Raw genomic sequence first — 112,861 nt, 5'->3', positions numbered from 1 at the left:
GGTGCCGCGCGGGACGGTGAAGACCGAGCCCCGCGGCAGCCGTACCGTGCGCTCCCCGGCGGGCTCCCGCAGCCCGATGCGCAGCTCTCCGCCGAGGACGAGGAAGAACTCGTCGGTGTCCTCGTGGACGTGCCAGAGGTGCTCGCCCTCGACCTTGGCGAGACGTACGTCGTAGTCGTTGACGCGGGTGACCACCCGGGGGCTCCACAGCGCGTCGAAGGAGGCCAGCGCCTCGGCGAGGGCGATCGGCTCGCCGCCCTGGCGTTCCGCGCTCCGGCGTGCGCCGCTCAGGGATTCCTCGCCCGGCTCCTTGATCGGGTCCTTGACCGGTTCCTTGCTCAGTTTCTTGCTCGGTTTCTTGATCGGGTCCTTGCTCATGGGCTCATCCTCGGCCGTTCCGCTTCGCCGGTGCGAGTGCTAGGAATCGCATATGGCGAAAGAATCCTCGCAGTCGCAGTCGCAGTCGCAGTCGCAGTCGCGGGCACGGGTGTGGTCGGAGTTGCGGTCGCCGGCCGAGGACCGGGCGGTGTTCGCGGCGGGCGCGCACCGGGTCGTGGTGATCGTGGACGAGAATTCCAACCCCTTCGAACTCGGCTGCGCCACCGAGGTGTTCGGCCTGCGCAGACCCGAACTCGGCCGCGAGCTGTACGACTTCACGCTCTGCTCCCCGCGGCCCCGCACCCTGATGCGGGACGGCTTCTTCACGCTCACCGGGGTCGCCCCGCTGGCGGCGGCCGAGCACGCCGACACCCTGATCGTGCCCAACCGCCCCGACATCGAGGTGCCGCGCCGCCCCGCCGTCCTGGACGCGGTGCGGCGGGCCCACGCCCGGGGCGCACGCCTGATCGGCCTCTGCAGCGGTGCCTTCACTCTGGCAGAGGCAGGGGTCCTGGACGGGCGGCGGGCCACCGCGCACTGGCAGTGGGCGGACTCCTTCCGGGCGCGGTTCCCCGCCGTGCGGCTGGAGTCCGATGTGCTCTTCGTGGACGACGGGGACATCCTGACCGCCGCCGGGAGCGCGGCGGCGCTCGACCTCGGGCTGCATGTGGTCCGCCGGGACCACGGGGCCGAGATCGCGGGCGCGGTGAGCCGGCGGCTGGTGTTCGCCGCCCACCGGGACGGCGGGCAGCGGCAGTTCGTGGAGCGCCCGATCCCCGAGCCGCCGGACCGGTCCCTGGCCTCCGTGCTCAGCTGGGCCCAGGAGCGGCTGGACTCCCCGCTCACCGTCGCCGCCCTCGCGGCGCGGGCGGCGATCAGCCCGGCCACCCTGCACCGCCGCTTCCAGGCCCAGCTGGGCACCACTCCGCTGGCCTGGCTGACCGCCGAACGCCTCACCCTGGCCTGCCGGTTGATCGAAGGCGGCGAGTCCCGCTTCGAGGTGGTCGCCCGCCGCAGCGGCCTCGGCACCGCCGCCAACCTGCGCCTGCAACTGCGCCGCGCGACCGGCATCAGCCCCTCCGCCTACCGGCGCCGCTTCGGGCCCGCGGAGGGTTGAGGCGCGGGGTCCCGGGGTGTCCGGTCATACGTCGCGTTCGGCTGCCTGCCGTGCCCGGCTACCCGTCGTGTCCGGTCATCCGTCGTGTCCGGTCACCCGCCGCCTTCGACTGCCCGTCGTGTCCGGTGACCCGCCGCGTCCCCGGCTACCCGCCGTGCCCGGCCAAGGCCCCGGTGAGCTGGTCGAGGGCCTCGATCCAGCCGTCGTATACGAAGCCGTCGCCCGGGTGCCCCGCGATGCCCTGGAGGCGGAAGGTCAGCTCCGTCTTCCCGCCGATCTCGGCCAGCACCACGGTGATCACGGGGGAGTCCTCGACCGGGTCCTCGGGCGCGGCCCAGGTGAAGACCAGGCGTTCGGGCTCCTCGATCTCCAGGTAGACGCCCCCGGTGGGCACCCGCTCGCCGGTGCCGTCCGCGACCATCACGTAGCCGTACCGGCCGCCGACCCGCAGATCGACGTGGATGTCCTCGCGCGGGGAGGTCATGCCGCGGGGGTGGAACCAGTGGGCCAGCTCCTCGGGGTCGGTCCAGGCCTGCCAGACGAGGGGGCGCGGCGCGTCCAGCACCCTGGTGATGCTGAAGCCCCGCGAGAGGTCCGTCTCCTTCGGGTTCCCGGTCATCGCTCGGCCTTCCCTTCCTCGTGCCGTCCGCGTGGTCCGCGGGAGGCTCGGGTGTCCCGCTCGCGCTGCCTTTCGCGCAGCCGGTCCTCCAGCGCGTCGAAGCTCTGCTGCCAGGCGGTGCGCTGGCGCTCCAGCCACGCGGAGACCTCGTCGAGCGGTTCGGTGCGCAGGGTGCAGGTGCGCCACTGCGCCTGCCGGGTGCGGACCACGAGCCCCGCGGCCTCCAGGACCTTCAGATGCTGGGAGACCGCCGGTCGGCTGATCGTCAGCGGCTCGGCCAACTCCCCGGCGGTGGCGGGGCCTTGGCTCAGCCGCTCCAGCATCGCGCGCCGACTCGGATCGGCCAGCGCGCCGAAGACGAGGTCGAGGGCTCTGGACGGGTCCTGCACTTCGGCATCTCCTTAATTAAGGAACAACTTAAATGTAGGCCGGGTCCGCGCGACGGGTCAACAGCGCCGCCGTCGTGGGGCGACAGCATCGCCGCGGTGAGGCAGCATCGCCGCGGTGGGGCAGCAGCGCCGCCTCCCGCTCGGGCCCGCCCCCGCCCCCCACTCGGACCCTGTCCCCGCCCCGCCCTCAGCAGGTCTCGCGTACGTACCCCGGGTCCCCGGCGGGCGAGACGTCCGGGTCGCGCAGGACGATGCTCAGCCGGTCCCGCCACCCGGCGCAGGCCCGGCGGAGGCCCGCCTTCTCGTACTCGACCACCAGGACCCGGTCGTCGAAGGCCTCGGCGTAGGCGCCGCACTCCCGGTGGGCGCCGCACTCCTCGGCGACGGCGAAGTCCAGGCCGGTGCGCTCCCGTTCGGGTGCCAGCTCCGCGGTGTTCTTCTGGGCCACGGCCAGGCCCCGCTCGTGGGCGTGGGCGGAGACCAGGGTGATCAGGGCCTTCGCGTCCCCGGCGCTCAGATAGGCGCCGAAGCGGTCGAAGGTGTCGTAGTTGTCCGGCTCCACGGCCTGGAAGCCCTTGCGCGCGCAGGTGTCGATCCAGCCGTTCACCTTCGCGGCGATGCGCTCGCGCTTCTCGGCGGTGCGGATGTCGAGCACCGCCTCGTTCCAGGGGCCGTCGTAGACGATCCCGCCCTTCGCGTCCCGCAGGAGCAGGTCCTCGTCCCAGGCGGACTCGGCGCCCTCCTGTGCCTGGAAGGCGTTGACGTAGCAGATGCTGTACCGGCCCTTCGCGGGGCGCGCGGTGTGGTCGCGGACGACGATCCCGACACCCTCGGGGGGCGGATAGGCGCCGCCCAACTGGTAGTCGAGGCCCGCGTTGCGCGGCGGCAGGGCGGGCGCGGACTCCTCCTCCGTACCGGCACCGGGCGCGCAGGCGGCGAGCAGTACCGCCGCCGCCGTACCGGCCAGGGTGCGGGTGAGCCGGGACCGGGCAGAGGGCTGGCGCACAGGAACTCCCGGGCACAGGACGGCGGATGACGGCGGAAACCGGCAGCAGCCTACGGGTACCGGGGCGAGCGCGGCCGTCCGGGAGGCGGTACGGCCCGGTGGTTCAGGTGGAGCTGAGCGGGTGGGTGGCGGTGGCCGAGCGCGGGGGCCAGGCGTGCGGGGCGAGGATGCCGAGGACGTAGGCGCGGGCGACCAGGGCGGGCCGGGTGGCCGCGCCGAGGAGTTCGCGCAGGCGGCTGAGGTGGTAGTCGACCGTCTGCCGGGAGAGCTTGAGGGAGGTGGCGATCTCGCCGTTGCTGCTGCCCTCCGCGAGCAGCGAGAGGATGCGGATCTGCGCGGGGGTGAGCGCCGGATGGGCCTCGTGGGCGAGGCTCTGGTGGGTGACGACGGCCCAGACGTGGGTGGCGCGGTCGGCGGATCGGCCCACGGTCGTCAGATGGAGCTGGGCGCGGCGCTGGCGCCCCTGCGCGTCGAGGAGCACCACGGAGGTCTCCACCCGTCTGACGCGGCGGGCTATCAGACCGCTCCACCGGCGGCGCAGCTGGCCGAGGTCGGGGGTCGCGGCGAGCAGGGTGTGCGCCCGGCGGCCGAGGAGCTCCGGGAGCGGGGTGCGGAACAGCTCGGCGGCGGCCGTACTCGCCTGCTCGATACGGCCGCCCGCCGAGAGCAGTACGCAGGGCAGCCCGCTGTGGTCGCGCAGCGCGTGCAGGTTCTCCTCGGCCTCCCGGCGCTGGTGCATGGCGCGGGTGTGCTCGGTGATGTCCACGTAGATCCCGGCCACACAGGTCTGCCCGTCCTCCTGGACGGGGAAGCGGTGGCCCGCCGCCTGACCGGCGCCGCCGTCCGCGCGCTGGTAGCTCAGGGTGTGGCGGACCGGCTTGCCGCGGCCGAGGATCTCCTGGTCGAGGGCGCGGAACTGCGCGGCGTCGGCGGGGGAGTCGAAGTCCTCGATGTGCCGGCCCACGATCCGCTCCGGGGTGGTCCCGTAGAGGTGGGCGTAGGCGTGGTTGGCCCACAGATAGCGGCCCGCGCGGTCGCGCAGGAAGGCCGCGGCCGGGGCGAAGTCGGCGAAGTCCGCGAAGGCGGCGTAGCGGCGGGCGCCCGCGGCCGGGGCGTCCACCTCCACCGCGAGCCCGCGGCTGCGGCCCTCGGGGCGGTCCTCGTCCAGCGGCCAGCTCACGTCGAAGGTCCGGCCGTCGAACTGGGCCTGCCAGCGGCCCTCGGCGGCGAAGTGCCCGGAGGCGGGCAGCTCCTGGCGCAGCCGGTCGAGGAAGCGCTGCGCGGTCCGCAGGTCGGCGAAGGCCCCGCCGCCCCGCTCCAGGACGCGCCACTGCTCGTCGACCTCCCACCAGGACACGGGGAGATGCTCCAGGAGTGCCTTGAGACCGGACTCGTCCACAGCGGCCTTTCCGTCAAGTGTTCAACTGGCTCACACGGGCTGACAAGCGATGCGTATCCCCTGGGCATACCGCGCATGCTCGGTTCTCGGCCGACCTGCCAGTGTGGGCGCCCCTCCCGCCAAGCGCGCCATACGTGATCACAGAACCTTCACCCTCACTCGACAAGGCCTGCAACTCTGGCATTTGCCTGACCCGGGGACGCCCCCGATGGCGAACCGGGACCCCCGGCGCCTGATTCCCTTGTGTATGCGGCCGGACACGTTCTGGTGATCTACGCGCGTGGCACTCCGCCACGCCCCCTCGACGGCGACCGCACCGCCGCCGGACCGGGCCGCGGGACCGCACCGCACCACGGAGCACGGGCGCCACGGGCAGGACGCGACACGGCCGGTACCCGGCGCGGTCGCCGAGTCACCGCACGGCCACCGGCCGGGCCGCCGCACGGCGCCTCGGCCCCCACGAGCCGCAGGGTGCGGCCGCCGCACGACCCCGCGTCGTACGGCACACACGAGTCGACGAATCGCACGGGGCCGACGAAACGATGGGAGACGAACTTCAGTGAGCAAGGTGCTGTTGGTGCATGCCAAGGGTGGTCCGCCGCTCGGCTACGTCCTGAACCGGGCGGCCGCGCGGGCGGAGGTGCACCTGCTGGCGCTCAGCGCGCTTCCCTCCTCCGTCGCCGAATCGGCCGGGAGCCTGTGCGCCTCGGTCGTGACCCCCGGTGAGGCGGAGCGGTCCGACCTGGTCTCCCTGATCGTCTCGCGGGCGAGAGCCGTCGGCGCCGAGGCCGTGCTCACCTGCTCCGAGTACGCGGTGGTCGCCGTCGCCGAGGCCTGCGAGGAGCTCGGCCTCGCCGGGCCCGGCGCCGCCTCGGCGCTCGCCCGCGACAAGCGGATGATGCGCCGCACCTGGCGTCAACACGGCCTGCCGCAGCCCGAGTTCCGCCCCGTCGCCACCGAGGCGGACCTCCTGGAGGCCGCCGCCGCACTCTCCTTCCCGATGCTCCTCAAGGCGGCCTGGAGCGCGGGCTCCACCGCCCACCAGATCATCCGCGAGCCGCACGAGGTGGCCGCCGCCTGGCAGCGCTCCCGCCAAGTCATGGCCGAATCCGCCCAGTTGGGCTTCGCCGAACTCCATGTCGCCGAGGCCAACGCGCACTTCGTGGTCGAGGAGATCGTCACCGGCACCGCGAGCGCCTGGTTCGAGGAGCCCGGCTGGGGCGACTACGTCAGCGTCGAGGGCGTGGTGGCCGACGGCGTCTTCCACCCGGTCTGCCTCAGCGGCCGGATGCCCACCGTGGAGCCCTTCACCGAGCGCGCCGGGATCACCCCCGCCCTGCTGCCCGAGGAGGCCCAGGCCCGCGTGGTCGACCTGGCCCGCCGGGCCGTGGACGCCCTCGGCCTCGACAACTGCGGTACGCACACCGAGATCAAGCTCGGCGCGGACGGCCGGATGTGGCTGATCGAGACCGCCGCCCGGTTCGGCGGGGCGATGACCGTCCCGCAGATCGAGGAGGTCTTCGGCCTCGACCTGGTCGGCATGCTCGTCGACCAGCTCCTCGGCCGCCCGGTCGACTGGCCCGCCGAGGCCCTCACCCCGGAGCACGCCCGCGGCGCGGCCGGCTCCCTCGTCGTCCTCGCGGTCGACGGCTCGGGCGCCGCCTGGCCGGACCGCAGGAGCTGGGACTTCCCGGTGGTACGCGAGAACGTCCCGCTCGCCGCGGGCAGCGCACTCTCGGTGGTCGCCGAGAGCTCCCTGCCCGACGGCACCCCCGTCCCCGTCTACGACCCGGCCGCCGGGGCCAACACCATGGCGGCCCTGTGCCTGCTCTCCGCCACCGACGCCGCGACCGTGCTGCGCGACTTCGCGGTCCTGATCGCCGCGCTGCCCGCCGTCCTGCCGCCCGCCGGTCCCGCGCCCGCGGGGCCCACCGTGCCCGCCGAGGGGCCCGCCGCGCTGTCCGCCGCCCGCCCCCAGGAGTGTCCGGCCACCCGCCCCGAGGGAGTCCCCGCATGAGCACCGCCCTGCTCTCCACCGGCGCCCCGGAACCGGCGACCGACCGCACCGTCATCGGCGAGAACCTCTCGCTGCCGCTGTTCCGCACCCTCTCCGGGGTCCTCGCCGGCCACCCGTACCTCAAGGTCGTCGTCGACCGCGCCGCGCACAGCTGGCACCTGCTCGACACCGCCGCGCACCCCTTCCACGTCAACTACATCGCCACCCGCGTCCTCGGCATGGACCTGGACGAACTCGACGCCGCACTCGACGAGTTCAACGCCTCCGTCTACATGGACCCCGAGCGCCGCTTCCTGCTCGGCGTGCTCTCCCTGCACACCGACGAGGACGCGGAGGGCCGCGAACGCACCTTCCTCGTCATGGAGACGACCGAAGCCGACACCATGAACGGCGAACTCCTCACCGAGTTCTACGAGTTCGTCCGCGAGCGGGTCGACGGCCGGCTGCCGCTGCTGCTCAAGCCCGCCAACCACGGCCAGGAGGAAGAGCTGGCCGCGATCAGCGAACAGCGCCTGCCGCGCATCCTCAGCCACGAACTCTTCGGCACCAGGAACCGCACCCCGCTCAACGTCGGTGACGCAACAGGGCGGTTGCGCTACTTCCGCACCACCGAGGAGTACGAGGCCGCCGCCGACTCCCTCGGCTGGGCCGACATCGTCGCCATGCCCTGCCTGCCGGACGACGTGCCGCGGGTCGCCGGATTCCTCAACACCGCGCCCATCACCCCGCTTTCGCACACCAATGTGCTCGCCTCCGGCTGGGGCATCCCCAACGCCGTCGTCCGCGACCTCGCCCAACTCGTCGCACAGGACGGCCTGGACGGCGCCTGGGTCCGCTACCGGGTGCGCGAGGACGAGATCAGCCTCGAACGCCTCGACGAGGAACCGCAGTTGCGCGCCCCGGCCTGGCACCAGCAGCGCATCCGCCTCGAACCGCCGCTGCTCGAGGACGCGCCCGTGCTCGCCCTGCACCGGCTGCGCAGCGCCGACCGCGACCGCTACGGCACCAAGGCCGCCAACCTCGGCGAACTGCACCACGTACTCGACAGCCGCACCGCCGACCTCACCGCCTTCTACGGCCGCCCCCGCCCGCCCCGCGAGGACCTCTACGGCCACCTCGCGGTCCGGCTCGGCCTGCCCTCGCCCTCCACGGCCGAACTCCGGTCCGCGGCAGCCGCGTTCGTCGCCGGTACGGTCGAGGCCCCCGAGGGCGTCGCGCTCCCCTTCTCGCTCCAGCACCGCTTCCTCACCTCCTCCCCGGCGCTCCAACAGGGCATCGGCAAGCTGAAGATGGCGCTCGAACTCGACGCCACCGAGGTGCTCGACTCGCTGTGCCTGCAGATCCAGCACCTGATCCGGCACACCCCGATGCCCGACTCCGTCACCCGCCAGATCACCCAGGCCTTCCCCGCCCCGCTCGCCGCGGGCAGCCGCCTGGTGGTCCGCTCCTCCTCCAACGCCGAGGACCTCCCCGGCTTCTCCGCCGCCGGTGTCTACGACTCCGTCACCACGGTCCGCGGCACCGAGGAACTCCTCGACGCCGTACGCCAGGTGTGGGCCTCGCTGCTCTCCCCGCGCAGCGTGCGGCTGCGCCACCAGGTCGGCATCTCCCTGGACGACACGTACATGGGCGTCATCGTCCAGGAGTACGTGCCCGCGGCCCTCGGCGGCGTCCTGGTGACCTGCAACCCCACCCGGCGCGAGGACTTCCGCAACGTCTACCTCAACTGCTCCCCGGGCTCGCCCGAACAGGTCGTCGAGGGAGCGGTCCTGCCGCAGCAGTACCTCTACAACACGGTCGAGGGCGGCGGGCGCACGGTCGCCCTCGGCTCCTGGAGCGAGGGACTGCCGGCCGGTACCCGCGCCCGCCTCGCGGACCTGTCCCTCACCGGGCGCCTGCTCCAGTCCCACTTCAGCGCGCCCGAGGTGGACCAGCCGCTGGACATCGAGTGGCTGCTCACCGACGAGGGGGACTTCCGCCTGGTCCAGATCCGCCCCTACGCGCTGTGAGGGCCCGCCTGCCGCGCCCGCGCTCCGCCGCGCGCCCGACGGCCACCACCCTGACCGACACCGCCCGCCGCATCATCCACCTCAACTACGGCTTCCAGCTCCTCTTCAACCTGCTGTGGTGGATGCCGGTCTTCTACGCCTACCAGAAGGCCGCAGGCCTCTCCGACGGCCAGATCTTCGGCATCCAGAGCATCTACTACGTCGCCTTCTGCCTCTTCGAGATCCCCACCGGGCTGATCGCCGACCGCATCGGCACCCGCAACTGCCTGCGCGCCGGAGCCGTCGTCATGACGGCGGCCAACCTCGCCCCCGTCTTCAGCCCCTCCTACACCGGCTTCCTCGTCCACTTCCTCGCCATCGCCGCGGGCCGCTCCCTGACCTCGGGCGCGGCGAGCGCGTACCTGTACGACGGTCTGCGCGCCGAGAAGTGCGACGAGCACTACCTGAAGGCCGAGGGCACCGCCCGCGCCCTCGGCCTCGCGGCCAAGGTCCTGTGCTGGCCCTTCGTCGGCCCCCTGATGGCCCTCGCCCACGCGGCCCCCTACGTCCTGAGCGCCGCCAGCGCCGCGGGCTCACTGGCCTGCGCGGTCGCGCTGCCGCGGCTGGCCGGGTCGGCGGGGGAGCCGGGCGCCGCGCGAAGCAGAAGTAGGAGTGGCCGTACGGTCAAGTCGTCGTCCGGCAAGGGGAGTTCGGGTGCCGGGGTCGGTGCCGGGGCCGGAGTCGGAGCCCATGCCGGTGGCGGTGCCGGAAAGGCGGGTGCCCGGCCCGGGCGGGGCGCCTTCCTGCGGGATGCCGGTGCGGCGCTGCGCTGTGTCGCCCGCTCGCCGTGGCTGGCCTTGGTGATGGTGCAGGGCGTGGCCGTCTTCACGCTCTCCCGGATCTGCCAGGTCAACCTCTTCCAGCCGATCCTGCTCGACCACGGCATCGCCGAGTCCTCGCACGGCGGGGTGCTCGCCGCCATGACGGTGGCCGAGGCGGTGGGTTCCGCGCGCCCCCAGTGGCTGAGCCGCCGCCTCACCCCGGTGGCCTGGGTCTCGATCCTCAGCCTCGCGCTCGCGGCCACCCTGGCGGGCATCACCCTCGGCGGCCCCTGGACGGTCATCGCCCTGCTCTGCCTGTTCGCCGCCGCCACCGGCTTCGCCTACCCCATCCAGCGCAAACTGGTCAACGACGCCGTACCCGCCGACGCCCCCCGCGCCACCCTCCTGTCGGTCGAGTCCATCGTGGACCGCGCGGTCTGCGCCCTGGCCGCCATCGCGGTCGGCGCCTATCTCTCCGCCGGTCACCTCGACGCCCTCCTGTGGCACAGCGCCCTGGCGACGGCGGTACTCCTCGGCGCCTTCCAACTGGTCCTGCGCAGCGGGGTGTTGAAGCGGCACCTGGAGGAGAACGGGGGAGGTCCGGAGAGCGCGGGGGCCGCGGTGAGCGCGAAGGCCGTGGATATGGATGACGTACGGCCTGAGGCTGACGTACGGCCTGAGGCTGACGTACGGCCCGAGGCTGACGTACGGCCAGAGGCCGACGCGCATCCGCAAGCCGCCGCGCAGCCGAAGGCCAACGCGCAGCCAGAGAGCGACGCCCAGGCGAAAGCCGACGCTCAGTCGAAGGCCGGCGTATAGAGACGCGCCCGCATCTTGATTCTCATCTCCACGGGTGCGGGCGTACGGAGGGCGCGGGTCGTGAGGGCGACCCGCGTCCTTCCGCGTCAGCGGGGATATGAGCCAGTAGCTCGCTCGCCGGGGGGAGTTGAGCCGGCAACTCGCTCAGCGGGGAAGCTGAGCCAGCAACTCGATGACGCGGGCCGGGAGATAGGCGGGCCGGGAGGGCTGCCCGACCTGGTAGGCCACATAGCCGAGGGCGGCGGCGGCCTCGGTCTCCTCGACCGTCTCGGCCTCGTAGACGAGGCGGCAGCCACCGGAGTTGGCCTTGGCCCGCTCCCAGAGCGCGGGCGCCGGCTTGCGCTCCGCCTCGGTACGCGGCGTCAGTATCCGGTCCCCGAAGTCGGCCCAGGCGAAGGGTGCCGAACCCTTCCAGGTCGAGTCGACCTCCTTCTTCAGGGCCGCCGCCCGCTCGGCGTCCGTGGAGCCCCATTCGGAGGGCACATTGGTGATCAGCCCGACCTTGATGTGCCGCTCCCGCAACTCGCGCAGATAGTCCGCAGCACCCGGCAGATAGCTCGTACTGTCGTCCTCGCCCGTGTGGACAAGCGTCTCGCCCAGGTCGAAGTACACCACCGCACACCCTCGCGCGGCTTCAGCGGCCCGCGCCCCGGCGAAGGCTCCCTGCGCCTGTGCGGGTGTGGCGGCCTGTGTGTGGGCCTGCCCCTTCCCCTGCGCCTGTGTCCCGGTGGCCGGAACCGCCGCGCTCGCCGTCGCGGCCAGCGCGGTCGACGCCACTGCGGCACCCAGTGCGAGGCTCATACGGAGGAAGCCCCTGGAAGCGGATCTGTTCATGGCGTCGGCGCCCTTCTCCTCGACGCACCGTATGGTGCATACATGTTCGGTGCATGACACATCACCACGCGAAAACCTCCTACGTGGCCTCGATGCGCCCGGAAGATCTGTCTCCCCGTCACCGCTCTACGCCGCTCTACCCCTCAACACCACACGTCACTCCGATCCCCGGGGAACCCGCACATTTCGCGCGGCCGGCGGGGAGGGGGAGGAGGCGGTGGACGTGGCGCGGCGCCGCGAAGTCCCGCAGTGGCATGGGCCGTTGGCGCTCCCCAGCGACGAACCAGGTAGAGGGGAAGCGGCACTTGAGGAAGAGAAGTTGGAGGCAGGCTGGGTCAGGTAGGGCCGGTCAGGAAAGACCGGCCCACTCCGCTTCCCCCGCGTCGTAGCCGCCCTCGGGGGTGAGGAGCCGCTTGACCACCTCGACGAGCTCGCTCGGCTCGAAGGGCTTGGGTACGAAGGCGTCGATCCCGAACTTCAGATCGCGCTCGACCTCGTACCGGGTACAGGAGGTCACCATCGCGATCGGCAGCTTCCTGGTCCGCGGATCCGCGTGCAGGCAGGCAGCGGTACTGATCCCGTCCAGCCGGGGCATCACCACGTCCAGGGTGACGACATCGGGCCGCACCTCATGCACGACCTCCAGGCATTCGGCACCGTCGGACGCGGTCACGACCTCGAAGCCCTCCAGCTCGAGGTTGACCCTGATCAACTGCCGGATCACCTTGTTGTCATCGACAACAAGCACCCGACCGGACACGCCTGGCACACATCGAGAGTAGGACGGGCCCCCTCCCCGCCCCACAAAACCCGTTCCTGAGGACCCCCGCGAAGCTGGTAGTGTTCTACCCGTCGCCACGCAGAAGCGCAGGCCACGCCCCCGTAGCTCAGGGGATAGAGCAACGGCCTCCGGAGCCGTGTGCGCAGGTTCGAATCCTGCCGGGGGCACTCGCCAAGGGTCAGTAGAAATTCAGCGCTGACCATGGTGGATGCCGAGAAGAGAGGGCGGGATTCAGTCTCACTGAGTCCCGCCCTCTCTCGTTGTCTCTCGGTGTTCGCGACACACCTCCGACACATCGTCAGCCTGTGTCGCCCTCCTCCTCCAGCGCCTTTGTGATCTTCGCGTGGGCGGCCTCCTCGTGCTCGTCGATGCAGACGTGGTACCGGCGATGGATTCTCCGAAAGCTCCCCTGCCACCACCGCGTGCTCAGGCGCGGTGTTCAGTGCGCGGCGGCGCTTGTACGTGTGTGGCGCCCGGAGTGCCGTTTCAGCCTGTAGCTCAGGCGCTACAGCACATCCTCGAACACCTCAGGACGGGCCAGGTCCCGCAGGGCAGGGCCAGCTGTGGTCAGCCGCTCATATGCGCTTCAAGGTTCGCACCCGGTTCCTCCCCGGCATGCGCGGGCGCCACGCCTCCACGGAATGCCAGCCGCAGCGCCTTCTCGTGCCTGGCGGACGACCCCGAGGCGGAAGCGGTGTGGAGGCGGTGCCTTCCCTTGGTAAGGAAGCAGGCGAGGCCGTGGGGCTCTTTCTCGTCTCTGCCAGGAAACACCTGGACAAGGCGTAGAAGCCTGCGAGCTGCGGAGTGAAGGTCAGACACCCCGAGGGGCTTGACGACAGTGCTACTTTGGTACCAGAACAGGTACCTGATTGGAGTTGACCATGCCTGCACTGAACGTCACATTCACTGACGACGAGATGGCCATGCTCCGCGACCAGGCAGCAAAGGAGGACGTCAGCATGAAGGCATTGGCACACAGCGCCATCTTGGCTGAGGTTCACCGGCGCAAGGTGACCGCTGCCGCCATCAGGACTGCTCGCATCTCCGCAGGTCTCAACAAGCGCCTCGCCACCAAGTAAGGGGCCTTCGCCATAACCGAGTACCTGGACGCCAACGACGTCATCCAGATCGCGGAAATCACTCTTGGTGGTCGCGTTGGTGTACGCGACTGGGGTCTCCTGCAAAGCGCTGTGGCGCGTCCCCAGTCCAGTGTGTTCGGCGAAGATGCCTACCCGACTCTCTTCGAGAAGGCAGCAGCGCTGCTGCACTCCCTCTCCAGTAACCACAGCCTGGTGGACGGGAACAAGCGCACTGGGTGGGCATCGGCCGTCGTCTTTCTCGACATCAACGGACACTCGTTGAAGGAACCACTGGACGAGGACGCCGCTGAAGAGTTCGTGCTGGCAGTGGCCCAATCACAGTTGGCCACCCCGGAGATCGCCGGTCGCTTGCCGGGCTTTGTCCAATAGCCCACAGCACGGTCCGACACACTCTGCCTCGTCGTACACCCTGTACCAAGCTCCGATGCAGGTCAGAGAGGTTTTGAGCGTTCCCCCTCTTCCAGACCCTTGCGTCAAACCTCCTGAACACAGGAGGGAACTAGCAATCCCGCGGCCCCTCACCCGCCTCGGGTCCCTCCCCACCCCGCCCCAAAACCACCCCCACCCCCGCCACCGCATCCAGCACCCCCACCAGCACCCCCCGGCTCCGCCACCCCCCGTCGCAGCACCGTCTGGCGGAGCCCCGGGTGTATCGCCGTCAGGTGGCCGTCGCCAGCCCACAGAGTCCCCCGGGATGTGGCAGCGGCCTCCTCCAGTTCGGTACAGGAGGCTTCGTCCAGGCCGAGTGAACCGGCGAGGGTGCGGGCCCAGCGGCGGGGGCCGAGGCGGGGGGCCTGGGAGGAGTGCGGGGCGGTGGCTCGCGAAGGGATGGGGACCGTCACCGCGAGGAGGTACTCGGCGTCCGGGTCGTCCTCCTTGTACTCGACCAGGGTGATCCAGCCGCCCTCGTACTCTCCGCGCCGGGCGAGGCGCACCAGTTGGGCCCGGTCGCGCAGGGCGGTGGGCAGGACGGCGGTGGGGTCGGGGAGGTCGTGCGGGGTGCCGCCGCGGGTGCGGACCCAGTGGTCGAAGGCGGCGCGGCCGGTGTCCACCGCGGCCTGTTCGCGTTCGCCGTGCACCGCGAAGTCGTGGACCGCGACGACCGCGCCCACGGCCATCAGCGCCAGCCCGAGGTAGCCCACGGCGTCCCAGGACATCGGTCCCCCTCTCCGGGACACCGCCCTGGGAGCCCCGGTACTCCGGGAACACCCGCCCAGGGAGCCCCGGTACTCCGGGAACACCCCCCAGGGAGTCCCCGTACTCCGGGAACACCCACCCAGAGAGCCCCCGTACCGTCCTGGTCCCCGTCCGCCTGTGAGCCGAACCACCCCGATACTCGTTTCCCCCGACCCCACCCTCCTCGCCTACGCTTCTTCCGTGACCCCGGCTGACCTCTCGCGCGCGCTCTTCGAAGCCGTGCGGTCCGCTGTCGCGGCGGGGGAGCTGAGGGTGGCCGTGCCGGAGCGGATCGTGGTCGAGCGGGCGCGGCCGGGCGGGGCCGGGAGCTACGCCAGCAATGTCGCCCTGCGGCTCGCCGGGCCCGCAGGGCAGCCGCCGGAGGCGGTGGCACGGGTGCTGCGGCAGCGGGTGCTCGGGCTGCGGGTGCCCGGGGTCGCCGACGTCGAGGTCACCGGGCCCGGATTCCTGAGCTTCACCCTCGACGGGGACGGCCGGGCCGCTCTCGTACGGGAGATCCTCGCGCGGGGGCCGGCCGCCTACGGGCACCTTCCCGCCCCCCGGACCGTGCCGTCCGCCCCCGCCCCCCGCACGCTCCACTTCCCCGACGACCCGCGCGCCGCCGTGGTCGCCGACGCCGTGCGGCGGGTGCTGCTCTCCCAGGGCGTCCCCGTGCGGCTCGGCTGCGCCGCGGAGGCGGAGCCCGGGTGGGTCGGGTACCTCGGGGTGCGGGTGGACGCGTACGGGGTGCCGGAGGGCGCGGAGGCGCGGACGGTGGTCAGGCCGGTGCCCGCGCCCCAGGGGTTCGATCCGTACGCGCTCGGGCGGGACGCCGCCCGGTGGGCGCTGCTGCGGCCGCCCGCGCACGAGCGGCCGCGGCTCGGTACCGAGGAGGGGCCGGGGCTTGTGCCGCTGCTCGCGCAGCGGGAGGGCAATCCGCTCTTCCGGGTGCGGTACGCGCATGCCCGCAGCCGGGCCCTGGTCCGCAACGCCCGGGATCTCGGCTTCGCCGCCGAGGCCGGGGAGCTGTACGAGAATCGGCAGCCGGAACCGGCCGAGGAGCCCGGGGCCGTCGCCGCCGACCGGCTGCTCGGCGCCCTCGCCGCCTACCCCGCCCTGCTCTCCGCCCTGACCACCGACTACGCTCCCGATCGCCTGTGCCGGCACCTCGTCGTCACCGCTGACGCGTTCTTCCGGTTCCATGACGCCATCCGCGTCCTGCCGCTCGGCCCCGAGAAACCCTCGGCCGCCCACCGCGCCCGGCTCGCACTCGCCGAAGCCGCCGGGACGGTGCTCGCGGGCGGCCTGTCCCTCCTCGGCATCGACGCACCCGAACATCTGTGAAGGCCACGGACCACGGTGACCACCATGACCCCTCCGACCACCACGGGCACGACGGCGTGCGCGAGGGGCACGGGGTCCGCCCGCAGGGCCGTCCGCGGCCGGACGACGACGACACCTAGAGAGCGCACGACATGAGCCGTTCCGCACACCCCGCCGGACCCCGCCACGCGGACGTACTGCCCGAGGGGCACTACTCGGGGCCCCCGGCCGACCTCAACGCCCTGGACGCCAAGGTCTGGTCGCGCACCGTCAGCCGCAACGAGGACGGGGCGGTGACCGTCGGCGGGATCGATGTCGCCACGCTCGCCGAGGAGTTCGGCACCCCGGGCTACTTCCTGGACGAGGCGGACTTCCGCGCCCGCTGCCGCGACTGGCGGGAGGCCTTCGGGCCCGGCGCCGACGTCTTCTACGCCGGGAAGGCCTTCCTCTCCCGGGCCGTGGTGCGCTGGCTGCACGAGGAGGGGCTCAACCTCGACGTCTGCTCCGCCGGGGAGCTGGCCACCGCGCTGTCGGTGGGGATGCCCGCCGAGCGGATCGCCTACCACGGCAACAACAAGAGCGTGGCGGAGATCGAGCGGGCCGTCGAGGTCGGGGTGGGGCGGATCGTGCTCGACTCCTTCCAGGAGATCGTGCGGGTCGCGCATGTGGCGGAGCGGCTCGGCAAGCGGCAGCCGGTGCAGATCCGGGTGACGGTCGGCGTCGAGGCGCACACCCACGAGTTCATCGCCACCGCGCACGAGGACCAGAAGTTCGGCATCGCGCTCGCCGGGGGAGAGGCCGCGGAGGCGGTGCGGCGCGCGCTCAAGCTGGACGGGCTCGAACTCATCGGCATCCACAGCCACATCGGCTCGCAGATCTTCGACATGGCCGGCTTCGAGGTCTCCGCGCGGCGGGTGGTGGGCCTGCTCGCCGAGGTCCGCGACGAGCACGGCGTCGAGCTGCCGGAGATCGACCTCGGCGGCGGCCTCGGCATCGCGTACACCTCCGAGGACGATCCGAGCGAGCCGCACCAGATCGCCAAGTCGCTGCACGAGATCGTCGGCCGCGAGTGCGAGGCCGCGGGCCTGCGCACCCCGCGCATCTCCGTCGAGCCCGGGCGCGCGATCGTCGGCCCGACCGCCTTCACGCTGTACGAGGTGGGCACGCTCAAGCCGCTGGAGGGGCTGCGGACCTACGTCTCGGTGGACGGCGGGATGTCGGACAACATCAGGACCGCGCTCTACGACGCCGAGTACAGCGTGGCGCTCGTCTCGCGGACCTCCGAGGCGGAGCCGATGCTCGTCCGCGTGGTGGGCAAGCACTGTGAGAGCGGCGACATCGTCGTACGCGACGCCTTCCTGCCCGCGGACCTCGCGCCGGGGGACCTGATCGCGGTTCCGGCGACCGGCGCGTACTGCCGCTCGATGGCGAGCAACTACAACCACGCGCTCAGGCCGCCCGTGGTGGCGGTCGCGGACGGCGAGGCCCGGGTGATCGTCCGGCGGGAGACGGAGGAAGATCTCCTGCGGCTCGATGTCGGATAGATGAAATAGATGTCTCACGATCCGGACGTGGCATAGAAAGTCCCGTCCGGTGCGTGAGACTGGAGCGCACCCCGGGTGCACGGAACAGCTGTGCGCCCCGGTACAGGCAAGGGTCGAGGAAAGGCACAGGTCGGATGATGCGTACGCGTCCGCTGAAGGTGGCGCTGCTGGGCTGCGGGGTCGTCGGCTCTGAGGTGGCGCGCATCATGACGACGCACGCCGAGGACCTGGCCGCCCGCATCGGCGCGCCCGTGGAGCTGGCCGGAGTCGCCGTCCGCAGGCCCGGCAAGGTGCGCGAGGGCATCGACCCGGCGCTGATCACCACCGACCCCACCGCCCTGGTCAAGCGCGGCGACATCGACGTGGTGGTCGAGGTCATCGGCGGCATCGAGCCCGCCCGCGGACTGATCACCGAGGCCTTCGCGCACGGCGCCTCGGTCGTCTCCGCCAACAAGGCGCTGCTCGCCAAGGACGGCGCCGCCCTGCACGCCGCCGCCGCGGAGTACGGGCGCGACCTGTACTACGAGGCCGCCGTCGCCGGGGCCATCCCGCTGATCCGCCCGTTGCGCGAATCGCTCGCCGGGGACAAGGTCAACCGGGTCCTCGGCATCGTCAACGGCACCACCAACTTCATCCTCGACAAGATGGACACCACCGGCGCCGGGTACCAGGAGGCGCTCGACGAGGCCACCGCGCTCGGGTACGCGGAGGCCGACCCCACCGCCGACGTGGAGGGCTTCGACGCCGCCGCCAAGGCCGCGATTCTCGCCGGTATCGCCTTCCACACCCGGGTCCGGCTCGACGACGTCTACCGCGAGGGGATGACCGAGGTCACCTCCGCGGACTTCGCCTCCGCCCGGGCGATGGGCTGCACCATCAAGCTGCTCGCCATCTGCGAGCGGGCCGCGGACGGCGGCTCGGTCACCGCCCGGGTGCACCCGGCGATGCTGCCGCTGAGCCACCCCCTGGCCTCGGTCCGCGAGGCCTACAACGCCGTCTTCGTGGAGTCCGAGGCGGCCGGGCGGCTGATGTTCTACGGGCCCGGGGCGGGCGGTTCGCCGACCGCCTCCGCCGTGCTCGGCGACCTCGTGGCGGTATGCCGCAACAAGCTCGGCGAGGCAACGGGGCCCGGCGAGTCCGCGTACACGAATCTGCCCGTCTCCGCGATGGGCGAGGTCGTGACGCGGTACCACATCAGTCTTGACGTGGCCGACAAGCCGGGCGTGCTCGCCCAGGTCGCGACGGTCTTCGCGGAGCACGGCGTGTCCATCGACACGGTGCGCCAGCAGAGCCGCCCCGACTTCCAGGACACGGCAAGCGACGGGGGCGAGGCCTCTCTCGTCGTCGTCACTCATCGCGCACCCGACGCGGCCCTCAGCGGCACCGTCGAGGCGCTCAGGGGCCTGGACACGGTGCGTGGTGTCGCCAGCATCATGCGGGTTGAAGGAGAGTAACCAGCAATGACCCACCAGTGGCGCGGAATCATCGAGGAATACCGGGACCGGCTGCCCGTCTCGGACACCACCGAGGTCGTCACCCTCCGCGAGGGCGGCACGCCCCTCGTACCCGCGCAGGTGCTCTCCGAGCGCACGGGCTGCGAGGTCCATCTGAAGGTCGAGGGCGCGAACCCGACCGGGTCCTTCAAGGACCGCGGGATGACGATGGCCATCACCCGCGCCAAGGAGGAGGGCGCCAAGGCGGTCATCTGTGCCTCCACCGGCAACACCTCGGCCTCGGCCGCCGCCTACGCGGTACGCGCGGGCATGGTCAGCGCGGTGCTCGTGCCGCAGGGCAAGATCGCGCTCGGCAAGATGGGCCAGGCCCTCGTGCACGGTGCCAAGATCCTCCAGGTGGACGGGAATTTCGACGACTGCCTGACGCTGGCCCGCGCGCTGTCCGAGAACTACCCGGTGGCGCTGGTGAATTCGGTCAACCCGGTACGCATCGAGGGCCAGAAGACGGCCGCCTTCGAGATCGTGGACGCGCTGGGCGAGGCCCCGGACCTCCATGTGCTGCCGGTCGGCAACGCCGGGAACATCACCGCGTACTGGAAGGGCTACCGCGAGTACGCGGCCGACGGCGTCTCCTCGCGGACCCCGCGCATGTGGGGCTTCCAGGCCTCGGGTTCGGCGCCGATCGTGCGCGGCGAGGTGGTCAAGGACCCCTCGACGATCGCGACCGCGATCCGGATCGGCAACCCGGCCTCCTGGAAGTTCGCGCTCGCCGCGCAGGAGGAGTCGGGCGGCTTCATCGACGAGGTGACGGACCGTGAGATCCTGCGCGCCTACCGGCTGTTGGCCTCCCAGGAGGGCGTCTTCGTCGAGCCCGCCTCGGCCGCCTCGGTCGCCGGACTGCTGAAGTCCGCGGAGCTCGGCAAGGTGGACCGCGGCCAGCGCATCGTCTGCACCGTGACCGGGAACGGGCTCAAGGACCCGGACTGGGCGGTGGCGGGCGCGCCGCAGCCGGTGACGGTACCGGTGGACGCCGCCACCGCGGCGGAGCGCCTCGGCCTCGCCTGAGCGGTTTCCGGCCGCGGCGAAACACCGGCCGGGGCCGCCCGTACACCGGCGCAACAGGGGCGAAAGACCGGAAAGAGTACGGGGGGTGCACGTGCCCGTGGCGACACGCATCGTGCGCCTCCTGTGCGCCCTATGTCGCCGACCAGGCAACCTTCGATAGGCTGTACCGAACCCGCCACGCTGCATGTGCCGCGCTGCCGCCTGGGTCGCGGCCCCGGGTTCCCCATGCCGAGAACAAGCCTCGTCGAGCAAGCCTGGAACCTTGCACACACCTCGCACACACCCGCCGTTCAAGGAGAGTCATCGAGCGATGGCCGGTCCTGCGTTCCGCGCCGCCGCCGTCCGCGTGCGCGTCCCCGCCACCAGCGCCAACCTCGGCCCCGGTTTCGACAGCCTCGGGCTGTCCCTCGGGCTGTACGACGACGTCGTGGTCCGGGTCGCCGACTCCGGGCTGCACATCGACATCGCGGGTGAGGGAAGCGAGAGTCTGCCGCGCGACGAGGACCACCTGCTCGTACGGTCCCTGCGCACCGCCTTCGACCTGCTCGGCGGGCAGCCCCGCGGCCTCGAGGTGGTCTGCGCCAACCGCATCCCGCACGGGCGCGGACTCGGCTCCTCCTCCGCCGCCATCTGCGCGGGCATCGTCGCCGCGCGGGCGGTGACCATCGGCGGCGACGCCCGGCTCGACGACGCCGCGCTGCTCGAACTCGCCACCGAGATCGAGGGGCACCCGGACAATGTCGCCGCCTGCCTGCTCGGCGGGTTCACGCTCTCCTGGCTGGACGGCGGCGCGGCCCGCGCGATCCGGATGGAACCGGCCGCCTCGCTCGTCCCGGTGGTCTTCGTGCCCGGCAAGCCGGTGCTCACCGAGACCGCCCGGGGGCTGCTGCCGCGTACCGTCCCGCACGTCGACGCGGCCGCCAACGCGGGCCGTGCCGCACTGCTCGTCGAGGCCCTCACCCGGCGCCCCGAACTCCTGCTCCCCGCCACCCTGGACCGGCTGCACCAGGACTACCGCGCACCCGCGATGCCGGAGAGCGCGGCCCTGGTCGAGCGGCTGCGCGGCGACGGGGTGCCCGCGGTGATCTCCGGTGCCGGACCGACGGTGCTCGCCCTGGTGGACGAGTCCGCGGCGGACAAGGTGGCCACGCTCGCGGGCGAGGGCTGGGCCGCGAACCGGCTCGCCCTGGACGGCACGGGAGCGAGCGTGCTGCCGCTTGCGCCCTGATACACGATTGCCGGAAAGCGAGAGGGGGAATATTTGTTGGATCCGGTAGTGTTAACCTCAAGTCTGCACCCGACCCCACCATGGCCCTACCATGGACAAGGTGCTTCATGTCCCCCTTTGGGACAGCCAATTTTCCGGGAGCCTCCCAACCTGCTTGGCGCACAGCGCTAAGAGGTGCCGAGCACGCTCCGGAACGGCGTGACCGAGCCGCGTGACTTCCAGAAATCCGTGGCACGGCTCAGGGAATCGCCATCACCCGTTGTTTCTTCCGCCGCTTCGGCGGGACCACCGCCCCGGCACGGTCCGAAAAGCAAGGGCCATTGCCGGACAGCACAACCGGTCGCCGAGCCAGACAGGCCGACGTCCGCTCCAGGGAAGGACCCTTCGTGAGCGACACCACCGATCTGATGGGCGTGACTGACGGCAGCGTCGATTCTGCCGCCACGCCCGCCACGGACGCCTCCGCCGCGCCTGCCTCCGGCGCTGCGGCCGGCACGCGGCGCCGTCGCGGCACCGGCCTCGAGGGCATGGTGCTGGCCGAACTGCAGCAGGTCGCCTCCGGCCTCGGGATCAGGGGCACGGCGCGGATGCGCAAGAGCCAGCTGATCGAGGTCATCAAGGAGGCGCAGGCGGGGGGCGGCTCCCAGGCCGAGGGCGCCACGGGCGCCGCCGCGGCGAAGAGCACCGACGCCGAGACCAAGCCCAAGCGCCGCACCACCTCCCGTGCCCGTACCGGCGATTCGGCCGAGGGTGCCAAGGCCGAGCAGAGCGCTCCGGCCGCCAAGACGGAGGCTCCGGCGAAGTCCGGCTCGCAGATCGAGATTCCCGGCCAGGGCGCCGGAGACGAGCCGCAGGGCGCCTCCCGCCGCCGCGCCGAGCGCGCCGCGGACACCGCCGAGGGCAAGGCGGACGCCAAGGCCGGGACCGACACCAAGGGCGAGTCCAAGGGCGAGACCCGGCAGGACGCCGGCCAGGCCGAGCACAAGGGCGACGGCGACCAGGGCGGCGAGGGCCGCCAGGGCCGCCGGGAGCGCCGTGAGCGCGGCGGCCGCGACCGGGACGGACGCGACCGGGACGGACGCGACCGGGACGGCCGCGACCGCGACCGCCGCGGCGGCAAGGACGACCAGCAGGCCCAGGGCGGCGGCGGTCAGCAGCAGCGCCAGCAGGGCGGCGGCGGCAACCGCGGCAAGGACGACGACTTCGACGACGACGGCGGCGGCCGCCGCGGGCGCCGCGGCCGCTACCGCGACCGCCGGGGCCGCCGCGGCCGCGACGAGGTCAGCGAGCCGCAGGTCTCCGAGGACGATGTGCTGATCCCGGTCGCGGGCATCCTCGACATCCTCGACAACTACGCGTTCATCCGGACCTCGGGCTACCTGCCCGGCCCCAACGACGTGTACGTCTCGCTCGCCCAGGTCCGCAAGAACGGCCTGCGCAAGGGCGACCACGTCACCGGCGCGGTGCGCCAGCCCAAGGAGGGCGAGCGCCGCGAGAAGTTCAACGCCCTGGTGCGCCTGGACTCGGTGAACGGCATGGCGCCCGAACACGGCCGCGGGCGGCCGGAGTTCAACAAGCTGACCCCGCTGTACCCGCAGGACCGGCTCCGCCTGGAGACCGACCCCGGGGTGCTGACGACCCGCATCATCGACCTGGTCTCGCCCATCGGCAAGGGCCAGCGCGGTCTGATCGTGGCCCCGCCGAAGACCGGCAAGACCATGATCATGCAGGCGATCGCCAACGCCATCACGCACAACAGCCCCGAGTGCCACCTGATGGTCGTCCTCGTCGACGAGCGTCCGGAAGAGGTCACCGACATGCAGCGGTCGGTGAAGGGCGAGGTCATCTCCTCGACCTTCGACCGCCCCGCCGAGGACCACACCACGGTCGCGGAGCTGGCCATCGAGCGCGCCAAGCGCCTGGTGGAGCTGGGCCACGACGTGGTCGTCCTGCTCGACTCCATCACCCGCCTCGGCCGCGCGTACAACCTCGCGGCCCCGGCCTCCGGGCGCATCCTGTCCGGTGGTGTCGACTCGACCGCGCTCTACCCGCCGAAGCGGTTCTTCGGCGCGGCGCGCAACATCGAGGACGGCGGCTCGCTGACCATCCTGGCCACCGCGCTCGTCGACACCGGCTCGCGGATGGACGAGGTGATCTTCGAGGAGTTCAAGGGCACCGGCAACATGGAGCTCAAGCTCGACCGGAAGCTCTCGGACAAGCGCATCTTCCCGGCGGTGGACGTCGACGCGTCCAGCACCCGCAAGGAGGAGATCCTGCTCGGCAGCGACGAGCTGGGCATCGTCTGGAAGCTGCGCCGGGTGCTGCACGCCCTCGACCAGCAGCAGGCGATCGAGCTGCTCCTGGACAAGATGAAGCAGACGAAGTCCAACGCGGAGTTCCTGCTCCAGATCCAGAAGACGACGCCGGCCCCGGGCAACGGCAACGACTGAGCCCCGCCCGGCAGTCGGCCCCGCAGGGCCGGTACGTCCACGAGGCCGCCCCCGTCACGCAGCGCGCGTGGCGGGGGCGGCCTCGTCCGCGTTCGGCGGGACTCAGGACCGCGACGGCGCGCCGCCCCGACCGCGACGGCGGGCCGCTCAGGGCGCCGTACGGGACAGGTGCAGCCGCCGGTAGTCGCTGGGCGCGAGGCCGTGGGCGCCGCGGAAGGCGCGGCTGAAGGCGGCCGGGTGGCTGAAGCCCCAGCGGGTCGCCAACTCGTTGATGGGCAGGTGGACTCGGGCCGGGTCGGCCAGTTCGCGGGCGGACTGTTCGAGCCGCTGGTCGCGGATCCAGGCGCGTACCGTCAGGCCGTTGTCCTGGTAGAGGCGGTAGAGGTAGCGGGTGGAGATGTGGTGGGCGGCGGCCACGGTGTCCGCGGTGAGCCAGGGGTCGTGCAGATTGCGGCGGATGAAGTCCTGGGTGCGCAGGAAGAGGGTGCGGCGGTGGCTCTCGGGCGGGATGCTGTGCTCCGCGTCCAGGTGGTGGGCGAGCACGGCGGCGAACATGTCCGCCACCACGGTGCCGAGCCGCGCCCGGTCGGCGGGGCGGTAGGTGTCCGACTCCTCGGCGAGCCGCAGCAGCAGCTGCCCGAAGAGCGCGCCCACCCCCTCGGCGGTGGGCAGCGGCCGGGCGAGCAGGGTGTCCACGCTGTGCGCCGGTATCGGCACCAGCCGCCGCGGTACGTAGAACTTCGTGACCGAGACCAGTCCGCCCTGGGCGCGCGCCGAGGAGACGAAGGGCAGCGAGGTGGTGCCCACCACCACGGTGCCCGGGCCGAAGGAGACCGTGCGGGCGCGGCCCAGGTCCAGGTGGCCGGTGCCCTGCTGGGGCAGGCACAGCTCGTACATCTCCGGGTCGGAGGCGCCGATGTGGCGCCGGGTGCGGCGGGCGGCGATGGTGGGGCAGGTGGTGGTCAGGGCCTTGACGGGGCCGAGCAGGAAGCCGCGCAGGCTGCACTCGAACTCGTCCACGTGCTCGGAGGACAGATCGGTGGGCACCGTGCTGCCGAGCGCCAGGGTGCGCCAGTGCTCGAAGCGCTCGGGTCCGGCCAGCTCCTCGCCGCGGAACTCCAGATCGCTCATCGTCCCCCACCTCCTGAGGTACCTCCGAGGGCCGCTCGGCCTCCCACGGTCCTCCCACCCGTCCGTTCGGGCACCGTCTACTCAACCGCCTTTTGATAAGTGTTTGTCGAACGCCCTGACCCAGTTGTGTCCCAGGGCGGTTCCCGCGCGCCGGTGCGCGGTCGCCGGGTCTCCTCAGCCCACCAGCCGCAGCCGGTGGTGGGCGCGGTACTCGCTCGGCGAGGTGCCGTAGGCCGCGCGGAAGGCCCGGCTGAAGCCGGCCGGGTGGCTGAAGCCCCAGCGGGCCGCGAGTTCGCTGATCGGGGTGTGCCGCTGCTTGGGGTCGGTGAGGTCCCGTACGCAGCGCTCCAGGCGCTCGGTGCGGATCCAGCCGCCGACCGTCAACTCGTGGTCCTGGAACAGGCGGTGGAGGTAGCGGGTGGAGATGTGGTGGGCGGCGGCCACCGTCTCCGGGGAGAGCGAGGGGTCGCCGAGGTTGCGCCGGACGAAGTCCTGGATCTGCAGGAACAGGGTGCGGCTGCGGCTCTCCGGGGGCAGCCGCCGCTCCTCGTCGGTGTGGTGGGCGAGCAGGGCGACCGAGAGGTTCAGGAGCACCGTGCCGAGCCGGGGGCCGTCCGCGGGGCCGTACGCCGAGCTGTCCGCGAGCAGACCGGTGACGAACTGGGTGAACAGGGCGCCGATCCCGCTGTCGGCGGGCAGCGGCCGGGCGAGCAGGCTGTCGGCGGCGGGCGCGGGTACCGAGAGCAGGCTGCGCGGCAGATAGATCTTGGCGACCCGGGCCGGGCCGCGGGCCGCGCGCACCCCCGTCTCGAAGGGGTGCGAGGTGCTGGAGAGCACCAGCGCCCCCGCGGTGTGCTCGGTGGTGACGCCCTCCTGCGCCACATAGGAGCGGCCCTGCAGCGGCAGGGTCAGCTCGTACAGCTCCGGGTCCGAGCGCCGGATCAGGGCGGCGGTGCGGAAGGACCACAGGGAGGGGCTGGTGACCTCGGAGACCTGGACCGGGCCGAGGGCGAGCAGCCGCAGATTGGCGGCGAAGCGCTCGGTGTCCTCCGCGCGCACCGTCACCGGCGCGGGCCGCTTCAGCGCCAGCTCCCGCCAGTGTGCGAAGCGCTCGGCCCCGGAAAGGTCGTCGCCCCGGAACTCCAACTCGATCACGTTGCCCCCAATGGCCTTGGCGCGCGCATCCTCGCCCGTGTGACGTGAGTCATTCAACTCGGCCCGGGCGAGCGGGCGTTCGCGGTGTGCTTGCGGTGTGCGACGGGCGGGTCACGCCCCCGGGTGGGGCGGGTGTGACCTGCGCCGCAGTTGCTGCGTGAAGGGTCTGTGTGCGCTTTGTGGTGACTGTGCTGGGCTGTGCCGGTACACGTACGCGCGTGCGCTCCTCGGTGGGGCCCGTGGGGGCGGGGTGTGCGCGCAGCGTCAAGGATTCTGTGCGCTGTGGGCCAACGACAAGAGGACCGCAGAGGCGGAAGATGTCCTTCAGAGGTTGTTGCAGGGAGCGGACCGCACGGCGCGGTCCGCCAGTTCGTCACGGGGGACGGACCGCCACGGGGGAGCGGCCGCTCCCTGCGCAGCCCCGCGGGGATATCGGGGGATGGGTGCGTGTGCCTACGACCACGGGGGAGTCGTGGGCACACGCGCACGGCCCCCGGGTCCCGCCGCCCCGCCGCGCCCTCGCGCGCCTCCGCGTGCCCGCTCTTCGCGTTCCGCGCGCGTACTCCGCTTCCGTACGGGTAGCGGAATCACCCCTTCCGTGCGGCTCGCGTGCTGCTTCCGGAGACCTTCGCCACAGATTTCGGCCGCCCGCCGCTCCGTTCCTGTGATCATCGGGTCCCGGAAACGCGCAGGTGGGGCCGGGGTTCGGCAACGATCCGATCACGTTTGGTGTTTCACCGGTCACGCGGCTTGCACAGAGCGCTGTGCAACCCTTCTGCGGGTCCCGCCGTCTACCGGTAGGACCGACGCCGTTGTCACAGGCCCTGAAGCAGGGGGTTGCCGACCGCAGGAGGACCGAGGAAGCACATGAGCGAGCCGCACACGCCCGATACCGGTACGCCCAGTCCGCGCCGCCGCGCCAAGGGCCGGCGCCGCAAGCCCCAGAGCGCCCGCCGCAAGGTGTTCCTCGGCACCGCGTGGACCGCCGCGGGCCTGGTCGTGCTCGGCGGCACCGGTGCCGGGTACCTCTACTTCAAGCTCAACGACAACATCACCGGCGTGGACATCGACAACCAGCTCAAGGGCGACGACCGCCCGGAGAACGTCGACAACGGCTCCCAGGACATCCTGGTGATGGGCTCCGACTCCCGCTCCGGCGCCAACGCCGAGTACGGCAAGGACCAGGGCGGCGCCCGCTCGGACACCGCGATGGTGGTGCACGTCTACGAGGGCCACAAGAAGGCCAGCGTGGTCTCCATCCCCCGGGACACCCTCATCAGCCGGCCCGACTGCGAGTCCAAGGACGGCGGCGGCACCACCCCGGCCGCCGAGCGGCAGATGTTCAACTCGGCCTACGAGATCGGCGGCCCTGCCTGCGCGGTGAAGACCGTCGAGTCGCTGTCCGGCATCCGCATGGACCACTACCTGGAAGTCGACTTCACCGGCTTCAAGAAGCTGATCGACACCCTCGGCGGGGTCGGCATCACCACCAGCAAGCCGATCGACGACCCCAAGAGCCATCTGCGGCTCGACCCCGGCAGGCACCAGCTGAACGGCGAGCAGTCGCTCGGCCTGGTCCGCACCCGGCACGCGGTGGGCGACGGCAGCGACCTCGGCCGCATCCAGCTCCAGCAGGCCTTCATCAAGGCGCTGATCGCCCAGGTCAAGCAGGTCGACGTGTTCGGCAGCCCGAAGAAGATGTACGACCTCGCCGACACCGCCACCAGCGCGGTCACCACCGACTCCGGCCTCGACTCGGTACGGGACCTCTCCGGCTTCGCCCGCGGCCTGAGCGGCATCGGCGGCGAGGACATGAAGATGGTGACGCTGCCGGTCGAGTACGACCCCGCCGACCCGAACCGGGTCCTGCCGCAGGAGAAGGCGGACCGCAAGGTCTGGGCCGCCCTGCGCGAGGACCGGCCCATCCCCGCCTCCGCCACCGAGGACTCCGCCGGGGACAAGGGCTCCGCGGGCGGCGTCGTCGGCGCGGGCTGAGCCTCCGGGACGGGGCGCGTGCAGCGATCCGCGCGCCCCGTCGCCGGGCGCACGCCCCTCGCGCGGGCCCCTGCGACGGCGCGGGGAATACCGGGGGCCCCACCCCGGTTTTGGGAGATGCGGACAGTCCTGGCAGACTGACTCGTCGGCCCCGGTTCACGCCCCGCAATCCGCGCAGGCGACCCGGTGCCCTCCCGAGAACACAGGAGATTCCCTTGAAGCGCGACATTCACCCCGAGTACGTCGAGACCCAGGTCAGCTGCACCTGCGGTGCGTCGTTCACCACTCGCAGCACCATCAACAGCGGCACCATCCGTGCCGAGGTCTGCTCCGAGTGCCACCCGTTCTACACGGGCAAGCAGAAGATCCTCGACACCGGTGGCCGCGTGGCCCGCTTCGAGGCCCGCTTCGGCAAGGCCGCCGGCTCCAAGAAGTAGCGAGCCGACCGCGCCGGTCCACGGCCGCCCCTCGGGGCGCGCCTGGACCGGCGTTTTTGCTCGGGACGCCCGCACCGCGCGCAGCAGCCCCGCCACCGCGCGCAGCAGGCCCCGCGCAGGGCCGCGCACCCCCTTCGTACGTCCCCGGGCTCCGCGAGGAGACGGGGGCACCCCAACTCAGGAGCACCCAGATGTTCGAGGCGGTCGAGGACCTCGTCGGCGAGCACGCCTCTTTGGAGAAGCGGCTCTCCGACCCCGCCGTGCACGCCGATCAGGCCAACGCGCGCAAGCTCAACAAGCGGTACGCGGAGCTGACCCCGATCGTCGCCGCGTACCGCTCCTGGAAGCAGACCGGCGAGGACATCGAGACCGCCCGCGAACTCGCCGCCGACGACCCCGACTTCGCCGCCGAGGTCAAGGAACTCGACCGGCACCGCGAGGAGCTGACCGAGAAGCTGCGGCTGCTCCTGGTGCCCCGGGACCCCAGCGACGACAAGGACGTCATCCTGGAGATCAAGGCCGGCGCGGGCGGCGACGAGTCCGCCCTCTTCGCCGGGGACCTGCTGCGGATGTACCTGCGCTACGCCGAGCGCGTCGGCTGGAAGACCGAGGTCATCGACTCCACCGAGTCCGAGCTCGGCGGCTACAAGGACGTCCAGGTCGCCGTGAAGACCAAGGGCGGCCAGGGCGCCACCGAGCCCGGCCAGGGCGTCTGGGCCCGCCTGAAGTACGAGGGCGGGGTGCACCGCGTGCAGCGGGTGCCCTCCACCGAGTCGCAGGGCCGCATCCACACCTCCGCCGCCGGGGTGCTCGTCACCCCCGAGGCCGAGGAGATCGACGTCGAGATCCACGCCAACGACCTGCGGATCGACGTCTACCGCTCCTCCGGTCCCGGCGGCCAGTCCGTCAACACCACCGACTCCGCGGTGCGCATCACGCACCTGCCCACCGGAGTCGTCGCCTCCTGCCAGAACGAGAAGAGCCAGCTGCAGAACAAGGAGCAGGCGATGCGTATCCTGCGCTCCAGGCTGCTCGCCGCGGCGCAGGAGGAGGCCGAGAGCAAGGCCGCGGACGCCCGCCGCAGCCAGGTGCGCACGGTCGACCGCTCCGAGAAGATCCGTACGTACAACTACCCGGAGAACCGCATCTCCGACCACCGCGTCGGCTTCAAGGCGTACAACCTGGACCAGGTGCTCGACGGAGAACTGGACGCCGTGATCCAGGCCTGCGTCGACGCCGACGCGGCGGCGAAGCTCGCCGCCGCCTGAGGCGGCACCGGGCGCACCGCGGTCCACCGGCCGCCCCCGCGCCCACCCGGACAACAGCTCAGCCCCTGGAGGCCCAGCGTGCAGCAGTATTTCGGGGAGCGACCCCCAAGCCCCCGCAGCGTGCTGCTCGCGGAAGTCGCCCAGGCCACCCAGCGGTTGGCCGACGCCGGAGTGCCCTCCCCGCGCAATGACGCGGAGGAGCTCGCCGCCTTCGTGCACAGCGTCAAGCGGGGCGAGCTGCACCGGGTCCCGGACGCCGACTTCGACGCCCGCTACTGGGAGGCCGTCGCCCGCCGCGAGGCCCGCGAGCCCCTCCAGCACATCACCGGCCTCGCCTACTTCCGCTATCTGGAACTCCAGGTCGGGCCGGGGGTGTTCGTGCCCCGCCCGGAGACCGAGTCGGTGGTCGGCTGGGCGATAGACGCGGTACGCGCGATGGACGTCGTCGAGCCGCTCATCGTCGACCTGTGCACCGGCTCCGGCGCGATCGCCCTCGCCATGGCCCAGGAGGTGCCCCGCTCCCGGGTGCACGCCGTGGAGCTGTCCGAGGAGGCGCTGGTGTGGACCCGCAGGAACGCCGAGGGCTCCCGGGTCAGCGTGCACAAGGGCGACGCCCTCTCCGCCCTGCCCGAACTCGGCGGCCAGGTCGACCTGGTGATCTCCAACCCGCCGTACATCCCGCTCACCGAATGGGAGTACGTCGCCCCCGAGGCCCGCGACCACGACCCCCAACTCGCCCTGTTCTCCGGCGAGGACGGGCTCGACACCATCCGCGGCATCGAACGCACCGCGCACCGGCTGCTGCGCCCCGGCGGCGTGGTCGTCGTCGAGCACGCCGACACCCAGGGGGGCCAGGTGCCGTGGATCTTCAACGAGGAATGCGGCTGGGCGGATGCCGCCGACCACCCCGACCTGAACAACCGGCCGCGTTTCGCGACGGCCCGCAAGGCACTGCCGTGACGCTCCGGCGACCGCCCCGCGGCCGCCCCGGCCCCCCGCTCCCCGTGAGCAGCAGCAGGAACCCAACCGAGGAGGACAGGTAACGATGGCTCGGCGATACGACACCAATGACGCGACCGACCGGACCACCGGTCTGCGTGAGGCCGGGTCCGCCGTCCGCCGCGGCGAGCTGGTCGTGCTGCCCACGGACACCGTCTACGGCATCGGCGCCGACGCCTTCAGCTCGGAGGCCGTCAACGACCTGCTCGACGCCAAGGGCCGCGGCCGCAACATGCCCACCCCGGTGCTCATCGGCTCCCCGAACACCCTGCACGGCCTGGTCACCGACTTCTCCGAGATGGCCTGGGAGCTCGTCGACGCCTTCTGGCCCGGCGCCCTGACCCTGGTCGCCAAGCACCAGCCCTCGCTCCAGTGGGACCTCGGCGACACCCGCGGCACCGTCGCCATCCGGATGCCCCTGCACCCGGTCGCCATCGAACTCCTCACCGACGTCGGCCCGATGGCGGTCTCCTCCGCCAACCTCACCGGGCACCCGGCGCCCGAGGACTGCGACGCCGCCCAGCAGATGCTCGGCGACGCCGTCTCCGTCTACCTCGACGGCGGCCCGACGCCCGGCATCGTCCCCTCCTCGATCGTGGACGTGACGGGCAAGGTGCCGGTCCTGCTGCGCGCCGGCGCCCTGCACGCCGAGGAGCTGCGCAAGGTGGTCCCCGACCTCGAGGTGGCCAATTGACGGCCCCTGAGGGGCGTGGCATAGCGGGCGCCGCATACGGCGGCACCTTCCGGATCCTCCACGTCAGCACCGGCAACGTCTGCCGCTCGCCGATCACCGAGCGGCTGACCCGCCACGCCCTCGCCCACCGCCTGGGCCTGGCGGGCCCCGCCCTGCCCACCGGCGAGACGGGCCCCGTCGTCATCGGCGGCCTCCTGGTGGAGAGCGCCGGCACCTGGGGCCACGAGGGCGCGCCCATGGAGGCCAACGCGGAGGCCGTGCTCGCCGACTTCGGCGCCGACGCCGCGGGCTTCACCGGCCGCGAACTCCTCGACGACCACGTCATCCGGGCCGACCTGGTGCTCACCGCCACCCGCGACCACCGCGCCCAGGTGATCTCCATGGGCCACTCCGCCGGGCTGCGCACCTTCACGCTCAAGGAGTTCACCCGGCTGGTGCGGGCCATCGACCCGGCGACCCTGCCGGACCCCCTCGACGACGGTGTCGCCGAGCGCGCCCGCGCCCTGGTCCGCGCCGCCGCCGCCCTGCGCGGCTGGCTGCTCGCCCCCAGCGTGGAGGCCGACGAGGTCTACGACCCCTACGGCGCCCCGCTGCCCTTCTTCCGCTCCGTCGGCGAGGAGATCCACCAGGCCCTCGACCCGGTGGTCACCGCCCTCACCGGCGTCCCGGCCCGCACCTGAGAAGACCCGGGCCCCGCCCCTGAGGGCGCGCCCCGCCCGTACGGGAGCCCGCCCCGCCCGCGCCCGGGAGCACCCCGCCGCGGCCCGCGTCCGAGAGCACCGGCCGCCCGCACCCGCGACCCTCGCGGCCCGCACCCGAGAGCCCTCGCCGCCCGCCCCGGGAAGGCCTCGCCCGCCCCGGGGAGGCCCCGTCCCGCCCCGAAGGCCCGGGTCTCCCGCCCCCGGCGCCCACACCGGGCGGACCGGCACCAGGCGTCCTACATTGGACACCCCAGTGCACACGGTCCCGCCACCGGGCCGCCCGTCACCACGGCGCCCGCCGTACGACTCGGACCCGGCGGCGCGGACCGGCACCCCGCCGCAGAGGCCCGGAGCCGAAGATGCCGGTCAGCCACGCCACCCCGCCGCAGTCCGCCGCAGGACCGGGAATCGAGGCCCTGCGCGGCCAGGACCCGGAGATGGCCGAGATCCTCGGCGCGGAGAGCGCACGCCAGGCGAGCACCCTCCAGCTCATCGCCGCCGAGAACTTCGCCTCCCCGGCCGTCCTCGCCACCCTCGGCTCCCCGCTGGCCAACAAGTACGCGGAGGGCTACCCCGGCGCCCGCCACCACGGCGGCTGCGAGATCGTCGACCTCGCCGAACGCACCGCCGCCGACCGCGCCCGGGCCCTCTTCGGCGCCGAGCACGCCAACGTCCAGCCGCACTCCGGCTCCTCCGCCGTGCTCGCCGCCTACGCGGCCCTGCTGCGCCCCGGCGACACCGTGCTGGCCATGGCGCTGCCCGCGGGCGGCCACCTCACCCACGGCTCGCCCGCGAACTTCTCCGGCCGCTGGTTCGACTTCGTCGGCTACGGCGTCGACCCGGAGTCCGGGCTGCTCGACATGGACCAGGTGCGCGCCCTCGCCCGTACCCACCGCCCCAAGGCCCTGGTCTGCGGCTCCATCTCCTATCCCCGCCACCTCGACTACGCCGCCTTCCGCGAGATCGCCGACGAGGTGGGCGCCTATCTGATCGCCGACGCCGCGCATCCGCTCGGGCTCGTCGCGGGCCGGGTGGCGCCGAGCCCCGTCCCGTACGCCGATCTCGTCTGCGGGACCACCCACAAGGTGCTGCGCGGGCCCCGGGGCGGACTGCTGCTGTGCGGGGCGCAGTTCGCCGAGCGGGTCGACCGGGCCGTCTTCCCCTTCACCCAGGGCGGCGCCCAGATGAACTCCGTCGCCGCCAAGGCCGTCGCCTTCGGGGAGGCCGCCCGCCCCGAGTTCGCCTCCTACGCGCGGCAGGTGGTCGCCAACGCCCGCGCCCTCGCCGCCTGCCTGGCCGAGGAGGGGCTCACCGTGATCACCGGCGGCACCGACACCCACCTGGTCCTCGCCGACCCGGCACCGCTCGGCATCGAGGGCCGCGCGGCCCGCACCCGGCTCGCCGCCGCCGGACTCGTCGTGGACACCTGCGCGCTGCCGCACCCCGAGACCCGCGGCCTGCGCCTCGGCACCGCGGCGCTGACCACCCAGGGCATGCGCGAGCCCGAGACGGCGCTCATCGGCCGGCTCTTCGCCGCCGTCCTGCGCGGCGAGCGGGACGGCCGCACCGCCCGCGAGGAGATCGGCGAACTCACCGCGTACTTCAGCCCGTACGGCGGTTCTCCGGCGGGCGCCGGAGGCTGAGCGGACCGGAATCCGGGGGCGCGGACCGCCCGGAACCACCGGCTCCCCGGGGCGGTGCAACCATCCGGCGCCCCGGGGAGTCACAGTCACCGGGAGCACCTGCCCTGCTCCTGCCTGTGCTCCCGCCTCCACGGCCGGCGGCCGCCTCGTCGAGATGAGTGAGTCCGAAGTCCTCTAGGGTGTGGGGCGAGGCGCGGCAGTCCGGAGGCGAACCGCATGGCCCTTCCGGCGGAGGGGCCCGGCACTTCGGACTTGTCCGGCCAGGCCGGTCAGCGACATCTGTGGGGAAGCCCGTGCGTGAATACCTCCTTACGCTCTGCATCACGGCCGCGGTGACATATCTGCTCACCGGACCGGTGCGGAAGTTCGCGATCGTGGCCGGGGCGATGCCCGAGGTCAGGGCCCGCGACGTGCACAAGGAGCCCACGCCCCGGCTCGGCGGCATCGCGATGTTCTTCGGCCTGTGCGCGGGCCTGCTCGTCGCCTCCCACCTCAGCAGCCTGAGCGAGGTCTTCGACCACTCCAACGAGCCGCGTGCCCTGCTCTCCGGGGCCGCGCTGATCTGGATCATCGGGGTCCTGGACGACAAGTTCGAGATCGACGCCCTGATCAAGCTCGGCGGCCAGATGATCGCCGCGGGCGTCATGGTCATGCAGGGTCTGACCATCCTGTGGCTGCCGGTCCCCGGCGTCGGCTCGGTCTCCCTCACCCAGTGGCAGGGCACCCTGCTCACGGTCGCCCTGGTCGTGGTCACCATCAACGCCGTGAACTTCGTCGACGGCCTCGACGGCCTCGCCTCCGGCATGGTCTGCCTCGCCGCCGCCGCCTTCTTCATGTACGCCTACCGGATCTGGTACGGCTACGGCCTGGAGGCGGCCGCCCCCGCCACCCTCTTCTCCGCGATCCTGATGGGCATGTGCCTCGGCTTCCTGCCGCACAACATGCACCCGGCGCGGATCTTCATGGGCGACTCGGGCTCGATGCTGATCGGCCTGGTGCTCGCCGCCGGGGCGATCTCCATCACCGGCCAGGTCGACCCCGACGCCATGAACCTCTTCTCCGGCTCCGAGCGCGCGACGGTCCACCAGACGGTGCCCGTCTACATCCCGCTGCTGCTGCCGCTGACGATCATCGCCATCCCCGCGGCCGACCTGATCCTCGCCATCGTGCGGCGCACCTGGCGCGGCCAGTCGCCGTTCGCCGCCGACCGCGGGCATCTGCACCACCGGCTGCTCCAGATCGGGCACTCGCACAGCCGCGCGGTGCTGATCATGTACTTCTGGTCGGCCCTGATCGCCTTCGGCGCCCTCGCCTACTCGGTCAACTCGGCCTCGATGTGGATCGTCCTCGCCGTGGTCGCCCTGAGCTTCGTCGGCCTGGTCCTGCTCCTGCTGCCCCGCTTCCGCCCCCGCACCCCGCAGTGGGCGCAGGCCATGGTGCCGCCGCGCTACCGCGACGAGGAGCCCTCGCCGCAGCAGGACGGGGACGCCGCGGGGGAGGCGAAGGACACCGCGGGTGACGGCGCGGATAACAGTCCTGCATCGGCTGCGGACCAAGGGGCCCTGCTGACCCGGGGGATGGGGCCCTCGGCCGCGAGCACCGCCGCCGAACCCCGCGAGGGCTCCACCGCCGGGAGCGAGGTGGCCGGAGTGGGCCACCGCCCGCGCGGCGCCACCGCGGTGAGCGCCTGGGCCCGGCCCGCCGGGCGGCACAAGGACTGAGGGGCGCCCGGCGCTTCGCGGCAACTCCGGGCCTCGTACGTCATTCTCCGCGGCACCAAATGCCCGCAAAGAAAAACGGGCCCCAGCATGGGCAGCGGCCCCCGTGTTGCCGTTGCGGCCGCGAAGCGCACAGTCCCGGAGCGGTCCGCTCCGCGACGGCGGTGCGGTGGGCGCGGCTGTCAAGGGGCCGGGGGAGAGGGTGCGTCCGCCGCCGTGCGGCTGTCCGCTTCCGGCCGGGGCGGGTGGGGCGACTGAGCTCACATGTGGCGCGTGTGACTACCGGGGCACCGCGTGGACTCTGGCCGCCTGCAAGGAAATTGGGGGCGAGGTGTGCGCGACGACCGTTCCCCACTGCACCGGAAAACGGGGCAATAGCACGCGATTCGCCTCCTGGCGTGCACAGACGCGCGGCTTGCTTCTCATGTGTGACAGCAAGCACACTTTACAGGTAAAGACCTCATCAAATAGTTTGTGATACCGTTCACGAGACCCCGGGACAGAGCCGAAGGCCCGCTTCACGCGGGTCCCTTGACCCGAGATCTCTCTCGAAAAACCAGCACTACGCTCGTCCATGACGACACCCTGCCCCCTCCCAGTAAGCGGAGTTGCCGCCATGCCCTCCCAAGACGCCCGTACCCTCCTGTATCTCGCCGCACCCACGGCCGCTGTCGGTGCGATCACCGCTGTCGTCAGCGGATTCGTCGCGGGGAGCAAGGGTGCGATCGGCGGGCTCGTCGGCGCTGCGGTCGTCATCGTGTTCATGGGACTGGGGCTCTACGTGCTCCAGCGCACCGCGAAGTCCCTTCCGCAGCTGTTCCAGGCGATGGGCATGATGCTCTACGTCGCCCAACTGCTGCTGCTCCTGGTCTTCGTGGGGGTGTTCAAGGACACCAGCCTCTTCAACCCGAAGGCGTTCGCGCTCGCGCTCGTCATCGGGACCGTCGTGTGGATGGCCGCACAGGCCCGCGCGCACATGAAGGCCAAGATCTTCTACATCGATCCCGAGTCGGATCAGACCCCGGCGGCGGGCAAGGTGGGCTCGCCGTCGTGAGAGGTAGGGGCGGGATAAAGACGCGTTCGGGATCCTGCTATCGTCCGGTGCCAACTGCGGCACTGCGGGCGCGGGCATCCGAGCTGACGCCTGTCCCCAGGCGAGCCTCGATGGCCATCCGCCGCCCCCACATCCGTAACACCAGTCCAGTGCCGACCAGCGGCTGCCTGCCGCGCCGACACAACGAGGTTGCCGTACCCATGCGCCACGCTGAAGGAGTCCGCGGTGAGTGCTGACCAGACCCAGCTCGCCTTCGAGTGGGACTGCCGCATCATGTCCGACAATGGATGCGGCTTTCCGGCCCCCGGCCTGCACTCCTTCCTCTTCAAGCCGCTGTTCGAGGTCGGCGGCTTCGAGTTCAACAAGGTGATGCTGCTCGCGCTGCTCTCCACTCTTGTTGTCACCGGCTTCTTCTGGGCCGCCTTCGGCAAGGCCAAGGTGGTTCCCGGCAAGCTGCAGATGATCGGTGAGGCGGGCTACGACTTCGTCCGCCGCGGCATCGTCTACGAGACGCTCGGCAAGCGGGAGGGCGAGAAGTACGTCCCGCTGATGGTCTCGATCTTCTTCTTCGTGTGGATCATGAACATCTGGTCCGTGATCCCGGTGGCCCAGTTCCCGGTGGCCTCGGTCATCGCGTACCCGATCGTGCTGGCCCTCGTGGTCTATGTCCTCTGGGTGGGGCTCACCTTCAAGCGGCACGGCTTCGTGGGCGGCTGGAAGAACATCACCGGATACGACGACTCCCTCGGCCCGATCAAGTGGCTGGTGTCGTTCATCGAGTTCTTCTCGAACCTGCTGGTCCGCCCCTTCACCCACGCGGTGCGGCTCTTCGCCAACATGTTCGCCGGTCACCTGATGCTGGTGATGTTCACCGTCGCCTCCTGGTACCTCCTGAACACCTGGCTGATCGCGGCGGCGGGCGTCTCCTTCGTCATGACCGTGGTCATGATCCTCTTCGAGCTTTTCGTGCAGGCCGTCCAGGCGTACGTCTTCGTGCTCCTCGCCTGCACCTACGTCCAGGGCGCGCTCGCCGAGCACCACTGAGCCCCGCCCGCACGCAACACCCGAGAACGTCCGGTGGCCAACCCCCACCGGCCCATGAAAGAGAAGGAAGATCCGGCATGTCCGCTCTCCAGACCCTCGCCGCCGAAGGCGTCACCGGCTCCCTCGGTTCGATCGGTTACGGCCTCGCCGCCATCGGCCCCGGCATCGGCGTCGGCATCGTCTTCGGCAAGGGCACCGAGGCCCTGGCCCGTCAGCCCGAAGCTGCCGGTCTGATCCGCGCCAACCAGATCCTGGGCTTCGCCTTCTGTGAGGCGCTCGCCCTCATCGGCATCGTTATGCCGTTCGTGTTCGGTAAGTAAGCGCTCCTTACTGACACGTCTCGACGAAAGGCACTGATGTGATCGCCAACCTGGTTCAGCTGGCGGCCGAGGAGGAGCAGAATCCGCTCGTCCCGCCGGGCCCTGAGCTGCTCGTCGGCGCCATCGCCTTCGCCATCGTCTTCCTCGTCTTCTGGAAGAAGCTCCTCCCGAACATCAACAAGGTTCTGGAAGAGCGCCGGGAGGCGATCGAAGGCGGGATGGAGAAGGCCGAGGCCGCGAAGACCGAGGCCAACAGCGTGCTGGAGCAGTACAAGGCCCAGCTCGCCGAGGCCCGTCACGAGGCCGCGCGTCTGCGCCAGGAGGCGCAGGAGCAGGGCGCCGTGCTCATCGCCGAGATGCGTGCGGAAGGCCAGCGGCAGCGTGAGGAGATCATCGCCGCCGGTCACGCCCAGATCGAGGCCGACCGCAAGGCCGCGGCGCAGACGCTGCGCCAGGACGTGGGCACGCTCGCCACGACCCTGGCCGGCAAGCTCGTCGGGGAGTCCCTGGAGGACCACGCCCGGCAGAGCCGCACCATCGACCGTTTCCTCGACGGACTCGACGAGACCGCGTCGAAGGCCGAGGCCGCACGATGAACGGCGCGAGCCGCGAGGCACTGGCCGCCGCACGTGAGCGCCTCGACGCGCTGACGGACAACACGTCCGTCTCCGCGGAGCAGCTCGCCGGGGAACTGGCCGCCGTCACCGCGCTGCTCGACCGCGAGGTGTCGCTGCGTCGGGTCCTGACCGACCCGGCGCAGTCCGGGGACGCCAAGGCCGAGCTGGCCGGTCGCCTCCTCCGCGGCCAGGTGGGCGGGGAAGCCGCCGACCTGGTGTCCGGGATGGTGCGCTCCCGCTGGTCGCGCTCGCGCGACCTGGTGGACTCGCTCGAGGTGCTGGCCAGTGTCGCGGATCTCACCGCGGCGCAGCAGGCGGGCACGCTCGACGAGGTCGAGGACGAGCTGTTCCGCTTCGCGCGGATCCTCGGCTCCTCCATGGAGCTGCGGGCCGCGCTGGTCGACCGCACCGCGACCGGCACCGCCAAGAGCGAGCTGCTGCGCAGCCTGCTCGGCGGCCGGGCCAAGGAGACGACCGAGCGTCTGGTCGGCCGCCTCGTGACCCACCCCCGGGGACGTAGCCTGGAGTCAGGTCTCGTCGAGCTGTCCAGGCTCGCCGCGGAGCGCCGGGACCGTACGGTGGCCGTCGTGACCTCGGCGGTGCCGCTCAGCGACCCGCAGAAGCAGCGTCTGGGCAGGTCCCTGGCGCGCATCTACGGCCGTGAGATGCACCTCAACCTGGACGTGGACCCCGCGGTCCTCGGCGGGATCAGGGTGCAGGTCGGCGACGAGATCATCAACGGCAGCATCGCGGACCGCATCGAGGACGCGAGCCGCCGGGTGTCCGGCTGACGCCGCACCGCGCCACAAGCAGCAAGAAGAAGAGCAGGATCTACGGCCCGCGTTGGGTCGTGCAGTGAATGTTTCTGGGGGGCCTGCGGCCGAGCCGCAAGGTGGACAGCCCCAGACCCCATAAGAAACTTTCGGGCCCAACAAGGAGAGCAGGGAACCCAGATGGCGGAGCTCACGATCCGGCCGGAGGAGATCCGGGACGCGCTGGAGAACTTTGTCCAGTCGTACAAGCCGGACGCGGCCTCGCGCGAGGAGGTCGGCACGGTCACCGTCGCAGGTGACGGCATCGCGAAGGTCGAGGGCCTGCCCTCGGCCATGGCCAACGAGCTGCTGAAGTTCGAGGACGGCACCCTCGGTCTCGCCCTCAACCTCGAGGAGCGCGAGATCGGTGCGGTCGTCCTCGGTGAGTTCAGCGGTATCGAGGAGGGCCAGCCGGTGCAGCGCACCGGAGAGGTCCTGTCCGTCGCGGTGGGCGAGGGTTACCTCGGCCGCGTCGTCGACCCGCTCGGCAACCCGATCGACGGCCTCGGCGAGATCGAGACGTCCGGCCGCCGCGCCCTCGAGCTGCAGGCCCCCACGGTCATGCAGCGCAAGTCGGTGCACGAGCCGATGGAGACCGGCTACAAGGCCGTCGACGCGATGACCCCGATCGGCCGCGGCCAGCGCCAGCTGATCATCGGTGACCGCCAGACCGGCAAGACCGCCCTGGCCGTCGACACGATCATCAACCAGCGCGACAACTGGCGCTCCGGCGACGTGAACAAGCAGGTCCGCTGCATCTACGTCGCCATCGGCCAGAAGGGCTCCACCATCGCCTCCGTGCGCGGTGCCCTGGAGGACGCCGGCGCCCTGGAGTACACCACCATCGTCGCCGCTCCGGCGTCCGACCCGGCGGGCTTCAAGTACCTGGCGCCCTACACCGGCTCGGCCATCGGCCAGCAGTGGATGTACGAGGGCAAGCACGTCCTCATCATCTTCGACGACCTCTCCAAGCAGGCCGACGCCTACCGCGCCGTGTCCCTGCTGCTGCGCCGCCCGCCGGGGCGCGAGGCCTACCCGGGCGACGTCTTCTACCTGCACTCCCGCCTCCTGGAGCGCTGCGCGAAGCTCTCCGACGCGGAGGGCGCGGGCTCGATGACCGGTCTGCCGATCGTCGAGACGAAGGCCAACGACGTCTCGGCGTTCATCCCGACCAACGTCATCTCCATCACCGACGGCCAGTGCTTCCTGGAGTCCGACCTCTTCAACGCCGGTCAGCGTCCGGCCCTGAACGTCGGTATCTCGGTCTCCCGCGTCGGTGGTTCGGCCCAGCACAAGGCGATCCGCCAGGTGTCCGGCCGACTGCGCGTGGACCTGGCCCAGTTCCGTGAGCTGGAGGCCTTCGCCGCCTTCGGCTCCGACCTGGACGCCGCCTCCAAGGCGCAGCTGGAGCGCGGTCAGCGCATGGTCGAGCTGCTGAAGCAGAACCAGTACCAGCCGATGGCCACCGAGGACCAGGTCGTCTCCATCTGGGCCGGCACCACCGGCAAGATGGACGAGGTGCCGGTCGCCGACGTCCGCCGCTTCGAGCGGGAGCTCCTGGACTACCTGCACCGCAGCCACCAGGGCCTGCTCACCTCCATCAAGGAGGGCGGCAAGATGTCGGACGACACCCTGCAGGCCATCGCCGAGGCCATCGCGGAGTTCAAGAAGCAGTTCGAGACCTCGGACGGGAAGCTGCTCGGCGAGGACGCCCCCGCCGCCGCCAAGTGACGTAAGGAAGGGACCTGACTCATGGGAGCCCAGCTCCGGGTCTACAAGCGTCGCATCCGATCCGTCACCGCGACCAAGAAGATCACGAAGGCGATGGAGATGATCGCCGCCTCGCGCGTCGTCAAGGCGCAGCGCAAGGTGACGGCCTCCACCCCCTACGCGAACGAGCTGACCCGCGCGGTCACGGCGGTCGGAACCGGCTCGAACACCGAACACCCGCTGACCACGGAGGCGAAGACGCCGACCCGGTCCGCAGTGCTGCTCCTGACGAGCGACCGCGGTCTGGCCGGTGCCTTCAACTCCAACGCGATCAAGGCCGCCGAGCAGCTGACGGCGCGCCTGGAGGCCGCGGGCCGCGAGGTCGACACGTACATCGTCGGCCGTCGTGGAGTGGCCCACTACAACTTCCGTGAGCGCAAGATCGCGGAGCAGTGGACCGGCTTCACCGACGAGCCCACGTACGCGGACGCCAAGCAGATCGCCGGTCCGCTGATCGAGGCCATCGAGACCGAGACGGCGGAGGGCGGCGTGGACGAACTCCACATCGTCTACACCGAGTTCGTCTCGATGATGACGCAGACGGCGGTCGACAGCCGCCTGCTGCCGCTCAGCCTCGACGAGGTGGCGGAGGAGTCGCCGGCCAAGGACGAGATCCTGCCGCTGTACGACTTCGAGCCGTCGGCGGAGGACGTCCTCGACGCCCTCCTGCCGCGCTACGTCGAGAGCCGTATCTACAACGCGCTGCTCCAGTCGGCTGCCTCCAAGCACGCCGCCACCCGCCGCGCGATGAAGTCGGCGACCGACAACGCGGGAGACCTGATCAACAGCCTCTCCCGTCTTGCCAACGCGGCCCGACAGGCCGAAATCACCCAGGAAATCAGCGAGATCGTCGGAGGCTCCGCAGCCCTCGCCGACGCGACCGCGGGGAGTGACAAGTAAGTGACGACAACAACCGAGAGCACGGTGTCGGCCGTTGCCACGGGCCGCGTCGCCCGGGTCATCGGCCCGGTCGTCGACGTGGAGTTCCCCGTCGACGCGATGCCCGACATCTACAACGCGCTGACCGTCCAGGTGGCCGACCCGGCCGCCGACGGTGAGCTGAAGACCCTCACCCTCGAGGTCGCCCAGCACCTCGGCGAGGGCTTGGTCCGCGCGATCTCCATGCAGCCCACCGACGGCCTGGTCCGTCAGGCCGCGGTGACGAACACCGGCGACGGCATCACCGTCCCGGTCGGCGACTTCACCAAGGGCAAGGTGTTCAACACCCTCGGTGAGGTGCTGAACGTCCCCGAGGAGAACGCCAACGTCGGTGAGCGCTGGCCGATCCACCGCAAGGCGCCGAACTTCGACGAGCTCGAGTCGAAGACCGAGATGTTCGAGACCGGCGTCAAGGTCATCGACCTCCTCACCCCGTACGTCAAGGGTGGAAAGATCGGTCTGTTCGGTGGTGCCGGTGTCGGCAAGACCGTGCTGATCCAGGAGATGATCTACCGCGTCGCCAACAACCACGACGGTGTGTCGGTGTTCGCGGGCGTCGGTGAGCGCACCCGTGAGGGCAACGACCTCATCGACGAGATGAGCGAGTCCGGCGTCATCGACAAGACCGCGCTGGTCTTCGGCCAGATGGACGAGCCCCCGGGCACCCGTCTGCGCGTGGCCCTCGCCGGTCTGACCATGGCGGAGTACTTCCGCGATGTGCAGAAGCAGGACGTGCTGTTCTTCATCGACAACATCTTCCGCTTCACCCAGGCCGGTTCCGAGGTCTCGACCCTGCTCGGCCGCATGCCCTCCGCGGTGGGCTACCAGCCGAACCTGGCCGACGAGATGGGCCTCCTCCAGGAGCGCATCACCTCGACCCGCGGTCACTCGATCACCTCCATGCAGGCGATCTACGTCCCCGCGGACGACCTGACCGACCCGGCCCCGGCGACCACCTTCGCCCACCTCGACGCGACGACGGTGCTCTCCCGTCCGATCTCCGAGAAGGGCATCTACCCCGCGGTGGACCCGCTGGACTCCACGTCCCGCATCCTGGACCCCCGGTACATCACGCAGGAGCACTACGACGCCGCCATGCGCGTCAAGAACATCCTGCAGAAGTACAAGGACCTCCAGGACATCATCGCGATCCTCGGTATCGACGAGCTGGGCGAGGAGGACAAGCTCGTCGTCCACCGCGCCCGTCGCGTGGAGCGCTTCCTGTCCCAGAACACCCACGTCGCCAAGCAGTTCACCGGCGTCGACGGTTCGGACGTGCCCCTCGACGAGTCGATCGCGGCCTTCAACTCGATCTGCGACGGCGAGTACGACCACTTCCCCGAGCAGGCGTTCTTCATGTGCGGTGGCATCGAGGACCTGAAGGCCAACGCCAAGGAGCTCGGCGTCTCCTGAGCCGCCGACCCGACGAGAGGGGCGGATGCCCTCCCCGCCGGTTCCGGGTTCGCCCGGTCCCGGCAGCGGGGCGGCGTCCGACCCTCTCGGCACGCCCATTAGAATTTGAACCAACACCCGGCACATCCGCCGGGTGGTGACCCGAGGAGCCATCTTGGCTGCTGAGCTGCACGTCGAGCTGGTCGCTGCCGACCGCCAGGTCTGGTCCGGCGAGGCCACCCTGGTCGTGGCGCGCACCACGTCCGGCGACATCGGCGTCATGCCCGGTCACCAGCCGCTGCTCGGTGTGCTGGAGTCGGGCCCGGTGACCATTCGTACGAACGACGGGCAGACCGTCATCGCCGCGGTGCACGGCGGTTTCCTCTCGTTCGCGGACAACAAGCTGTCGCTGCTGGCCGAGATCGCCGAGCTGTCGGACGAGATCGATGTCCAGCGTGCCGAGCGGGCGCTCGAACGCGCGAAGGCCGAGGCGGACGCCTCTGCCGAGCGCCGTGCGGACGTCCGCCTGCGCGCGGTGGCGGTGCGCTGAAGCAGGCGCGCCACCTGACGTGACTCAGCCGCGGCCGGGTCCGGAGCCTCTCCGGAACCGGTCGCGGCTGAGGTGAATGCGGGATGAACATTGGCCGTTGTGTTACTGAGGAGTCGAGGAGGTCGGTACGGATGATCCTCGCTCTTGTCGTGTGCGGTATCGCAGTGGTCGTTCTGGTACTCGTGGGGCTGTTCGTCTTCGGGCTGCGCCGCAGGATCATCCAGCGCTCCGGCGGCACCTTCGACTGCAGCCTGCGCTGGGACGCCCCCGAGCCGAAGGACGCCCCCGGGGCCGGCAAGGGCTGGGGCTACGGCATCGCCCGCTACAGCGGCGACCGCATCCAGTGGTTCCGGGTCTTCTCGTACGCGCCCCGCCCGCGCCGGGTCCTCGAACGCGCGACGATCGAGGTGGTGGGCCGCCGGGCACCGGAGGGCGAGGAGGAACTCGCCCTGCTCTCGGACGCCGTGGTCCTCACCTGCCTGCACCACGAGACCCGCCTCGAACTCGCCATGAGCGAGGACGCCCTGACCGGTTTCCTGGCCTGGCTGGAGGCGGCTCCGCCGGGCCAGAGGGTTAATGTGGCCTAGGTACTGGGTGGGTAGCAGGCTTCTCTGAATGGGCCCCCGGACCGGACTAAGTCTGGGGAGAGCCGAGGGGACGTAAGCCGTGCAACGCGGTGGGTCCCGGCCGGGTGGCCGGGACCCACCGCCGTGTCGCCGGTTCAGCGCACGGCCGCCGTCGCCGGGGTCACGGCTTGGGCAGGGTGCAGCCCTCGGCGTTCAGGTCGAGCTTGCTGCCCGCGCCGAAGCAGGCGGGTATGCCGTAGGTCTCCTGGGCGTAGCCGATGCCCTCGTGCACGGTGACGTTGCCGCTCTCGTCCACCTCGCAGGGGTTGTTCACGGTGCACTCCTCACCGCTCTCGTTGGTCGTGTTGTTGACGCCGACCACCTTGCCGGTGGCGTCGTCGACCAGCGGGGAGCCCGAGGTGCCGCCGATGATCTGGCACTCGGAGGTGTAGCGGATGGAGTCCTTGAAGGTCCAGTCGCCCTCGCGCAGTTCGTGGGCGAAGCCGTCCACGCTGCAGCTGTAGGTCTTCTTCCAGTAGCCGGAGACCACGGTGACGGCCTTGCCCTGCTCCGGGTGCTGGTCCTGGAGTTCGAGCGCCTTGATGCCGTACTCGTCCTCGATCTGCTGGTACGTGCTGGTCAGCTCGTACATCGAGACGTCGGTGTCGGTCATGGTGCCGTAGGCGACCTTGGAGGCCTTCAGCGTGGCGACGTCGGAGGCGTCGGCGTCGAGCAGGGTGAAGGTGCGGCTGGACGGCTCGTCGACGACGACCTCGCCCGGGCCGGGCATGCCGCTCTCCAGACAGTGGCCGTTGGACATGACCAGGGCCGGGTCGCCGGGCTGGGAGTCGGGCATCCGCACGACGGAGCCGGAGCAGTTGCTGAGCGCGACCGTGCCGGCGAAGTCGACGGCCTGGGTGTCGGCCTGGGGGGCGGGGGAGGCCAGGGCGGGCGCGGCGCCGGCGCCGGTGAGGGCGAGGGCGAAGAGCGCGCCGAGGAGAGGCTTGTTCATGTGGGGGGTTCCTCTGCGTATGTTCCGAAGCGGTTCTTCGGAATTGGCATGGGCATTGTTCCGGTCCCGGTGGCTTCGTACAAGGGTGCGGAGGGGATGAACGGGCCCATTGGTACGGTTCGTTGGGCTTTGAGGCCGGTGCGGTGGCGGGCCGGGGACGCGAAGAGGCCGGGGGACAGGGGGCGTTCCTGTCTCCCGGCCTCGGTGCGAGGAGCCGTGCGCGGGGCGCGGCCCCCGCGGTCCTACTTCAGTCCGCTGTCGATGGCGCTGACCAGCTCGCCGTTGTCGGTGTCACCGCTGAAGTCCCAGAAGAAGGCGCCGCCGAGGCCCTGCTCCTTGGCCCAGCTCATCTTGGAGCCGATGGTCTTCGGGGTGTCGTAGCTCCACCAGTTGTTCCCGCAGTGGGCGTAGGCGGTGCCCGCGACCTCGCCGTTGGCGGGGCAGCTGGACTTCAGGAGCTTGTAGTCCTCGATGCCGGGCTCGTACTTGCCCGGGGCCGGGCCGGTCGCGGTGCCGCCGGGGGCGTCCTGGGTGACGCCGGTCCAGCCGCGGCCGTAGAAGCCGATGCCGATCAGGAGCTTGTTGGCGGCGACGCCCTTGGCCTTGAACTTGGCGATGGCGTCCGCGGTGTTGAAGCCCTCCTGCGGGATGCCCTCGTAGGAGGTGAGCGGGGAGTGCGGGGCGGTCGGGCCCTGGGCGTTGAAGGCGCCGAAGAAGTCGTAGGTCATGACGTTGTACCAGTCGACGTACTGGGCGGCGCCCGCGTAGTCGGTGGCGTCGATCTTGCCGCCCTCGGAGGCGTCGGCGGTGACCGCGGAGGTGACCAGGTAGTCGCCGCCGAACTTGGCGCGCAGCGCGGACATCAGCTTCTTGTACGCGTCCGGGCCGCTCTCGTCGCAGCTCAGACCGCAGGCGTTGGGGTACTCCCAGTCGATGTCGATGCCGTCGAAGACATCGGCCCAGCGGGAGTCCTCGACCAGGTCGTAACAGGACTGGGCGAAGGCCTCCGGGTTCTTGGCGGCCTCGCCGAAGCCGCCGGACCAGGTCCAGCCGCCGAAGGACCACAGGATCTTGAGGTCCGGGTGCTTGGCCTTCAGCTTGAGCAGCTGGTTGAAGTTGCCGCGCAGCGGCTGGTCCCAGGTGTCGGCCTTGCCGTCGACGGACTGCTCGGCGGTGTACGCCTTGTCGGTCGCGGCGAAGGCGTCGCCCATGGCGCACTTGCCGCCGGTGACGTTGCCGAAGGAGTAGTTGATGTGCGTGATCTTGCCGGCCGAGCCGGAGGCGTCGATGTTCTTGACGTGGTAGTTGCGGTCGTAGACGCCCCACTCGGTGAAGTAGCCGAGCTTGACGCCGGAGGCCGCGGTGGCCTGCGCCGCGCTCTCGGTGGCGGTGGGGTCCGCCGCCTGCGCGGAGGTGCCGGCGAGCCCGACCATGGCGGCGAGCGGAAGGAGCAGGGCGGAGATCCCTGCGGCGGCTCTGTGTCCGAAGCGCATGCTGCGCCTCCTCGGGGTGAGGTCGTGAGGTCCGGTCGTGTGGGGTGGAACCAGGCCTGCGCCGCCCGTGGGCCGGCATGGCGCGCTGTCACCGAGGCGGACGGCGACTGTGCATGGCCATGTCAGGCTCACCGCAGTGCGGCGAGAATAGAAAGGTCTGGACCACCGGTCAAGAGGTCTGGACCAGAGAAGGTGACAGGAGTTCAGGACCGCGGGCCCCGCCCGGCCGGGTACGGGCGCCGCGCTTCCCGTCAGCCGCGGCGCCTCGCCCGGGGTTCCAGCTCAGATCCCCCACTCCTGGGCCAGCACGGCCGCCTGCACCCGGCTGCGCAGCTCCAGCTTGGCGAGCAGCCTGCTCACATGGGTCTTCACGGTGGCCTCGGCCATGTCGAGGCGCCGGGCGATCTCCGCGTTCGACAGGCCCCCGCCCAGGCAGGAGAGCACCTCGCGCTCGCGGCGGGTCAGCTGCTCCAGGGCGGCCGGTTCGGATGCCGGGCGGGAGGCCGCGGGCTGCCCGGCGAACTCCGCGATCAGGCGCCGGGTCACCGCCGGGGCGATCAGGCCCTCGCCGCGGCCCACCGTCCGTACCGCGTCCAGGAGTTCACGCGCCTCGGTGTTCTTCAGGAGGAAGCCGCTGGCCCCGGCGCGCAGCGCGCCGAAGACGTACTCGTCGAGGTCGAAGGTGGTCAGCACCAGGACGTCGGCGAGTTTCTCGGCCACCACCTGGCGGGTCGCCGAGACGCCGTCCAGGCGCGGCATCTGCACATCCATCAGGACCAGATCGGGCCGCAGTTCGCGGGCGAGCGCCACGGCCCGCTCCCCGTCGCCCGCCTCGCCCACCACCTCGATGTCCGGGGCGCTGCGCAGGATCAGCACCAGCCCCGCGCGTACCGCCGACTGGTCCTCGGCGACCAGTACCCGGATCGTCATCCCGGCCTCTCCTCGTCCTCGCTCCTGCCGGGCCAGGGGGCCCGGACCGTCCTCGCCGTCCGCCGCGCCGGTTCCGCCCCGCCGTCCAGCGGCAGACCGGCCCGTACCTCCCAGACGCTGCCGCCGTCCGCCACCTCGGCCGTGAACTCGCCCCGCAGCAGCGCCACCCGCTCCCGCATCCCGACCAGACCGGCCCCGCCGCCCGGGGCGCGCGGCCCCGACCGGCGCGCGTAGGGGCTGCGCACCCGGACCTCCAGCGCCTGCGGCCCCCGGCGCAGCGTCACCGTGACCCGGCCGGGCGCCGCGTGCTTGAGCGCGTTGGTCAGCGACTCCTGGACGATCCGGTACGCGGCCAGCTCGACCGGTGCCGGGAGGGCGGCCCCGGGCTCCTCCCGGCCGCCGGTGGCGGCCGGGCCGTCCGGGTACCGCAGCTCCACGTCGAGGCCGTTGGTGCGGGCGCCCTCCACCAGCTGGGCCAGGCCGTCCAGGGTGGGCGCGGCGGCGGGCTCGTGCTCGCCGCTGTCGTCCCGCAGGATGCCGATCAGGCGGCGCATCTCGGCGAGCCCGTCCACGCTGTTCTCCCGGATGACCGCGAGCGCCTCCCGGGTGGTCTTCTCCTCGTTCAGGGAGAGCGCGGCCGTGGAGTGGATGGCGATCGCGGAGAGGTGGTTGGCGACCAGGTCGTGCAGTTCGCGGGCCATCCGGGCGCGCTCGGCGGCGACGGCCTGCGCCCGGTCCATCTCGGCGAGCAGGGCAGTCTGCTCCGCGCGCAGCCGGGCCGCCTCGGCGGCGTCCCGGTGGTCGCGGAGCAGCGCCCCGGTGCAGGCGGGCGCGAAGGAGACCAGGCCCGTCACCACGCCGACGAGCAGCGCCTCGGGGGTGCGGAACCAGGCCAGGAAGCCGATGGTCACGCCGACCGTGATCAGCCCCGTGGCCACCGGCAGGCGCCGGGCCAGGGCCGGGCTGCCGTAGACCACGGCCGCGTACATCAGGTCGGTGTACATCACGACGGTGGAGAGGCTGCCGTTGGTGAACTGGTCCCCGATCAGGGCCAGGGTGCCGGCGAGGAGCGCGCACCGCGGCCGGGTGCGGCGCAGCAGCTCCAGGGCGGACATCAGCGCCAGCGGCAGCAGCACCCAGGAGCCGCCGAGCAGGCCCTCGCCGCCCTGGTTGTCCAGGCCGATCCCCCACAGCAGCAGGCCGAAGCCGAGGCCCGCCACGGCGATGAGCACATCGTGGCGATGCGGGCGCGGGAGGGTCGCGGACATGCCTCCATCCAACACGCCGCCCGGCCCCGCTGCCTGCGCCCCGGGGAGGAGACCGGGGCCCGCCACTACATCGAACCGGGTACTCCGCGCGGCGCGCACCGCGGGGGAGGACCGCGCGCTACATCGAAGGATGCAGTGCGGTTTCCTCACCGCCGACGACGTCCCGGCCGCCGTGGAGCGGGAGCCTGGACGGTGTCCGCACACCCCTGGGAGCCGCCGTGATCGTCACCCTCATCGTCGTCTGCGAGGTCGCCTTCTGGGTGCTCCTCGCCGCCGGTCTCGCCGTGCGCTATCCGCTGAAGATGCCGCGTACCGGCCTCGCCCTGCTGCTCTGCGAGCCGCTGCTTGAACTGGTACTGCTCGCGGTCACCGCCATCGACCTCAAGAACGGCGCGGAGCCCAGCTGGGAGCACGGACTCGCCGCGCTCTACATCGGCTTCACGGTCGGCTACGGCCACTACACGATCGGCCGCCTCGACGCCTACGCCGCCCATCGCTTCGGCACCGGCCCGAAGCCGGTCAAGCCGCCGCGGTACGGGTACGCGCGGGCCCGCCACGAGGGGGTGCTGTGGCTGCGCACCCTGGTCGCGGTGGCGGTCGCGGCGGCCCTGCTCCAGGGCGCGATCCTCTACGTCGGCGACGGCGGCGCCACGGAGTCGCTGCGCAGCTGGCAGTGGTCGGCGCTGCGGATCGCCGGGATCCACGGGGTGATCGCGCTGACGTACACGATCTGGCCCAAGAAGGGGCCGGAGGGCAAGGGGGGCGAGGGGGTCGAAGGGTCCTGGGATCGGGGATCCCAGAGCGGGGGATCCTGGGACGCCGGGTCCGAGGACGCGCGATCCCAGGATCGGCGATCCCAGGACTCGCGATCCCGGGACCCCCGATCCCAGGACCCTTCGCGCACCTTCACCGGCTGAGCCGGGCCGGGCCGAGCCGAACCGTTGCCGCACCCAGCCGCACCCGGCCGCACCGAGCCGCACCGAAACCGAGCGGACCCGCTCTCAGCGCTCCCCGCCCGGCACCCACAGCACATCGCCGGTCTCCTTGTTGGCGACGCGGGCCAGGATGAAGAGCAGGTCGGAGAGGCGGTTGAGGTAGGTCGCGGTGAGCGGGTTCATGGTCTCCCCATGTGCTTCGAGGGCGGCCCAGGTGGAGCGCTCGGCGCGGCGGACCACGGTGCAGGCCTGGTGCAGCAGGGCCGCGCCCGGGGTGCCGCCCGGCAGGATGAAGCTGCGGAGCTTTTCGAGCCGCTCGTTGAAGCGGTCGCAGTCCGCCTCAAGCCGGTCGATGTAGAACTGCTCGACCCGCAGCGGCGGGAACTCCGGGTCCGCCACCACCGGGGTGGACAGGTCCGCCCCGACGTCGAAGAGGTCGTTCTGCACCCGGGTGACCACTTCGGCCGTCTCCGCGTCGAGCTGCCCGAGGGCGAGCGCGGTGCCGAGCACGGCGTTGGCCTCGTTGGCGTCGGCGTACGCCGAGATCCTGAGGTCGGTCTTGGCGGTGCGGCTCATGTCGCCGAGGGCCGTGGTGCCCTTGTCCCCGGTCCTCGTGTAGATGCGCGTCAGATTGACCATGCGGTCAGCCTACGGGGACTTCGGCCTGCCCCGGCGGCTGCTCCCGGGGGCGAGACGCAGGCCACATCCGTCCATGTCACTGGGGTCCGGGCCACCTCGTCCTGAGGGGTGGAAGCGGAGAACGAACCCCCGAGGGAGCACACCATGGACGCGCGACTCGACTACTTCGCCGACCCGACCGCCGCCAAGACCTTCAAGCACTTCATGACGGTCGGCAAGGCGCTCAAGGACTCGGCGCTGCCCGGCCCGACGCAGGAGCTGGTGGCGCTGCGCGTGAGCCAGATCAACGGCTGCGCCGTCTGCCTCGACATGCACACCAAGGACGCGGCCGCCGCCGGGGAGAGCCCGGTACGGCTCCATCTGGTCGCCGCCTGGCGGGAGGCCGCGGTCTTCACCGAGGCCGAGCGCGCCGCCCTGGAGTTCGCCGAGGAGGGCACCCGGGTCGCGGACGGCCACGGCGGCATCGGCGACGAGGTGTGGGCACGGGTCGCCGAGCACTACGACCCGGCGCAGCTCACCGCCCTGACCATGCTTGTCTCGTTCATGAACATGGTGAACCGGCTGAACATCCTCACCCGGCAGCCGGCGGGCGACTACCAGCCCGGTCAGTTCCACTGAGGGGTACGGCGGGACCAGTAGGCGCACACAGTACGGAAGGGACGGACCCGGTGAGCAAGGTCGAGGAGTTCGAGGAGCTGCGGCCACTGCTGTTCTCGCTGGCCTACCGCATCCTCGGCAGCGTGGGGGAGGCCGAGGACGCGGTGCAGGAGACCTGGCTGCGCTTCGACGGCTCGGCGGCCCGGCCCGACTCGGCCAAGGCCTGGCTCTCCACCACGGTGACCCGGATCGCGATCGACGTGCTGCGCTCGGCGCGGGTGCGCCGGGAGCGGTATGTCGGCCCCTGGTTCCCCGAGCCGCTGCTCAGCGATCCGTACGAGGATCCGCAGCGCGCGGTGGAGCTGGCCGACTCGGTGTCGATGGCGGCGCTGCTGCTCCTGGAGCGGCTCAGCCCGCTGGAGCGGGCGGTCTTCGTGCTCCGGGAGGTCTTCGCCTTCGGCTTCGAGGAGGTGGCCGAGGCGGTGGGGCGCTCCGAGCCCGCCTGCCGCCAGCTCCTCGTACGGGCCCGGCGGCACATGGCGGCCGGGCGGCCCCGCTTCGACGCGGACCGGGCGGAGCGGCAGGAGCTGGCCCGGCGGTTCTTCGAGGCGCTGAAGGAGGGCGAGGTGGGGGAGTTGCGCGAACTCCTCGCCGCCGACGTGCAGTTGGTCGGGGACGGCGGCGGCAAGGCCCCGCAGCTGGCCCGGACCGTCGTCGGCGCCGAGCAGGTGGCCCGGCTGCTCGCCGCCTTCTTCCCGACGCTGACCGCGCTGCGGGTGACCGCCGAGCCGCACGAGGTCAACGGCCAGCCCGGCGCCCTCTTCCGGGACCGGGACGGCCGGATCGTGCACGCCCTCGCGCTCGACGTCCTCGACGGGCGGATCCAGGTCGTGCGCGGGGTGAGCAACCCGGACAAGCTCCGCCACCTCGGCCCGGTCGGCGACGCCTGGGCCCTGGACCGCGAGGTGCGCCGCCTGCGCCGCCGGGCGAACTGACCGCCGCCGCAGGTCAGTTCGCGGCAGTGCGGAAGACCCGGGTGCCCGCGGTCAGGGCGAGTGCGGTGAGGGCGAGGGCGGTCAGGGTGCCGTACAGCATGTCCTCGGTGGCGTACCGGCCGACGTAGGCGGCGCGCATCGCGTCGACCAGGTAGCGGAAGGGCATGAAGTGCGAGAGCACGTCGAGCCAGCGGGGGCCGAGCGCCATCGGCAGCATCAGCCCGGAGAGCAGCATCGAGGGCATGGTCAGCGCGTTGACCGCGGGCCCGAACTCCTGCGGGGTGCGCACCTTGCAGGCGAGCGCGTAGGAGAGCGCGGCGAGCGCCGCGGTGAACAGGGCGACGAAGACGAAGCCGAGCAGGATGCCGCCGAGCGGGGCGCGCAGGCCCATCGCCACCGCGGCCAGCACCAGCAGCACCGCCTGGAAGACGAAGAGCAGGGCGTCCCGCAGCACCCGCCCGAGCAGCAGGGCCAGCCGGCTCACCGGGGTCACCCGCATCCGCTCCACGACCCCGTGGTTCTGCTCGATGATGATCGCGAAACCGGAGAACGCCGCCCCGAACAGGCCGAGTTGGAGCAGCAGCCCGGGCACGAGCACCTGCCAGGAGTCACCGTGCGAGCCGAGCGGCAGGCCGGTGAGCAGCGGTCCGAAGAAGACCAGGTAGAGCAGCGGCATCAGGGTGCCGAAGAGCATCTGGAAGCGGGAACGCAGGGTCTGGCGGGCATACCGGCCGAAGATCAGCGCGGTGTCGGACAGCAGGGGGGACACGGGGGTGCTCCTGGTGTGGGTGCGGGCGGCGTGCGGGCGTGCGGGCGTGCGGGCGTGACGGGGCGTACGGAGTGACGCGGGCGTACGGGAGTGCCGGGGGCGGGGGCGCTCGTGAACCGGGCGGACGCGAACCGACCGGACCTGAGCCGACCGATCGCGAACCGACCGGTCGCGAACCGGACGGCCGCGAGCCGAAAGGCAGGGGCCGACCCGGGAGTCAGACCGCCACCGGGGCCTCCTCCTGAGGGGCGGGTCCCCGGCCGGTGATGGCGAGGAAGGCCTCCTGGAGGGCGGCCTCGGCGGAGCCCGCGTGGCGCAGCTTGAGCTCGGCGGGGGTGCCCTCGGCGACGATCCGGCCCTCGTCGACGACGACCAGGCGGTCGGCGAGGGCGTCGGCCTCGTCGAGGTAGTGGGTGGTCAGGACGACGGTGGTGCCGTGGTCCGCGCGCAGGCGGCGGATGAGGTCCCACAGCGCGGCGCGGCTCGCGGGGTCGAGGCCGGTGGTCGGCTCGTCCAGGAAGAGCAGCGGCGGGCGGTGGGTGAGGCCCATCGCGATGTCCAGGCGCCTGCGCTGGCCGCCGGAGAGACCGGCCGTCCTGCGGTCGAGCAGCGCGGTGAAGTCCAGCTCGGCGGCCAACTCCTCGGCGCGGGCGGCGGCTTCGGCCCGCCCGAGCCGGTAGAGGCGGCCCTGGGTGGCCAGTTCCTCGCGCACGGTCAGGCTCGGGTCGACGCCGCCGGACTGGGCGACGTAGCCGATGCGGGCGCGGACGCCCGCCGGGTCGGTGAAGAGGTCGTGCCCGGCGACGGTCGCGGCGCCGCCGGTCGGGGGGAGCAGGGTGGTGAGCATGCGCAGGGTGGTCGTCTTGCCCGCGCCGTTGGGGCCGAGCAGTCCGAGGATCTCGCCGGGGTGGACCCGCAGGTCGATTCCGCGCACCGCTTCGACGGGGCCCTGCTTGGTGGTGAAGGTCCGGGACAGCCCGGCCGTGCTGATGAGGGGCATGCGCACAGAAAAACAGAGTCGCTGAAATTTTGCAACGACTCCAAAATTTGAGTGAGGGCAGGAAAGCTAGACTGGCGGGCATGGCCGAGGGACTCAGGGAGCGCAAGAAGCGCCGGACCAGGCAGCAGATCTCCGATGTCGCCACCGGGCTCTTCGTGGCCCGCGGCTTCGACGCCGTCACCATCGCCGAGATCGCCCGGGCCGCCGAGGTCTCCGTGAACACCGTCTACAACTACTTCCCGGCCAAGGAGGACCTCTTCTTCGACCGCAGCACGGGCGTGATCGACCGGCTCGCCCGCTGGGTGCGGGGCCGCGACCCGGGGGAGTCCGCCGCCGCCGCGGTCCTGCGCGAGCTGCGCGCCGAGGTCGAGGCGGTCTCCCCGCGGCTGGGCCTGATGGACGGCTACGCCGACTTCATGCGGGTGGTGGAGGACTCCCCCGCGCTGCGCTCCCGGCTGTGGGCGATCGGCCAGGAGGTGCACACCCGCCTGGAGGAGGCGCTGCGCGCGGAGACCGGGGCCGAGGAGGGCGACGTACTGCCCGAGTTGATGGCCGGGCAGATCAACTGGCTGCACGGGGCGGTGATGTCGGCCATCAGCCGGGGGATGGTGGCGGGCGGCGCCCCCGCGGAGGTCTCCCGGCAGGTGCTCGTCCTGATCGACGAGATGGAGGAGCTGCTCAGCGAGCGGGTCCTCAACTACGCGGTACGGCTCGGGAACTGAGTGTCACGGCTCACGGGGCGCGGGACGGCGGTGTGATGTCCGTCCATTGAGACGTGACGCGCATCTCTTAGCCCCCAACTGGTGCCCGGCTACCGCTAATGTCCGCCGGAGGCATACATCAACAGGGTGCAAGGGGTGTAGCAGTGGCCAGGAAGCTCGCTGTCATCGGCGCCGGACTCATGGGGTCCGGTATCGCGCAGGTCTCCGCCCAGGCGGGCTGGGACGTGGTGCTGCGTGACGTGACCGATCAGGCGCTGACCCGCGGCACGGACGGCATCAAGAAGTCGTACGAGAAGTTCGTGGAGAAGGGCAAGCTCCAGGCCGCGGACGCCGAGGCCGCGCTCGGCCGGATCACCACCACGACGGATCTGGACGCCACCGCCGAGGCGGACGTCGTGGTCGAGGCGGTCTTCGAGAAGCTCGAGGTCAAGCAGGAGATCTTCGCCACGCTCGACAAGATCGTGCGCCCGGAGGCGGTGCTCGCCTCGAACACCTCCGCCATCCCGATCACCAAGATCGCCGCCGCGACCGCCCACCCCGAGCGGGTCGTCGGCGCGCACTTCTTCTCGCCGGTGCCGATGATGCAGCTCTGCGAGCTGGTCCGCGGCTACAAGACGAGCGACGAAACCCTCGCCACCGTGAGGGAGTTCGCCGAGTCGGTCGGCAAGACCTGCATCGTCGTCAACCGCGATGTGGCGGGCTTCGTCACCACCCGGCTGATCTCGGCGCTCGTCGTCGAGGCGGCCAAGCTCTACGAGTCGGGCGTGGCCAGCGCCGAGGACATCGACACCGCCTGCAAGCTGGGCTTCGGGCACGCCATGGGCCCGCTGGCCACCACCGACCTGACCGGCGTGGACATCCTGGTGCACGCCACCGGCAACATCTACACCGAGAGCCAGGACGAGAAGTTCGCCCCGCCGGAGCTGATGCGGCGGATGGTGGACGCGGGCGACCTCGGCCGGAAGTCCGGACAGGGCTTCTACACGTACTGACGTGCTGGTGGGGCGGCCGGCCGCTCACCCCTCCGGGTGATTTCGGTATCGGTTCGCTCACGGACGGCGACTTGAGTACGCATCAGGCCGCACGTTGCTGTGACATACACAGACGCGACAACTGTCAGCCGCGCGGCACTCGTGTTCCCGGGGGACACGGGTGCCGCCCCGCACTCCGGGAGCGCATATGCACATCAGGGGCGACCACGCCGAGCTGGTCGTCGGGGGCCGCCTCGATGTCCGCACTGCGGCGGACGCCCGGACTGCGCTGCACGCGGCCCTCGACGAGGGGGCCGGGGACCTGGTGCTCGACCTGTCGGCACTGGAGTCCTGGGACGCCGCGGGACTCGGCGTCATCATGGGCGCCCACCGGCGCGCGGGCCGCTGCGGACGCAGGCTCGTCCTGCGCGGCGTGCCCCTGCAGATGCAGCGCCTGCTCGTGGCGACCAGGCTGCACCGCATCCTCGCCATCGAGGGCGGCATCGGCACCGACGCCCTGCCCCGCGTCTGAGACCTCGGGCCCGAGGCCGCCCGGCCCGCCCGCGAGGAACCCGCACCGCCGTCCGGCACCGTAGAAGGCTTCCCCCGGAACGGCGCCCGGCCCCCTGTCGAGGACCGGACGCCGCCGGGCAAAGCGTGCGCAAGGCCCTCATCCCGTACGTAGGTGATGTCCCGGACCGCCACGCACCCCGCGGGTGCACCGGCCGGGCGGCACCGTCTAGGGTGCCCTCGCTCGTACGAGTGACCTGGCCGTGGGGCGGGCACCCGAGCAGAAGGGCATACGTCCGGCGCAGACGGCATCTGAGTGCGCACCCGGCCGAGAGGAGCTCGGCGCACAAGGCTTTGGGGGCTTTGCAGATGGATCCGCACAACGGCGACCGCGAGGAGCACGGCGAGCTGCCGCTGCCGCGCCGTGCCGCGGGCCGGGACCCGCTGGTGCCCGACCTCGCCGCGCACACCCCGCCGCCGGTCCGGATGGTGCAGCTGGTCAGCGGCCCGTATCTGCTGACCCTGAACCCGCTGGACGGCAGCGAGGTCGAACTCTGCCCGCCGGGCGAGCGCCCCGGACCCCCGGTCCGCCTCAGCGCGGAGCGGCGCGAGGCGGCCCGGCGCGCGGCCGCCGCCCCGCTGCCGCCCGGCCTCGCCCCCGGCGCCCGGCCGCTGCTCCAGCGCGAGGAGGAGCGCGAGCGGCTGGTGCGGCTGATCGGCCAGGGCCGCTCGGTGCTGCTGACCGGGCCGCCCGGATCCGGCCGTACCGCGCTGCTCGACGCGGTCGCCGAGCGCTGCGCCGAGCTGGCCCCGGACGGCGTGATCCGCCTCAGCGGCCACCGGCGGACCGCACCGGAACTGCTGCGCGCGCTCTACGCCGCCGTCTACGACACCGCGCTGCACCGGCCGGACGCCGAGTCCGTGGCCGCCCTGGTCCGGGACATCGGCGCGGTCGTCCTCCTCGACGACCTCGCCCTCAGCGGCGCCGCCCTCGACGAACTCCTCGCCTCCGCCCCCGAGTGCGCCTTCCTGATGGCCGCGACCCCCGAGTCGGCGGCGATATCCGGGCCGTCCGCGGGCGCGAGCGTCGAGGAGGTCTTCCTCACCGGGCTCGACCGCGCGGGCGGCCTGGAACTGCTCGCCCGCGAGGTCGGGCGCCCCCTCACCGACGACGAGGCGACCTGGGCCGGGGACCTCTGGTTCGAGTCGGAGGGACTGCCGCTGCGCTTCGTGCAGGCCGGCGCCCTGCTCCGGCAGCGCGACCGCCTCCGCACCGGCCCCCTCGGCTCCGAAGCCCCCGAGGACGAGCCCGGGTACGAGACCGTCCCCGGGTACGAGACCGCCGGGGACGAGGCCTTCGCCGACCACGTGCCGCTGCCCACCCTCGCCGAGGGCGCCGCCCCGGCCGCGCTGCTCGCCTCCCGGATGACGGAGTCCGCCCGCGAGACCCTGCGCTTCGCCGTCGCCCTCGGCGGCGAGGTCCCGCACCCCGCCCATCTGCCCGCCCTGGTCGGCGACACCCACGCCGACGCCGCGATGGCCGAACTCGTCGACGCCGCCCTGGTCACCCCGGTCGGCTCCCGGCACCTGCTCGCCGCGGGCGTGCGCACCCAACTGCTCGCCGCCGGGTACGGGGACGGCGCCGAGCAGCGGGTCCTGATCGCCGCCCAGCACTACGCCTGGTGGACCGGGCACCCCTCGGTCACCCCGGAGCGGGTCGCCGCCGAGGCGGGTGCCGTGCTCGCCGCGCTCACCGCCGTCATCCCCGCCGCGGGCACCCCGCTGCCGGGACCCGGCGAGGAACCCGAGCCGAACATCCCGGTCGGCCTCGCCCGCACCGCCGCCCCGGCCTTCGCCGCCGCCCTCGAATGGGGCGCCTGGGAACGCACCCTGCGCGCCGGGCAGGAGGCCTCCCGGCTCACCGGCGAGATCGCCGAGGACGCCTGGTTCCACCATGAACTCGGCGTACTCGCCCTGTGCACCGGGCAGTTGGAGCGCGCCCGTACCGCGCTCGAAGCCTCCCTCGGCCTGCGCGGGGCGCTCGCCGACAAGCGCGGCACCATGACGGGCCGCCGCGCCCTCGCCCTGGTCGCCGACCGCACCGGGGGCAGCCTGCCCGAGGCGCTCCAACTGCCGCCCGAGGACAGCGAGACCCTGATGCTGCCCCAGCGCGGCGCGGCCTCCCCGCCGTCCCCCGCCCGCGGCATCGAGGCGGTGGTCCGCACCGTGGAGGCCCCGCTGGAGCCGGTGACCCTGGTGGCCCGCGGTGCCGCACCGGCGCGGGCGGCCGGGGCCGGGGACCCCGGGCGCGAGCAGCCGGGCGGGGCCCGCCGCAATCTGGTCGCCGCGGGCGCCGGGGTGCTGCTGCTCGCCGTGCTCGGCACCGTGGTCGCCCTCGGCCTCTCCGACGGCGGGGACGGCGAGGAGGTCAGCACCAACCCCTCGGCCACCGAGCAGCCCGCCGAGCCGGACTTCCCGGACGACGGCGAGGAGGTGGCCACGCCCAGCAAGGCGGGCAAGAAGACGAAGGACTCCGCTTCGCCCTCGCCGAGCGGGAGCGGCTCCTCGTCCGCGAGCGAGAGCGCCTCGCCGAGCGAGACCGAGGACGAGACGCCCTCGAAGCCGACCCGCACGACCAAGCCGCCGAGCACCACCAAGCCGCCCACCACCACCAAGCCCCCGACGACCACGAAGCCGCCGACCACCAAGCCCCCGACCAGCGACCCCGAGACGACCCCGCCGACGGATCCGCCCACGGACCCCTCCGACCCGGACACCTCGATCACCGCGACCGGCCCCACCACCCCGACGGCGAGCGAGACGCTCTCCGGCGAGCCGACGGGACCGGCGGAGCCGGAGGCCTCGGACAGCGAGCGGCTCGCCTGAGGCGCTGACCGGCGGGCGCGGGCGGGCAGTCGACCGGCCGCCCGGACAGCGAGACCGCCTCGACGGGGAGGCCGCCCGGACGGCGGGACCGCCTCCGACGCAGACCGCGCACGGACAGAGCGCCCGGCCGCAGATCGGCCGGGCGCTTCTTGTGCGTGGCGGGAGCGGGCGGACGGAAGCGGACGGACGGGAGCGGGACACGGGGAAGCGGGGCGTCGGCCCCGCCCCCGCTCCCTCAGAACAGCCGGAGCTTGTCGTCCTCGATGCCGCGCAGGGCGTCGTAGTCCAGGACGGTGCAGCCGATGCCGCGGTCGGTGGCGAGGACGCGGGCCTGCGGTTTGATCTCCTGGGCGGCGAACACCCCGCGTACCGGGGCGAGATGGGGATCGCGGTTGAGGAGTTCCAGATAGCGGGTCAGCTGCTCCACGCCGTCGATCTCACCGCGCCGCTTGATCTCCACCGCGACGGTGGCGCCCTGGGCGTCCCGGCACAGGATGTCCACCGGGCCGATCGCGGTCGGGTACTCGCGGCGGATCAGGGTGTAGCCCTCGCCGAGGGTCTCGATGCGGTCGGCGAGGAGCTCCTGGAGGTGGGCCTCGACACCGTCCTTGATGAGCCCGGGGTCCACGCCGAGTTCATGGGAGGAGTCGTGGAGCACTTCCTCCATGGTGATGATGAGCTTCTCGCCCGCCTTGTTGACGACCGTCCAGACGCCCTCCTCGGCGTCCTTGCCCTCCTTGAGGGTGCAGGGCGGGGACATCCAGTTGAGCGGCTTATAGGCCCGGTCGTCCGCGTGGATGGAGACGCTGCCGTCGGCCTTCACCAGGATCAGACGGGGGGCGGAGGGCAGATGGGCGGTGAGCCGGCCCGCGTAGTCCACGGAGCAACGGGCGATGACGAGACGCATGGTGGGCAACGCTACTCGACGGCCGGGGCCGCTCGCGATCTCGGCTCCCGCCCTTGTGCGGGCGGGTGACCGGGTTCTTGCCTTTTTCCCTCAAGTCCCTTTCGTCGGTGGCCGGTTGTGTGCGCATTCGCCTGGTGCGGGCGGGAGTCGATGCTTACGGTGGAAGCGGGACGTCGCGAGGTGTGCACGCTGCGTGTCCGATGTCCCTCCCTGTCCGTCGACCCCCGGCACTCGGGGGCGTGAGAGGAGTACCCATGTCGCTCGACGTCTCACCGGCCCTACTGGAACAGGCCGAGCGAGGCGAGGTCGACGAAGCCGCCTTCGTCGACTGCGTCCGGACCTCCCTGCCCTACGCATGGGACATGATCAGCTCGCTGGTCGCCCAACTGAAGGTCGACGGCGGTGACTTCGCCGACAATCAGACCCCGCCGCCGGACGAGCAGGCCCGCGGCCAGCTGCTGCGCGCGCTCGCCAGCGACGCCATACGCGGCGCCCTCCAGCGCCACTTCGGCGTACGTCTCGCCTTCCAGAACTGCCACCGGGTGGCCGTCTTCCCCCTGGACGCCGCCGTGGACCAGCGGTTGGGCCGCTTCACCTCGGTCCGCAGCCAGATCCTGAACCAGTCCCCGGAGTTCCGGGACTGCTGACCCGCCCGGGGTGAACGCCGCCCGTGCGCCCGGTCCCGGGAACCGCGCGCACGAGGCGGCCTGCAAGGCCCCCTCGCGCCCTCGCCGCGCCCGCCGCCGACTCCCGCGCCCCGCACACCGCTCAGCGCAGCAGGGGCAGCACCTCGGCGCCCAGCCGCCGGACGTTCTCCTCGGTGCCCGCGAGGTCGCCGCTGCCCTCGGCGAGCAGGGCGAAGCGGCTGATCCCGGTGCGCTCGGCGGTGGCCGCGAGCCGGTCGGCGCACTGCCGGGGCGTACCCACCGGGTGCAGGGAGCAGAGCAGTTCGGTGTACGCGTACGGATCGCGCATGGTCCGCGCCCGGCCGTCCACGGTCACATGGGCGCCGAGCCCCAGCCGGAACCAGCCCGGCATCGACTTCAGCAGCACCCGTGCCGCCTCGGCGCCCTCGTCCGCGACCTGCGCGACCCCCGCCGAGACATGCGCGGCCGTGGCCACGGTCTCCGGGCCGTGGCCCGCCTCGCGCGCCAGCCGCCGCCACAGCGCCAGGATCTCCGCCTTCTCCTCGTCGCCCACATGCATGCCGAGCAGCATCGGCAGCCCCCGCTCGGCCGCCAGCCGCACCGACTTCGGCGAGGTGCAGGCGAGCACCACCTCCGGGCCCGGGCAGCCGCCCAGCGCCTCGGCGGGCCGCGGCACCACCGCCACCTCCCGGAAGGGGAAGCGCCCGCCGCCCGCCACCCGCGGCTCGCTCAGCCAGCGCAGCAGCAGGTCGAGCGAGTCCGGGAAGCCCTCCTCGTACGCCTCGATCCCGGCGCCGAAGACCTCCAGGTCGACCCAGGGCCCGCCGCGCCCCACGCCGAGCGTGAACCGGCCCCCCGAGGTCAGATGCAGCAGCGCCGCCTGCTCGCCGACCGCGACCGGATGCGCGGTGGACAGCACCGTCACCGCGGTGCCCACCCGCAGGGTGCGGGTCCGGCCGAGCAGCAGCGCGGCCAGGGTGAGTGCCGAGGGGCAGGTCCCGTACGGCACGAAGTGGTGCTCGGCGATCCACGCGGAGTCCAGGCCCGCCGGCTCGCTCAGCTCGGCGGTCCGCACCGCCCGGTGCAGGGCCTCACCCTGCCCCTGGCCCGGGAACTGCGCGCCCAGTACGAAGGTTCCTATCCGCATCGCCCTACCGCCCCTCTCGGTGCTGGCCCCGACCTCCCCCTCGACGGCAACAACGGAGCACGCCCGCCGAGGGCACGGCCTCGCCCGTATTCGCGGGGCCCGGCGGTCAACACCGGGCGCCCCACGGGCCCTTGACGCCTCGCACCTGCCCGGTGGCGCGCCGCGTACGCTGGACGCGCCCCTTGTCGCCGCCGAGTCCCGTGAGGTGTCCCCGTGTCCCCGCGCCGCAATCGCGTCCCGTCCCGCAAGGGCCCCCGCACGGACGAGGACGACTCGGGCCGCTACGGCGGGTACGAGTCCGCCGAGACCTGGCAGGGCGAGGAGTGGCGGGTGCGCCGGGTCGCGGGCGGCGGCCCGGCCGGGAAGACCTACCGCTGCCCGGGCTGCGACCAGCTGATCCCCTCCGGGGTGCCGCACATGGTGGCCTGGCCGCAGCACTCCGGCGTCGACGAGCGCCGGCACTGGCACACCTCCTGCTGGAACGCGCGGGACCGCCGCACCTCGCGGGTGCAGCGGTCCCGTAACGCGCCTCGCTACTGAGCGGATCCGTTCACACGTCCCGGCTGTTGAGCGCCACGGCCGCGCCGATCAGGGCCGCCACCGCGATACCGAGCATGATCCACACCGGCTGCCAGCCGGTCGGTCCCGCGTCCGCGCCCGCGGCGGCCTCGCCGTAGACGCCGATGAGCAGGCTCGGGATCGAGTACTCGAGCAGGAAGTCCCGGACGCCGGAGAGCGATTCGGAGAACATGAACATGGCCGCCACCAGCGGCAGCAGCATCACGCCGATCATCAGGGTGATCGCGCCCGCCGAGTGCCGGATGATGGCGCCGACGGAGAGCGCGAGCAGCCCGATCAGCGCGACGAACAGGCCTACGCCGACGGTCGAGCGCAGCCACTCCCCGCCGCTCGGGTCGACCGCGTCGGCGATCATCGCGGTCTGGAGCGCGCCGACCAGCGCGGCGAGCACCGTGGTCATGGTGAAGACGAGCAGGAAGAAGACGAGCGCCTTCGCGGCGAGCACCCGGCCGCGCGCCGGGCAGGCGGTCAGCGTGGTGCGGATCATGCCGGTGCCGTACTCGGAGGCGATGGTCAGCACGCCCAGCGTCATCACGCAGATGCTGCCGAGGAGCACCCCGAAGAAGCCGAGGCCGAGCGCCGACTCGTTCTCCAGGCTCGTGTCGCTGCCGGCCACCGCGGCGGCCGTGGCCAGGCCGATGCCGAGCATCAGGAAGGCCATCACGCCGAGCGTCCACAGGGTGGAGCGCACCGAGCGGATCTTCGTCCACTCCGAGGCCAGGGCGTCACCGAGGTGGGTCTCGCGCACCGGGATCGGCGAGACGTACGAGCCGCCGGGTACGGGCTGCCGGTGGCCGTGGCCTTGCTGCGGAGCCTGCTGCGGCGCGGGCGGCTGCGCGTAGGCCTGCTGCGGCGGGGTCGGCGTGCTCATCGGGAGTCCTCGCGGTGCTGGTGCGGCTGGGGGGCGGGGGCGGCGACCGGGGCGGCGGGGGCCTGGAGCGGTGCGCCGTAGGGCTGGCCCGCGGGGGCCTGGGCCGGGATGCCGTAGGGCTGGCCCGCCGGGACCGGGCCGCCCTGCTGCGGCGGCGGGGGCGGATACCAGCCGGGCTGGCCCTGACCGGGCACCGGCAGCTGCACGGGCGGCTGCGCGCCGGGCGGCAGCGGCTGGTCGAAGCCCGCGAGTTTGTCGTCGGTGGAGCGGTAGTCGACCGCGCCCTGCGTCATCCGCATGTACGCCTCCTCCAGCGAGGCCTGGTGCGGGGACAGCTCCCACAGGCGGATCCCGGCCTCGTGGGCCAGGTCGCTGATGCGCGGCAGCGGCAGCCCGGTGACGCGCAGCGCGCCGTCCGGCTCGGGCAGCACCTGGCCGCCCGCGCCGCCGAGCACCGTGCCGAGCTTCTCGCGCAGCGCGGGCTCCGTGTCGGGGGTGCGCACCCGGGCGAAGTCCGAGGAGTTCTGCGAGATGAACTGGCTGATGCTGGTGTCCGCGAGGAGCTGCCCGCGGCCGATCACGATCAGATGGTCGGCGGTCAGCGCCATCTCGCTCATCAGGTGCGAGGAGACGAAGACCGTACGGCCCTCGGCGGCAAGGGACTTCATCAGATTGCGGACCCAGAGGATGCCCTCCGGGTCGAGGCCGTTGACCGGCTCGTCGAAGAGGAGCACCTGCGGGTCGCCGAGCAGCGCGGCGGCGATGCCGAGCCGCTGGCCCATGCCGAGCGAGAAGCCCTTGGAGCGCTTCTTGGCCACGCCCTGGAGGCCGACCACGCCGAGCACCTCGTCGACCCGGCGGGCCGGGATGCCGGAGAGCTGGGCCAGGCAGAGCAGGTGGTTGCGCGCGCTGCGCCCGCCGTGCACCGCCTTGGCGTCGAGCAGCGCGCCGACCTGGCGGGGCGCGTTGGGCAGCCTGCGATAGGGGTGACCGCCGATGGTGACCGCACCGGCGGACGGGGTGTCCAGACCGAGGATCATCCGCATCGTGGTGGATTTCCCCGAGCCGTTCGGCCCGAGGAAGCCGGTGACGGCGCCGGGCCGCACCTGGAAGGAAAGGTTGTGCACGGCCGTCCGCGCGCCGTAGCGCTTGGTCAGGCCGACTGCCTCGATCATGCTCCGCACCCATTCGACAGGTTCGCGACGTCGGGGCGCGAGCCCCCGTAAGGGTTAGGAGAATAACGGGAGGCTGACGGTTCCGGCCAAAGCCAAGTTGTTACCCCCCGCGGGTGCGGGTGCGGGTGCGGGTGCGGGTGCGGGTGCGGGTGCGGGTGCGGGTGCCGGTGCCGGTGCGGGGAGCGTGCGGGGGGCGGGGAGCGGGCGCCCCGGGCGGCTTCTCCGCCGCGGGCCCGCGCGCGTACCCTGGTGGCGCGGTCGGCCCCCGGGCCCGGCCGTACGGCGGTGGGGCCCGCCGTACCCAACCGCGGCAGCGTCGCCGCCAACGGTCCCTGCCTGACCCGCCGCGCGCCCGCACGCGCGGCTCCGAGTCGAATCAGGCAGGAGCCTGGCGCATGCCCCTCAGCAGCAATCCCTCCGGTGATCCTTCCGGTGACCCCTCCCGCGGCGAGGCCACCGGCCTCGCCCCGGACGCTCCCGCCGAGCGGGACGCTCCCGCCGAGCCGGGCGCTCCCACCCAGCCGCTCGACGCTCTCGACCCCGTCGACCCGATCGACCCCGACGCCGCGCCCCCGCCGCCCGACCCCGCCCACGCGCACCGTACGCAGCAGGCCCGCACCCTCCTGGTGATCGCGCTCGGCGGCGCGCTCGGGGCCTCGGCCCGCTACGGGGCCACCCTGCTGTGGCCGTACACCCCGGGCGCCTTCCCCTGGACCACCTTCTGGGTCAACGTCACCGGCTGCGCGGCGATGGGCCTGCTCATGGTGGTGCTCACCGAGCGGCTGCGGCCCCACCCGCTGGTGCGCCCCTTCCTGGGCACCGGGATCCTCGGCGGCTACACCACCTTCTCCACCTACGCCCTGGACGCCCGGGGCCTCTTCGACGGCGGCCGCCCCGGCACCGCGCTGCTCTACCTCGCCGCAACCCTGGCCGCCGCGATGGCCGCCGTCACCGGGGCCGCGGCCCTGACCCGGCTGGTCCTCGGGCCCCGGCCCGAGCGGGCGGAGGGCGGCGCGTGAACTGGCTGATGGTCGTCCTCGGCGCGCTGGCCGGGGCACCCCTGCGGTATCTGGCGGACCGCGCGGTCCAGACCCGCCACGAGAGCGTCTTCCCCTGGGGCACCTTCGGGGTCAACCTCGCCGCCTGCGCCGGACTCGGCCTGCTCACCGGCGCGGCCACCGCCGTACCGCAGCCGCTCGGCGCGCTCCTCGGCCCCGGCCTCTGCGCGACCCTGAGCACCTACTCCACCTTCTCCTACGAGACCCTGCGCCTGGCAGAGTCCGGCGCGCGCCGCTACGCCGCCGCCAACGCCCTGCTCAGCGTCCTCGCGGGCCTGGGGACCGCGGCCCTCGCCACCGCCCTCGGTCACGCCTTGGCCGGTGCCTGGGGCTGAGGGGGCCGGTCACCCGGGGACGCCGTCCCGAGCGGCCGCGCCGCACAGCCGTCGTCCAGCGACCTCATCCCGAGCGGTCGTGCCGCGCCATCCCGCGTCACGCCGAGCGGTCACCTCGACTCCCCCTCCGGCGGCGGCAGTTCCCCGTAGCGGCGCGGGCGGGCCGAGTCGTCCGCCCAGGGGGCGAAGGCGGTGCGGAACAGCGGCTCGTGCTCCTCGGCGAGCAGGCGGCTGCCCTGCGCGCGGGCCCGGGGGGAGCTGCGGGCGCGGGCCACCCAGTCGGCCGGACCGGGGCCGAGGAGTGCCCGCAGCGCGGGGGAGTCCGCGAGGAGCGCGTCGAGCAGGGCGGACTGGTCGCCGCCGCCGGGCCGCGGCCTGCCGGTGGCCGGGTCGGGCAGGACGCCGTGGGCACCGGCGTAGAGGTAGGCGCCGCCGAGGCGTTCCCCGGAGGGCAGCTCCATCGGGAAGCGGTCGCCGGGCAGCAGGGCCCGGGTGTAGTTCGGGAACTCGGTGCCGTCCACCACCGCGAGCTGCGCCGGATCCAGCCAGGAGACGACGAACTCCCGCTCGGCCGCCGGATCCGGACAGGGCGCGGCGGCCACGTACCCCGCCCGCCCGATGTGCGCGGAGCAGCCGACCGCGAGGCCGCGCACCCGCACCGGCACCATCGGCAGCACCGCGGGCACGGCGTACCGCGCCATCTTGTACGTGAGCTGGGCGGGCGAGGCGTTGGAGCCGACCGCGAGGACCGGGCAGCGCGCGCCGGTTTGGCTCAGCCCGCGGGCGGTGAGGGCCTCGTCGAGGGTGGGCCCCTCGGGGGCGGTGCGCCAGCCGCCGAGGCGGGGCCCGCCCGGCAGCAGCGGGACGAGGGCCCCGTCCGCGAGCAGGACGGGGCCCGGGGCCGGGCGGCCCGGGTAGGAGAGCGGGTCCAGGGCGGGCACCGTGTCGAGGCCCAGCGCCGCGAGACTGCGCTCCCCCTCCTCGGCCACCCCGCCGCCCTCCCGCGGTTCCTCAGGCGTCCCTGCGCTTGAGGAGCACGTACCCGCCGATCAGGGCGGCGAGCACCCACAGGCACATGATCCCGAGACCGCCCCAGGGCCCGTACGGGGTGTCGTCGTCGAAGGGCTTGACCACCTGCATGATCTTGCTGCCCGCCTGGTCCGGCAGGAAGCGGCCGACCTTCTTGGTGGCGCTGACGTTCCCGAGGATGTTGGAGATCAGGAAGAAGAAGGGCATCAGGATGCCGAGCGAGAGCATCGGGCTGCGCAGCATCGAGGCGACGCCCATCGAGAAGACCGCGATGAGGGTCATGTAGAGCGCCCCGCCGATGATCGCGCGCAGCACCCCGGAGTCGCCGAGCGAGGCGCTGTGGTCGCCGAGCATGGCCTGACCGGAGAAGAAGGCCAGGAAGCTGGTGACCAGCGAGACCACGAAGGCGAGCCCGGTGGCCACCGCGATCTTGCTGAACAGGAAGGTGGCGCGCTGCGGCACGGCCGCGAGGGAGGTGCGGATCATGCCGGTGCTGTACTCGTTCGCCACCACCAGGACGCCGAAGACGATCATCGCCAGCTGGCCGAGCGAGGTCCCGGCGAAGCTGGTGTAGGTCGGGTCGAAGGTGAGCTTGTCCTCGCGGCTCATGTCGCCGTACTCGTGGTTGACGACCGCGCTGATCAGCATGCCGAAGGCGATCGTGACGAGCAGGGCGAGGGAGAGTGTCCAGACCGTGGAGGCCACCGAGCGGATCTTGGTCCACTCGGAGCGGATCACCTGGGTCACTGCCATCTCAGGCCCCCTTCCCGGGTCGCTGCCAGCCTTGGCCCCAGCCGGGGCTTCCCGGACCGCTCGCCGGTGGCGGCGCCTGCGCGCCGCCGGGCGGGGGAGCGGTCGGCAGGCCCTGGCTCCCGTCGCCGGGTGCCCCCGGGGCGCCGACGGGGTACGGCTGCTGCGGCGGGCTGCCGGGCGGGAGGCCGCCGGGGGGTGGGCTTCCGATGCCGCCGGGTCCGGTGTGGGCGTGGTATTCGACCGATTCGGCGGTGAGTTGCATGAACGCCTCTTCCAACGAGGCCTGCTGCGGGCTGAGTTCGTGCAGGACCAGGCGGTGGGTGGCGGCCAGCTCGCCGAGCCGGTCGGCTCCGGTGCCGTCCACTTCCAGCGTCCCGTCGTCCTTGGTGAGGACCGCGATGTTCTCCCGGTGCAGGACATCGAGGAGCTGCTCGCGCTGCGGGCTGCGCAGCCGTACGTAGGAGCGGGAGTTCTCCCGGATGAAGTCCGCCATCGAGGTGTCCGCCAGCAGGCGGCCCTGCCCGATCACGACCAGGTGGTCGGCGGTCAGCGCCATCTCGCTCATCAGATGCGAGGAGACGAAGACCGTACGGCCCTGCGCGGCAAGGGACTTCATCAGATTGCGGATCCAGTGGATGCCCTCGGGATCCAGTCCGTTGACCGGCTCGTCGAACATCAGGATCCGCGGATCACCGAGCAGCGCGCCCGCGATCCCCAGCCGCTGGCCCATACCGAGCGAGAAGCCCTTGGCCTTCTTCTTCGCCACCGCCGTCAACCCGACCGTGTCCAGCACCTCGTGCACCCGGCTGCTGGGGATGCCGTTGGACTGCGCCAGGCACAGCAGATGGTGGTAGGCACTGCGCCCGCCGTGCATCGCCTTGGCATCCAGGAGCGCCCCGATGTCCTTGAGGGGTTCCTTGAGGCGGTCGTAGTGGGTGCCGTCGATCCGGACGTCACCGGAGGTCGGCCGGTCCAGGCCCAGCATCATCCGCATGGTGGTCGACTTGCCCGCGCCGTTCGGGCCGAGGAACCCGGTCACGATGCCCGGCCGCACCGTGAAGGTCAGATTGTCGACGGCCATCTTCTCGCCGTAGCGCTTGGTCAGCCCTTCGAGCTCGATCATGCGTACACGCTAGGCGGGCCCACTGACAGACGCCTCCCGGTGGGGCGCACGATAGGGGCGCGCGGATGCATTGGGGGCGCACTTCACTCTCTCGCGCGCCCCCTACGCCCGCCCGGTGCACACGGACCGCCCGGTGCGCGCACGCACCACGCCCCCGTCCCGCGGAAAGCGCGGTACGGGGGCGTGCGGAGGTACTGCCGTGCGGTGGGCGTCAGCGGGTCTGCTGGGCCGGCACGCCTCGGGAGGAGCTCTCCTCCTCGCCGGGGGTGCCCGCGGCGGCGACCGCGGCACCGGTCAGCGTGGCCAGCATCTCGCGGACGTTGGTCAGCTGGGCGTTGATCGAGTCGCGGCGGTTGGTGAGCGCCGCCAGCTCGCGCTCCGATTCGCTGCGGATGCGGTCGGCCTTGGCGTTGGCGTCGGCCACGATGTCCTCGGCCTGGCGCTGGGCGGTCTCCACCGTCTGGCGGGCGCGGCGCTCGGCGTCGGTACGCAGCTTCTCGGCTTCCATGCGCAGCTGCTCGGCGCGGTGCTCGATCTCGGCGAGCCGCTTCTCGGCCTTGGCCTGGCGGGAGGCGAGGTCGCGCTCCGACTGCTCGCGGCGCTTGGCGAGGTTCGTCTCGAAGTCCGCGGCGGCCTGGGCGGCCTTGGCGCGGGTCTCCTCGAAGAGGGCGTCCGCCTCCTCGCGCTTGGACTGCGCGTCCTTCTGGGCGTCCGAACGGAGCGTGGTCGCCTCGCCCTTGGCCTTCTCGACGATCCGCGCGCCCTCGTCCTCGGCCTTCGCCTTGCGCTCGGCGGCGTAGGACTCGGCGTCGTTGCGCACCTGCTGGGCGGCGGACTCGGCGAGTTCACGGTGCTGCTCGGCGGCGCGGCGGGCTTCCTCCCGCAGATCCTTCGCCTCTTCCTCGGCGAGGCGGAGGATCTTCTCGACGCGCGCGCCGAGGCCCGCGTAGGAGGGCTCGGCGTCGTTGACCTGCGCCTGTGCGTTCTGGGTTTCGAGGTGGAGCTCCTCGATCCGCTTCTCCAGCGCCGTGATGCGGGTCAGGGCGCCGTCGCGGTCGGAAACGAGCTTGGAGATGCGTTCGTCCACCTGAGCGCGGTCGTACCCACGCCGCACAAGCTCGAAGCCGTAGGGGGAAGTGTCGCTCATGGGGATCCTGTCGAAAGAGACCGGTGAGGTGATAGGGGGAATCCTAGAGGTCCGGACGGCGTGTCATCGAGCAGATGCCTGTTTGATCTGGAGAATGACACCTCTTTTGAGTGGCTGACGGCCGGAGCCCTTGCCAGGGGTGGTCCCCAGGCACCCTACAAGCACCTTACAGAGTCCGGAATCTACCGTTCCGCCCGGGGGAGGGGCGTGCGCCGGAGCGCGCGGAGTCGGCCGGAAATCGACGGTGGGACACGGGAGTTGAACCAGCGTCACCGGCCCCGCCCAACTGCCCCCGCCCGAGCCAAAGTCAGCTCTCCGAGGACTTCGCGGAGCGGGTCGCCCCGGCCCCCGCGGGTGCCTTGCCCCCGGAGTCCTTGCCCGCGCCCGGGGTCTCGAAACCGAGGGTCTCCAGGACGTCCTGCACCCGGGAGATCTCGGCGTTGATGTCCTCGCGGCGGCGGACCAGGACCTCCAGCTCGCGGGTGCTCTCCTCGACCGCGCGCCGGGCGTCGGCCTCCGCCTCCGCCTTGATCTGCTGGGCCTCGCGTTCGAGCCCGGCCTTCTTCTGCTCGGCCTCCTTGAGCAGGCCCTCGGCCTTCTTCACGGCGCCGATGCGCACCCGCCCGGCCTCGGCCTCCGCCTCGGCGATCTGCTCGCGGGCGGCCTTCTCCGCCTCCGCGAGCTGCTCCTCGGCCGCCTTCACCAGAGCGTCGCAGCGTTCGCCCGCGGTCTTCATCGCCTCCGCCGACTCGCGGCGGGCCCGCTCGTGCAGCTCCTCCATCTCGTTGGTGAGGCGCTCGCGCAGCTCCTCGGCGCGCTCCCGGATCGAGGCCGCGTCCCGGCGCGCCCCGACCAGCAGGTCGTCGGCGTCCGTACGGGCCTTCTCCACCAGGGAGTTGCCCTCGACCGTGGCCTCGGAGACCAGCCGGTCGGCCTCCTTGCGCGCGGCGCCGACCATCGAGTCGGCCCGGCCCTCCGCCTCGGTGGTCGTGCGGTGCGCCTCGCGCTGCGCGTCCGTGGTGAGCTTCTCCGCCTCGGCGACCGCCTCGGTGATGAGGGTGTCCACCTGCTCCGCCGCCTCCGAGCGGCGCTTGTTGGCGTCCTTGCGGGTCTCGTCGAGGGTGCGTTCGGCCTCCGCCCGCGCCTCGCTGCGTACCCGCTCGGCCTCTTCCTCGGTGCTCGACTTGAGCGCCTGCGCCTCGGTCCGTACGCGCTGCGCGTGCTCCTCGGCGGAGGCGACGGCGGCGGCGGCCTCGGTGCGCAGCCGCTCCGCCTCCGCGGTGGCGTCCGCGAGCAGCTTCTCGGCCCGGTCGACCGACTCCGCGCGCACCCGCTCGGCCTCGGTGGCGGTCTCCTCCCGCAGCCGCTCGGTCTCGGCGGTCGTCTCCGAGACGAGCGTGTCGGCCTGGGCCGCCGCGTCCGAGCGGATGCGGTTGGCGTCCTCGCGGGCGTCGGCCCGGGTACGCGAGGCGTCCTGCTCCGCGGAGGCGGTCGCGTCGGAGGCCTCGGTACGCAGCCGCTGGGCGTACTCCGCGGCCTCCGCGCGCAGCCGTTCGGCCTCGGCGGCGGCGTCCGCGCGCAGCCGGTCCGCCTCGGTGGCGGCCTCGGTGCGCAGCCGCTCGGCCTCGGCCGCGGCGTCCGTACGCAGCCGCTCGGACTCCGCGCCCGCCTCCGAAAGCGCCTGATCGGCAAGGGACTTGGCGGTCTCGGAGGCCTCCTGGGCGTCCCTGCGCACCCGGTTGGCGTCCTCGGTGGCGCGCTCCCGCTCGGCGTAGGCGTCGGAGCGGACCCGGTCGGCCTCCTCCTGGGCCTCGCTCCGGGTGCGTTCGGCGGCGTGCTCGGCGGCGCTGCGCAGGCCGGTGATCTCCTCCTGGGCCTGCTCGTGCAGATGGGCCACCGAGTCCCGTACCTGCTGGGCCTTCTGCTCGGCGCTCGTGACCAGTTCGCCCGCGCGGCGCTCGGCGTCCTCGCTCAGGCGCAGCGCCTCGGCCTCGGCCTCCTCGACGCGTTTGCGGGCCGCGGCGAGGAGCTCCTCGCTCTGCTCGCGGGCGCGGGCGCGCTCCTGGTCGGCCTCGCCGCGGGCGGAGCCCACCAGCTCCTCGGCCTCCCGGCGGCGGCGCGCGGCCTCCTCCTGGGCGGCGGACAGCGCCTCGGCGGCCTCGGTGTGCACCCGCTCGGCGGCGGTGGTGGCCTCGGCGTGCAGCCGGTCCGCGGACTCCTGGGCCTCCGTCTTGAGCCGCTCGGCCTCGCTGGCGGCCTCGCTGCGCAGCCGTACCGCGGTGTTCTCGCCCTCGGCACGGGAGCGGGAGGCGTCCGCGGCGGCCTCGGTGCGCAGCCGCTCCGCCTCCGCCTCGGCCGCCGACTGCAGTGCCCGGGCCCGCTCGGCGGCCTCCGCGCGCAGCCGCTCGGTCTCCTCGCCCGCCTCGCGCCGCAGCCGCTCGGCCTCCGTGCGCGCCTCGGTGAGCGCGGCCTCGGCGGCGGCCAGGCGCTCCTCGGCCTCGGTGCGCAGCCGGGTCAGCTCCTCGGCGGCCGCCTCTTGCCGGGCCGCCACCGCCCGCTCGGCCTCCTCGCGCAGCTCGGCGGCGGCGCGCTCGGCCTCGGCGCGGGTGGACTCGGCCTGCTCGGCGGCCTCGTCGCGCTGCTTCTGGGCCTCGGCGCGGGCCCGCTCCAGGGCGTCCTCGGCCTGCTTGCGCAGGGTGCTGGCGCGCTCGATGGCGTCGAAGCGGACGCGTTCGCTCTCGGTGGTCGCGGCGCCGCGCAGCTCGTCCGCGTCCGTGCGGGCCTTGGCCAGCAGCTCCTCGGCGGATCTGGCCGCCTCCTCGATCTGCTGGACGGCCTCCCGGCGGGCCTCGCCGCGGATCTTCTCGCCCTCGGCGACCGACTCGGCGCGCAGCTGCTCGGCCTCGCCCCGCAGCCGCCGCGCCTCCTCCTGGAGCTCGACGGTCTTGGCGCGGTACTCCTTGGTGTCGTCCTTCGCCGCGCCCTTGAGCTCCTCGGCGATGTCGTGCGCCTCGGCGCGCAGCCGGTCCGCCTCGGCCTCGGCCTCGCCGCGGGTGCGCTCGGCCTCCTCGGCCGCCGCCTTGGTGGTCGCCTTGGCCTGCTCGGCGGCCTTGGTGAGCACCTCCTCGGCGGTACGGGCGGCCTTCGCGGTCTGCGAGGCGGTCTCCTCCGCGGCGACGTTGCGCGCCTTCTCGGCGGCCTCCGCGATCAGCTTCTCGGCCTCGGCCCTGGCGTCCTCGACGACCTCCTTGGCCTCGGCCCGGACCGTCTCGGCGTCCTTGGTGGCCTCGCCGACGAGGCGCGCCACCTGCTCCTTGGCCGTACGGGTGCGCTGCTCGTTGGCCGCCTCCGCGGCGGCGAGCTGGCGGGCGGCGGCCTCCTTGGCCTCGGCCACCCGCTTGTCGGCCTCTTCCCTGGCCTCGCGCAGCGCCCGCTCGGCCTCGGCCATCCGCTCCTCGGCGGCCCGGCTCAGCTCGGCGGCATGGCGCCGGGCGCTGTCCGACTCGCTGGCGGTGGAGCTGCGCAGCTGCTCGGCGTGGTCGGTGGCCTCCTGCGCCTGGGTGGAGGCGGCGTTCAGCAGGCGTTCGGCGTCCGCGCGGGCCCGGCGGAGCAGCGCCTCGGCCTCGGCGCGCGCCGCCTCGGCCTCCTCGTTCAGGCGGCGGCGGGCCTCGTCGGTGAGCCGCTGCGCCTCCTCGCGGGCGGCGGCGAGCGACTGGTCCGCCTCGCCGCGGGACTCGTCGAGGAGCCGGCGGGCCTGCTGCTCGGTACGGGTGCGCAACTGCTCGGCCCAGGCGACGTTCTCGTTGACGTGGGACTCGACGGTCTGGCGGCGCTCGGCGAGCTCCTGGTCGAGCTGCTGGCGGCGCGAGACGGCCTCGGCGTGCAGCTCGGACTGGAGCCGCGACTGCTGCTCGGCGTGCTCCTGGAGGATGCGCTGGGTCTGCGCCCTGGCCTCGCGCAGCTCGCGCTCCGCGTCGGAGCGCAACTGGTCCGCCTGGGCCTGGGCGTTGCGCAGCAACTGCTCGGCCTGGTAGCCGAGATCGGCGCTGTCGTAGGCGGGACGGAACGCCAGATTTCGCCGTGCCTCGTGCAGCTTGGCGCGCAGCACCTCGACCTGGTAGCCGAGGTCCTCGGCGTGCTGGACGGCCTTTTCCCGTTCGGTCTTCAGCCGGTCCATCTCGGCTTCGAACCGGGAGAGGTGGTCGTCCTCAGCCCGCTCTCGTTCCTGGCGTTCATAGCCACGCACTGCGCGGTCCCATCCGTCCCCTGGTCGCAGTCTTCTCCACGAGCCGCGTTCTCCGCCGAACGGGGCCCCCGGGGAATGGTGTCAGATCATCGGCACCGCGTGGGCCGCTGCTTGATGCCCGCCCCCGAAATACCCGAACCCCGGCCACGGCCGTCCACGGCGGAAGCTCAGTCTCCACTCCCGGACGGCCGTGCCCCAAGAGTACCGGCCCAGGTGGGCGGTGGTCAGTGCTCCGAGCTCTCCGGGGGTGCGGAGGTGACGAGTTCGGTCAGCACGCCGCCGCAGTCCTTGGGGTGCAGGAAGGTGATCCGGGAGCCCATCGAGCCGATCCGCGGCTCCGGGTAGAGCACCCGTACGCCCTTGTCCTTGATGTCGGCGGCGTCCGCGTCCACGTCGGCGGTGCCGAAGGCGATGTGGTGGACGCCCTCGCCGTTCTTCGCCAGCCACTTGGCCACCGTGGAGTCCTCCCGCACCGGCTCCAGGAGCTGGAGGTACGAGGCGCCCCCGTCGTCCGTGGAGTTGATCTTGAGCATGGCCTCCCGGACGCCCTGCTCCTCGTTGACCTCGGAGTGGTACACCTCGAAGCCGTAGGTGGCACGGTAGAACTCAACGGTCTTGTCGAGATCGAAGCAGGCGATCCCGATGTGGTCGATTCTCGTCAGCATGACCTCAGTGCAACGTCACAGGGGGTGATTACGCAACGTGCGCGCGATCACACTTCGGCACCGATGACGCGGCACTTACCGCTCAGTACATTCAGGTAAACCCTCGTTCACTCCTCATCCAAGGAGCCGTGCCTGATGTCAGGAACGACCGGAACAACCTCGGTGATCGTCGCCGGCGCCCGTACGCCCATGGGGAGGATGCTGGGCTCCCTCGCCTCCTTCTCCGCCGCCGACCTCGGCGGCTTCGCCATCAAGGCCGCCCTGGACCGGGCCGGGATCGCCGGGGACCAGGTGGAGTACGTGATCATGGGGCAGGTGCTCCAGGCCGGAGCGGGCCAGCTCCCGGCCCGGCAGGCCGCCGTCAAGGCCGGCATCCCGATGAACGTCCCCTCCCTCACCATCAACAAGGTCTGCCTCTCGGGCCTCGACGCCATCGCCCTCGCCGACCAGCTCATCCGCGCGGGTGAGTTCGACGTCGTGGTGGCGGGCGGCCAGGAGTCGATGACCAACGCCCCGCACGTGCTCCCGAAGGCCCGCCAGGGCTACAAGTACGGCGCCGTCGAGGTCCTGGACCACATGGACCACGACGGCCTCACCGACGCCTACGACAAGATCCCGATGGGCGCCTCCACCGAGCGGCACAACACCCGCCTCGGCATCGGCCGCGCCGAGCAGGACGAGATCGCCGCCCTCTCCCACCAGCGCGCCGCCGCCGCGCAGAAGAACGGCGTCTTCGACGCGGAGATCACCCCCGTCGAGGTCCCGCAGCGCAAGGGCGACCCGATCCTCTTCAGCAAGGACGAGGGGGTCCGCGCCGACACCACCGTCGAGGGCCTCGCCAAGCTCCGCCCGGCCTTCGACAAGGGCGGCACCATCACCGCGGGCACCGCCTCGCAGATCTCCGACGGCGCCGCCGCGGTGGTCGTGATGAGCAAGGCCAAGGCCGAGGAACTGGGCCTGGAGTGGCTGGCCGAGATCGGCGCGCACGGCAATGTCGCGGGCCCGGACAACTCGCTCCAGTCGCAGCCCGCCAACGCGATCAAGCAGGCGGTGAAGAAGGAGGGCATCGCGGTCGGGGACCTGGACCTGATCGAGGCCAACGAGGCCTTCGCCGCGGTGGTCCACCAGTCCACCAAGGAACTCGGCGTCTCCTCCGACATCGTCAACGTCAACGGCGGCGCCATCGCCCTCGGCCACCCGATCGGCATGTCCGGCGCCCGCCTCGTCCTCTCCCTCGCCCTGGAGCTCAAGCGGCGCGGCGGCGGTACCGGCGCGGCCTCCCTCTGCGGCGGCGGCGGCCAGGGCGACGCCCTGATCATCCGCGTCCCCAAGGCCTGAGCGAGTCTGAGCAAGGCCTGAGCACGACCCGGCGGGGCCCGGGCGGATCCGAGCAGCATCCGCCCGGGCCCCACCGGTCGCGATTCCACGGGCGCCCACCGGTCTGGGACCCTTGTGGGCACACACTGAGCGAACGGAGCTGTGATGCAGGACGTCTCCTCTCTGGTTGACGAGGCCAGGAAGGGCAAGCCGCGTGCCGTGGCCCGGCTGATCTCCCTGGTGGAGGGCGCGTCCCCGCAGCTGCGCGAGGTGATGGCCGCACTGGCCCCGCTCACCGGCAAGGCGTACGTCGTCGGCCTCACCGGCTCCCCCGGGGTGGGCAAGTCCACCTCCACCTCGGCGCTGGTGAGCGCCTACCGCAAGCAGGACAAGCGGGTCGGCGTCCTGGCCGTCGACCCCTCCTCGCCCTTCTCCGGCGGCGCCCTGCTCGGCGACCGGGTCCGGATGTCCGACCACGCCTCCGACCCCGGCGTCTACATCCGCTCGATGGCCACCCGCGGCCACCTCGGCGGGCTCGCCTGGGCGGCCCCGCAGGCCATCCGGGTCCTGGACGCCGCGGGCTGCGACGTGATCCTGGTGGAGACCGTCGGCGTCGGCCAGTCCGAGGTGGAGATCGCCTCCCAGGCCGACACCAGCGTGGTGCTGCTCGCCCCCGGCATGGGCGACGGCATCCAGGCCGCCAAGGCGGGCATCCTGGAGATCGGCGACGTCTACGTGGTCAACAAGGCCGACCGGGACGGCGCCGACGCCACCGCCCGCGAACTGAACCACATGCTCGGCCTCGGCGAATCCCGCGGCCCCGGCGACTGGCGCCCCCCGATCGTGAAGACGGTCGCCGCCCGCGCCCAGGGCATCGACGAGGTCGTCGAAGCCCTGGAGAAGCACCGCGCCTGGATGGAGGAGCGCGACATCCTCGCCGAACGCCGCCGCCGCCGCGCCGCCCGCGAGGTCGAGACCATCGCCGTCACCGCCCTCCGCGAACGCATCGGCGACCTCCACGGCGACAAGCGCCTCGGCGCCCTCGCGGACCGGGTGGTCCAGGGGACGCTGGACCCGTACCGGGCGGCGGACGAGCTGGTGGCGGAGTTGACGGAGGGGTAGCCGCGGACCGGCCCCGTCACGTACGCGACCGGGCCCTGACCCCGAACACACCGCGCCCCGACCCCAGTTGACCGAGATCAACGGGGGCGGGGCGCGGTGCCGTGCGGCGGGGGAGACTCAGCGAAGAGCGATGTCAGTCGTCGTCGTTGGCGTCGTCCTTCGCGTCGTCGCGGTCGTCGTTCACGTCGTCGTCGTGACCGGCCTTGTCGTCCCGGTCCTCACGGTCGTCGCGGTCGTCCGCCTTCTCGTCGCGGTCGTCCCGGTCGTCGCGGTCGCCCCCGTCGTCGTCGCGGTCGTCCGCCCGGTCGTCGCCGTTCCGGTCGTCGTCGGCGTCCCGGTCGACGGTGACCTTGCCGGTGGTGCCGTCCACCTTCCAGTCGCGCTCGGCGCCCTCGGCGTTGGTCGTCTCGACCTCCCAGACGGCCTTGCCCGCTTCCTCGTCGAGTTCGACGGCGGTGACCCTGCCCCGGTCGGCGAGGGCGGCCGCGGCCTCCTCGGCGTCGACGCGGGTCTCGGCGGCGGGGCGCTGGTCGTCGTGGACCGCGACGGTGGACGTGGCGGAGCCCGCGCCGCTGCCGCTGTCGCCGCCGCCCACGGCGAAGGCGGTGGCCGTACCGCCCGCGATCAGTGCGGCGGTGGCGGTGGCGACGACGAGCTTGCGCTTCATGGGCATGGAATCCTCCAGGTCTCGGGCCGGTGTCCGGCCGCGGTGGCTTCGCTGCGGCCGGTTGTCGTCCCGGCCACGGACACCACAGTCCCGGGGCGACGCTGAAGGCAGCCTGAAGGAAGCTGAAGGGTTCTTCAGGTCCCGTTTGGGAGGCTGGGCGCATGCGCCTGTTGATCGTGGAGGACGAGCAGCGCCTCGCCCGCTCCCTGGCCGCCGGACTCACCGCCGAGGGCTACGCGGTGGACGTGTCCCATGACGGCCGCGAGGGACTGCACCTCGCCTCCGAGGGGACGTACGACCTGCTGATCCTCGACATCATGCTCCCCGGCATGAACGGCTACCGGGTCTGCGCCGCCCTGCGCGCCGCCGGGCACGAGCTGCCGATCCTGATGCTGACCGCGAAGGACGGCGAGTACGACGAGGCCGAGGGGCTGGACACCGGGGCCGACGACTACCTCACCAAGCCCTTCTCGTACGTGGTGCTGCTCGCCCGGGTGAAGGCCCTGCTGCGGCGGCACGCCGCGGCCGGGCGCTCCCCGGTGCACCGGCTCGGCGGCCTGACCGTCGACACCGCGGCCCGCCGGGTCTGGCGCGAGGAGGAGGAAGTACCGCTCACCGCGAAGGAGTTCGCGGTACTGGAGCAGTTCGTGCTGCGCCCCGGCGAGGTGGTCTCGAAGGCGGAGATCCTGGAGCACGTCTGGGACTTCGCCTACGAGGGCGACCCGAACATCGTCGAGGTCTACATCAGCACCCTGCGCCGCAAACTCGGCGCCGCCCTCCTCGTCACCGTCCGCGGCGCCGGGTACCGGCTGGAGGCGGGCCGATGAGACGCCCCTTCGCCTCCGTACGCGCCCGGGCCACCCTCGCCGCGACCCTGGTGGTCGCGGTCGCCCTGGTGCTCGCGGGCTTCACCGTGCTGACCGCGCTGCGCTCCAGCCTCTCGGCCGAGGCGGGCAACCGGGCCGAGTCCGCCGCGCGCGACGTGGCCGCCCAGCTCGCCGGGGGCCGGGCACCCGGCAAGCTCGAACTGCCCGACGCGGAGGACAGCCCCGTACAGGTGGTGGACGAGGACGGACGGCTGCTCGCCGCCGACGAGGACCTGGAGGCGGTGACCGGGACCGGCACGAGGGACGTACGCCCGCCCCGTGCGAGCGGACCACCCACGAGCGGATCGTCGCCTACGAGCGGTTCGTCGCCCACGGGGTCGCCTGCGGGCGGATCGCCGCAGCCGGAGCGGACCGGGGAGGGAAGCGGTGGGGACGACGGCCGGGAGGAGGCCGAGGAGCCGGACGACGACTCCGAGTCCGGGTCTGACTCCGGGTCTGACTCTGACTCCGGGTCCGAGTCGGACTCCGATGACGGGGACGACGACAGCGACGGCGATCGCGACAGCGACAGCGATGACGACGGCTGGCGCGGCCGGCCCGGGGAGATCGACTCGGAGGCGGGGCGGGCCGAGGGCAGCGCCACCGTCGACGGGGAGACGTCCGCGTACCGCTTCGCCGTGGTGCACCTCGCGCTGCCCTCGGGCGAGCAGGCCACCGTGTACGCCGGGGCCTCCCTGGACGCCGAACGCGACGCGAACCGCACCGCCCTGACCGTGATGCTGATCGGGCTGCCGGTGCTGCTGCTCGTGGTGGGCGGGGTGACCTGGCTGGTGACCGGGCGGGCGCTGCGGCCCGTGGAGGGGATCCGCCGCGAGATGGCCGCCATCACCGCCTCGGAGGATCTGCGGCGCCGGGTGCCGGAGCCCGCCACCCACGACGAGATCGCCCGGCTCGCCGCGACCACCAACGAGACGCTGACCGCCCTGGAGTCCTCGGTGGAGCGCCAGCGCCGCTTCGTCGCGGACGCCTCGCACGAGCTGCGCAGCCCCATCGCCTCGCTGCGCACCCAGCTCGAAGTCGCCGCCGCCCACCCGCAGTTGCTCGACCTGGACGGCGCGGTCGCGGACACCGTACGGCTGGAGCAGCTCGCCGCCGACCTGCTGCTCCTGGCCCGCCTGGACGCGGGGGAGCGGCCCGCCGGTACACGGTTCGACCTCGGTGAGCTGGTGGCCCGTACGGTGGCCGAGCGGCGGCCGGGGCGGGTGCGGGTGCGCACGGAGATCGAGGGTGCTCAAGTGACCGGCTCCCGGGGGCAGTTGGCGCGGGTGCTCGGCAACCTCCTGGACAACGCCGAGCGGCACGCGGCCGCCGGGGTTCTGGTGGCGGTACGGGCCGAACCGGGTGCGGCGGTCCTCGAGGTCTCCGACGACGGCGCCGGGGTGCCCGAGGCGGACCGCGAACGCGTCTTCGCCCGCTTCGTCCGCCTCGACGAGGCCCGCACCCGCGACGAGGGCGGCGCCGGACTCGGCCTCGCCATCGCCCGCGATGTGGCCGAACGGCACGGCGGGACGCTGGAGTTGGGGGAGGGGCCGGAGGGCGGGGCGCGGTTCGTGCTGCGGATCCCGGAGGGGGACGGAACGGCAGACGAGAGGTGACAGGCGGCAGGCGGCAGGTGACAAGTGGCAGCTGACAGATTGTGGGCGGACAGATAACAGATATCGATATCTGTCCGCCCACAATCTGTCAGCCGTCAGCCGTCAGCCGTCAGCCGTCAGCCGTCAGCCGCCGGGCCGCCCGGCAACCGACGAGCCCACGAGCCCACGAACCCACAGAGCCCTAGAACCCACCGACCCCGCAGAGCCCACCAGCCCCGCCCAGGGCCCCCTCACCCCCGAGCCCGCCGCTCCCGCAGATGCTCCGCGACCGGATCCAGCGAGGTCTTCAGGGCGTCCAGTGCCTCCGGGCTCATCAGGTCGATGAAGTTCTTGCGTACCGAGTCGACGTGGTACGGGGCCACCTTGTGCATGGTCTCGCGGCCGGTGTCGGTGAGGGCGGCGTACAGGCCGCGGCGGTCGGACTCGCAGGACTCGCGGCGTACCAGGCCCGCGTTCTCCATGCGGGTGATCTGGTGCGAGAGGCGGCTCTTGGACTGGAGGGTGGCCGCGGCGAGGTCGCTCATCCGCATCCGCTGCTCCTCGGACTCGGAGAGGTTGACCAGGATCTCGTAGTCGTTCAGCGTGAGGCCGAAGGGCTGGAGGTCCTTTTCGAGCTGGTAGCTGAGCAGCCTGTTGACCTCCAGGTGGGTGCGCCAGGCGCACTGCTCCTTTTCGGTCAGCCAACGGGTGGCCGTGTCGGTCTCCATGAACTCGATTCTACCTAAGAAGTTGAAAATCCAACGAGTGGGGGCGGTGGCTCGGATGGTGACCCTGCGCACATGTTCGAGGTCACACTCCGGAGACTACCGTTCACAGCCCGAAGCGACGCTGGAGGTCCCCGAGTTGACCGGGAAGCCTCGGTGATCCCGATTGCGGTCCGCCGGCCGACGGAGCGTGACCGCCGGGCACCCCGGCCTCCTGCGGGACGGCGCCCGTCGGCTGTTCCGGGGGCAGCGTCTCGGAGGACTGCAGCAGTACGGTCCCCGCGCCGGTGAACTCGAACTGGTGCTCCTCGCCGGAGGCCCCGCCGAGCCCCGTCAGCGCCCGGATCCCGCCCAGTACGCCGGTCATATAGGCGTGGTCGTAGTGGTGGCAGGGGGAGGGGCAGTCGGCCCAGCCGACCAGGGCCTGCGGGTCGACGCGCAGCGGCGGCTCCATGAAGACCACCGGGCCGTTGGAGGCCGCTACGAACTTGCCGGTGCCCAGCAGGGTGAGGAAGCCGGGCACAATCGACTGCTTCAGTGCGAGAGTTGGCTGAAAAGCGAGCAGGTTGCCCGCGCGGACCGTGAGGTTGCCGTCCTCCAGGTCGAAGGAGTTGACGTCGAAGGCCCGGTCGGCGAGGAGCATCTTGCCCTGGCCCTGGGCGACCACCCAGTCGGCGGCGTGCAGCGGCGAGTGGAAGCTGGTGCGCAGCAGGCGGTCCAGGCTCCCGTGGCCGACGCCGTTGAAGTCGATCGAGCCGTAGTAGGCGATCATCTTGCCCTTCTGCAGGAACCACTGGCTCCCCTTGAGTTCCACGCAGAAGGTGTAGGAGTTGACGTTGTCGTCCGCGGGCAGCGTCATCGGGTCGTGGACGGCCGGGCCCGGGGCACCGCTCTGGTTCGTCTGGTTCACGGCTTCACAGCTTCTCTTCGGATGCCTGGACGTACACACTGCCGCTGCCGCTCAGCTCCAGCTGGAAGGCCTCGCCGGAGCCGCGGCCCACCATGTCCCGCCAGCCGAGGGCGGCCGAGAGCTTGTTGCGCACGTCCCCGTGGTGGGCGACGTAGGCCTGCGGGTCGACATGGACGGGGCGCCCCGGGGTGAGCGGGACCTCGATCACCCCGCCGTGCGCCATCACCGCGACCGCGCCGTGGCCCTTGAGGGTGGTGGTGAACAGGCCCTGCCCGGTGACCTGCCCGCGCACCATGCCCATCACCCCGCCCTGCGAGCCCAGGAACATCGTGCCCTGCTCCAGGGTGCCGTCGAAGGCGAGCAGCCGGTCCGCCTCGACGTGCAGGGTGTCGCCGCCGAGCTCGATCACCTGGACGTGGTGGCCGCCGTGGCCGAACAGCACGGTGCCGCTGCCGTCCACGGTCATCAGGGGCGCCGCCTCGCCCGCGACCCGGCGGCCGATCATGGACATCACCCCGCCCTGGCCGCCGGTGCTGTTGGGGGTGAAGCTCACCTCGCCCCGGTAGGCGAGCATCGCGCCGCGCTGGGCGAACAGCCGCCGGCCGGGCTGGAGCTGCGCCTCCACCATCTTGGAGTTGATCTCCCGGAAAGGCATCAGAGGTCCCCCGCGATCGTAGGGCGCTCACTGGGCTGCACGTAGACGAGTCCCTCGCCCTCGAAGCGGATCTGGAAGGCCTCGCCGCCGCCCTCGCCGCGCAGCGTGCGGAAGGTCACCCCGGACTGGAAGCTCTGCCGGACGTTCCCCTGGTGCGCCACGTACGCGCCCGGGTCCACGGTCAGCGGGTACTGGGCGCTCACCCGCAGCACGGTGGCCTGGCCGTCCGACATGATCGCCGCCTGGCCGGTGCCCTCCACGGTGGTGGTGAACAGGCCGTTGCCCTGGGAGGCGCCGCGCAGCCCGGTGAAGGAGGTGCCGGTGCGCAGGCCCGCGTCGGCGCAGAGGAGATTGCTCGACTCCACGTAGAGCGTGTCGCCGTGGAGGCTGACGAGGTTGATCTCGGTGGCCCGGTCGGCGAACCAGCAGGTCCCCTCGCCCTTCACCTCCATCATCTCCATCTGCTCGCCGGTCAGGCGGCGGGTGACCATGCCGCGCAGGCCCTCGCCGCCGCCGGACATCTTCTTGAACGCCATCCGGCCGTCGTAGGCGACCATCGAGCCGTTCTTCGCCTTCACGGCGTCGCCGGTCATGTCGACGGCGAGCACCTTGCTGCCTTGGAGTCGGAACGTTGCCACCCGGGCACGGTATCGGGCCCCGGGCCCGCGCGGACACCCCGGCGCGGGGCATCCGGCCCGGGCTGCGACAATGGTCCGGAAGCTTGTGAGCCCATTCACAAGATCGGCCCCCAGGGGCTCCCGTTCCAGATCAGTGCCAGCGGGACGTGCCGCGCGCGACCGCTGAACAGCCCGCGACCCCGAAGGTTCCCCGTGGACATCAAGACAGCCACCGCACTGCACCGACTGCGCCTGGTCTCCCTCCCCGAGGCGCTGTCCTTCCCCGCCCTGCTGATCTTCGGCTCGCTGCTGAGCCGCATCTCCGACATCGACTTCCTGATGATGCCGCTCGGCCTGCTGCACGGCGTCCTCTTCGTCACCTACGTGGTGCTCCTCGCCGACGTCTGGAACCGCACCAAGTGGCCCCTGAAGAAGGTCGCCGTCTACTTCCTGCTCGCCCTGCCGCCCTTCGGCGGACTGTGGGCGCACCGGATGCTCGGCCGCGAGGAGGAGGCCGGGGTCATCGCCGCCCGGGCCCGCCGCGAAGGTGTCGTGAACCCGTGATCGTCGCCTTCTCCGTCACCCCGCTCGGCGTCGGCGAGGACGTCGGCGCGTATGTCGCCGAGGCGGTGCGGGTGGTCCGCGAGTCCGGGCTGCCGCACCGCACCGACGCCATGTTCACCTCGATCGAGGGCGACTGGGACGAGGTCATGGACGTGGTCAGGCGCGCGGTGGCCGCGGTCGAGGCGCGGGCGCCGCGGGTCTCGCTCGTCCTCAAGGGCGACATCCGGCCCGGTGTCACCGACGGGCTGACCGGCAAGGTGGAGACCGTGGAGCGCTACCTCTCCGGCGGCTGAGGCGGGGACGGCGCGCCTGCCGCGGGCGCCCGTTCCCCCGTTTCCCGCAGGAAATCCCCTCGCACGGACCCCTCCGGTCGACACGTCGTCAGTTCTCCCTTCTTGTGTGGGTATCGGCTTGTTCGCTCACACCCGGGAGGGCTTGTGCCGCCGGAGGGCTACGACTACGAGAGCTACAGCCGGCTTGCCGGGCCGCTGACCCAACCCACCGGCCGCCCGTACCGGGTGCGTTACCGCTCCCTGCTGTCCACCGAGCCGAGACGCCTGCGCGCCGTCGCGCTGATGACGCTGGCCCCGATACTCACCGCGGTGCTGCTCGTCTACCTGGTCTGGCCCTCGCACTGGACCCGGCGGGAGGGCGGCGCCGCCTGGCTGGTCGGCCTCGACATCACCATGCTGGCGGCCATCGGCCTGATCGAGACCTTCATGCTCGTCAACGTGGTCTCGATCGCGCACGCCACGATGGTCGCCCGCGACCCGGTGCCGGTCGTCCCGCAGCCGGGCACCCGGGTCGCCTTCCTCACCACCTTCGTGCCGGGCCGCGAGTCCCTCGCGATGCTGCGCGGCACCCTGGAGGGCGCCGTCCGCGTCCGCCACACCGGCCCGCTGGACGTCTGGCTCCTGGACGAGGGCGACGACGCCCAGGCCAAGGCGCTCTGCGCGGAGCTGGGGGTGCGCCACTTCACCCGGCACGGCGTCCCCGAGTGGAACCGGGAGAGCGGCGCCCACAAGGCCCGCACCAAGCACGGCAACTACAACGCCTGGCTCGCGCTGCACGGCGGCGACTACGAGTTCTTCGCCTCCGTGGACACCGACCACGTCCCGGTGCCGGACTTCCTGGAGCGGATGATGGGCTACTTCCGGGACCCGGACGTCGCCTTCGTGGTCGGCCCGCAGGTCTACGGCAATTACCTCACCCCGGTGACCAAGGCCGCCGAGTCCCAGCAGTTCCTCTTCCACGCGCTGATCCAGCGGGCCGGCAACCGCTACCGCTCGGCCATGTTCGTCGGCACCAACAACGTCGTACGGATCGCGGCGCTGCGCCAGATCGGCGGGCTGCGCGACTCCATCACCGAGGACATGGCCACCGGCTTCGAGCTGCACCGGCAGCGCAACCCGCTGACCGGCCGCCACTGGGAGTCCGTCTACACCCCAGACGTGCTCGCCGTCGGCGAGGGCCCCGCCTCCTGGACCGACTTCTTCACCCAGCAGACCCGCTGGTCGCGCGGCACCTACGAGACCCTGCTCAAGCAGTACCGCAAGGCGCCCCTGTCGATGCCGGGCGGCCGCCTCTTCTCGTACTCCCTGATGCTCGCCTACTACCCGATGGCCGCGGTCAACTGGCTGCTCGGTGTGCTCAGCTGCGTGCTCTTCCTCTGGTTCGGGGCCTCCGGCACCCAGGTCGCCGCCTCGGTCTGGCTGATGCTCTACTCGGACGCCGCGGCGCTCCAGATCGGCCTCTACCTCTGGAACCGGCGGCACAACGTCTCCCCGCACGAACCCCAGGGCTCCGGCGGCCTCGCCGGGATGGCGATGTCCGCGGTCTCGGCGCCGATCTACGCCAAGTCGCTCGCCGAGGCGGTGCTGCGCAGGCCCAGCCGGTTCGTCGTCACCCCCAAGGGGGACGTCAGCCCGGACCGGCTGCTGACCTTCCGGATCCATCTGCTCTGGGCGGGCGTGCTGATCGCCTCGCTGACGGCCTCGGCCCTCCTCGACCACACCCACGCGGCCATGCGCACCTGGGCCGCCCTCGCCACCTGCATCTCGCTGGCCCCGGCCACCGTCTGGGCCTGCGGCGAGTACCGGCGCCGCCGTGCCGTGCGGGCCGCGGGCCGCGCCCGGGTGCCCGAGCCGGAGGCGGCGACCGCGCTCGCCCGGCCGGTCTCCAGCGCCTCCGCCCCGGTGTCCACCAGTACCTCAGGAGGGAACTGAGCCATGGCCTACCAGCCGTCGAAGAAGCTCAAGAAGACGGCCCTCGGGGTCGCCGGGGTCGCGGTGCTCGCCGGGCTCAACGCGCCCGCCGCGCTCGGTTTCGCCGAGGACAAGTACCACGAGTACAAGATCGCGCAGCCCGGTTACCAGGCCCGCTACGGCTCCTGGCAGCAGGTCTCGATCCCTGAGAAGTACCGCACCAACGCCATCCACGCGGCGCTCCTGCACACCGGCAAGGTCCTCATCGTCGCGGGCTCGGGCAACGAGCAGCGCAAGTTCGACGCGGGCTCCTTCGACACCGTGCTCTGGGATCCCGAGAAGAACACGTACAAGAAGATCCCCACCCCGGAGGACTTCTTCTGTGCGGGCCACGCCCAACTGCCCGGCGGGCGGCTGCTGGTGGCGGGCGGCACCGCGCGCTACGAGGCGCTCGACGGCGAGGTCGAGCGGGCCGGCGGCGGCATGCGGGTCAAGAACGAGGACCCGGACAAGGCGGTCACCCTGAAGAAGGGCACCCGCTTCCGCTCGCCCTCCGGCGTCGAGTACGTCAGCCGCTTCGACGTCACCGTGCCGAAGGCGAAGAAGGCGGCGGTCAAGGGCGGCGCCAAGGTGAAGGCCAGCGAGCGCCGGGTGTTCGTGGAGGCGGTCAAGGAGGGCCCCGAGTCGGTCACCGCCCGGCAGGCCCAGTACGAGGTGGTCGGCCTCAAGGGCGGACAGGCGGACGACGTCTACGGGCTCTCCGAGAAGATCACCCTCGCCAAGCAGGACTTCCAGGGCATCAAGGCCGCCTACGAGTTCGACCCGCGGGCCGAGCGGTACATCAAGGTCGACCCGATGCAGAAGGCCCGCTGGTACCCGACCCTGGTCGGCCTGAAGGACGGCAAGGTGCTCGCGGTCTCCGGGCTCGACGACGTCGGCATGATCGACCCCGGCGACAACGAGATCTACGACCCGAAGACCAGGAAGTGGTCCAAGGGCCCCTTCCGCTACTTCCCGACCTACCCCGCCCTCTTCCTCACCAAGGGCGGCAAGCTCTTCTACCCGGCCTCCAACGCCGGGTACGGACCGGCGGACAAGGGCCGCGAGCCGGGGCTGTGGGACCTGGAGAAGAACACCTTCGCCAAGGTGCCGGGGCTCAGCGACAAGGACCAGACGGAGACCTCCTCCTCGCTGCTGCTGCCCCCGGCGCAGGACCAGAAGGTGATGATCCTCGGCGGCGGCGGGGTCGGCGAGTCGAAGAAGTCCACCGCCCGCACCGCCGTGATCGACCTCAGGAAGAAGAACCCGGCCTTCACCGACGGTCCCGCGCTCCCGCAGGGCACGCGCTATCTGAACAGCGTGATCATGCCGGACGACACGGTCTTCACCACCAACGGCTCCAAGGACTACCGGGGCCGCAGCGCCAGCAATATCCACAAGGCGCAGTTCTACGATCCGAAGAAGAACGCCTTCATCCCGGCCGCCGATCCGAAGGTCGGCCGCAACTACCACTCCGAGGCGCTGCTGCTGCCCGACGGCCGGATCGCCACCTTCGGCTCCGACCCGCTCTTCGACGACCAGAAGAACACCAAGCTCGGCCACTTCGAGCAGCGCATGGAGATCTACACCCCGCCCGCGCTGCACCGCTCCGGCGACCGGCGCCCGGTGCTCGGCAGCGGCCCGCGCCGGGTCACCCGCGGCGAGCACGCCAGCTTCGAGACCGCCGACTCCCGGCGGATCGCGCGGGCCCGCCTGATGCGGCCGAGCGCGGTCACCCACACCACCGACGTCGAGCAGCGCTCCCTCGCGCTCGACCTCGAACGGGGCACCGACAAGGTCACGGTGACCGTCCCGCAGGACCGCGCCCTGGTGCCGCCCGGCTGGTACATGCTCTTCGTCACCGACAAGGAGGGCACCCCCTCGGTCGCCAAGTGGGTCGAGGTGCGCTGAGCCGACCGGTACGGGGCCGCCTCCCCCGTACCCCCCGAACCGGGCCGGACCGCGGTGGCAGGGCGTGAGCCGCGGGCCGGACCGGACAGAGACGGGAGGCGGGTGCCGCGCGCACCCGCCTCCCGCCGCGAACCGCCCCCCTCTCTTCGTGAGCTGCCTGGCTCCCGCCGTGAACCGCTCCGTACCTCGCCGCGAACCGCCGCGAACCGCCACGTACTCCGCCGTGAACCGCCCGTCCCCTGCCCGGCGTTCAGGCCGCGCGCCGCGCGAGTCCCAGGGCGTAGTCCGGCCACCAGGTCCCGGCGGCCGGTCCGCCGCGGCAGGCGCCGTCGGACTCGCCGGGCCGCTTGATCCACAGATAGGCGTCGACCAGCGCGTCCCCGGTGGCCGTCGTCGGCGGCCTGCCGAGGGCGCGGCCCGGCGGATTGCACCAGCCCTCGCGGCGGTTGCCGGTCAGCGGCCCGAGGCCGTTGCGGCTGGTGTCGATCACGAAGTGCTTGCCGCCGAGCATCCGGGAGAGCCGGTGGCCGTACTCCCGGTTGACGGCGACGCTCTGGAAGTTGGCGACGTTCAGCGCGAAGCCGTCGGCGCGGCCGATCCCGGCGCTGCGCAGCGGCCCGGCGAGCCGGGCCGGGTCCTTCAGCCAGCCCGGGTTGCCCGCGTCCAGGTAGACCTGGGTGCGCGGCTGCTGCTTGAGCCGGTCGATCGCGGCGCGGAGCAGTTCGTAGCGCTCCCGGTGGTACTGCGGCGGGGTGCAGCCGTCGACGTTGTGGCCCACGGCGTCGGGTTCGAGGACCACCAGGGCCCGGCGGTTCCCGATGCCCTCGGCGAAGGACCAGATCCAGCGCTGGTAGGCGGCGGCGTCCTCGGCACCGCCCGCCGAGTGCTGCCCGCAGTCGCGGTGCGGGATGTGGTACGCGACGAAGACCGCCGTACGGTCCGCCTTCTCCGCCGCCCGGGTGGCCGCCCGGACGGTGGCGCCCGCGTCCTTGCCCGAGGGCCACAGGGCGACGGGCCGCCGGGCGATCCGGCGCAGGGTCGCGGCGTCCTTCCCGCGGCCCTCCCGCTGCCACTGGCGCAGCTGGGCGGCGGCCGGGCTCTTCGGGTCCACCCAGAACGGCGAGTCCGGATCGCCGAGCCCGTCCGGGCCCTGCTCCGCCGAGGCCTTCCCGGTCAGCTCCGAGCAGCCCGCGAGCAGGGGGAGGACACCGAGGGCGGCGAGCAGGGCGGCGGTGCGGATCAGCCGGGACATCAGGACCCCTCGGGCGAGGACGGCAGCAGGGCGGCAATCGTGACATAACAGACTTATCCGTACGGGCCGCGACACCGGCCGCACCCCGCTCCCGGCCGCCGGTACCGCAGTACGAGACACCCCTCATCCGGGCGCGGGCGGGCGGCTAAGGTCCATGGCGTGCCGAAACCGCTCAGCCTCTCCTTCGACCCGATCGCCCGTGCCGACGAGCTCTGGCGGGACCGCTGGGGATCCGCGCCCTCGATGGGCGCGATCACCTCGATCATGCGCGCCCACCAGATCCTGCTCGCCGAGGTCGACGCGGTGGTCAAGCCCTACGGACTGACCTTCGCCCGGTACGAGGCCCTGGTCCTGCTCTCCTTCGCCAAGGCGGGGGAGCTGCCGATGTCGAAGATCGGCGAGCGCCTCATGGTCCACCCGACCTCGGTCACCAACACCGTCGACCGCCTGGTGAGGTCCGGCCTCGTCGACAAGCGGCCCAACCCCAACGACGGCCGCGGCACCCTGGCGAGCATCACCCCCAAGGGCCACGAGGTCGTCGAGGAGGCCACCCGCGACCTGATGGCGATGGACTTCGGTCTCGGCGCCTACGACGAGGAGGAGTGCGCGGAGGTCTTCGCCCTGCTGCGCCCGCTGCGGGTCGCGGCCGGGGACTTCGAGGAGGGCTGAGCGGTCCCGGCCGGGCGAGACGAAGGCCACCCGCCCCGGGGCCGGGGGCCGTGCCGGGGCCCCGCGCGCCCCGGTTAGTCTCGTAGGCATGAAGAAGAGCGTGCTGACCCGCTACCGCGTGATGGCCTACGTCACCGGTGTGCTGCTTGTTCTGCTGACCCTCGGCGTCGTCGCCAAGTACCTGCTCGACATGGACGGCGCCGCGGACTTCACCCGCGTCGTCGGCATCGCGCACGGCTGGCTCTACGTCCTCTACCTGGTCTTCGCCTTCGACCTGGGCTCCAAGGCGAAGTGGCCGGTCGGCAAGCAGCTGTGGGTGCTCCTCGCGGGCACCGTCCCGACCGCGGCCTTCTTCGTCGAGCGCCGGATCAGCGCCGAGCTGGAGCCGAAGCTCGCCGAGGGCGCGACGACGCCCGCACAGGTCTAGGACCCCGCCTCCGCGGCCGGCCCTCTTCCGGTCGGCCGCGACGCGCGCCCGCTGCGGGAAGCCGCCCGCCCTCCCGCTCACGCTCCGTGATCCGCCGACCTCGGAGGCGCCTCCTCCGTACGTGTGGATCTGCCCCTCGGGGGTCTTCCCGGCCATGTCGCACCCGTGAGCCATCGACATTTACTAGGACGTCCTAGTAAATTTGAAGCATGGACGCAGACGCCATTCAGGACGGCCGCCGACGCTGGCAGGCCCGCTACGACTCCGCCAAGAAGCGGGACGCCGACTTCAGCACGCTCTCCGGCGATGAGGTGGAGCCCGCCTACGGCCCCCGGGAGGGCGACAGCTACCAGGGCTTCGAGCGCATCGGCTGGCCCGGCGAGTACCCCTTCACCCGCGGCCTCTACCCGACCGGCTACCGCGGCCGCACCTGGACCATCCGCCAGTTCGCGGGCTTCGGCAACGCCGAGCAGACCAACGAGCGCTACAAGATGATCCTGGAGGCGGGCGGCGGCGGCCTCAGCGTCGCCTTCGACATGCCCACGCTGATGGGCCGCGACTCCGACGACGGGCGCGCCCTCGGCGAGGTCGGCCACTGCGGGGTGGCCATCGACTCGGCCGCCGACATGGAGGTCCTCTTCAAGGACATCCCGCTCGGTGACGTCACCACCTCGATGACCATCAGCGGTCCGGCCGTCCCGGTCTTCTGCATGTACCTGGTCGCCGCCGAACGCCAGGGCATCGACCCCGGCGTCCTCAACGGCACCCTGCAGACGGACATCTTCAAGGAGTACATCGCGCAGAAGGAGTGGCTCTTCCAGCCCGAGCCCCATCTGCGCCTGATCGGCGACCTGATGGAGCACTGCGCCGAGAAGATCCCCGCCTACAAGCCGCTCTCGGTCTCCGGCTACCACATCCGCGAGGCCGGGGCCACGGCCGCCCAGGAGCTGGCGTACACGCTCGCCGACGGCTTCGGCTACGTCGAACTCGGCCTCTCCCGCGGCCTGGACGTGGACGTCTTCGCCCCCGGCCTCTCCTTCTTCTTCGACGCCCATGTCGACTTCTTCGAGGAGATCGCCAAGTTCCGCGCGGCCCGCCGCATCTGGGCCCGCTGGATGAAGGAGGTCTACGGCGCCAAGACCGACAAGGCGCAGTGGCTGCGCTTCCACACCCAGACCGCCGGGGTCTCGCTGACCGCGCAGCAGCCGTACAACAACGTCGTGCGCACCGCGGTGGAGGCGCTCGCGGCGGTGCTCGGCGGCACCAACTCGCTGCACACCAACGCCCTGGACGAGACCCTCGCGCTGCCCAGCGAGCAGGCCGCCGAGATCGCGCTGCGCACCCAGCAGGTGCTGATGGAGGAGACCGGGGTCGCCAACGTCGCGGACCCGCTGGGCGGTTCCTGGTACATCGAGCAGCTCACCGACCGCATCGAGGCCGACGCCGAGAAGATCTTCGACCAGATCAAGGAGCGCGGGCTGCGCGCCCACCCGGACGGCAAGCACCCGATCGGGCCGATCACCTCCGGCATCCTGCGCGGCATCGAGGACGGCTGGTTCACCGGCGAGATCGCCGAGTCCGCCTTCCAGTACCAGCGCGCCCTGGAGAAGGGCGACAAGCGCGTGGTCGGCGTCAACGTCGCCCACGGCTCGGTCACCGGCGACCTGGAGATCCTGCGGGTCAGCCACGAGGTGGAGCGCGAGCAGGTGCGCACCCTCGCCGAGCGCAGGAAGGGCCGCGAGGAGGCCCGGGTGCGGGCGGCCATCGAGGCGATGCTCACGGCCGCCCGGGACGGCTCCAACATGATCGCCCCGATGCTGGAGGCGGTACGCGCCGAGGCCACCCTCGGCGAGATCTGCGACGCGCTCCGCGAGGAGTGGGGCGTGTACACGGAGCCCGCCGGGTTCTGAACGGCGCCCGCGGCGGCGGGACGCGGAGCCGGGCGGCAGCGCCGGGCGCCCGCGACGGGTGACGGGTGACAGGGGCGGGCGGCGGCCGGAAGGCAGCCGCCCGCCCCGCCTTTTGCGGTACGGCCGCCTACGGGGCCGACCGCTCCTGGATGGTCGCGGCGAGGCCGCCGAGCAGCAGGGTGGTCAGGCGCCGGGCCCAGGCGGCGTCGATGGGTTCGGCGCTGACCAGGGTGCGGTGCACCACCGCGCCGGCCACCACGTCGAAGATCAGGTCCGCGGTCGCGGAGGCGGCCTGCTCGTCCTCCTCGACGGGGAGTTCGCCGCGCTGCTGCGCGAGCGCGCGGCCCTGGAGCACCAGGCGCTTCTGCCGGTCCACGATCGAGCTGCGGATGCGGTCGCGCAGCGGCTCGTCGCGGGTGGACTCGGCCACCACCGCCATCAGGGCCGTCCTGGTCTCGGGCCGGTCCAGGAGTGCGGCGAACTGGAGCACCACGCCCTCCACGTCCCCGGCGAGGGTGCCGGAGTCGGGCACCTCCAGCTCGTCGAAGAGGGCGGCCACGGTGTCCACGACGAGTTCGTTCTTGCTGGGCCACCGGCGGTACAGGGTGGTCTTGGCGACCCCGGCGCGGGTGGCGATGTCGCCCATGGAGAGCTTGGACCAGCCCTGCTCGACCAGGGCGTCCCTGGTCGCCTCCAGGATGGCGGCATCGGCGGCGGTGCTGCGCGGACGTCCCGTGCGCGCGGCACCCGGGGTGCGGCTGTGCATGCCGTGACCATATCGGCGGTAGCACCGGGCGCCGTGAGCGAGATCACCCGCGTTCGCCCGGCACCGCCGGGCCGGGCAAGTTACGCTACGACCCGTAGCGTTAGAAAGGTGAGGTCCTCCCTCCCGGACGGCGCGAGCGACAACCACAGGCTTGGGTGGGGACCCGGGCCGCACAGAACTTCATCACTTCATCACCGGCCCGCTCCGGGCCGTCCCTGCGGGGCCCCGCATCCGGCGGCGGCCCCCGGACGGCGGGGCGGGTGACACGCGGCCCGCGCGACGACGCGCGAAGCGGCCGCCCCCGGCGCGGGAAGTCCCTCTTCGGCGGCCGGAACCAGTACATCGGCTGACCAAAAACCGGTGGTTTTCCACAGTCGCGCGCGGAAGGGGGAGGATGTACTCATGCAGCCACGGAACATGTCCATGAGCGGAGTCGTCGACCTCGCCGCGGTGAAGGCGGCCCAGGAGGCCAAGACCAAGGCGGAGCAGGCGCGGGCGCAAGCCGCGAGCCAGGGCGGCGGCGGGGCCGTCGCGCCCTCGGCCCTGGTCGCCGACGTCGACGAAGCCGGCTTCGAACGCGACGTACTGCAGCGTTCCACCGAGGTCCCCGTCGTCATCGACTTCTGGGCCGAGTGGTGCGAACCCTGCAAGCAGCTCAGCCCGCTCCTCGAACGACTCGCCGCCGAGTACAACGGCCGCTTCGTCCTCGCGAAGGTCGACGTCGACGCCAACCAGATGCTGATGCAGCAGTTCGGCGTCCAGGGCATCCCCGCCGTCTTCGCGGTCGTCGCGGGCCAGGCGCTGCCCCTGTTCCAGGGTGCCGCCCCGGAGGCCCAGATCCGCCAGACCCTGGACCAGCTCGTCCAGGTCGCCGAGGAGCGCTTCGGGCTCACCGGGGTGACGGTGACCGAGGGCGCGCCGGAGCCCGCCGAGCACCCGGAGCCCCCGCAGGGCCCGCACGACGCGGCGCTCGGGGCGGCGGTCCAGGCGCTGGACGCCGGGGACTACGCCTCCGCGGTGGGCGCCTACCAGTCGGTGCTCGCCGAGGACCCGGCCAACACCGAGGCCAAGCTCGGCCTCGCGCAGGCCGAACTCCTCCAGCGGGTCCAGGGAGTTGACGCCCAGCAGGTGCGGCAGAAGGCCGCCGAGAATCCCGCGGACCACGAGGCGCAGATCGCCGCCGCGGACCTGGATCTGGTCGGCGGCCATGTCGAGGACGCCTTCGGCAGGCTCATCGAGACCGTCCGCAGGACCGCGGGCGAGGACCGCAACGCGGTACGCCTGAGGCTGCTCGAACTCTTCGAGGTCGTCGGGGCGGACGATCCCCGGGTCTCCGCGGCGCGCACCGCGCTCGCGCGGGTCCTCTTCTGACCTGTTGCTAAACCACGCCCCCCGTGGGGTGGGCGTGAAGATTTGTCGACGCAGAGTCACGGCGGTCGCGCTTTACCAAAACTTGGTAATCCGCGGCCGCCGTTACATGTGGTCAACAAAGCGCGGTGTTAAGTCCGTTCATGTCCTCTCATGTCCGTATGTCAAGGACTCCTCAGTAACACCCAGCGTTGCGATCATGCCTCGTGGAGTCGCGGGCGGGTTATCCAGCCGTTACCAGTGGGTAACGAGACCCCTTGTGCGGGGGCCGAAGATGCACCACGATCGGCCAAGCTCGGTCCATTACCTCGTTGCCCGCAAGCCAGTTGGGAGCGAGGACCACAGTGGGTCCCCACCGAGTGGCCGATGGCAGTGGCGTCGGTCAGGACAGGGGGGTCTCTGCCGTCCGGCGGGGCCTGTCCGAGAGAGGTTGCGCGAAGGCGTGGCCGGTGGTTGTCGCTCGGGGGTGATCGCCGTGGTTCGGAACGCTCCAGCGCCTCCGAAGCGGGCGCTCTCCTTCCCGAGGACGTAGCACTTCTCCCATCCCTGCCCGGCTTGAGCCGCCCTTCGGGGAGCAAGTCAGGGCCGGAGATGTACGTCCGAGAAGGAGGAAAGTCATGGAGTCCCTGGCTCGTGGCGGAACCAGATGGAAGCGGTTCGCCGTAGTCATGGTGCCGAGCGTCGCGGCTACTGCCGCGATAGGTGTCGCCCTCTCGCAGGGTGCGCTCGCGGCATCGTTCAGTGTGTCCGGTCAGCAGTTCAAGGTGACTGCCGACCAGCTTGACGGTAAGGGCTTCGTCCAGTACGGAGCGCTCGACAGCGGCAAGTCGGGTCAGCACCCGGTCGCCGTCGTCGGTATGGACTCGGCCGAGATCACCAACCTCTGCCAGTCCGTCGTCGTGCCCGTCCCGGTGTTCGGCGATGTGTCGATGACCCTGTCCGCCGGTAAGCCCGGCGGCCCCAAGGTCGAGGCGAAGAAGCTCTACATCGACGCCGATGACCTGCAGGCGAACGCGACGTTCACCAACATCGACATCGGTACGTCGATCGACAGCACCACGAAGGGCCCCGGCCCCTCGAAGGGCGACAAGTACGCCCCGGACTCGTTCTCGCAGCAGGCCGAGTCGGTGCGGTTCACGGACGTCAAGCAGCGCGCGTGGGCGACCACGGCGGGCACGTTCAAGCTCTCCGGCCTTGGCATGAAGGTCCAGAAGGGCAAGCACGAGTGCTACTGAGCGCGTGAGCGCTGAGCAAGCACCCGATGCGTTAATGCCGGGCGCGGGGACGCGAGGAGTTCTCCGAGCCGTCCCCGTGCCCGTCACCGCATCCATCTGAGATTCAGACGCCATACCCGAGGAGTACGACATGAGCGCCGAAGCGCAGGCAGGGTTGGGCGGGGGAAGCAAGGTCGGCAGGTTCGGCGAGTGGCGCCGGTCGTTCAGGAACTGGCGCGGCCAACGGCCCTTCTGGGCCGGTCTGCTGACGATTCTCGGCGGTCTGCCGATCATGTACTTCCCGTACGCGAACCTCACGCTCGGCACAATGACCATTCGCATGGCGACCACCGCAGGTGCCGGATCCTTGATCATCGGCGTGCTGCTCGTCGTGCTCGGCCTGACCATGTGGTTCCAGCGGCACTCGCGGGTGTTCGCCGGAGTCGCCGCGATTCTGCTCGCGCTGGTCTCGCTGGTCGTCTCCAACTTCGGCGGCTTCGTCATCGGCTTCCTGCTCGCCCTCATCGGCGGCGCCCTGGGCGTCTCCTGGGCGGAGGAGAAGCCGGTGAAGGGTGCCGCGAAGCGGACCGTCGAGGGTTCGCAGCCGGCGGCCGCGGGGGCGGCCGGGGAAGCGGGCGAGGCGAGCGACCTGTCAGGAACGAGCCCGACGAACGGGACGAACGGGAGGCACCGTGCCGGCTGACGAGGTGCGCGAGGACCCTGCGGGAGGGTCCCGTGCCAGATCCGGGCCGCGGCATGCAGCGCCCAAGAAGCCGTTGTTCAACCGGTTTCATGTACCCGCCGGCAAGGCCATGGCGCTCGCCGCCATGCCGACCGCTGTCCTCATGGGCATGGGCCTGACACCGACGCTCGCGCAGGCCAAGCCGCAGCCCAAGAACCCCTTCCAGGACGGCCCCTGCGTCACGCAGCCGGACGAGGCACCCAAGGACGACGAGGGCGCCAAGACCGGCAAGGGCGAGTCCAAGGACGCCGGGAAGGCCGAGAAGGACAAGGCCGAGAACGGCAAGGGCGAGTCCGCCGAGCCGAAGCCGGACGAGTCCGGCGAGGCCGGTGGCGCCGAGGACCCGCTGAAGGACCTCAAGGCCGCCGCGAAGAAGGCCAAGGAGGTGGCCGAGAAGGCTGCCGACAAGGCCGAGAAGCTCGTCAAGAAGGCCACCGAGCCCGCCGACGGCGCGGAGCCCGCTCCGGAGCCGAGCCCGTCCGAGGACTCGGGCGACGACTTCAACCCCTGGGACCCGCTGGGCCTCGGCAAGGCGCTGAAGGACCTCTTCACGCCCGACGAGGAGGAGGGCACCGAACCCTCCGACCAGCCGTCCGAGGAGGTGCCCGAGGGCGCCGACAAGGAGGCCGTCGAGGCCGCCAAGAAGGCGCTCGCGGACGCCAAGGCGAAGAAGAAGGCCGCGGCCAAGGCCCAGAAGGCCCTGGACGAGGCCGAGGACAAGGCTGCCGGGAAGGCGAAGGACACCGCCGACGAGGCCGAGGACGCGGTCGACGGATCCGCGGACAAGGCCGAGAAGGCCGGGGACGCCGCCAAGCCCTCGCCGAGTGCCGAGGACCCGATGGCCCCGGACGAGAACGGCAAGAAGCCGTTCCCGTGCCCGGTGGAGAAGAAGGTCGCGGGCGACGACGAGCAGACGCCGGTGCAGCTGCCGAACCAGCCGTGGTTCCTGGAGGCGAGTTCGCTCACCCTCAAGGGCCTCGACTACAAGGGTGTCGTCAACGTCAAGCAGGCCAACGGCAAGGTCAAGCAGGCCCTGAAGTTCACCGTCGACAGCGGCACCGACATCGGTGACCTGCACCAGACGGTGATCGACCCGAAGACCGGCAAGACGATCCACGTCCAGGCCTCCAAGGGCTCGACGTCCACCATCCGCAACGGCACCACGACGATGTACACCGAGCAGCTCAAGGGCAATCTGTTCGGGCTCATCCCGATCACCTTCGATCCGGAGCACCCGCCGCCCATCAACGTGCCGCTCGCCATCTTCACCAACGTGAAGGTCATCCAGGCCGGGCAGTTCGGCGGGGACCTCACCGTCCCCGGGCTGCACACCTACATCACCGACTGACCCGCCGACGCAGCTCGATCAGCTGCCCCAGGACCGGTCCGGGAGCCGCAACAAGGCCGTGGCCCGCACCCCCGCACAAGGGGTGCGGGCCACGGCTCTGTCCGCCCGGGCCCCGGCCCCGGCCCGGCGCTGCCGTCCCGGGGGTTTCCTGACCCGGCTGGCCCCGGCGGTCCGGCCCCGGAGTGCGGCCGCCCTGCCGCTGCGGTACTCCCGTGTCAGGGAGGGCTTCCCGGCAGTCACGGATCCGCTCCCGGTGGTTCCCCCGCGGCGCCCCCTTCCGGGCACGCCCGCGTACCGACGCTGAGAGGACAGGCATGTCTGTGCTGAGGTTTCTGCTGAAGAGCGCGGCGGTGGGCGGCGCGGCGGCCGCGCTGCTCGCCGCGGGCCCGGTGGCCTCCGCCGCCCCGCCCCCGCCCCCACCGGACGAGGACGTCCTCCTGGTGGGTACGTGGACCGGGCACCGCGAGCGGATCGCGAGCAACGACGGCTACCGCCAGGGCCGGGCCACCCTGGTGGTCGTCGAGCAGCGGGGCCGCACCTTCAAGGGGCTGATGCGCTGGTCCACGCCCGAGGGCGAGGAGCAGGACGAACTGGTCGGCGGCTTCTCCCCGGACGCCCGGGTGATGTCCGGCGCCGACGAGGAGGGCACCTACACCTTCAAGCTGGTGGGCCCGACGACGCTGGACTACTGCTATGTGGAGCACGGCGAGGGCTACCGCACCACCTGCGCGCGCCTGGAACGCAAGGACTGAACGCAGAACGGACCGTACGGGCCCGGCGTACGGGTTCGACGAACGGGCCCGACCGCACGGACCGAGCGGGCCAGCAGCCTTGGCGGGGGCGGCAGTTGTGCCCCGGCCAAGGCTTCCGGTCTGCTGCTAGCGGGAGCTGCCGAGGTGGTGCACCAGGACCATGTTGGTGGTGCCCGGGACACCGGGGGGCGAGCCCGCGGTCATGACCACCGTGTCGCCGCCGTTGAAGCGGTTCAGCTTCACCAGCTCGGCGTCGACCAGCTCGACCATGGCGTCGGTGGTCTCCACGTACGGCACCACGAAGGACTCCACGCCCCAGCTCAGCGTCAGCTGGTTGCGGGTGCTCTCCTCGGTGGTGAAGGCGAGGATCGGCTGGGCGGCGCGGTAGCGGGACAGGCGGCGGGCGGTGTCGCCGGACTTGGTGAAGCCGACCAGGCCCTTGCCGCCGAGGAAGTCGGCGATCTCGCAGGCCGCGCGGGCCACCGAACCGCCCTGGGTACGCGGCTTCTTGCCCGGCACCAGCGGCTGGAGGCCCTTGGAGAGCAGCTCCTCCTCGGCCGCCGTGACGATCTTCGACATCGTCTTCACGGTCTCGATCGGATAGGCGCCCACGCTCGACTCGGCGGAGAGCATCACCGCGTCGGCGCCGTCCAGGATCGCGTTGGCGACATCGCTCGCCTCGGCGCGGGTGGGACGGGAGTTGGTGATCATCGACTCCATCATCTGGGTCGCCACGATCACCGGCTTGGCGTTGCGGCGGCACAGCTCGATGAGGCGCTTCTGCACCATCGGGACCTTTTCGAGCGGGTACTCCACGGCCAGGTCGCCGCGCGCCACCATCACCCCGTCGAAGGCCATCACCACGGACTCCATGTTCGCCACCGCCTGCGGCTTCTCCACCTTGGCGATGACGGGGACCCGGCGGCCCTCCTCGTCCATGATCTTGTGGACGTCCTTGACGTCGTCGGCGTCCCGCACGAAGGAGAGCGCCACCAGGTCGCAGCCCATCCGCAGCGCGAAGCGCAGATCGTCGATGTCCTTCTCCGAGAGCGCGGGGACGTTGACCGCCGCGCCGGGCAGGTTGATGCCCTTGTGGTCGGAGATGACGCCGCCCTCGATGACGATCGTGGTGACCCGGGGGCCCTCCACGCCGGTCACCTTCAGCTCGACGTTGCCGTCGTTGATCAGGACGGTGTCGCCCTTGGAGACATCGCCGGGCAGGCCCTTGTAGGTGGTGCCGCAGATCGACTTGTCGCCGGGCACGTCCTCGGTGGTGATGGTGAACTCGTCCCCGCGGACCAGCTCCACCGGCCCCTCGGCGAAGGTCTCCAGGCGGATCTTCGGGCCCTGGAGGTCGGCGAGCACGCCGACCGCGCGGCCGGAGTCCTGGGCTGCCTGCCGCAGACGGTGGTAACGGGCCTCGTGGTCGGAGTGGGTGCCGTGGCTCATGTTGAAACGGGCCACGTTCATCCCGGCGTCGAGGAGCGTCTTGAGCTGCTCGTAGGAGTCGACGGCGGGACCCAGCGTGCAGACGATTTTGGAACGGCGCATGGTGCGGATCCTATCGGGTTTGTTTCGAAGCGGAATATTCACGGAGCGGCCACCGGGCGTCCCCCGGTCCCGGCCGCCGGACCACCGGGCTCGCCGCCCCGCTCACTCGGCGCTGACCAGTGCGTACGTCTGATGCGCGATCTCCAGTTCCTCGTCGGTCGGCACCACGGCGACCGCGACCCGCGCTCCGGCGGGCGAGATCAGCCGGGGCTCCTTCGACCGTACGGCGTTCAGCTCGGCGTCGACCTCCAGGCCGAGGCCCTCCAGGCCGCTGAGGGCAGCCTCGCGCACCGGCGCCGCGTTCTCGCCGACACCCGCCGTGAAGACCACCGCGTCCACCCGGCCGAGCACCGCGTAGTACGCGCCGAGGTACTTCTTCAGCCGGTGCACATAGATCTCGAAGGCCAGCCGGGCCGCCGCGTCGCCCTCCTCGATCCGGCGCTGGATCTCCCGCATGTCATTGGCGCCGCACAGCCCGATCAGGCCGCTCCGCTTGTTGAGCAGGTCGTCGACCTCCCCGGCGTCCATGCCGGCGTTGCGCATCAGATGGAAGATCACCGCCGGGTCGATGTCCCCGGAGCGGGTACCCATCACCAGCCCCTCCAAGGGGGTCAGCCCCATCGAGGTGTCCACGCAGCTGCCGCCGCGCACCGCCGAGGCGGAGGCGCCGTTGCCCAGGTGCAGGACGATCAGGTTGGTCTCGCCGAGGTCCTTGCCGAGGAGGGCGGCGGCCGCCCGGCTGACGAAGGCGTGCGAGGTGCCGTGGAAGCCGTAGCGGCGGATCCGGTGCGCGTCGGCGGTCTTCGCGTCCAGGGCGTAGCGGGCCGCGTACTCCGGCATCGTGGTGTGGAAGGCGGTGTCGAAGACCGCGACCTGCGGCAGGTCGGGGCGCATCTGGCGCGCGGTGCGGATGCCGAGGAGGTTGGCCGGGTTGTGCAGCGGGGCGAGCGGGGCCAGGCGCTCGATCTCGGCGAGCACCTCCTCGTCGACCACCGTCGGCTCGGTGAAGGAGAGACCGCCGTGCACCACCCGGTGCCCGATGGCGGCCAGCTCGGGGGAGTCGAGCCCGAGCCCGTCCGCCGACAGCTCCTCGGCGACGGCCCGCAGCGCCGCCGCGTGGTCGGCGAACTCCCCGGTGCGCTCGCGCTCGGCGCCGCCGGTCAGGGGCGTGTGCACCAGGCGCGCGCCCTCCTCGCCGATGCGCTCGACCAGGCCGGTGGCCAGGCGCTGGAGGGTGCGCATGTCGAGCAGCTGGTATTTGACCGACGAGGAGCCGGAGTTGAGGACGAGGACGCGGGAGGCCGCTGCCGTCACGGGGGTACTGCCTTCCTGGCCGGCGGTGGTCCGCCGACCGCTCACTGGGCCTGGATCGCCGTGATGGCGACCGTGTTGACGATGTCCTGGACGAGGGCGCCGCGCGAGAGGTCGTTCACCGGCTTGCGCAGCCCCTGGAGCACCGGCCCCACCGCCACCGCGCCCGCCGAACGCTGCACCGCCTTGTAGGTGTTGTTGCCGGTGTTCAGGTCGGGGAAGATCAGCACGCTCGCCTGCCCCGCCACCTCGGAGCCGGGCAGCTTGGTCGCCGCGACGCTCGGCTCCACCGCCGCGTCGTACTGGATCGGCCCCTCCGTCTTCAGGTCGGGGCGCCGCGAGCGCAGCAGCTCGGTGGCGGTGCGCACCTTGTCGACATCGGCGCCGGAGCCCGAACTGCCGGTGGAGTACGAGAGCATCGCCACCCGCGGCTCCACGCCGAACTGCCGCGCGGTGTCGGCGGACTGGACCGCGATGTCCGCGAGCTGCTCGGCGCCCGGGTCCGGGTTGACCGCGCAGTCCCCGTAGACGAGGACCTTGTCGGCGAGGCACATGAAGAAGACCGAGGAGACGATCGCGGTGTCCGGCTTGGTCTTGATGATCTCGAAGGCGGGCCGGATGGTCGCGGCCGTGGAGTGCACCGAGCCGGAGACCATGCCGTCCGCGAGGCCCTCCTGCACCATCAGGGTGCCGAAGTAGTTGACGTCCGCGACGACGTCGTGCGCCAGCTCCACGCTCACGCCCTTGTGCGCCCGCAGCTGGGCATACCGCTCCGCGAAGCGCTGCCGCAGCGGGGAGGCGGCCGGGTCGGTCAGCTCGGCGCCGGTCAGGTCCACGCCGAGGTCGGCGGCCTTCTTGCGGATCTGCTCGACGGGACCGAGCAGCGTCAGCTCGCAGACCCCGCGCCGCAGCAGGACGTCGGCGGCCCGCAGTACCCGCTCCTCGGTGCCCTCCGGGAGCACGACCCGGCGCTTGTCCGCGCGGGCCTGTTCGAGGAGCTGCCGCTCGAACATCATCGGGGTGACCCGCTCGCTGCGCGGCGCCGAGACCCGCTCGCTGAGCGCCCCGGTGTCCACATGCCGCTCGAAGAGGCCGAGCGCGGTCTCCGCCTTGCGGGGCGTGGCGGCGTTCAACTTGCCTTCCAGGGCGAAGAGTTCACCCGCGGTGGGGAAGCTGTTGCCGGGCACCGAGATGACCGCGGTGCCGGGGGCCAGGCGCTCGGCGAGGGTCAGCACCTCCCGGCTCGGCCGCTCCCCGAGGGTGAGCACCACGCCTGCGATGGAGGGGGTGCCCGCGCTGTGCGCGGCGAAGGAGCCCACCACCAGGTCGGCGCGGTCCCCGGGGGTGACCACCAGGCAGCCCGGGGTCAGCGCGGCCAGGAAGTTCGGCAGCATGGCGCCGCCGAAGACGAAGTCGAGGGCGTCCCGGGAGAGCCCCGCGTCGTCGCCGAGCAGGACGGTGCCGCCGAGGGCCTGGGAGATCTGCCGCACGGTGGGCGCGGCGAGCGCGGGCTCGTCCGGCAGCACATAGCAGGGCACCGGCATGTGCGAGCCGAGGGCGCGCTCGACCGCGTCCCGGTGCGCGGGCTCCACCCGGTTCACCACCAGGGCGAGGACCTCGCAGCCCAGGCCCGCGTAGGCCCGGTGGGCGTTGCGGGCCTCCGCCTCCACCGACTCCGCGCTCTGGCCGCGGCCGCCGACGACGGTCACCACCGGGGCGCCGAACTCGTTGGCGAGCCGGGCGTTGAGGGCGAGTTCGTCGGGCAGCTGGCTGTCCGCGAAGTCGGTGCCGAGGACGAGGACGACCTCGTAGGCGCGGGCGACCGCGTGGAAGCGCTCGACGAGCTGCGAGACGAGTTCGTCGGTGCCCTTCTCGGCCTGGAGGGCCGCGGCGTCCTGCTGGTCCATCCCGTAGACGGTCGCCGGGTCCTGGGAGAGCCGGTACCGGGCGCGCAGCAGCTCGAAGAGGCGGTCCGGGCCGTCGTGGACCAGCGGCCGGAAGACGCCCACCCGGTCGACCTGCCGGGTGAGCAGTTCCATCACGCCCAGCTCGACGACCTGGCGGCCGTCGCCCCGGTCCGTCCCGGTCACGTACACGCTGCGTGTCACGCGTGCTCTCCGTCCCCTCGGTGTTCTCGGTCTCAGCCTGCGTTCCTGTGGGCCTGCCGCCGCCTGCCGGTACCTCCGAGGCCCGGACAGGGTCTGCGCGACCCCGGGCGGACCTCCCCGACGATACCCGCGGGCCCTGGTGCGGCGCCCGTGGGTGCGGCCCGGTCGGGACCCGGTCCGGCGCCCCGGCGCACCGCGCCGCCGACGCCCGGGCCGCTGTCCCGAACGGGCCCCTCGGGGGGCCTCGCGGCGAGAGTATGCCGCCGGGGCGAACCGCGTTCGTGCCTGTGGAAAACTCCGGTTGTCCACAGGGGCGGCGGGCCCCGTCGCGCGGCGTGAAAGAATCGGCGGCACCCCACCGAACCGGCCACGAGCGAGCGGGAGACACGGCACGATGCGAATCGGCGTACTGACGGCAGGCGGCGACTGCCCTGGTCTGAACGCGGTGATCCGGTCCGTCGTGCACCGGGCGGTGGCCCAGTACGGCGACGAGGTCATCGGCTTCGAGGACGGCTACGCGGGGCTCCTCGAAGGCCGCTACCGCCCCCTCGACCTCAACGCGGTCAGCGGCATCCTGGCCCGCGGCGGCACCATCCTCGGCTCCTCCCGCCTGGAGCGGAACCGGCTGACCGAGGCCTGCGAGAACGTCGCGGACATGGCCGTCGAGTTCGGCATCGACGCCCTGATCCCGATCGGCGGCGAGGGCACCCTGACCGCCGCCCGGATGCTCGGCGACAGCGGTCTTCCGGTGGTCGGCGTCCCCAAGACCATCGACAACGACATCTCCGCCACCGACCGCACCTTCGGCTTCGACACCGCGGTCGGCGTCGCCACCGAGGCGATGGACCGGCTCAAGACCACCGCCGAGTCGCACCAGCGCGTGATGGTCGTCGAGGTCATGGGCCGCCACGCGGGCTGGATCGCCCTGGAGTCCGGCATGGCGGGCGGCGCGCACGGCATCTGCCTGCCCGAGCGGCCCTTCGACCCGGCCAGCCTGGTCGCCATGGTCGAGGAGCGCTTCGCCCGCGGCAAGAAGTTCGCCGTGATCTGCGTGGCCGAGGGCGCGCACCCCGCCGAGGGCTCGATGGACTACCTCAAGGGCGAGATCGACAAATTCGGCCACGAGCGCTTCCAGGGCATCGGCACCGCCCTCGCCTACGAGCTGGAGCGCCGCCTCGGTAAGGAGGCCAAGCCCGTCATCCTCGGCCACGTCCAGCGCGGCGGCACCCCCACCGCCTACGACCGCGTCCTCGCCAACCGCTTCGGCTGGCACGCCGTGGAGGCCGCGCACCGGGGCGAGTTCGGCATGATGACGGCGCTGCGCGGCACCGAGATCGTGATGGCCCCGCTGGCGGACGCGGTGACCGAGCTGAAGACGGTCCCCAAGGACCGGATGGACGAGGCGGAATCGGTCTTCTAGGGGCGGCCCCGGGCCGGTGGCCGTTCTTCCGGGGCGGCTCCCGGGGCCGACGGCGGGCTCCCCGGGGGGCGTTGTCGGTGGGGCTTGGTAGAACTTCTGGCGTGCCGAACGGCGGCACTCTTCGCACCCCAGGAGCCTCTCGATGATCCTCGGCGAGCATTTGCAGGAGCTGCACGGCCTGCCCGCCTTCACCTTCCCCGGCCCGGACGAGGAGCCGGGGGCGGCCCTGCCGGATGCCGCGGCCGTGGCCTGGCGGATCGCCAGTGATGTGTACGACTCCGAGGAGCCCTGGGAGGCGGCCTTCGCCCGGTTCCTCGGCGCGGTCGACACCACCCGGGTGCGCGCGCTGATCATCGGCGCCTGGGAGGAGGCCTACGAGAACAGCAGCGCCGAGGTGATCGCGTCCCTGGTCGCCGCGAAGGAGCAACTGCCCGCCCTGCGTTCGCTCTTCCTCGGCGACATGGGCTCCGAGGAGTGCGAGATCTCCTGGATCGTGCAGAGCGATGTGGCCCCGCTGCTCGACGCCTTCCCGGAGCTGGAGGAGTTCGGCGTACGCGGCGGCACCGAACTCGCCTTCTCCGCCGTGCGGCACGAGAAGCTGCGCGCGCTGACCGTGCAGACCGGGGGCCTGCCCGCCACCGTGGTCCGCGGTATCGCCGCCTGCCGCCTGCCCGAGCTGCGCCACCTGGACCTGTGGCTGGGCGACGCGCAGTACGGCGGCGACGCCGAGGTCGAGGACCTGGACCCCTTCCTCGTCGGCGCCGGGTTCCCGCGGCTGGAGCATCTCGCGCTGCGCAACAGCCAGTTCCAGGACGAGATCGCCGCCTCCTGTGCCACCGCCCCGGTGGTGCCCCGGCTCAGCGTGCTCGACCTGTCCATGGGCCTGCTCACCGACAAGGGCGCCACCGCCCTGATCGAAGGCCAGCCCCTGACCCACCTCAGCAAGCTCGACCTGCACTACCACTACCTCAGCGAGGAGGTGAAGGAGCGGATACGCGAGACGCTCCAGCCCTCCGGTGTCCTGCTCGACCTGGACGAAGGCGGTGCCGACAGCTACGAGGACGACGACGGCACGGTGCACCGCTACGTCGCGGTGGCGGAGTGAGCGTGCCGAGCAGCCGGGAGCAGGGCCACCCCGCCGACGCTCCCCCCGGCGACGGCCACTTCGGGGGCATACGGCGGCCGGGGCACGGGACGGCGGGGCATGCGGCACACGGCAGTTGAGACCCCTGAGGCCTCTGCGACCCCCGGGGCCCCGCCGCGCTTCGCGGTGGTCGGCAATCCGGAGAACCGCCGGGTGGGCCTGTTCACCACCGCGGTGCGCGCCGCCGGGCTGCCCGCCCCGCGGGTGCTCGCCTGGCGGGACGTGCTGCGCGAGGGCGGCGCCGTGTTCGCGCCGGGGGAGTACGTCCGTATCGACTCACCCGGGGAGAACCCGGAGGTCGACCGGCTGCTCCGGGGCCCCGGCGAGCCGACCCGGGTGGAGGGCACGGCCCGCTGGTACGCGCGGTTCACCGCCGCGGTCCGCGGGCTGAGCGGCGGGCGGCCGCTCGACGACCCGGAGGAGCTGGCCGTCCTCTTCGACAAGCGCCGCTGCCACGGGGTGCTGCACGCGGCAGGCGTCCCGGTCCCCGAGTCACCGACCTCGGGGCCGGACGGGGTACCGGTGCGCGGCTGGGCGGACGTACGGACGCTGATGCGCGAGCGGCGGATGCCGCGCCTGTTCGTCAAGCTCGCGCACGGCTCCTCGGCCTCCGGGGTGCTGGCCGTCGAGTCGGCGGGCGGCGGCCGGATCCGCGCCACCACCTCCGTCGAACTCGCCCCGGACGGCCGCCTGTTCAACTCCCTGCGGGTACGGCGCTACACGACGGAGCGCGAGGTCGCCGCGGTGGTGGACGCCCTCGCACCGGACGGAGTGCACCTGGAGCGCTGGCTGCCGAAGGCGGGCCAGCGGGGGCGGGCCGCCGATCTGCGGGTGGTCGTCGTCGCCGGTCGCGCCACCCATGCCGTGGTACGCACCAGCCGCCACCCCATGACCAATCTGCACCTCGGCGGCGCCCGCGGCGATCTGGCCGCCGCCCGGGCCGCGGTGGAGTCGGCGGGCGCCGACTGGGGCGAGGCCCTCGCCCTCTGCGAGCGGGCCGCGGCCTGCTTCCCGGGCACCCTGTGCGTCGGGGTCGACCTGCTTCCGGCCCTCGGCTGGCGGCGCTTCACGGTCGGCGAGGTCAACGCCTTCGGCGATCTGCTCCCGGGCCTGACGGGGCTGCCGGGCAGCGGCGCGGAGGGTCTCGACACGTACGGGGCGCAGATCGCGGCGGTGATCCGCGGGGAGGGTGCCGGAGGCCTGGGCTCGCATGCCCGCCCACCGGTACCCGCGACGGCGGCCACCGGCGACGACAGCGGCACCGGCACCGGCGACGGCAGTGATGATCGCACCGACCACAGCAGCGAGGAGGACCACCGTGCCCCCGTCTGAACCGGCTCACGGAACCGCTCCGGCTCACGGAACCGCTCCGGTTCACGGAACCGCCCCGGTCTCCGGCCCGGCCCCGGCCCCCGGCACGGCCGCCGCTCCCGTCCCGCCCCCGGACCGCGCTCCCACCCCCGACATGAACCGCATCGTCGGCAGCCACGACATCCTCCTCGTCACCCTCGACACCCTGCGCCACGACGTGGCCGAGGAGCTGGCGGCGGCCGGACGGCTCCCGCAGCTCGCCCGGTACCTGCCGGGCGGCCGCTGGGAGAAGCGGCACGCGCCCGGCAGTTTCACCTACGCCTCGCACCAGGCGATCTTCGCCGGGTTCCTGCCCACCCCGGCGGCGCCCGGACCCCATCCGCGCCTCTTCGCCGCGCGCTTCGCGGGCAGCGAGTCCACCGCCCCGGACACCTTCGTCTACGACACCCCGGACCTGGTCACGGGCCTCGCGGCGGCCGGGTACCGCACGGTCTGTCTCGGCGGTGTCGGCTTCTTCAACAAGCGGGGCCCGCTCGGCTCGGTGCTGCCCGCGCTCTTCCAGGAGTCGTACTGGGAGCCCGAGTTCGGCGTCACCTCGCCCCGCTCCTTCGAGGCCCAGGTCGAGAAGGCCGAGCAGGTGGTGTCGCAACTCCCGTACGAGCAGCGGCTGTTTCTCTTCGTCAATGTCTCCGCGCTGCATCAGCCGAACTGGTTCCACCTGCCCGGCGCCACCCGGGAGGCCGGAGACACCCGGGCCAGCCACGCCGCCGCCCTGGAGTACGTGGACCGGCACATCGGCCGCCTCTTCGCCGCCGCGAGCAGCCGCCGCCCCTGCTTCGCCGTCGTCTGCTCCGACCACGGCACCGCCTACGGCGACGACGGCTGGACCGGTCACCGCCTCGGCCACGAGTCCGTGTGGACCGTGCCCTACGCCCACTTCCTCCTGAACCCCACCGAGGCACCATGAGCACCGCGACGCACCCCACCGCCCCGGCCGCCCCCGACGCGGTGCCCGCCGGCGGCCCGTACCAGAGCTATGTCTACGGGTACCCGCACAAGACCTCCTACCGCGAGCGCGCCGACCGCCCCGCGCTGCGCGAGCTGTGGGCGGGTGAGCCGAAGGACGCGCTCTCGCTCTATCTGCACATCCCCTTCTGCGAGGTGCGTTGCGGCTTCTGCAACCTCTTCACCCGCATCGGCGCGCCCGAGGGCCTGACCGGCGCCTACCTCGACGCCCTGGAGCGGCAGGCGCGGGCGGTCCGCGCGGCCCTGGAAGAGAGCGGCACCCCCGAAGGCGGCACGGGGGCCGGGCGGGTGCGCTTCGCCAACGCCGCCTTCGGGGGCGGCACCCCGACCTTCCTGACCGCCGCCGAGCTGACCCGGCTCTGCGACATCGCCGAGCACCGGATGGGCGCGGAGCTGCGCGCGATCCCGCTCTCCGTGGAGGCCTCCCCGGCGACCGCCACCGCCGACCGCCTCGCCGTGCTCGCCGAGCGGGGCACCACCCGGCTGAGCCTCGGCGTGCAGAGCTTCGTGGACGCCGAGGCCCGCGCCGCCGTGCGCCCGCAGCGCCGCGCCGAGGTGGAGGCGGCGCTCGGCCGCGTCCGCGAGGCCCGCATACCGGTCCTCAACATCGACCTGATCTACGGCATCGACGGCCAGACGGAGGCGAGTTGGCGCCACTCGCTGGACGCCGCCCTCGCCTGGCGGCCGGAGGAGCTGTACCTCTACCCGCTGTACGTACGCCCCGGCACCGGCCTCGACGGGCGCACCGACACCGCCGACCCGGAGTGGGACGCGCGGCGGCTGCGGCTCTACCGCCACGGCCGCGACCACCTGCTCGCCGCCGGGTACGTCCAGCACTCGATGCGGATGTTCCGCCGCCCCGGCGCCCCCGAGGAGGGCGAGGACGACTACTCCTGCCAGCGGGACGGCATGGTCGGCCTCGGCTGCGGCGCCCGTTCGTACACCTCGGCGCTGCACTACTCCTTCGACTACGCGGTCGGCACCCGCCGGATACGCGGCATCATCGACGACTTCGTGGCCCGCCCGGCCGGGGACTTCGCCCACGCCGAGTACGGCCGCGCCCTGGACGGCGACGAGCCCAGGCGCCGCCATCTGCTCCAATCCCTGCTGCGGGCCGAGGGGATGGACCTCGCCGCCTACGCCGCCCGTTTCGGCACCGGACCCGCCGAGGACTTCCCGCGCGAGTTCGGGGAGTTCGCGGACCGCGGCTGGCTGGACACCGCGAGCCCCGAGGGCGTCCTGCGGCTGACCCCCGAGGGACTCGCCCACTCGGACGCGCTCGGCCCCGCCCTGTACTCCGCCCCGGTGCGTGCCGCCATGGCCGCCTACGAACTCAAGTAGGGCTGCCCGCCGTGGAGTTGACGCTGCTGTACCGGGGGCCGCTGGCCTCCTGCGACTACGACTGCCCGTACTGCCCCTTCGCCAAGCGCCGGGACGCGCCCGCCCAGCTGCGCCACGACCGCGCCTGTCTGGAGCGGTTCGCCGACTGGGCGGAGGCGGCCACCGGGGACGAGCTCTCGCTGCTCTTCACACCCTGGGGCGAGGGCCTGGTGCGCTCCTGGTACCGGACCACGCTGGCCCGGCTGTCCCGCCTTCCGCACCTGCGCCGGGTCGCCATCCAGACCAATCTGAGCTGCCGCACCGACTGGCTCGCCGACGCCGACCCGGACACCCTCGCCCTGTGGTGCACCTTCCACCCCGGCCAGACCCCCTACGACCGCTTCCTCGGCAAGTGCCGCGAACTCGCCGCAGGCGGCGTCCGGTTCAGCGTCGGCGTGGTCGGACTGCCCGAACACCTCGCGGCGGCACGGCAGTTGCGCACCGAGCTGCCCGAGCACGTCTACCTGTGGATCAACGCCGCCGAGGGGCATGGCTACACCGACGAGGAGGCCGCCCGGTGGACGGCCCTCGACCCGCTCTTCCCGTACAGCCGCCACCCGCACCGCAGCGCCGGTCTGCCCTGCCGTACCGGCGCCTCGGTCGTCTCGGTGGACGGCGAAGGCACCGTACGCCGCTGCCACTTCGTCCCCGGCGCCCTCGGCAACCTCTACGACGGCTCCTACCGCGCCGCCCTGCGCCCCCGCCCCTGCCCGCTCGCCGTCTGCGACTGCCATATCGGCTACGTCCACCTGGAGAGCCTGCCGCTGTACGACGTCTTCGCGGGCGGGGTCCTGGAACGCATCCCGGCGCGGATCCCGGCCATGCCCCCACTGCCGTTTCAGGGTAGGGCGATCTCGGCCCAGACGGTCTTGCGGGGCGGCGGCCCCGAGGTCACGCCCCAGTCGTCCGCCAGCGCCTCCACGAGCAGCAGCCCGCGCCCGGACTCCGCCTCCGGGTCCTCGGCCTCCCCGGGCTGAAGCCGGGGGAGCCGGTCACCGCGGGTATCGGTGACCTCGATGCGCAGCATGCCGGAGGGCGTCACCGCCAGTGACACCAGGAAGTCCCGGCCGGGGAGCCTGCCGTGCAGGGCCGCATTGGCGGCGAGTTCGGCGACGAGCAGCGCGGCGGGGTCCAAGGGCAGCTCCCACCTGCGCAGTTGCTCCACGGCGAGCAGCCGCGCGAGCCGCGCCCCTCGCCGGGTGGAGGACAGCCGGACGGTGAACTCCCGGGCGGGCCGGGCGGATTGCAGAGTTTTCTCATTCACGTGACTCAGCGTGGTGGGCGGGATGCGCCATCACCAGTGATTGAGGCCGTACGTACAGTTACTGTCCACGGCTTGTACAGGCCTGTCCACGCCGTACACGTGACGTGGCGGGTATGGCTGCGGTTGGTCATCTGTCCTGTAGACGGCTTAGTTCGCGAGAGGCGGCGCGCGATGCGTGGAGATGGAGTTCAGGGCTCGGCGGATGGGGAGTTTCCGGACAGCCCATTCGACGGCGACGAGTCGGGCTGGGACATTGATCCGTCGGACGATTCCGGCAATACCGTTGCCATGTTCGGCCGGGTGCTGAAGATGTGGCGTGAGTCGGCGAATATGTCTGTCAGCGAGTTCGCCGCCGCGATGGGCTATGGCGAGAACCAGATCTACAAGATGGAATCGGGGACTCGCATCCCCAGGCCCGAGGCTCTGGACAAAGCAGACGAAGTGCTCGACGCTGGCGGCAAGATCGTCATGTGGAAGCCGGAGATGGCCGAGGCCAGGTACCCGAAGAAGGTACGGGACTTGGCGAAGCTGGAGGCGAAGGCGCTTGAGGTGGGAGCGTACGGGGATCGCGTGGTGCACGCCTTGCTTCAGACGAGTGACTATCTGACCGCGCTGTACAGGATGAGGCGTCCAGTCCTCGCCAACGAGACCATCGAACGCGAAGTGGCGGCTCGCAAGGCTCGTCAAGCGATCCTCGGGGCTCATCCTGCCCCCGTTTTCAGCTTTGTGCAGGAGGAGGTGACTCTGCGACGCCCCATCGGCGGCCCGGCGGTATGGCGCGGGCAGCTTGAACGCCTACTAGAGCTCAGCCAGTTGCGCAATGTCGAGATTCAGGTCATGCCGACGAATCGGATCGAGCACGTGGGGTTGGATGGCGCCTTCCGGGTGCTGAAACTGCGCGGGGGCAAGACGCTGGGGCATGTCGAAGTGCAGGGCTACCGGCAGCTGATTTCTGACCCTGCGCAGGTCCAGCCTCTTGAGATGAGGTATGGCATCATCAGGGCGCAGGCTCTCCCGCAGCAGGAGTCGCTTGCTTTTATCGAGGACTTGCTGGGAGAGAAATGACCCTGAGTGGTGCAACCGCGGCTGGCTTGGCGCTCACGTGGTTCAAGAGTTCCTACAGCGGCAGCGAACCTGGGTCCGACTGCGTCGAAGTCGCCTCCTCTCCCGCCTGTGCCTCCGTCCACATCCGCGACTCCAAGAACATCCAGCGCGGCATGCTGAACCTCAAGCCCGACGCCTGGTCCGCCTTCGTGGCCCACGTCGCCGGAGGCTGAGCCCAGCCGACCGGTCGCCCCCCTGCGGTCGCGGACTGTACGTATCGTGTAACGGTCGGTCCTGTAGGGGGAGTTGGGCCCTGTTCGGGGCTCGGGGTCTTTGCGATGATTGCCGGTCATGACCGGGGGATCGATACAGCAGCGTTTCGAAGACCATGCCCGCCGCGCGCCCGAACGCACCGCGCTCGTCCTCGACGGGAAGACCGTCACGTACGGCGAACTCGACCGGGACGCCAACCAGTTGGCCGCCCATCTCGCGGAGAGCGGTGAACTCCCGCGCGGTGGCGGCCGGGTGGCGATCTGCCTGGAGCATCCGGAGGACGCGCTGACCGCGATGCTCGCGGTGCTCAAGGCCGGGCACGCCTACGCCGTGATCGCGCCCGGCACCCCCGCCGAGGAGCTGCACCGGCAGCTCGGGCTCGCCAAGGCGGACACCGTCCTCACCCAGTGGAGCCTGCTGGCCCGCGTCGACGACGGCCAGGGCCGGACCACCCTCAGCCTGGACACCGAGGCCGAGGCGATTGCGGCGATGCCGAACACCCCGCCGCGCAGGCGGAGTTCGAGCGGAGCCGCCACCGTGCTCTTCACCGCGGGCACCACGGGCAGGCCCACCGCCGTCACCTCCGACCACCAGCGCTGGACCGCCGCCTACGAGGCCTGGCAGGAGGTCTACCGGCTCACCCCCGAGGACCGGATCCTGGTGACCG

The 112,861-nt window shown here is 72.2% G+C and carries 104 protein-coding genes, 1 tRNA gene and 1 pseudogene (2 of these 106 running past the window's edge); 68 read left to right on the top strand and 38 right to left on the bottom strand.

Translation table 11 applies throughout. The features are described 5' to 3' along the window. Positions 1-291, bottom strand: the 5' portion of a protein-coding gene (locus MID12_RS07895; RefSeq protein WP_263172969.1) for a cupin domain-containing protein. 135 nt of this gene lie to the left of the window's left edge; the window shows 291 of its 426 coding nt (coding positions 1-291); the start codon lies at positions 289-291; its stop codon lies off the left edge, out of view. Positions 292-556: 265 nt separating this feature from the next. Between MID12_RS07895 and MID12_RS07890 the strand changes: the two genes are divergently transcribed. Continuing rightward, a complete protein-coding gene (locus MID12_RS07890) occupies positions 557-1,495 on the top strand; it encodes a helix-turn-helix domain-containing protein (protein WP_263172965.1) in 939 nt (312 codons plus the stop codon). Between the two features lie 145 nt (positions 1,496-1,640). Here MID12_RS07890 and MID12_RS07885 read toward each other — a convergent pair whose 3' ends face one another. The 4 genes from MID12_RS07885 to MID12_RS07870 all read right to left on the bottom strand — a co-directional run bounded on the left by MID12_RS07885 (position 1,641) and on the right by MID12_RS07870 (position 4,908). Further along, positions 1,641-2,114: an SRPBCC domain-containing protein gene (locus tag MID12_RS07885; RefSeq protein WP_040248353.1), complete on the bottom strand. Its 474-nt coding sequence runs from the start codon at positions 2,112-2,114 to the stop codon at positions 1,641-1,643. Further along, complete coding sequence (locus MID12_RS07880) at positions 2,111-2,503, bottom strand: ArsR/SmtB family transcription factor (protein WP_263165625.1); 393 nt, start codon at positions 2,501-2,503, stop codon at positions 2,111-2,113. The genes MID12_RS07885 and MID12_RS07880 overlap by 4 nt, the downstream gene beginning before the upstream one ends. A 187-nt stretch (positions 2,504-2,690) precedes the next feature. After that, entirely contained in the window at positions 2,691-3,509 is an 819-nt protein-coding gene (locus MID12_RS07875; RefSeq protein WP_411576921.1) for an endo alpha-1,4 polygalactosaminidase, read from the bottom strand. Positions 3,510-3,612: 103 nt separating this feature from the next. Further along, on the bottom strand, positions 3,613-4,908 hold the full coding sequence (locus MID12_RS07870; RefSeq protein WP_040248349.1) for a PAS domain S-box protein: 1,296 nt from the start codon (positions 4,906-4,908) through the stop codon (positions 3,613-3,615). A gap of 559 nt (positions 4,909-5,467) precedes the next feature. Here MID12_RS07870 and MID12_RS07865 point away from each other — a divergent pair. Genes MID12_RS07865 through MID12_RS07855 form a run of 3 tightly spaced genes read left to right on the top strand, consistent with a single transcriptional unit; the run spans position 5,468 to position 10,553 of the window. Continuing rightward, the gene (locus tag MID12_RS07865) at positions 5,468-6,925 is read left to right on the top strand and encodes an acetyl-CoA carboxylase biotin carboxylase subunit family protein (RefSeq protein ID WP_263165622.1); all 1,458 of its coding nucleotides are present in this window, start codon (positions 5,468-5,470) and stop codon (positions 6,923-6,925) included. Next, the gene (locus MID12_RS07860; RefSeq protein ID WP_040248345.1) at positions 6,922-8,934 is read left to right on the top strand and encodes a PEP/pyruvate-binding domain-containing protein; all 2,013 of its coding nucleotides are present in this window, start codon (positions 6,922-6,924) and stop codon (positions 8,932-8,934) included. The genes MID12_RS07865 and MID12_RS07860 overlap by 4 nt, the downstream gene beginning before the upstream one ends. Further along, positions 8,931-10,553 carry an MFS transporter gene (locus MID12_RS07855; protein ID WP_263165619.1) on the top strand — a complete coding sequence of 541 codons (1,623 nt, stop codon included), beginning with the start codon at positions 8,931-8,933 and terminating at the stop codon, positions 10,551-10,553. The genes MID12_RS07860 and MID12_RS07855 overlap by 4 nt, the downstream gene beginning before the upstream one ends. Positions 10,554-10,697: 144 nt before the next feature. Here MID12_RS07855 and MID12_RS07850 read toward each other — a convergent pair whose 3' ends face one another. Both MID12_RS07850 and MID12_RS07845 read right to left on the bottom strand, forming a co-directional pair. Then, on the bottom strand, positions 10,698-11,354 hold the full coding sequence (locus MID12_RS07850) for an HAD family hydrolase (RefSeq protein ID WP_263165617.1): 657 nt from the start codon (positions 11,352-11,354) through the stop codon (positions 10,698-10,700). Positions 11,355-11,736: 382 nt separating this feature from the next. Further along, the gene (locus MID12_RS07845; RefSeq protein WP_411576920.1) at positions 11,737-12,135 is read right to left on the bottom strand and encodes a response regulator; all 399 of its coding nucleotides are present in this window, start codon (positions 12,133-12,135) and stop codon (positions 11,737-11,739) included. A 128-nt stretch (positions 12,136-12,263) separates the two neighbouring features. Here MID12_RS07845 and MID12_RS07840 point away from each other — a divergent pair. From MID12_RS07840 to MID12_RS07830, 3 genes are all read left to right on the top strand, one after another. Next, a tRNA-Arg gene (locus MID12_RS07840) sits at positions 12,264-12,335 on the top strand. Between the two features lie 714 nt (positions 12,336-13,049). Next, on the top strand, positions 13,050-13,247 hold the full coding sequence (locus tag MID12_RS07835; RefSeq protein ID WP_040256563.1) for a hypothetical protein: 198 nt from the start codon (positions 13,050-13,052) through the stop codon (positions 13,245-13,247). 12 nt (positions 13,248-13,259) lie between these two features. After that, positions 13,260-13,637: a type II toxin-antitoxin system death-on-curing family toxin gene (locus MID12_RS07830; protein ID WP_317633418.1), complete on the top strand. Its 378-nt coding sequence runs from the start codon at positions 13,260-13,262 to the stop codon at positions 13,635-13,637. A gap of 149 nt (positions 13,638-13,786) precedes the next feature. Here MID12_RS07830 and MID12_RS07825 read toward each other — a convergent pair whose 3' ends face one another. Further along, on the bottom strand, positions 13,787-14,425 hold the full coding sequence (locus MID12_RS07825; RefSeq protein WP_263165613.1) for a hypothetical protein: 639 nt from the start codon (positions 14,423-14,425) through the stop codon (positions 13,787-13,789). A 220-nt stretch (positions 14,426-14,645) separates the two neighbouring features. Here MID12_RS07825 and nrtL point away from each other — a divergent pair, with 220 nt between their 5' ends. The 7 genes from nrtL (at position 14,646) to rho (ending at position 23,508) form a co-directional block, all read left to right on the top strand. Further along, positions 14,646-15,788: an ArgS-related anticodon-binding protein NrtL gene (nrtL, locus tag MID12_RS07820; protein ID WP_263165610.1), complete on the top strand. Its 1,143-nt coding sequence runs from the start codon at positions 14,646-14,648 to the stop codon at positions 15,786-15,788. After that, positions 15,785-15,907 (top strand): hypothetical protein, encoded by a 123-nt coding sequence (locus MID12_RS07815; RefSeq protein WP_257786918.1) that lies wholly within the window; start codon positions 15,785-15,787, stop codon positions 15,905-15,907. Before nrtL ends, MID12_RS07815 begins: the two co-directional genes overlap by 4 nt. 12 nt (positions 15,908-15,919) lie before the next feature. Further along, positions 15,920-17,311 carry a diaminopimelate decarboxylase gene (lysA, locus tag MID12_RS07810; protein WP_040248332.1) on the top strand — a complete coding sequence of 464 codons (1,392 nt, stop codon included), beginning with the start codon at positions 15,920-15,922 and terminating at the stop codon, positions 17,309-17,311. Positions 17,312-17,445: 134 nt separating this feature from the next. Then, positions 17,446-18,765, top strand: coding sequence for a homoserine dehydrogenase (locus tag MID12_RS07805; RefSeq protein WP_263165607.1), 1,320 nt, complete (start codon positions 17,446-17,448; stop codon positions 18,763-18,765). 6 nt (positions 18,766-18,771) lie between these two features. Beyond that, positions 18,772-19,830: a threonine synthase gene (gene thrC, locus MID12_RS07800; protein WP_040248331.1), complete on the top strand. Its 1,059-nt coding sequence runs from the start codon at positions 18,772-18,774 to the stop codon at positions 19,828-19,830. A 310-nt stretch (positions 19,831-20,140) separates the two neighbouring features. Next, positions 20,141-21,058: a homoserine kinase gene (gene thrB / locus MID12_RS07795; protein ID WP_040248330.1), complete on the top strand. Its 918-nt coding sequence runs from the start codon at positions 20,141-20,143 to the stop codon at positions 21,056-21,058. A 386-nt stretch (positions 21,059-21,444) separates the two neighbouring features. After that, on the top strand, positions 21,445-23,508 hold the full coding sequence (rho, locus tag MID12_RS07790) for a transcription termination factor Rho (RefSeq protein ID WP_040248329.1): 2,064 nt from the start codon (positions 21,445-21,447) through the stop codon (positions 23,506-23,508). Between the two features lie 147 nt (positions 23,509-23,655). Here the strand turns inward: rho and MID12_RS07785 are convergent, their stop codons facing one another. Both MID12_RS07785 and MID12_RS07780 read right to left on the bottom strand, forming a co-directional pair. Further along, a complete protein-coding gene (locus MID12_RS07785) occupies positions 23,656-24,639 on the bottom strand; it encodes a helix-turn-helix domain-containing protein (RefSeq protein WP_040248327.1) in 984 nt (327 codons plus the stop codon). Positions 24,640-24,813: 174 nt separating this feature from the next. Next, the gene (locus MID12_RS07780) at positions 24,814-25,794 is read right to left on the bottom strand and encodes a helix-turn-helix domain-containing protein (RefSeq protein WP_040248325.1); all 981 of its coding nucleotides are present in this window, start codon (positions 25,792-25,794) and stop codon (positions 24,814-24,816) included. A gap of 867 nt (positions 25,795-26,661) precedes the next feature. Here MID12_RS07780 and MID12_RS07775 point away from each other — a divergent pair. The 18 genes from MID12_RS07775 (at position 26,662) to MID12_RS07690 (ending at position 44,334) form a co-directional block, all read left to right on the top strand. Further along, positions 26,662-27,789 (top strand): LCP family protein, encoded by a 1,128-nt coding sequence (locus MID12_RS07775; RefSeq protein WP_040248323.1) that lies wholly within the window; start codon positions 26,662-26,664, stop codon positions 27,787-27,789. 215 nt (positions 27,790-28,004) lie between these two features. Beyond that, positions 28,005-28,226 (top strand): 50S ribosomal protein L31, encoded by a 222-nt coding sequence (gene rpmE / locus MID12_RS07770; RefSeq protein WP_040248322.1) that lies wholly within the window; start codon positions 28,005-28,007, stop codon positions 28,224-28,226. A gap of 191 nt (positions 28,227-28,417) precedes the next feature. Then, complete coding sequence (prfA, locus tag MID12_RS07765; RefSeq protein WP_040248321.1) at positions 28,418-29,494, top strand: peptide chain release factor 1; 1,077 nt, start codon at positions 28,418-28,420, stop codon at positions 29,492-29,494. A gap of 78 nt (positions 29,495-29,572) precedes the next feature. After that, positions 29,573-30,454, top strand: coding sequence for a peptide chain release factor N(5)-glutamine methyltransferase (gene prmC / locus MID12_RS07760; RefSeq protein ID WP_052482181.1), 882 nt, complete (start codon positions 29,573-29,575; stop codon positions 30,452-30,454). Between the two features lie 85 nt (positions 30,455-30,539). Further along, complete coding sequence (locus MID12_RS07755; RefSeq protein WP_040248315.1) at positions 30,540-31,187, top strand: L-threonylcarbamoyladenylate synthase; 648 nt, start codon at positions 30,540-30,542, stop codon at positions 31,185-31,187. Further along, positions 31,184-31,867, top strand: coding sequence for a low molecular weight phosphatase family protein (locus MID12_RS07750; RefSeq protein ID WP_040248312.1), 684 nt, complete (start codon positions 31,184-31,186; stop codon positions 31,865-31,867). The genes MID12_RS07755 and MID12_RS07750 overlap by 4 nt, the downstream gene beginning before the upstream one ends. A gap of 380 nt (positions 31,868-32,247) precedes the next feature. Continuing rightward, on the top strand, positions 32,248-33,531 hold the full coding sequence (glyA, locus tag MID12_RS07745; RefSeq protein WP_263165595.1) for a serine hydroxymethyltransferase: 1,284 nt from the start codon (positions 32,248-32,250) through the stop codon (positions 33,529-33,531). 293 nt (positions 33,532-33,824) lie between these two features. Continuing rightward, positions 33,825-35,252, top strand: a complete 1,428-nt coding sequence (locus MID12_RS07740; protein WP_040248310.1) for an undecaprenyl-phosphate alpha-N-acetylglucosaminyl 1-phosphate transferase — start codon at positions 33,825-33,827, stop codon at positions 35,250-35,252. A gap of 613 nt (positions 35,253-35,865) precedes the next feature. Further along, positions 35,866-36,303 (top strand): ATP synthase I, encoded by a 438-nt coding sequence (locus MID12_RS07735; RefSeq protein WP_040248307.1) that lies wholly within the window; start codon positions 35,866-35,868, stop codon positions 36,301-36,303. Positions 36,304-36,576: 273 nt separating this feature from the next. Further along, positions 36,577-37,347 (top strand): F0F1 ATP synthase subunit A, encoded by a 771-nt coding sequence (gene atpB, locus MID12_RS07730; RefSeq protein ID WP_040256557.1) that lies wholly within the window; start codon positions 36,577-36,579, stop codon positions 37,345-37,347. Between the two features lie 77 nt (positions 37,348-37,424). Continuing rightward, complete coding sequence (gene atpE, locus MID12_RS07725) at positions 37,425-37,667, top strand: ATP synthase F0 subunit C (protein ID WP_040248304.1); 243 nt, start codon at positions 37,425-37,427, stop codon at positions 37,665-37,667. A 38-nt stretch (positions 37,668-37,705) separates the two neighbouring features. Continuing rightward, complete coding sequence (locus tag MID12_RS07720; RefSeq protein WP_040248302.1) at positions 37,706-38,263, top strand: F0F1 ATP synthase subunit B; 558 nt, start codon at positions 37,706-37,708, stop codon at positions 38,261-38,263. After that, positions 38,260-39,075, top strand: coding sequence for a F0F1 ATP synthase subunit delta (locus MID12_RS07715; protein ID WP_040248300.1), 816 nt, complete (start codon positions 38,260-38,262; stop codon positions 39,073-39,075). Before MID12_RS07720 ends, MID12_RS07715 begins: the two co-directional genes overlap by 4 nt. A gap of 162 nt (positions 39,076-39,237) precedes the next feature. Beyond that, complete coding sequence (gene atpA / locus MID12_RS07710; protein WP_040248298.1) at positions 39,238-40,827, top strand: F0F1 ATP synthase subunit alpha; 1,590 nt, start codon at positions 39,238-39,240, stop codon at positions 40,825-40,827. Positions 40,828-40,848: 21 nt separating this feature from the next. Next, complete coding sequence (locus MID12_RS07705) at positions 40,849-41,766, top strand: F0F1 ATP synthase subunit gamma (RefSeq protein ID WP_040248296.1); 918 nt, start codon at positions 40,849-40,851, stop codon at positions 41,764-41,766. Beyond that, the gene (gene atpD / locus MID12_RS07700) at positions 41,767-43,218 is read left to right on the top strand and encodes a F0F1 ATP synthase subunit beta (RefSeq protein WP_040248294.1); all 1,452 of its coding nucleotides are present in this window, start codon (positions 41,767-41,769) and stop codon (positions 43,216-43,218) included. Between the two features lie 154 nt (positions 43,219-43,372). Next, entirely contained in the window at positions 43,373-43,747 is a 375-nt protein-coding gene (locus MID12_RS07695; protein WP_040248292.1) for a F0F1 ATP synthase subunit epsilon, read from the top strand. 131 nt (positions 43,748-43,878) lie between these two features. Further along, a complete protein-coding gene (locus MID12_RS07690) occupies positions 43,879-44,334 on the top strand; it encodes a DUF2550 domain-containing protein (RefSeq protein WP_040248290.1) in 456 nt (151 codons plus the stop codon). Positions 44,335-44,494: 160 nt separating this feature from the next. Here the strand turns inward: MID12_RS07690 and MID12_RS07685 are convergent, their stop codons facing one another. The 4 genes from MID12_RS07685 to MID12_RS07670 all read right to left on the bottom strand — a co-directional run bounded on the left by MID12_RS07685 (position 44,495) and on the right by MID12_RS07670 (position 49,016). After that, the gene (locus MID12_RS07685) at positions 44,495-45,325 is read right to left on the bottom strand and encodes a serine protease (protein WP_040248287.1); all 831 of its coding nucleotides are present in this window, start codon (positions 45,323-45,325) and stop codon (positions 44,495-44,497) included. A 242-nt stretch (positions 45,326-45,567) separates the two neighbouring features. Then, the gene (locus MID12_RS07680) at positions 45,568-46,818 is read right to left on the bottom strand and encodes a glycoside hydrolase family 18 protein (RefSeq protein WP_040248285.1); all 1,251 of its coding nucleotides are present in this window, start codon (positions 46,816-46,818) and stop codon (positions 45,568-45,570) included. A 282-nt stretch (positions 46,819-47,100) separates the two neighbouring features. Further along, positions 47,101-47,748 (bottom strand): response regulator, encoded by a 648-nt coding sequence (locus tag MID12_RS07675; protein ID WP_263165581.1) that lies wholly within the window; start codon positions 47,746-47,748, stop codon positions 47,101-47,103. Further along, positions 47,745-49,016: a sensor histidine kinase gene (locus MID12_RS07670; RefSeq protein WP_263165578.1), complete on the bottom strand. Its 1,272-nt coding sequence runs from the start codon at positions 49,014-49,016 to the stop codon at positions 47,745-47,747. Before MID12_RS07670 ends, MID12_RS07675 begins: the two co-directional genes overlap by 4 nt. Positions 49,017-49,234: 218 nt before the next feature. Between MID12_RS07670 and MID12_RS07665 the strand changes: the two genes are divergently transcribed. Beyond that, positions 49,235-49,933, top strand: a complete 699-nt coding sequence (locus MID12_RS07665) for a hypothetical protein (RefSeq protein WP_411576919.1) — start codon at positions 49,235-49,237, stop codon at positions 49,931-49,933. Between the two features lie 84 nt (positions 49,934-50,017). On the opposite strand, the gene MID12_RS07660 is transcribed toward MID12_RS07665, so the two are convergent. Continuing rightward, positions 50,018-50,590, bottom strand: a complete 573-nt coding sequence (locus tag MID12_RS07660) for a cob(I)yrinic acid a,c-diamide adenosyltransferase (RefSeq protein ID WP_263165576.1) — start codon at positions 50,588-50,590, stop codon at positions 50,018-50,020. 144 nt (positions 50,591-50,734) lie between these two features. Between MID12_RS07660 and MID12_RS07655 the strand changes: the two genes are divergently transcribed. Then, complete coding sequence (locus MID12_RS07655) at positions 50,735-51,208, top strand: carboxymuconolactone decarboxylase family protein (protein WP_263165574.1); 474 nt, start codon at positions 50,735-50,737, stop codon at positions 51,206-51,208. A gap of 50 nt (positions 51,209-51,258) precedes the next feature. After that, positions 51,259-52,182: an RNA polymerase sigma-70 factor gene (locus tag MID12_RS07650; protein WP_040248276.1), complete on the top strand. Its 924-nt coding sequence runs from the start codon at positions 51,259-51,261 to the stop codon at positions 52,180-52,182. A gap of 13 nt (positions 52,183-52,195) precedes the next feature. Here the strand turns inward: MID12_RS07650 and MID12_RS07645 are convergent, their stop codons facing one another. Then, the gene (locus MID12_RS07645; RefSeq protein WP_186095431.1) at positions 52,196-52,951 is read right to left on the bottom strand and encodes an ABC transporter permease; all 756 of its coding nucleotides are present in this window, start codon (positions 52,949-52,951) and stop codon (positions 52,196-52,198) included. 217 nt (positions 52,952-53,168) lie between these two features. After that, on the bottom strand, positions 53,169-53,951 hold the full coding sequence (locus tag MID12_RS07640; RefSeq protein ID WP_040256549.1) for an ABC transporter ATP-binding protein: 783 nt from the start codon (positions 53,949-53,951) through the stop codon (positions 53,169-53,171). Positions 53,952-54,031: 80 nt separating this feature from the next. Here MID12_RS07640 and MID12_RS07635 point away from each other — a divergent pair, with 80 nt between their 5' ends. From MID12_RS07635 to MID12_RS07620, 4 genes are all read left to right on the top strand, one after another. Further along, positions 54,032-54,673, top strand: a complete 642-nt coding sequence (locus MID12_RS07635) for a TetR/AcrR family transcriptional regulator (RefSeq protein WP_040248274.1) — start codon at positions 54,032-54,034, stop codon at positions 54,671-54,673. A gap of 143 nt (positions 54,674-54,816) precedes the next feature. After that, positions 54,817-55,665 (top strand): 3-hydroxyacyl-CoA dehydrogenase family protein, encoded by an 849-nt coding sequence (locus MID12_RS07630; RefSeq protein ID WP_040248271.1) that lies wholly within the window; start codon positions 54,817-54,819, stop codon positions 55,663-55,665. A 187-nt stretch (positions 55,666-55,852) separates the two neighbouring features. Next, on the top strand, positions 55,853-56,176 hold the full coding sequence (locus MID12_RS07625; RefSeq protein WP_040248269.1) for an STAS domain-containing protein: 324 nt from the start codon (positions 55,853-55,855) through the stop codon (positions 56,174-56,176). Between the two features lie 347 nt (positions 56,177-56,523). Then, entirely contained in the window at positions 56,524-59,040 is a 2,517-nt protein-coding gene (locus MID12_RS07620) for an ATP-binding protein (protein ID WP_263165566.1), read from the top strand. 235 nt (positions 59,041-59,275) lie between these two features. Here the strand turns inward: MID12_RS07620 and nucS are convergent, their stop codons facing one another. Continuing rightward, complete coding sequence (gene nucS / locus MID12_RS07615; protein WP_040248265.1) at positions 59,276-59,947, bottom strand: endonuclease NucS; 672 nt, start codon at positions 59,945-59,947, stop codon at positions 59,276-59,278. A gap of 254 nt (positions 59,948-60,201) precedes the next feature. Between nucS and MID12_RS07610 the strand changes: the two genes are divergently transcribed. Next, positions 60,202-60,594 carry an SCO5389 family protein gene (locus MID12_RS07610; protein ID WP_040248263.1) on the top strand — a complete coding sequence of 131 codons (393 nt, stop codon included), beginning with the start codon at positions 60,202-60,204 and terminating at the stop codon, positions 60,592-60,594. A gap of 121 nt (positions 60,595-60,715) precedes the next feature. Here the strand turns inward: MID12_RS07610 and MID12_RS07605 are convergent, their stop codons facing one another. Then, on the bottom strand, positions 60,716-61,741 hold the full coding sequence (locus MID12_RS07605; RefSeq protein WP_040248262.1) for an LLM class flavin-dependent oxidoreductase: 1,026 nt from the start codon (positions 61,739-61,741) through the stop codon (positions 60,716-60,718). A gap of 213 nt (positions 61,742-61,954) precedes the next feature. On the opposite strand from MID12_RS07605, the gene MID12_RS07600 reads away from it, so the two are divergent. Further along, a complete protein-coding gene (locus MID12_RS07600) occupies positions 61,955-62,281 on the top strand; it encodes an ATP/GTP-binding protein (RefSeq protein WP_263165563.1) in 327 nt (108 codons plus the stop codon). A gap of 10 nt (positions 62,282-62,291) precedes the next feature. Here the strand turns inward: MID12_RS07600 and MID12_RS07595 are convergent, their stop codons facing one another. After that, positions 62,292-63,191, bottom strand: coding sequence for an ABC transporter permease (locus tag MID12_RS07595; RefSeq protein WP_263165562.1), 900 nt, complete (start codon positions 63,189-63,191; stop codon positions 62,292-62,294). Next, the gene (locus MID12_RS07590) at positions 63,188-64,366 is read right to left on the bottom strand and encodes an ABC transporter ATP-binding protein (RefSeq protein WP_040248254.1); all 1,179 of its coding nucleotides are present in this window, start codon (positions 64,364-64,366) and stop codon (positions 63,188-63,190) included. The genes MID12_RS07595 and MID12_RS07590 overlap by 4 nt, the downstream gene beginning before the upstream one ends. A gap of 551 nt (positions 64,367-64,917) precedes the next feature. On the opposite strand from MID12_RS07590, the gene MID12_RS07585 reads away from it, so the two are divergent. Further along, complete coding sequence (locus MID12_RS07585; protein ID WP_040256546.1) at positions 64,918-65,385, top strand: fluoride efflux transporter FluC; 468 nt, start codon at positions 64,918-64,920, stop codon at positions 65,383-65,385. Beyond that, entirely contained in the window at positions 65,382-65,759 is a 378-nt protein-coding gene (locus MID12_RS07580) for a fluoride efflux transporter FluC (RefSeq protein WP_040248250.1), read from the top strand. The genes MID12_RS07585 and MID12_RS07580 overlap by 4 nt, the downstream gene beginning before the upstream one ends. A 110-nt stretch (positions 65,760-65,869) precedes the next feature. Here MID12_RS07580 and MID12_RS07575 read toward each other — a convergent pair whose 3' ends face one another. From MID12_RS07575 to mce, 6 genes are all read right to left on the bottom strand, one after another. Then, complete coding sequence (locus tag MID12_RS07575) at positions 65,870-66,748, bottom strand: hypothetical protein (RefSeq protein WP_263165561.1); 879 nt, start codon at positions 66,746-66,748, stop codon at positions 65,870-65,872. 22 nt (positions 66,749-66,770) lie between these two features. Next, positions 66,771-67,541, bottom strand: coding sequence for an ABC transporter permease (locus tag MID12_RS07570; RefSeq protein ID WP_040248249.1), 771 nt, complete (start codon positions 67,539-67,541; stop codon positions 66,771-66,773). Position 67,542: 1 nt separating this feature from the next. After that, on the bottom strand, positions 67,543-68,664 hold the full coding sequence (locus MID12_RS07565) for an ABC transporter ATP-binding protein (protein WP_263165560.1): 1,122 nt from the start codon (positions 68,662-68,664) through the stop codon (positions 67,543-67,545). 211 nt (positions 68,665-68,875) lie between these two features. Continuing rightward, entirely contained in the window at positions 68,876-69,811 is a 936-nt protein-coding gene (locus MID12_RS07560) for a cellulose-binding protein (protein WP_040248247.1), read from the bottom strand. Between the two features lie 307 nt (positions 69,812-70,118). Further along, entirely contained in the window at positions 70,119-74,057 is a 3,939-nt protein-coding gene (gene scy, locus MID12_RS07555) for a polarized growth protein Scy (RefSeq protein WP_263165559.1), read from the bottom strand. 224 nt (positions 74,058-74,281) lie between these two features. Further along, complete coding sequence (gene mce, locus MID12_RS07550) at positions 74,282-74,722, bottom strand: methylmalonyl-CoA epimerase (protein ID WP_040248242.1); 441 nt, start codon at positions 74,720-74,722, stop codon at positions 74,282-74,284. Positions 74,723-74,857: 135 nt separating this feature from the next. On the opposite strand from mce, the gene MID12_RS07545 reads away from it, so the two are divergent. Both MID12_RS07545 and meaB read left to right on the top strand, forming a co-directional pair. Continuing rightward, entirely contained in the window at positions 74,858-76,060 is a 1,203-nt protein-coding gene (locus tag MID12_RS07545) for an acetyl-CoA C-acetyltransferase (protein ID WP_263165557.1), read from the top strand. A 144-nt stretch (positions 76,061-76,204) separates the two neighbouring features. Continuing rightward, positions 76,205-77,161, top strand: coding sequence for a methylmalonyl Co-A mutase-associated GTPase MeaB (meaB, locus tag MID12_RS07540; protein WP_263165556.1), 957 nt, complete (start codon positions 76,205-76,207; stop codon positions 77,159-77,161). A 133-nt stretch (positions 77,162-77,294) separates the two neighbouring features. On the opposite strand, the gene MID12_RS07535 is transcribed toward meaB, so the two are convergent. Then, the gene (locus tag MID12_RS07535) at positions 77,295-77,828 is read right to left on the bottom strand and encodes a PepSY domain-containing protein (protein ID WP_263165554.1); all 534 of its coding nucleotides are present in this window, start codon (positions 77,826-77,828) and stop codon (positions 77,295-77,297) included. A 161-nt stretch (positions 77,829-77,989) separates the two neighbouring features. Here MID12_RS07535 and MID12_RS07530 point away from each other — a divergent pair, with 161 nt between their 5' ends. Beyond that, a complete protein-coding gene (locus MID12_RS07530) occupies positions 77,990-78,655 on the top strand; it encodes a response regulator transcription factor (protein ID WP_040248232.1) in 666 nt (221 codons plus the stop codon). Continuing rightward, a complete protein-coding gene (locus MID12_RS07525) occupies positions 78,652-80,310 on the top strand; it encodes a sensor histidine kinase (protein WP_263165552.1) in 1,659 nt (552 codons plus the stop codon). The genes MID12_RS07530 and MID12_RS07525 overlap by 4 nt, the downstream gene beginning before the upstream one ends. A 230-nt stretch (positions 80,311-80,540) precedes the next feature. Here the strand turns inward: MID12_RS07525 and MID12_RS07520 are convergent, their stop codons facing one another. The 4 genes from MID12_RS07520 to MID12_RS07505 form a co-directional block, all read right to left on the bottom strand. Next, positions 80,541-81,017: a MarR family winged helix-turn-helix transcriptional regulator gene (locus MID12_RS07520; protein WP_040248227.1), complete on the bottom strand. Its 477-nt coding sequence runs from the start codon at positions 81,015-81,017 to the stop codon at positions 80,541-80,543. 103 nt (positions 81,018-81,120) lie between these two features. Beyond that, positions 81,121-81,873: an AIM24 family protein gene (locus MID12_RS07515; protein ID WP_052483091.1), complete on the bottom strand. Its 753-nt coding sequence runs from the start codon at positions 81,871-81,873 to the stop codon at positions 81,121-81,123. A gap of 55 nt (positions 81,874-81,928) precedes the next feature. Next, positions 81,929-82,579 carry an AIM24 family protein gene (locus tag MID12_RS07510; protein ID WP_040248222.1) on the bottom strand — a complete coding sequence of 217 codons (651 nt, stop codon included), beginning with the start codon at positions 82,577-82,579 and terminating at the stop codon, positions 81,929-81,931. Next, on the bottom strand, positions 82,579-83,217 hold the full coding sequence (locus tag MID12_RS07505; protein ID WP_078844809.1) for an AIM24 family protein: 639 nt from the start codon (positions 83,215-83,217) through the stop codon (positions 82,579-82,581). The genes MID12_RS07510 and MID12_RS07505 overlap by 1 nt, the downstream gene beginning before the upstream one ends. A gap of 192 nt (positions 83,218-83,409) precedes the next feature. On the opposite strand from MID12_RS07505, the gene MID12_RS07500 reads away from it, so the two are divergent. From MID12_RS07500 to MID12_RS07485, 4 genes are all read left to right on the top strand, one after another. Then, a complete protein-coding gene (locus MID12_RS07500) occupies positions 83,410-83,760 on the top strand; it encodes a DUF3817 domain-containing protein (RefSeq protein ID WP_040248217.1) in 351 nt (116 codons plus the stop codon). Further along, a complete protein-coding gene (locus MID12_RS07495; RefSeq protein WP_040248215.1) occupies positions 83,757-84,053 on the top strand; it encodes an MTH1187 family thiamine-binding protein in 297 nt (98 codons plus the stop codon). Before MID12_RS07500 ends, MID12_RS07495 begins: the two co-directional genes overlap by 4 nt. 144 nt (positions 84,054-84,197) lie before the next feature. Next, a complete protein-coding gene (locus tag MID12_RS07490; protein ID WP_263165551.1) occupies positions 84,198-85,985 on the top strand; it encodes a cellulose synthase catalytic subunit in 1,788 nt (595 codons plus the stop codon). Between the two features lie 3 nt (positions 85,986-85,988). Further along, the gene (locus MID12_RS07485; RefSeq protein ID WP_263165550.1) at positions 85,989-87,914 is read left to right on the top strand and encodes a kelch motif-containing protein; all 1,926 of its coding nucleotides are present in this window, start codon (positions 85,989-85,991) and stop codon (positions 87,912-87,914) included. Between the two features lie 250 nt (positions 87,915-88,164). Here the strand turns inward: MID12_RS07485 and MID12_RS07480 are convergent, their stop codons facing one another. Next, a complete protein-coding gene (locus MID12_RS07480; RefSeq protein ID WP_263165548.1) occupies positions 88,165-89,166 on the bottom strand; it encodes a glycoside hydrolase family 6 protein in 1,002 nt (333 codons plus the stop codon). A gap of 159 nt (positions 89,167-89,325) precedes the next feature. Here MID12_RS07480 and MID12_RS07475 point away from each other — a divergent pair, with 159 nt between their 5' ends. From MID12_RS07475 to MID12_RS07465, 3 genes are all read left to right on the top strand, one after another. Further along, entirely contained in the window at positions 89,326-89,835 is a 510-nt protein-coding gene (locus MID12_RS07475; RefSeq protein WP_040248204.1) for a MarR family winged helix-turn-helix transcriptional regulator, read from the top strand. 88 nt (positions 89,836-89,923) lie between these two features. Next, positions 89,924-90,262: a DUF3817 domain-containing protein gene (locus MID12_RS07470; RefSeq protein WP_040248202.1), complete on the top strand. Its 339-nt coding sequence runs from the start codon at positions 89,924-89,926 to the stop codon at positions 90,260-90,262. Positions 90,263-90,471: 209 nt separating this feature from the next. After that, entirely contained in the window at positions 90,472-92,172 is a 1,701-nt protein-coding gene (locus tag MID12_RS07465; RefSeq protein ID WP_040248199.1) for a methylmalonyl-CoA mutase, read from the top strand. 127 nt (positions 92,173-92,299) lie between these two features. On the opposite strand, the gene MID12_RS07460 is transcribed toward MID12_RS07465, so the two are convergent. Then, complete coding sequence (locus MID12_RS07460) at positions 92,300-92,938, bottom strand: TetR/AcrR family transcriptional regulator (RefSeq protein WP_040248196.1); 639 nt, start codon at positions 92,936-92,938, stop codon at positions 92,300-92,302. Between the two features lie 402 nt (positions 92,939-93,340). On the opposite strand from MID12_RS07460, the gene MID12_RS07455 reads away from it, so the two are divergent. The 5 genes from MID12_RS07455 (at position 93,341) to MID12_RS07435 (ending at position 98,362) form a co-directional block, all read left to right on the top strand. Beyond that, on the top strand, positions 93,341-94,309 hold the full coding sequence (locus MID12_RS07455; protein ID WP_263165545.1) for a tetratricopeptide repeat protein: 969 nt from the start codon (positions 93,341-93,343) through the stop codon (positions 94,307-94,309). A 614-nt stretch (positions 94,310-94,923) separates the two neighbouring features. Further along, on the top strand, positions 94,924-95,541 hold the full coding sequence (locus tag MID12_RS07450) for a DUF6230 family protein (RefSeq protein ID WP_040248189.1): 618 nt from the start codon (positions 94,924-94,926) through the stop codon (positions 95,539-95,541). Positions 95,542-95,671: 130 nt separating this feature from the next. Further along, positions 95,672-96,223, top strand: a complete 552-nt coding sequence (locus tag MID12_RS07445; protein ID WP_040248187.1) for a DUF6114 domain-containing protein — start codon at positions 95,672-95,674, stop codon at positions 96,221-96,223. Positions 96,224-96,347: 124 nt separating this feature from the next. Further along, positions 96,348-97,610, top strand: a complete 1,263-nt coding sequence (locus tag MID12_RS07440) for a hypothetical protein (RefSeq protein WP_237282688.1) — start codon at positions 96,348-96,350, stop codon at positions 97,608-97,610. A 314-nt stretch (positions 97,611-97,924) separates the two neighbouring features. Then, positions 97,925-98,362 carry a hypothetical protein gene (locus tag MID12_RS07435; protein ID WP_263165544.1) on the top strand — a complete coding sequence of 146 codons (438 nt, stop codon included), beginning with the start codon at positions 97,925-97,927 and terminating at the stop codon, positions 98,360-98,362. Positions 98,363-98,488: 126 nt separating this feature from the next. Here MID12_RS07435 and pyk read toward each other — a convergent pair whose 3' ends face one another. From pyk to pta, 3 genes are all read right to left on the bottom strand, one after another. Next, a complete protein-coding gene (gene pyk, locus MID12_RS07430) occupies positions 98,489-99,913 on the bottom strand; it encodes a pyruvate kinase (RefSeq protein ID WP_040248180.1) in 1,425 nt (474 codons plus the stop codon). A 102-nt stretch (positions 99,914-100,015) separates the two neighbouring features. After that, positions 100,016-101,227 (bottom strand): acetate kinase, encoded by a 1,212-nt coding sequence (locus MID12_RS07425; protein WP_317633364.1) that lies wholly within the window; start codon positions 101,225-101,227, stop codon positions 100,016-100,018. Between the two features lie 41 nt (positions 101,228-101,268). After that, positions 101,269-103,332 carry a phosphate acetyltransferase gene (gene pta, locus MID12_RS07420; RefSeq protein ID WP_263165543.1) on the bottom strand — a complete coding sequence of 688 codons (2,064 nt, stop codon included), beginning with the start codon at positions 103,330-103,332 and terminating at the stop codon, positions 101,269-101,271. A gap of 394 nt (positions 103,333-103,726) precedes the next feature. Here pta and MID12_RS07415 point away from each other — a divergent pair, with 394 nt between their 5' ends. From MID12_RS07415 to MID12_RS07390, 6 genes are all read left to right on the top strand, one after another. Then, on the top strand, positions 103,727-104,752 hold the full coding sequence (locus MID12_RS07415) for an ATP-dependent 6-phosphofructokinase (protein ID WP_040248167.1): 1,026 nt from the start codon (positions 103,727-103,729) through the stop codon (positions 104,750-104,752). A gap of 142 nt (positions 104,753-104,894) precedes the next feature. Continuing rightward, positions 104,895-105,857, top strand: coding sequence for an STM4015 family protein (locus tag MID12_RS07410; RefSeq protein WP_040248165.1), 963 nt, complete (start codon positions 104,895-104,897; stop codon positions 105,855-105,857). A 99-nt stretch (positions 105,858-105,956) separates the two neighbouring features. After that, a complete protein-coding gene (locus MID12_RS07405) occupies positions 105,957-107,228 on the top strand; it encodes an STM4014 family protein (protein ID WP_263165541.1) in 1,272 nt (423 codons plus the stop codon). A gap of 133 nt (positions 107,229-107,361) precedes the next feature. Beyond that, complete coding sequence (locus tag MID12_RS07400) at positions 107,362-108,174, top strand: STM4013/SEN3800 family hydrolase (protein WP_263165539.1); 813 nt, start codon at positions 107,362-107,364, stop codon at positions 108,172-108,174. After that, entirely contained in the window at positions 108,171-109,574 is a 1,404-nt protein-coding gene (locus MID12_RS07395) for an STM4012 family radical SAM protein (RefSeq protein WP_263165538.1), read from the top strand. The genes MID12_RS07400 and MID12_RS07395 overlap by 4 nt, the downstream gene beginning before the upstream one ends. An 11-nt stretch (positions 109,575-109,585) precedes the next feature. Next, a complete protein-coding gene (locus tag MID12_RS07390) occupies positions 109,586-110,590 on the top strand; it encodes an STM4011 family radical SAM protein (RefSeq protein WP_263165537.1) in 1,005 nt (334 codons plus the stop codon). Here MID12_RS07390 and MID12_RS07385 read toward each other — a convergent pair. Then, positions 110,536-110,778: pseudogene (locus MID12_RS07385) on the bottom strand (ATP-binding protein); the annotation flags it as partial. The gene MID12_RS07390 and the pseudogene MID12_RS07385 overlap by 55 nt on opposite strands. Before the next feature lie 387 nt (positions 110,779-111,165). Between MID12_RS07385 and MID12_RS07380 the strand changes: the two are divergent. From MID12_RS07380 to MID12_RS07370, 3 genes are all read left to right on the top strand, one after another. Beyond that, positions 111,166-111,942 (top strand): helix-turn-helix domain-containing protein, encoded by a 777-nt coding sequence (locus MID12_RS07380; RefSeq protein WP_263172951.1) that lies wholly within the window; start codon positions 111,166-111,168, stop codon positions 111,940-111,942. 26 nt (positions 111,943-111,968) lie between these two features. Further along, positions 111,969-112,154, top strand: a complete 186-nt coding sequence (locus MID12_RS07375) for a DUF397 domain-containing protein (RefSeq protein WP_411576918.1) — start codon at positions 111,969-111,971, stop codon at positions 112,152-112,154. 118 nt (positions 112,155-112,272) lie between these two features. Further along, positions 112,273-112,861, top strand: partial view of an AMP-binding protein gene (locus tag MID12_RS07370; RefSeq protein WP_263165534.1) — the start only. 1,286 nt of this gene lie beyond the right edge of the window; only the first 589 of its 1,875 coding nucleotides appear in the window; the start codon lies at positions 112,273-112,275; its stop codon lies beyond the right edge, outside the window.

The sequence above is a fragment of the Streptomyces sp. SCSIO ZS0520 genome (assembly GCF_025643355.1).
In the GTDB taxonomy this organism is placed as follows: domain Bacteria; phylum Actinomycetota; class Actinomycetes; order Streptomycetales; family Streptomycetaceae; genus Streptomyces; species Streptomyces physcomitrii.
This window is presented reverse-complemented; position numbering and strand designations above follow the sequence as displayed.

Coding starts and splice junctions, on each gene's coding strand:
- MID12_RS07885 (WP_040248353.1), bottom strand. CDS start 2,114: ATGACCGGGAACCCGAAGGAGACGGACCTCTCGCGGGGCTTCAGCATC.
- MID12_RS07860 (WP_040248345.1), top strand. CDS start 6,922: ATGAGCACCGCCCTGCTCTCCACCGGCGCCCCGGAACCGGCGACCGAC.
- MID12_RS07850 (WP_263165617.1), bottom strand. CDS start 11,354: ATGAGCCTCGCACTGGGTGCCGCAGTGGCGTCGACCGCGCTGGCCGCG.
- MID12_RS07835 (WP_040256563.1), top strand. CDS start 13,050: ATGCCTGCACTGAACGTCACATTCACTGACGACGAGATGGCCATGCTC.
- MID12_RS07825 (WP_263165613.1), bottom strand. CDS start 14,425: ATGTCCTGGGACGCCGTGGGCTACCTCGGGCTGGCGCTGATGGCCGTG.
- lysA (WP_040248332.1), top strand. CDS start 15,920: ATGAGCCGTTCCGCACACCCCGCCGGACCCCGCCACGCGGACGTACTG.
- MID12_RS07805 (WP_263165607.1), top strand. CDS start 17,446: ATGATGCGTACGCGTCCGCTGAAGGTGGCGCTGCTGGGCTGCGGGGTC.
- thrC (WP_040248331.1), top strand. CDS start 18,772: ATGACCCACCAGTGGCGCGGAATCATCGAGGAATACCGGGACCGGCTG.
- thrB (WP_040248330.1), top strand. CDS start 20,141: ATGGCCGGTCCTGCGTTCCGCGCCGCCGCCGTCCGCGTGCGCGTCCCC.
- MID12_RS07785 (WP_040248327.1), bottom strand. CDS start 24,639: ATGAGCGATCTGGAGTTCCGCGGCGAGGAGCTGGCCGGACCCGAGCGC.
- MID12_RS07775 (WP_040248323.1), top strand. CDS start 26,662: ATGAGCGAGCCGCACACGCCCGATACCGGTACGCCCAGTCCGCGCCGC.
- prfA (WP_040248321.1), top strand. CDS start 28,418: ATGTTCGAGGCGGTCGAGGACCTCGTCGGCGAGCACGCCTCTTTGGAG.
- MID12_RS07755 (WP_040248315.1), top strand. CDS start 30,540: ATGGCTCGGCGATACGACACCAATGACGCGACCGACCGGACCACCGGT.
- glyA (WP_263165595.1), top strand. CDS start 32,248: ATGCCGGTCAGCCACGCCACCCCGCCGCAGTCCGCCGCAGGACCGGGA.
- MID12_RS07735 (WP_040248307.1), top strand. CDS start 35,866: ATGCCCTCCCAAGACGCCCGTACCCTCCTGTATCTCGCCGCACCCACG.
- atpB (WP_040256557.1), top strand. CDS start 36,577: ATGTCCGACAATGGATGCGGCTTTCCGGCCCCCGGCCTGCACTCCTTC.
- atpE (WP_040248304.1), top strand. CDS start 37,425: ATGTCCGCTCTCCAGACCCTCGCCGCCGAAGGCGTCACCGGCTCCCTC.
- MID12_RS07715 (WP_040248300.1), top strand. CDS start 38,260: ATGAACGGCGCGAGCCGCGAGGCACTGGCCGCCGCACGTGAGCGCCTC.
- atpA (WP_040248298.1), top strand. CDS start 39,238: ATGGCGGAGCTCACGATCCGGCCGGAGGAGATCCGGGACGCGCTGGAG.
- MID12_RS07705 (WP_040248296.1), top strand. CDS start 40,849: ATGGGAGCCCAGCTCCGGGTCTACAAGCGTCGCATCCGATCCGTCACC.
- MID12_RS07690 (WP_040248290.1), top strand. CDS start 43,879: ATGATCCTCGCTCTTGTCGTGTGCGGTATCGCAGTGGTCGTTCTGGTA.
- MID12_RS07685 (WP_040248287.1), bottom strand. CDS start 45,325: ATGAACAAGCCTCTCCTCGGCGCGCTCTTCGCCCTCGCCCTCACCGGC.
- MID12_RS07680 (WP_040248285.1), bottom strand. CDS start 46,818: ATGCGCTTCGGACACAGAGCCGCCGCAGGGATCTCCGCCCTGCTCCTT.
- MID12_RS07675 (WP_263165581.1), bottom strand. CDS start 47,748: ATGACGATCCGGGTACTGGTCGCCGAGGACCAGTCGGCGGTACGCGCG.
- MID12_RS07670 (WP_263165578.1), bottom strand. CDS start 49,016: ATGTCCGCGACCCTCCCGCGCCCGCATCGCCACGATGTGCTCATCGCC.
- MID12_RS07660 (WP_263165576.1), bottom strand. CDS start 50,590: ATGGTCAATCTGACGCGCATCTACACGAGGACCGGGGACAAGGGCACC.
- MID12_RS07655 (WP_263165574.1), top strand. CDS start 50,735: ATGGACGCGCGACTCGACTACTTCGCCGACCCGACCGCCGCCAAGACC.
- MID12_RS07640 (WP_040256549.1), bottom strand. CDS start 53,951: ATGCCCCTCATCAGCACGGCCGGGCTGTCCCGGACCTTCACCACCAAG.
- MID12_RS07635 (WP_040248274.1), top strand. CDS start 54,032: ATGGCCGAGGGACTCAGGGAGCGCAAGAAGCGCCGGACCAGGCAGCAG.
- MID12_RS07625 (WP_040248269.1), top strand. CDS start 55,853: ATGCACATCAGGGGCGACCACGCCGAGCTGGTCGTCGGGGGCCGCCTC.
- MID12_RS07620 (WP_263165566.1), top strand. CDS start 56,524: ATGGATCCGCACAACGGCGACCGCGAGGAGCACGGCGAGCTGCCGCTG.
- nucS (WP_040248265.1), bottom strand. CDS start 59,947: ATGCGTCTCGTCATCGCCCGTTGCTCCGTGGACTACGCGGGCCGGCTC.
- MID12_RS07610 (WP_040248263.1), top strand. CDS start 60,202: ATGTCGCTCGACGTCTCACCGGCCCTACTGGAACAGGCCGAGCGAGGC.
- MID12_RS07605 (WP_040248262.1), bottom strand. CDS start 61,741: ATGCGGATAGGAACCTTCGTACTGGGCGCGCAGTTCCCGGGCCAGGGG.
- MID12_RS07595 (WP_263165562.1), bottom strand. CDS start 63,191: ATGAGCACGCCGACCCCGCCGCAGCAGGCCTACGCGCAGCCGCCCGCG.
- MID12_RS07590 (WP_040248254.1), bottom strand. CDS start 64,366: ATGATCGAGGCAGTCGGCCTGACCAAGCGCTACGGCGCGCGGACGGCC.
- MID12_RS07570 (WP_040248249.1), bottom strand. CDS start 67,541: ATGGCAGTGACCCAGGTGATCCGCTCCGAGTGGACCAAGATCCGCTCG.
- MID12_RS07565 (WP_263165560.1), bottom strand. CDS start 68,664: ATGATCGAGCTCGAAGGGCTGACCAAGCGCTACGGCGAGAAGATGGCC.
- MID12_RS07560 (WP_040248247.1), bottom strand. CDS start 69,811: ATGAGCGACACTTCCCCCTACGGCTTCGAGCTTGTGCGGCGTGGGTAC.
- mce (WP_040248242.1), bottom strand. CDS start 74,722: ATGCTGACGAGAATCGACCACATCGGGATCGCCTGCTTCGATCTCGAC.
- MID12_RS07545 (WP_263165557.1), top strand. CDS start 74,858: ATGTCAGGAACGACCGGAACAACCTCGGTGATCGTCGCCGGCGCCCGT.
- meaB (WP_263165556.1), top strand. CDS start 76,205: ATGCAGGACGTCTCCTCTCTGGTTGACGAGGCCAGGAAGGGCAAGCCG.
- MID12_RS07535 (WP_263165554.1), bottom strand. CDS start 77,828: ATGAAGCGCAAGCTCGTCGTCGCCACCGCCACCGCCGCACTGATCGCG.
- MID12_RS07530 (WP_040248232.1), top strand. CDS start 77,990: ATGCGCCTGTTGATCGTGGAGGACGAGCAGCGCCTCGCCCGCTCCCTG.
- MID12_RS07525 (WP_263165552.1), top strand. CDS start 78,652: ATGAGACGCCCCTTCGCCTCCGTACGCGCCCGGGCCACCCTCGCCGCG.
- MID12_RS07520 (WP_040248227.1), bottom strand. CDS start 81,017: ATGGAGACCGACACGGCCACCCGTTGGCTGACCGAAAAGGAGCAGTGC.
- MID12_RS07515 (WP_052483091.1), bottom strand. CDS start 81,873: ATGACGCTGCCCGCGGACGACAACGTCAACTCCTACACCTTCTGCGTG.
- MID12_RS07510 (WP_040248222.1), bottom strand. CDS start 82,579: ATGCCTTTCCGGGAGATCAACTCCAAGATGGTGGAGGCGCAGCTCCAG.
- MID12_RS07485 (WP_263165550.1), top strand. CDS start 85,989: ATGGCCTACCAGCCGTCGAAGAAGCTCAAGAAGACGGCCCTCGGGGTC.
- MID12_RS07480 (WP_263165548.1), bottom strand. CDS start 89,166: ATGTCCCGGCTGATCCGCACCGCCGCCCTGCTCGCCGCCCTCGGTGTC.
- MID12_RS07470 (WP_040248202.1), top strand. CDS start 89,924: ATGAAGAAGAGCGTGCTGACCCGCTACCGCGTGATGGCCTACGTCACC.
- MID12_RS07465 (WP_040248199.1), top strand. CDS start 90,472: ATGGACGCAGACGCCATTCAGGACGGCCGCCGACGCTGGCAGGCCCGC.
- MID12_RS07460 (WP_040248196.1), bottom strand. CDS start 92,938: ATGCACAGCCGCACCCCGGGTGCCGCGCGCACGGGACGTCCGCGCAGC.
- MID12_RS07455 (WP_263165545.1), top strand. CDS start 93,341: ATGCAGCCACGGAACATGTCCATGAGCGGAGTCGTCGACCTCGCCGCG.
- MID12_RS07450 (WP_040248189.1), top strand. CDS start 94,924: ATGGAGTCCCTGGCTCGTGGCGGAACCAGATGGAAGCGGTTCGCCGTA.
- MID12_RS07445 (WP_040248187.1), top strand. CDS start 95,672: ATGAGCGCCGAAGCGCAGGCAGGGTTGGGCGGGGGAAGCAAGGTCGGC.
- MID12_RS07440 (WP_237282688.1), top strand. CDS start 96,348: ATGCCGACCGCTGTCCTCATGGGCATGGGCCTGACACCGACGCTCGCG.
- MID12_RS07435 (WP_263165544.1), top strand. CDS start 97,925: ATGTCTGTGCTGAGGTTTCTGCTGAAGAGCGCGGCGGTGGGCGGCGCG.
- pyk (WP_040248180.1), bottom strand. CDS start 99,913: ATGCGCCGTTCCAAAATCGTCTGCACGCTGGGTCCCGCCGTCGACTCC.
- MID12_RS07415 (WP_040248167.1), top strand. CDS start 103,727: ATGCGAATCGGCGTACTGACGGCAGGCGGCGACTGCCCTGGTCTGAAC.
- MID12_RS07410 (WP_040248165.1), top strand. CDS start 104,895: ATGATCCTCGGCGAGCATTTGCAGGAGCTGCACGGCCTGCCCGCCTTC.
- MID12_RS07405 (WP_263165541.1), top strand. CDS start 105,957: ATGCGGCACACGGCAGTTGAGACCCCTGAGGCCTCTGCGACCCCCGGG.
- MID12_RS07400 (WP_263165539.1), top strand. CDS start 107,362: ATGAACCGCATCGTCGGCAGCCACGACATCCTCCTCGTCACCCTCGAC.
- MID12_RS07395 (WP_263165538.1), top strand. CDS start 108,171: ATGAGCACCGCGACGCACCCCACCGCCCCGGCCGCCCCCGACGCGGTG.
- MID12_RS07380 (WP_263172951.1), top strand. CDS start 111,166: ATGTTCGGCCGGGTGCTGAAGATGTGGCGTGAGTCGGCGAATATGTCT.